78 protein-coding genes (1 of these 78 cut by a window edge) are annotated in these 109,015 nt (G+C 70.9%); 48 read left to right on the top strand and 30 right to left on the bottom strand.

Going from position 1 to position 109,015, the window contains the following annotated elements; translation table 11 throughout:
• On the top strand, positions 1-1,703 hold the 3' portion of the coding sequence (locus IT347_12770; protein ID MCC6350453.1) for a hypothetical protein. 613 nt of this gene lie to the left of the window's left edge; the window shows 1,703 of its 2,316 coding nt (coding positions 614-2,316); its start codon lies beyond the left edge, outside the window; it ends in the stop codon at positions 1,701-1,703.
• A gap of 9 nt (positions 1,704-1,712) precedes the next feature.
• Here the strand turns inward: IT347_12770 and IT347_12775 are convergent, their stop codons facing one another.
• From IT347_12775 to IT347_12810, 8 genes are all read right to left on the bottom strand, one after another.
• Positions 1,713-6,761, bottom strand: a complete 5,049-nt coding sequence (locus IT347_12775; protein MCC6350454.1) for a T9SS type A sorting domain-containing protein — start codon at positions 6,759-6,761, stop codon at positions 1,713-1,715.
• A 319-nt stretch (positions 6,762-7,080) separates the two neighbouring features.
• On the bottom strand, positions 7,081-8,190 hold the full coding sequence (locus IT347_12780) for an ATP-dependent 6-phosphofructokinase (protein ID MCC6350455.1): 1,110 nt from the start codon (positions 8,188-8,190) through the stop codon (positions 7,081-7,083).
• Positions 8,191-8,211: 21 nt separating this feature from the next.
• Complete coding sequence (locus IT347_12785) at positions 8,212-8,532, bottom strand: carboxymuconolactone decarboxylase family protein (protein MCC6350456.1); 321 nt, start codon at positions 8,530-8,532, stop codon at positions 8,212-8,214.
• A gap of 43 nt (positions 8,533-8,575) precedes the next feature.
• Positions 8,576-8,797 carry a FeoB-associated Cys-rich membrane protein gene (locus IT347_12790; protein ID MCC6350457.1) on the bottom strand — a complete coding sequence of 74 codons (222 nt, stop codon included), beginning with the start codon at positions 8,795-8,797 and terminating at the stop codon, positions 8,576-8,578.
• Positions 8,794-11,037, bottom strand: coding sequence for a ferrous iron transport protein B (gene feoB / locus IT347_12795; GenBank protein ID MCC6350458.1), 2,244 nt, complete (start codon positions 11,035-11,037; stop codon positions 8,794-8,796). Before feoB ends, IT347_12790 begins: the two co-directional genes overlap by 4 nt.
• Entirely contained in the window at positions 11,021-11,281 is a 261-nt protein-coding gene (locus tag IT347_12800; protein MCC6350459.1) for a ferrous iron transport protein A, read from the bottom strand. The genes feoB and IT347_12800 overlap by 17 nt, the downstream gene beginning before the upstream one ends.
• A complete protein-coding gene (locus IT347_12805) occupies positions 11,278-11,829 on the bottom strand; it encodes a metal-dependent transcriptional regulator (protein MCC6350460.1) in 552 nt (183 codons plus the stop codon). Before IT347_12805 ends, IT347_12800 begins: the two co-directional genes overlap by 4 nt.
• A gap of 160 nt (positions 11,830-11,989) precedes the next feature.
• Positions 11,990-14,773 (bottom strand): delta-60 repeat domain-containing protein, encoded by a 2,784-nt coding sequence (locus IT347_12810; GenBank protein MCC6350461.1) that lies wholly within the window; start codon positions 14,771-14,773, stop codon positions 11,990-11,992.
• 175 nt (positions 14,774-14,948) lie between these two features.
• Here IT347_12810 and IT347_12815 point away from each other — a divergent pair, with 175 nt between their 5' ends.
• The 4 genes from IT347_12815 to IT347_12830 all read left to right on the top strand — a co-directional run bounded on the left by IT347_12815 (position 14,949) and on the right by IT347_12830 (position 17,352).
• A complete protein-coding gene (locus tag IT347_12815) occupies positions 14,949-15,665 on the top strand; it encodes a CPBP family intramembrane metalloprotease (protein MCC6350462.1) in 717 nt (238 codons plus the stop codon).
• A gap of 126 nt (positions 15,666-15,791) precedes the next feature.
• On the top strand, positions 15,792-16,235 hold the full coding sequence (locus IT347_12820; protein ID MCC6350463.1) for a hypothetical protein: 444 nt from the start codon (positions 15,792-15,794) through the stop codon (positions 16,233-16,235).
• 7 nt (positions 16,236-16,242) lie between these two features.
• Positions 16,243-16,674: a hypothetical protein gene (locus IT347_12825; GenBank protein MCC6350464.1), complete on the top strand. Its 432-nt coding sequence runs from the start codon at positions 16,243-16,245 to the stop codon at positions 16,672-16,674.
• A 198-nt stretch (positions 16,675-16,872) separates the two neighbouring features.
• Positions 16,873-17,352, top strand: coding sequence for a carboxymuconolactone decarboxylase family protein (locus IT347_12830; protein MCC6350465.1), 480 nt, complete (start codon positions 16,873-16,875; stop codon positions 17,350-17,352).
• A 42-nt stretch (positions 17,353-17,394) separates the two neighbouring features.
• On the opposite strand, the gene acs is transcribed toward IT347_12830, so the two are convergent.
• Positions 17,395-19,347: an acetate--CoA ligase gene (acs, locus tag IT347_12835; GenBank protein ID MCC6350466.1), complete on the bottom strand. Its 1,953-nt coding sequence runs from the start codon at positions 19,345-19,347 to the stop codon at positions 17,395-17,397.
• A gap of 259 nt (positions 19,348-19,606) precedes the next feature.
• On the opposite strand from acs, the gene IT347_12840 reads away from it, so the two are divergent.
• Complete coding sequence (locus tag IT347_12840) at positions 19,607-23,461, top strand: DEAD/DEAH box helicase (protein MCC6350467.1); 3,855 nt, start codon at positions 19,607-19,609, stop codon at positions 23,459-23,461.
• A gap of 88 nt (positions 23,462-23,549) precedes the next feature.
• Here IT347_12840 and IT347_12845 read toward each other — a convergent pair whose 3' ends face one another.
• Positions 23,550-26,816, bottom strand: a complete 3,267-nt coding sequence (locus IT347_12845; protein ID MCC6350468.1) for a PD40 domain-containing protein — start codon at positions 26,814-26,816, stop codon at positions 23,550-23,552.
• 297 nt (positions 26,817-27,113) lie between these two features.
• On the opposite strand from IT347_12845, the gene IT347_12850 reads away from it, so the two are divergent.
• Positions 27,114-28,871: a HEAT repeat domain-containing protein gene (locus IT347_12850; protein ID MCC6350469.1), complete on the top strand. Its 1,758-nt coding sequence runs from the start codon at positions 27,114-27,116 to the stop codon at positions 28,869-28,871.
• Positions 28,868-30,322 carry an HD domain-containing protein gene (locus IT347_12855; GenBank protein ID MCC6350470.1) on the top strand — a complete coding sequence of 485 codons (1,455 nt, stop codon included), beginning with the start codon at positions 28,868-28,870 and terminating at the stop codon, positions 30,320-30,322. Before IT347_12850 ends, IT347_12855 begins: the two co-directional genes overlap by 4 nt.
• 181 nt (positions 30,323-30,503) lie before the next feature.
• Here the strand turns inward: IT347_12855 and IT347_12860 are convergent, their stop codons facing one another.
• The 4 genes from IT347_12860 to IT347_12875 form a co-directional block, all read right to left on the bottom strand.
• Positions 30,504-31,025, bottom strand: a complete 522-nt coding sequence (locus IT347_12860; GenBank protein MCC6350471.1) for a hypothetical protein — start codon at positions 31,023-31,025, stop codon at positions 30,504-30,506.
• Between the two features lie 203 nt (positions 31,026-31,228).
• Positions 31,229-31,624, bottom strand: a complete 396-nt coding sequence (locus tag IT347_12865) for a hypothetical protein (protein MCC6350472.1) — start codon at positions 31,622-31,624, stop codon at positions 31,229-31,231.
• An 89-nt stretch (positions 31,625-31,713) separates the two neighbouring features.
• Positions 31,714-31,908 (bottom strand): hypothetical protein, encoded by a 195-nt coding sequence (locus tag IT347_12870; GenBank protein MCC6350473.1) that lies wholly within the window; start codon positions 31,906-31,908, stop codon positions 31,714-31,716.
• Positions 31,909-31,917: 9 nt separating this feature from the next.
• Positions 31,918-32,787, bottom strand: coding sequence for an SPFH domain-containing protein (locus tag IT347_12875; GenBank protein ID MCC6350474.1), 870 nt, complete (start codon positions 32,785-32,787; stop codon positions 31,918-31,920).
• 135 nt (positions 32,788-32,922) lie between these two features.
• Between IT347_12875 and IT347_12880 the strand changes: the two genes are divergently transcribed.
• The 9 genes from IT347_12880 (at position 32,923) to IT347_12920 (ending at position 41,686) form a co-directional block, all read left to right on the top strand.
• Positions 32,923-34,167 carry a hypothetical protein gene (locus IT347_12880; protein ID MCC6350475.1) on the top strand — a complete coding sequence of 415 codons (1,245 nt, stop codon included), beginning with the start codon at positions 32,923-32,925 and terminating at the stop codon, positions 34,165-34,167.
• Positions 34,164-34,826, top strand: coding sequence for a response regulator transcription factor (locus IT347_12885; GenBank protein ID MCC6350476.1), 663 nt, complete (start codon positions 34,164-34,166; stop codon positions 34,824-34,826). The genes IT347_12880 and IT347_12885 overlap by 4 nt, the downstream gene beginning before the upstream one ends.
• Before the next feature lie 109 nt (positions 34,827-34,935).
• Positions 34,936-37,089 (top strand): TonB-dependent receptor, encoded by a 2,154-nt coding sequence (locus tag IT347_12890; protein ID MCC6350477.1) that lies wholly within the window; start codon positions 34,936-34,938, stop codon positions 37,087-37,089.
• 164 nt (positions 37,090-37,253) lie between these two features.
• A complete protein-coding gene (locus tag IT347_12895; GenBank protein MCC6350478.1) occupies positions 37,254-39,191 on the top strand; it encodes a hypothetical protein in 1,938 nt (645 codons plus the stop codon).
• A gap of 48 nt (positions 39,192-39,239) precedes the next feature.
• A complete protein-coding gene (locus tag IT347_12900; protein ID MCC6350479.1) occupies positions 39,240-39,995 on the top strand; it encodes a hypothetical protein in 756 nt (251 codons plus the stop codon).
• Positions 39,996-40,183: 188 nt separating this feature from the next.
• Positions 40,184-40,351 (top strand): helix-turn-helix domain-containing protein, encoded by a 168-nt coding sequence (locus IT347_12905; protein ID MCC6350480.1) that lies wholly within the window; start codon positions 40,184-40,186, stop codon positions 40,349-40,351.
• A 32-nt stretch (positions 40,352-40,383) separates the two neighbouring features.
• On the top strand, positions 40,384-40,779 hold the full coding sequence (locus IT347_12910; GenBank protein ID MCC6350481.1) for a hypothetical protein: 396 nt from the start codon (positions 40,384-40,386) through the stop codon (positions 40,777-40,779).
• Positions 40,780-40,834: 55 nt separating this feature from the next.
• The gene (locus IT347_12915; GenBank protein ID MCC6350482.1) at positions 40,835-41,221 is read left to right on the top strand and encodes a VOC family protein; all 387 of its coding nucleotides are present in this window, start codon (positions 40,835-40,837) and stop codon (positions 41,219-41,221) included.
• 117 nt (positions 41,222-41,338) lie between these two features.
• Positions 41,339-41,686, top strand: coding sequence for a DUF488 domain-containing protein (locus tag IT347_12920; protein MCC6350483.1), 348 nt, complete (start codon positions 41,339-41,341; stop codon positions 41,684-41,686).
• A gap of 93 nt (positions 41,687-41,779) precedes the next feature.
• Here IT347_12920 and IT347_12925 read toward each other — a convergent pair whose 3' ends face one another.
• Positions 41,780-43,633, bottom strand: coding sequence for a DUF1446 domain-containing protein (locus IT347_12925; GenBank protein MCC6350484.1), 1,854 nt, complete (start codon positions 43,631-43,633; stop codon positions 41,780-41,782).
• A gap of 276 nt (positions 43,634-43,909) precedes the next feature.
• Here IT347_12925 and IT347_12930 point away from each other — a divergent pair, with 276 nt between their 5' ends.
• From IT347_12930 to IT347_12995, 14 genes are all read left to right on the top strand, one after another.
• Entirely contained in the window at positions 43,910-45,628 is a 1,719-nt protein-coding gene (locus IT347_12930; GenBank protein ID MCC6350485.1) for a diguanylate cyclase, read from the top strand.
• A gap of 75 nt (positions 45,629-45,703) precedes the next feature.
• Positions 45,704-46,279: a YbaY family lipoprotein gene (locus IT347_12935; GenBank protein ID MCC6350486.1), complete on the top strand. Its 576-nt coding sequence runs from the start codon at positions 45,704-45,706 to the stop codon at positions 46,277-46,279.
• A complete protein-coding gene (locus IT347_12940) occupies positions 46,276-46,863 on the top strand; it encodes a biotin transporter BioY (protein ID MCC6350487.1) in 588 nt (195 codons plus the stop codon). Before IT347_12935 ends, IT347_12940 begins: the two co-directional genes overlap by 4 nt.
• A complete protein-coding gene (locus IT347_12945; GenBank protein ID MCC6350488.1) occupies positions 46,860-47,720 on the top strand; it encodes a 3-hydroxyacyl-CoA dehydrogenase in 861 nt (286 codons plus the stop codon). The genes IT347_12940 and IT347_12945 overlap by 4 nt, the downstream gene beginning before the upstream one ends.
• 11 nt (positions 47,721-47,731) lie before the next feature.
• The gene (locus tag IT347_12950) at positions 47,732-48,508 is read left to right on the top strand and encodes a hypothetical protein (GenBank protein ID MCC6350489.1); all 777 of its coding nucleotides are present in this window, start codon (positions 47,732-47,734) and stop codon (positions 48,506-48,508) included.
• A gap of 18 nt (positions 48,509-48,526) precedes the next feature.
• Complete coding sequence (locus IT347_12955; protein MCC6350490.1) at positions 48,527-49,990, top strand: aldehyde dehydrogenase family protein; 1,464 nt, start codon at positions 48,527-48,529, stop codon at positions 49,988-49,990.
• Between the two features lie 20 nt (positions 49,991-50,010).
• On the top strand, positions 50,011-51,282 hold the full coding sequence (locus IT347_12960; protein MCC6350491.1) for a VOC family protein: 1,272 nt from the start codon (positions 50,011-50,013) through the stop codon (positions 51,280-51,282).
• A gap of 56 nt (positions 51,283-51,338) precedes the next feature.
• Positions 51,339-52,523, top strand: coding sequence for a thiolase family protein (locus IT347_12965; GenBank protein MCC6350492.1), 1,185 nt, complete (start codon positions 51,339-51,341; stop codon positions 52,521-52,523).
• Between the two features lie 202 nt (positions 52,524-52,725).
• Positions 52,726-67,812 carry a right-handed parallel beta-helix repeat-containing protein gene (locus IT347_12970; protein MCC6350493.1) on the top strand — a complete coding sequence of 5,029 codons (15,087 nt, stop codon included), beginning with the start codon at positions 52,726-52,728 and terminating at the stop codon, positions 67,810-67,812.
• A gap of 220 nt (positions 67,813-68,032) precedes the next feature.
• Positions 68,033-71,386 carry a hypothetical protein gene (locus tag IT347_12975; protein ID MCC6350494.1) on the top strand — a complete coding sequence of 1,118 codons (3,354 nt, stop codon included), beginning with the start codon at positions 68,033-68,035 and terminating at the stop codon, positions 71,384-71,386.
• 98 nt (positions 71,387-71,484) lie between these two features.
• Positions 71,485-73,992 (top strand): hypothetical protein, encoded by a 2,508-nt coding sequence (locus tag IT347_12980; protein MCC6350495.1) that lies wholly within the window; start codon positions 71,485-71,487, stop codon positions 73,990-73,992.
• An 80-nt stretch (positions 73,993-74,072) separates the two neighbouring features.
• The gene (locus tag IT347_12985) at positions 74,073-74,732 is read left to right on the top strand and encodes a hypothetical protein (GenBank protein MCC6350496.1); all 660 of its coding nucleotides are present in this window, start codon (positions 74,073-74,075) and stop codon (positions 74,730-74,732) included.
• Positions 74,733-74,743: 11 nt separating this feature from the next.
• Complete coding sequence (locus IT347_12990; GenBank protein ID MCC6350497.1) at positions 74,744-76,765, top strand: CHASE2 domain-containing protein; 2,022 nt, start codon at positions 74,744-74,746, stop codon at positions 76,763-76,765.
• Between the two features lie 31 nt (positions 76,766-76,796).
• Positions 76,797-77,174, top strand: coding sequence for a glyoxalase (locus tag IT347_12995; protein ID MCC6350498.1), 378 nt, complete (start codon positions 76,797-76,799; stop codon positions 77,172-77,174).
• A 12-nt stretch (positions 77,175-77,186) separates the two neighbouring features.
• Here the strand turns inward: IT347_12995 and IT347_13000 are convergent, their stop codons facing one another.
• The 7 genes from IT347_13000 to IT347_13030 all read right to left on the bottom strand — a co-directional run bounded on the left by IT347_13000 (position 77,187) and on the right by IT347_13030 (position 84,795).
• Positions 77,187-78,203, bottom strand: coding sequence for a PrsW family intramembrane metalloprotease (locus tag IT347_13000; GenBank protein ID MCC6350499.1), 1,017 nt, complete (start codon positions 78,201-78,203; stop codon positions 77,187-77,189).
• Positions 78,204-78,205: 2 nt separating this feature from the next.
• On the bottom strand, positions 78,206-81,184 hold the full coding sequence (locus tag IT347_13005) for a hypothetical protein (GenBank protein MCC6350500.1): 2,979 nt from the start codon (positions 81,182-81,184) through the stop codon (positions 78,206-78,208).
• Between the two features lie 107 nt (positions 81,185-81,291).
• Positions 81,292-82,569 (bottom strand): hypothetical protein, encoded by a 1,278-nt coding sequence (locus IT347_13010; GenBank protein MCC6350501.1) that lies wholly within the window; start codon positions 82,567-82,569, stop codon positions 81,292-81,294.
• Between the two features lie 113 nt (positions 82,570-82,682).
• The gene (locus IT347_13015) at positions 82,683-83,450 is read right to left on the bottom strand and encodes a hypothetical protein (GenBank protein MCC6350502.1); all 768 of its coding nucleotides are present in this window, start codon (positions 83,448-83,450) and stop codon (positions 82,683-82,685) included.
• Positions 83,447-83,980: a sigma-70 family RNA polymerase sigma factor gene (locus IT347_13020; protein ID MCC6350503.1), complete on the bottom strand. Its 534-nt coding sequence runs from the start codon at positions 83,978-83,980 to the stop codon at positions 83,447-83,449. Before IT347_13020 ends, IT347_13015 begins: the two co-directional genes overlap by 4 nt.
• Positions 83,981-84,133: 153 nt before the next feature.
• Positions 84,134-84,418, bottom strand: coding sequence for an STAS domain-containing protein (locus IT347_13025; protein MCC6350504.1), 285 nt, complete (start codon positions 84,416-84,418; stop codon positions 84,134-84,136).
• Complete coding sequence (locus IT347_13030; GenBank protein MCC6350505.1) at positions 84,418-84,795, bottom strand: ATP-binding protein; 378 nt, start codon at positions 84,793-84,795, stop codon at positions 84,418-84,420. The genes IT347_13025 and IT347_13030 overlap by 1 nt, the downstream gene beginning before the upstream one ends.
• 283 nt (positions 84,796-85,078) lie before the next feature.
• On the opposite strand from IT347_13030, the gene IT347_13035 reads away from it, so the two are divergent.
• Positions 85,079-85,924 (top strand): enoyl-CoA hydratase/isomerase family protein, encoded by an 846-nt coding sequence (locus IT347_13035; GenBank protein ID MCC6350506.1) that lies wholly within the window; start codon positions 85,079-85,081, stop codon positions 85,922-85,924.
• Positions 85,925-85,938: 14 nt separating this feature from the next.
• Here IT347_13035 and IT347_13040 read toward each other — a convergent pair whose 3' ends face one another.
• Genes IT347_13040 through IT347_13050 form a run of 3 tightly spaced genes read right to left on the bottom strand, consistent with a single transcriptional unit; the run spans position 85,939 to position 88,156 of the window.
• Entirely contained in the window at positions 85,939-86,853 is a 915-nt protein-coding gene (locus tag IT347_13040) for a hypothetical protein (protein MCC6350507.1), read from the bottom strand.
• 50 nt (positions 86,854-86,903) lie between these two features.
• Entirely contained in the window at positions 86,904-87,833 is a 930-nt protein-coding gene (gene arsM, locus IT347_13045) for an arsenite methyltransferase (protein ID MCC6350508.1), read from the bottom strand.
• Positions 87,834-87,838: 5 nt separating this feature from the next.
• Positions 87,839-88,156, bottom strand: coding sequence for a winged helix-turn-helix transcriptional regulator (locus tag IT347_13050; GenBank protein MCC6350509.1), 318 nt, complete (start codon positions 88,154-88,156; stop codon positions 87,839-87,841).
• Positions 88,157-88,508: 352 nt separating this feature from the next.
• Between IT347_13050 and IT347_13055 the strand changes: the two genes are divergently transcribed.
• Positions 88,509-89,294 (top strand): enoyl-CoA hydratase/isomerase family protein, encoded by a 786-nt coding sequence (locus tag IT347_13055; GenBank protein ID MCC6350510.1) that lies wholly within the window; start codon positions 88,509-88,511, stop codon positions 89,292-89,294.
• Positions 89,295-89,410: 116 nt separating this feature from the next.
• On the opposite strand, the gene IT347_13060 is transcribed toward IT347_13055, so the two are convergent.
• A complete protein-coding gene (locus IT347_13060; GenBank protein ID MCC6350511.1) occupies positions 89,411-90,232 on the bottom strand; it encodes a GNAT family N-acetyltransferase in 822 nt (273 codons plus the stop codon).
• Positions 90,229-91,977, bottom strand: coding sequence for a DUF2156 domain-containing protein (locus tag IT347_13065; GenBank protein ID MCC6350512.1), 1,749 nt, complete (start codon positions 91,975-91,977; stop codon positions 90,229-90,231). Before IT347_13065 ends, IT347_13060 begins: the two co-directional genes overlap by 4 nt.
• A gap of 143 nt (positions 91,978-92,120) precedes the next feature.
• Between IT347_13065 and IT347_13070 the strand changes: the two genes are divergently transcribed.
• From IT347_13070 to IT347_13095, 6 genes are all read left to right on the top strand, one after another.
• The gene (locus IT347_13070) at positions 92,121-93,443 is read left to right on the top strand and encodes a tetratricopeptide repeat protein (protein ID MCC6350513.1); all 1,323 of its coding nucleotides are present in this window, start codon (positions 92,121-92,123) and stop codon (positions 93,441-93,443) included.
• An 82-nt stretch (positions 93,444-93,525) separates the two neighbouring features.
• Positions 93,526-94,545 (top strand): 4-hydroxy-3-methylbut-2-enyl diphosphate reductase, encoded by a 1,020-nt coding sequence (ispH, locus tag IT347_13075; protein MCC6350514.1) that lies wholly within the window; start codon positions 93,526-93,528, stop codon positions 94,543-94,545.
• 64 nt (positions 94,546-94,609) lie between these two features.
• Complete coding sequence (locus IT347_13080) at positions 94,610-95,401, top strand: hypothetical protein (GenBank protein MCC6350515.1); 792 nt, start codon at positions 94,610-94,612, stop codon at positions 95,399-95,401.
• A 71-nt stretch (positions 95,402-95,472) separates the two neighbouring features.
• Positions 95,473-96,708 carry a glycosyltransferase gene (locus tag IT347_13085; protein MCC6350516.1) on the top strand — a complete coding sequence of 412 codons (1,236 nt, stop codon included), beginning with the start codon at positions 95,473-95,475 and terminating at the stop codon, positions 96,706-96,708.
• Positions 96,709-96,710: 2 nt separating this feature from the next.
• Complete coding sequence (locus IT347_13090; protein ID MCC6350517.1) at positions 96,711-97,412, top strand: creatininase family protein; 702 nt, start codon at positions 96,711-96,713, stop codon at positions 97,410-97,412.
• Positions 97,413-97,477: 65 nt separating this feature from the next.
• Positions 97,478-98,119: a DinB family protein gene (locus IT347_13095; GenBank protein ID MCC6350518.1), complete on the top strand. Its 642-nt coding sequence runs from the start codon at positions 97,478-97,480 to the stop codon at positions 98,117-98,119.
• 73 nt (positions 98,120-98,192) lie between these two features.
• On the opposite strand, the gene IT347_13100 is transcribed toward IT347_13095, so the two are convergent.
• A complete protein-coding gene (locus tag IT347_13100) occupies positions 98,193-98,762 on the bottom strand; it encodes a peroxidase-related enzyme (protein ID MCC6350519.1) in 570 nt (189 codons plus the stop codon).
• 253 nt (positions 98,763-99,015) lie between these two features.
• On the opposite strand from IT347_13100, the gene IT347_13105 reads away from it, so the two are divergent.
• The 6 genes from IT347_13105 (at position 99,016) to IT347_13130 (ending at position 103,848) form a co-directional block, all read left to right on the top strand.
• Positions 99,016-99,528 carry a hypothetical protein gene (locus tag IT347_13105; GenBank protein ID MCC6350520.1) on the top strand — a complete coding sequence of 171 codons (513 nt, stop codon included), beginning with the start codon at positions 99,016-99,018 and terminating at the stop codon, positions 99,526-99,528.
• A gap of 109 nt (positions 99,529-99,637) precedes the next feature.
• Positions 99,638-100,252, top strand: a complete 615-nt coding sequence (locus IT347_13110; protein ID MCC6350521.1) for a superoxide dismutase — start codon at positions 99,638-99,640, stop codon at positions 100,250-100,252.
• Positions 100,253-100,328: 76 nt separating this feature from the next.
• Entirely contained in the window at positions 100,329-100,811 is a 483-nt protein-coding gene (bcp, locus tag IT347_13115) for a thioredoxin-dependent thiol peroxidase (GenBank protein MCC6350522.1), read from the top strand.
• Between the two features lie 65 nt (positions 100,812-100,876).
• Positions 100,877-101,533 carry an LON peptidase substrate-binding domain-containing protein gene (locus IT347_13120; GenBank protein ID MCC6350523.1) on the top strand — a complete coding sequence of 219 codons (657 nt, stop codon included), beginning with the start codon at positions 100,877-100,879 and terminating at the stop codon, positions 101,531-101,533.
• A 411-nt stretch (positions 101,534-101,944) separates the two neighbouring features.
• Positions 101,945-102,199 carry a helix-turn-helix transcriptional regulator gene (locus IT347_13125; protein ID MCC6350524.1) on the top strand — a complete coding sequence of 85 codons (255 nt, stop codon included), beginning with the start codon at positions 101,945-101,947 and terminating at the stop codon, positions 102,197-102,199.
• A 17-nt stretch (positions 102,200-102,216) separates the two neighbouring features.
• The gene (locus IT347_13130; GenBank protein ID MCC6350525.1) at positions 102,217-103,848 is read left to right on the top strand and encodes an Alw26I/Eco31I/Esp3I family type II restriction endonuclease; all 1,632 of its coding nucleotides are present in this window, start codon (positions 102,217-102,219) and stop codon (positions 103,846-103,848) included.
• Here the strand turns inward: IT347_13130 and IT347_13135 are convergent.
• Positions 103,793-106,747, bottom strand: a complete 2,955-nt coding sequence (locus tag IT347_13135) for an Alw26I/Eco31I/Esp3I family type II restriction adenine-specific DNA-methyltransferase (GenBank protein ID MCC6350526.1) — start codon at positions 106,745-106,747, stop codon at positions 103,793-103,795. The two genes, IT347_13130 and IT347_13135, sit on opposite strands and share 56 nt — an antisense overlap.
• Positions 106,748-107,023: 276 nt before the next feature.
• Between IT347_13135 and lexA the strand changes: the two genes are divergently transcribed.
• From lexA to IT347_13150, 3 genes are read left to right on the top strand one after another with little or no spacing between them, the layout of a single operon-like run.
• Positions 107,024-107,671, top strand: coding sequence for a repressor LexA (gene lexA / locus IT347_13140; protein ID MCC6350527.1), 648 nt, complete (start codon positions 107,024-107,026; stop codon positions 107,669-107,671).
• Entirely contained in the window at positions 107,664-107,900 is a 237-nt protein-coding gene (locus IT347_13145; protein ID MCC6350528.1) for a DUF2188 domain-containing protein, read from the top strand. The genes lexA and IT347_13145 overlap by 8 nt, the downstream gene beginning before the upstream one ends.
• Positions 107,866-108,840 carry a nucleotidyltransferase gene (locus IT347_13150; protein ID MCC6350529.1) on the top strand — a complete coding sequence of 325 codons (975 nt, stop codon included), beginning with the start codon at positions 107,866-107,868 and terminating at the stop codon, positions 108,838-108,840. Before IT347_13145 ends, IT347_13150 begins: the two co-directional genes overlap by 35 nt.
• On the opposite strand, the gene IT347_13155 is transcribed toward IT347_13150, so the two are convergent.
• Positions 108,810-109,015, bottom strand: a 206-nt coding sequence (locus IT347_13155) for a transposase (GenBank protein ID MCC6350530.1), incomplete at its 5' end; no start/stop codon positions are given. The two genes, IT347_13150 and IT347_13155, sit on opposite strands and share 31 nt — an antisense overlap.

Consider the following 109,015-nt stretch of genomic DNA (forward strand, 5'->3'; position numbering starts at 1 on the left):
TGGTGCTCGAGCGGCGCCCGGTCGGCGACCGCGCGGGTCCGCTGGTGCGCCGCTACAACACCGAGCTCGTCAGCTCGTTCCCCTCGCGGGGCGACCCCGACACGACGCGCCGCGACCGGCGACCGGCGTACGAAGCCGTTCACTACGCGATGGACGTGACGGTCGCCACCGACCTGCGGTGCGACGTGATCGCGGACCTCGACCTGCTCGCGCACGACCGGCCGCGCGCCTGGATCGGGCTCGAGTTGCCCGAGCCGCTGACCGTGGACGAGGTCACGCTCGCCGGCCGGACGCAGCGGTTCTTCGAGGAGGACGGCAACCCGATGGTCTGGGTCCGACTCGACCGCGCGATCGCGGCCGATTCCATCGCGACTCTGCGGGTGCGCTACCACGGACGGCTGTTCGAGCGCGAGTCGGACTGGGCGATTCCGCGCTTCTCGAGCTCCTGGTACCCGCGCCCCTGGTACGGGGCGGACGCGACCTGGGACCTGACGTACCACTCGCCGCGCGAGATCCAGCTGATCTCGGCGGGCGAGCGCACGTCGCTGCGGGACGACGGCACGACGCTGCACACCACCTGGCGCCTGCGCCTGCCGGTTCCGTGGGCTTCCTTCGACGTGAACTTCCTGCGCGGCACGAAGGTGGTGGACGATTCGTTGCCGCCCCTCACGGTGTGGCTGCGCCACGTCGAGGGAGCCGGCCAGGTGCGGACCGAGACGCTGCCGGCGCTGGCGGAGGCGAAGGATTACGACGGGCAGGTCGCCTTCGACGTCGCGCTCGCGTTCAGGTTCTTCCAGCGCCAGTTCGGTCCGCCGCTCGCGCCGGAGTTCAACGCCGTGGAGACGCCGCTGGATCGTTACGAGAGCTACCCGGGACTCGTGCACATGATGCGCCGTGGCGCGCCCCGTCCGCCCGGGGCGGAGTTCTCGCCCGAGGTCGTGCGTGCTCACGAGGTGTCGCACCAGTGGTTCGGTCTGGCGCTCGCGCCGGCGACCTACCACGACGCCTGGCTGCGCGAGGGCTTCGCCAACTTCTGCAGCCTCTGGTACCTGCAGGAAGTCCGGCACGACGCGAAGGACTACGACGCGATTCTCGCGACCTGGCGGGACCAGTTGCTGTCGAACCGCCGCTACGTGCTCGGCAGGGGCGTCGAGGCGGGCCCCGTCTGGCTGGGCACGCGCACGTACACCAGCGCGACCCCCGAGGACTACCGCCTCGTCGTCTACCAGAAGGGCGCGTGGGTCCTGCACATGCTGCGGAACTATCTGTACGACGCGACCGACCTCGACGACCGGCGCTTCGCCGGCATGCTGAAGGATTTCTACACGCGCTTCGCGGGGCGCAGGGCCACGACCCGGGACTTCCGCGACGCCGTCGAACGTGCGGTCGGAGAGGACATGGGCTGGTTCTTCGACCAGTGGGTTTACGGGACCGACGTGCCCGTCTGCCGGTTCACCTGGAAGGCGGAACCCGCGGGCGGGGCGTGGAGGGTCGCCGGCCGCATCGAGCGGCGTGGCGTGCCCGCGTCGTTCCGCTTCCCGGTGTTCGTGCGCGCCGACTACCGCGACGGCAGGTTCGTGCGCCAGCGGGTCTGGGTCCGCGGGCCCGTGACCGAGTTCGAGATGCCGCCCGTACCGGCGAAGCCCGTGCGGGTCGTCTTCAACGACCGCCAGTCCGTGCTCTGCGAAACGGTACGGCGCTGACGCGCCGCGCTAACGGGCGAGCACGAAGCGCCGGGTGAACGTGCGCCCGCCGGCGCTCATGCGCACGAAGTAGAGCCCCGCGCCGAGCGTCGCGCGTCCGCCGTTGCGCCAGGCGAGCGAGTGCCAGCCGGAGGCGCGGTCCTCGTCGGCCAGCACCAGCACCTCGCGACCCTGCACGTCGAGGACGCTCAGGCGCACGTGCGCCGGCTCGGGCAGGGCGAACGCGAACGTTCCGCCCGCGCGCATCGGGTTCGGATACGCCGGCGCGAGGGCGAACGCCGTCGCGGGGCCGCGATCCACTCCGGTCGTCGCGAGGATCGCGAACACCGCGTCGCTCGTGTCGGCGGCCGAGTTGCCGGCCGCATCGTGGGCGACGACGCGCAGCAGCGCCGTCGAGGTGTACGGCGTCGTCGCCGACCAGGCGTACGAGCCCGTGTTGGGGATTCCGCTCGCGATCGGGTCGAACGGACCGTCCGCTCCCGCGCGCGACAGCAGCAGGTCCACGGCCGTGACGCCGACGTTGTCGGACGCGTTCCATGCGAGGTTCGTGTTCGCGCCCGCGATCAGCACCTCGCCGCCGTTCGGGGACGTCACCGAGACGACGGGGGCGACGACGTCGGTCGAGGCGATCCCGCCGACCGCGAACTCGCCGAACGAGCCGAGCCCGGTGGCCTGCGTGCTCGTCGCGGTGCGCGTTCCGGTCGCGGGGGCGTCCCACGCGAGCCCGCTCCAACGACGGACCTCGAACTGGGCCGGCACGGCGCCCGCGTCGAGGTCGGAAGCGGCGAAGGAGAACGTCGCGTCGCCCGCAGCGAACGACGGTGAGCCGTCGGGCACCAGGGACCACCAGCGGTTCGCGTCCGCGGCGGGATCGAGGCCCGAACCGCCGATCTCCGGGTGCTCGCCGCCCACGCTGCGGGCGACGAGACCGAATGGACCCGCGGCGCCGGTCACCGAGACGCTGACGGGCGCGTAGGTGGTGGCGTCGCCGACGTCGTACACGCGCGTCGCGCTGCCCGCCGGGAACTGGCGGCGCAACCGGCCCGCGACCCAGCCGGTACCCGCGCCGGCGCCCGTCACGCTGCCGGTGTTCGAGATCGCCATCGTCGTCGCACCGGCGTCGAGCACGCCGGCGGCGAACGCCAGCGGCCCCGCGACCGTCCAGTCGGTGAGCAGGTTCACGCCGCTGGAATTGTTGACCGCGAGGGTCGCGTTGGGCGTGTTGCCGAACGAGCCGAGGACGTTGACCGTCTGCGGCGCCGCGCCCGCGAGCACGACCGTCGGCGTGCCCGAGGCGGGACTGACGTTGAGCGCCGCCCCGGCGTTGACGCGGATTCCGCCCCGGATCGAACCGCCGCCGGCGAGGTTCAGGTTCAGCGTGCCCTTCGAGACGATCAGGCTGTCCAGGTTGAACGCCAGCGTTCCGGTGACGTTCGTGGCGCCGCTGTAGTTGTATTCGAAGTCCGCGTAGGTGCGGCCGGTCATCGCCAGCGTGAGCGGGCCGTCCACGCGGTAGCGGCTGCCGCCCTGGAAGATCACGACCGAGTTCGGCGGACTCACGCCGAACGGATTGGCGCCCGAGGCCTGCGCGAACAGCGAGCCGTTCTGGAACAGCACCGAGTTGACGCTGCTGCCCGAGGCGCCGGTGCCGAACAGGCTGCCGGTGAACGCCGTGCCGATGGTCACGCTCGCGCCGCCGGTGAACACCAGCGCGCCCGGCGACGCCGCGAGAATGCGGTGCGAGGCGTTCCAGACGCGGATGCTGCCGCCGACGATGCCGGTCGCGGCCGCGCCCAGCATCAGGCTCAGCTCGCTGCTGCCGTCGAGCACCAGGCGCGAGCCCGCCGGGATGTCGAGGTCGGGGCCGGCGCGGCCGGAGATCGTGAGCGCCGTGACCGTGCCGCAGCGCAGCGCGACGGTGGAGTTGTTCGTGATCTGCAGCCGGCCGATGGTCTGGGTCGGCACGCTGGTGACCAGGACGGAATCGCCGCCGGAGAACACGAGCATGTCGTTGGCCGACGGATCGGTGCGCGGTGGAGTCCAGTTCGTCGCGACCGTCCAGTCGCCGGCGCCCGTCTGGTTCCAGGTGTAGACGCGCTCCGAAAACACCGCGGTGATGTCGGTGGGGCCGTCCACCTCGACACCGACCGGGTTCTGCGTCGAGACGAAGTCGCCGGTCCAGCCGTCGAACGACCAGCCCACCGCGGGCGTCGCGGTGAGCGTCACCGAACTCCCGGCCGGGTAGGCGGCCAGGTCGGGCGCGCGCGCCACCGTGCCGGATCCCGAGTAGGTGATGTTCAGCGGGTAGGTCGCGGGCGCGAACGTCGCGGCGATCGTCTGGTTCGCGTGCACGGGCGGGAACGCGAAGTTCGTCACCGCGCCGACCGAGCCGCCGTTGACGAGCACGTCGGCGACCATGGAGCCGGCGTCGGGCACGATCGCGTAGGACGGCGTCGCGCCGTCGCCCACCCCGATCGTTCCCGCGGGACTGATCGCACCGTTGACGCCGGCACTCGCCGTCACGGTCCAGCCCGCGATCGTGAAGTTCGCCTGGCTCGAGTCGGCGCCGAGATTGCCGCCGCCGTCGTGCGCCACGACGCGGACACGCGCGCTGGCGCTCGGAAGGCCGGAAACGGTCCACGCGTACGAGCCCGTGTTGGGCACGCCGGTGGCGATCGAATCGGGGAACGTCGCGCCGCCGTTGACCGACCAGGCGATGTCCACCGCCGTGACGCCGATGTCGTCGCCCGCGCTCCAGGTGACGTTGTGCGACGAACCGATGGCCCAGCTCTCGCCGCCCACGGGTGAGGTGAGCGTGACGGTCGGCGCCTGCGTGTCGGCGGCGCCGCTGGTGGTGAAGACCTGCGGGTTCGAGGTTCCGCCCGCCGGCGATCCGGTGAAGACCGTGACCGCGTGGGTGCCCGCGGCCGCGACGTCCGATCCCGGGATCGAGGCGGTGAGCTGCGAGGCCGAGACCCAGGTGGTCGGACGGTCGGCGCCGTCCCAGCGCACGAGCGAGCACTTCGTGAAGCCGGCGCCGTTCACCGTGAGCGTGAACGCGCCCGAGCCGGCGAGGCGGCCGTTGGGCGTGAGCGCGGTCGTGATGGGAGCGTCGTGCGGCGCGCTGACGAGGAAGACGTTGCCCGCCGACGTCTGCGTGTTCGCCAGGTCCACGCGCAGGTCGTCGTCGGCGATCCGCTGCTGCGAGTTTCCGCCGCTGCCCGCGATCGCGCTCACCGCCGCGCCGCCCGCGGGCGGAGTCACGAACACGTCGTAGGTGCCCGACTCGAGCCAGCCGAAGTTGTAGGCGCCGCCGGCGCCGGTCGTGGTCGTCGCGACCGTGGCCGATCCCTGCTTGAGCGTCAGCACCGCGCCCGCGAGGGGCGTGCGGTCGCCGGAAGTGAGCGTGTCGCCGTCGCAGTCGTCGTGCACGAAGCCCGCCACCTGCCCGTAGTGGAAGGTCAGCCGGTTGATCCAGGTTCCGAACAGGTTCGTGCCGCGCGTGTACTGGCCGGCGTACCAGGCGACCGCGGCCCCGGGTCCGGTGAGCGTCGCGTCCAGGTCCATGCCCGTGTAGTCGCCCCAGCGCGTGGTCAGGTTCGGGGCGAGGCCAGAACGCAGCAGCACGCTCGGCTGCAGGGTCGCGTCGGTGCGGCGCCGTCCGGTCGCGTACGAGGAAGGGTATTCGTTCCCGCTCGAGCGGTCGTAGCCGAGGAAGACCGTTCCCACGGAGTCCACCGTCACGGCCGGGAAGTAAAGGTGCATGCCGCTCGCCGCGTAGGTCTCGTCGGTGAGCACCGCGCGGTCGCCGGTGCGGAGCTGGAAGAGCCGCAGCGCGCCCACGAACCCGCCGAGCGTGATGCCGGTGCTCCACGCGCAGGTCAGGACGCCGTTGCGAACGTAGAAGTCACCCGGACGGCAGTCGTTGGTCGGCACGAGCGCGGTGGTGCCCTTCTGCTCCGCCGGCGGCGCCGGCGAGTACGGGCTGACGGGCACGCGCTCGCCCGCCGAGAGCGTCGGCGCCGCGGGCGAGCCGGTGATCGTGCGGTAGGTGACGTTGCTGCCGCCCAGCACGCGGATGCACAGCAGGTGGAGCGTGTTGTCGCCGGGGGTGAGGTTGCGCGCCGCCTTGGTGACGAACAGGTCGTTCTCGTCACCGCCCGGAGGCGGAGCGAAGTTCGCGAAGTCCACGTACGACAGTGTCTGGCCCGCGTAGGCGGCGGCGCGGTCGAGGACGCGGATCTTCTGGTACTGGTAGGCGCCGCCGACGAACGCGAACATCTGCGCGGTCATCGCGATCTTGTCGCCGCTCACGCCGAGCGAATGGTAGTCGGCCCAGTTGCCGGTCTGCGTCGTGCCGTCCTTCGTCATGTCGAACTTGTAGAGCCACCACTGTCCGCGCGCGTCGTTCGTCTTGCTGATCGCGAGATAGAAGTTGGACCAGTTCGAGCCGAGCGTGAACGCCAGAGCCACGAACCGCCCGTTCACCGCGTCGTAGTAGCACTGTCCGTCCGAGATCGATCCCTCGCCGGGGGTGACGCCGAAGAAGGTCGTGCCCAGCGTCTCGACGCGGTTCGAGCCGTCCTTGTTGGTGACCGTCACGCTGACGTTGCCGAGCGTGAAGACGTTGAGTGGCCCCGCTCCGACGGTGGGCTCGCCGGGGATGTAGCCCGCCTGCGAGATTCCCTCGAAGCCGTTGCCCGCGACCGGCGCGAGCGGCTCGGCGCCCGGGCGGGCGCGCAGGCCCGCGACGCCGGCGTTGCGGTCGAGCGTGAACGTCCGCAGGTCTTCCGGGAGGATGAGCGGGGGGGCGCTCTTGAGCCGTTCCAGCTCGCGGTCGTGCCCGGGGTCGAGGCCGCGCGGTCGCGGGACGTTGCGCACGAAGCCCTCGCCGGGAAGCCGCTGCGGCAGGGAGCTGAAGGTGAAGGTGCGGGGAACGACCGGCTCGCCGCTCGAGCGAACGCCGCCCGCGCGCCACGTGCGTGCGGAAGCGGGGGAGGCGAGGAGCGGGACGCCGATCAGCAGTCCGAGAGCGACGAGAGCGAGTGGTCGGATCATGGTGGCGGACTCAGGACGTTCGGGTCGTGAAGATCGGGTCGCGGTGCCGGTCGGACGAAGCGGACTCCCGTACCTGCCGCGGGTGCCGGAGCCTCGGCACCGGTAACGGAGCGCAAGGTTCGTTCCGCCCCGCGGTCGCCCGCAAGAGGCGCCGGAAGCGTATCGCGCCGGGCGGCCTCAGGTCACGGGCAACCTTGCGCCCATGCAAATCGCAACGTCGCGCGGGGGCGGGACCGGCGGCCGCGCCGGCGCGGGCGTGCTTTCGTGCCGGGCGGGCGTCGGCGACCGACCGGCCCGGCAGCCGGCATTCGCGGCGGCGTCAGTCGCCGAAGCGTATGCCCAGGTCGCGCGCGGCCTGCATCGTGTCGCAATCGAGCGGGACGACCTTCATGCGGCGGATCACCGCCTCGAGCGGTTCGTAGCGCACCGTCGGCGGCGCGAGCGAAACCATCACCGACGACAGGCCGGCTTCGAGCGCGCGCACCGCCGCCGTGCCGAAGCGCAGCGCCACCAGCCGGTCGAACGAAGTCGGCGATCCGCCGCGCAGCAGGTGCCCGAGCACGACGGTGCGCGATTCGCGCCCGGTCAGCTCCTGCAGCCGGGCCGCGACCTTCTCGCCGACGCCGCCCAGGCGTTCGGCCTGGCCGACGGCCTTGTCGCGCACCGACACCGCGCCCCCGACCGGTTTCGCTCCCTCGGCGACCACGACGAGCGCGTACTCGTTGCCGTTCTGTTCGCGATCGCGCACGGCCTGCGCGACCTTCTCGATGTCGTACGCGATCTCGGGAATGAGGATGGCGTGCGCGTTGCCGGCGATGCCGGCGTGCAGCGCGATCCAGCCGGCGTAGCGGCCCATGACCTCGACGACCATGATCCGGCGATGCGAGGTCGCCGTGGCGTGCAGCCGATCGAGGCACTCGGTCGCGAACGAAACCGCCGAGTCGAAGCCGAAGGTCATGAACGTGCGGTCGAGATCGTTGTCAATCGTCTTGGGAACACCGACGACCCGCAGCCCGAGGCCGGCGAGGCGGTGGCCGATCGCCAGCGAGCCGTCGCCGCCGACCGTGACGAGCGCGTCGAACCCGGCGGCCCGGAACTTGCCGATCAGTTCCGCGCAGCGGTCCACCTCGCTCCACGAGCCGTCGGGGTTACGCACCGGGAAGGACAGCGGGTTGCCGCGGTTGGTCGTGCCGAGCGTCGTGCCGCCCTGGTGCATGATGCCCGAGACGCGCTGGCGCGTGAGCCGCACGAGGCCGCCGTCGGGGAACGCCTCCGGATCGAGCAGGCCGTTGTAGCCGTCGCGGATGCCCCAGACCTCCCAGCCGCGCTTGAGCGCCGATACGGTGACGGCGCGAATCACCGCGTTCAGCCCCGGCGCGTCGCCGCCGCCGGTGCTGATGGCGATCTTGCGAATCGGCTGTGCGGACATGCGGCCGGCGGCCTCCGGGCCTCAGGCCCTGGGCTTCGTCACGTCGCGCACCCAGGCGAGGCCGGTCATGGCGCGCGGAAAGCCGAGCGTCGTGATCGCGAGCAGCGCGACGTGCTCGAGTTGCTGGTCGGTCGCGCCCGCCGCCCGCGCGCGGCGGGCGTGGGAATGCGCGGCGCCCTCGGCTCCCGCACCCATCGCGATGCCGAGCTTGACCAGCTCCGCCGTCCGCTCGTCGAGCGGGCCGGCCTTCTTCGCGGCCTCGCTCAGGGCGTTGTACTTCGCCGCGACGTCGGGGTACGCGGCGCGGAAGTCCTCGAAGAACTTCGGAATCTTCTGGCTCATCGCTTCCTCACTCGGGAGCGCCCGCCGCCGCGGGTCCCATGGCTCAGCCCCGGCGTGTCGCCGCGCCGGGTTTCGGCCGCGGCGCGCGGAGGCCTCCGATCAGGCCCCAGTCGGACTTCTGTTTCTCCGCCGTCGCGCACGCCGGGCAGTCGCCGCACAGCGGGCTCGGACGCGCCTTGCGGTGAACGCGCTTCCAGACGAGGAAGACCGCGGCTCCGAGAACGAGGACCGCGACGGCGATGTTCTGCAGCGTTTCGTTGCTCATGATCCCAACCCCAATGCTCGGCCACCCTGGTAGACGACGAACGACGCGATCCAGGCGAGCGCGTTCATCATGAACAGCATGAACAGCGGCCAGCGCCACGAGTTCGTCTCGCGCCGGACCACCGCGACCGTGGACATGCACTGGCACGCGAGGACGAAGAACACCATCAGGCTGACCGCCACGAGCGGAGTGTACGCCCGGCGGCCCGTGTGCGGATCGGTCGCCTCGCGCAGGCTGTCGCGCAGCGGGACCACCTGGTCGCCGCCGTTGCCGAGGTTGAAGACGGTCGCCAGCGTCGAAACCATGACCTCGCGCGCGGCGAACGACGTCACCAGCCCGACGCCGATCCGCCAGTCGAAGCCGAGCGGCGCGATCGCCGGCTCGAGGAAACGGCCGACGCGGCCGGCGAACGAGTGCTCGAGCGACACCCCGGCGATGTGCGCGTCGAGCTGCCGGGCCGCCGCGGCGTCTCCGCTGGCGGTGACGGCCGCGCGCTGCGCTTCGAGCGCCTTCACCTCGGGGCCGCCGCGGGGGTAGGAGGCGAGAAACCACAGCACGATGGTGATCGCGAGGATCACGGTGCCGGCGTTCTTGACGAACAGCCACGAGCGCTCACGAACGGAGATCAGGATCGATCTCCAGGAGGGCATCCGGTAGGGCGGCAGCTCCATCACGTACAGCGGCCGACCACCGCGCAGCACGGTGCGCTTGAGCAGGGCCGCGACCACGATCGCCGCGACGATGCCGAGCATGTACATCGAGAACAGCACAAGCCCGGGCAGGGTCAAGGGCCCGATCCAGAGGTTCGGAATGAACGCGCCGATGAGCAGCGCGTAGACCGGCAGCCGGGCGCTGCACGACATGAACGGCGCGATGATGATGGTGGTGATGCGGTCGCGACGGTTGCCGATGGTGCGGGTCGCCATGATGCCGGGAATCGCGCAGGCGAACGACGACAGCAGCGGAATGAAGGCGCGGCCCGACAGGCCGACGCGGCTCATGACGCGATCCATGATGAACGCCGCCCGCGCCATGTAGCCGGTGTCCTCGAGCACGCCGAGGAAGAAGAACAGGATGGCGATCTGCGGCACGAAGGTGAGCGTCGTGCCGACGCCCGCCACGATGCCGTCCACGATCAGCGAGCGAAGCGGCCCCGGCGGCATCAGCGTCTCGAGCGAGTTGCCGAGCCCGCGGACCGCCGCGTCAATCAGGTCCATCGCCGGAATCGCCCAGGCGAACACCGACTGGAACACGGCGCCCATGAGCACCACGAACAGCACCGGACCCAGGACGCGGTGCGTGAGCACGCGGTCGATCGAGTCGCGGCGCCGGTCGCGACGCTCGCCGCGTGTGGTGACCGCGGCGGCCAGGGCCTCGCGGATCGCCACGAAGCGGCCCTGGACGTCGTCCGAGCGCCAGCCCGGCGAGAGCTGGTCGAGCCGGCGCGCGAGCGTGTGCGCGTCCTCGAGCACGTCCGGCTCGGTCACGCGCGCGAGCGCGTCGTCCTCGCCGTCGTCGAGCAGCAGGGCGAGCGCGAAATCGTGGCGGGCCCGATCGGGCAGCCGCGGGTGCCGCGGCAGCCGCGCCTCGAGCCGGTCGAGCACGCGCTGCAGGTAGGCCGGCCGCTCGCGAAAGCGCCGCGTGCTCGGCTCGATCTCGCGCTCCATGAGCCGGCGCAGGTAGCCGAGCCCCTCGCCCTTGACGGCCGAGATGCCGACCACCGGCGTGCCGAACTGGCGCTCGAGCGCGGCGAGGTCGATCTCCAGGCCCTGTCCGCGCGCCGAGTCCATCATGTTCAGCGCCAGCACGACCGGCCGGCCCAGCTCGATGACCTGCAGTGCCAGATTGAGGTGGCGGTCGAGATTGGTCGCGTCCACCACGAACACGATCAGGTCGGGCGGCGGCGTGTCGCTCTGCAGGCCGAGCAGGACGTCGCGAACGATGCGCTCGTCGGGCGAGGCCGGATGCAGGCTGTAGCTGCCCGGCAGGTCGATCAGCTCCGCGCGCGCTCCGGAGGGCAGCTCGCAGGTGCCGGTCTTCTTCTCGACCGTCACGCCCGGATAGTTGCCCACCTTCTGGCGCAGGCCGGTGAGCGCGTTGAAGAGCGTGGACTTGCCGGCGTTGGGATTGCCGAGGATCGCGATGCGGCGGGGCCCGGTCGCCGTGTCGTGCGCGCGCGTCGCGCGCGCGGGCGCGATCGTCAGCGGCGCGCCGGGCGCGAGGTCAGCGGAGCGCGACATGGATGCACTCCGCTTCGGAACGCCGCAGCGACAGGCGCAGTCCGCGCACGGCCACCTCGATCGGATCGCCGAGCGGTGCGGTGCGCACCATGCGGACTTCGGAGCCGGGCACGAGGCCCAGCTCCATCAGCCGGCGGGTGATCGCCGGCTCGGCGTCAATGCGCTCGATGCGGCCATCCTCGCCGGGGGCGAGCCGGGCGAGCGGACGTTCGTCCCGCCCGGGGCCGTTCGCGTTGGCGCTCATGCCGTCTTCCCGCCTTCGCCGATCTCGCTGACCAGCGACTCGCGCAGGCAGGTCGAGCCGCACAGGTCGCACGCGCCCGGATCGTGTTCGGCGCACGAACGCGGGCTGGCCTTGTAGGCCTCGCGGAAATCCTTCGCGGCCGCGTGTTGCGAGCGCATGAACGAGGTCAGGCGCAGCAACTCGACCGAGACCTCCGGGCTCACGAGGTGCTCGATCATGCACGCGTCCTCGCTCGCGACCTCCTCGGGGACGCCGAGGATTTCGGTCAGGAACATCGTCAGCACGCGACGGCTCGATTCCGTGCGCACCGCCAGGCGCCTGCCCGCGGGCGTCAGTTCGACGGCGCCGTAGCGCTCGTGCGTCACGAGGCCGCGGGACTGGAGCGAGCGCAGCATCGAAGTGACGCCGCTCTTGGAGACGCCGAGCTGGTCGGCGATGTCCACGACGCGCGCGTGACCCTTGTCGGCCTTGAGCGATGCGACCGCCTGAAGGTAGTGCGCCATCGAGTGACTGACTTCCTTCTCGCCGAATCGCTTCCAGATGTCCACGTGGGTTTCCTCAATGTGCGTTCAGCCGCGGCCGCGGAGACCGTCCGATCGTGACGCGCGGCGACCGCTCGCGAATCCCGCTCCGGATCTTGGCCTCAACAAAGTTGAGATAGCCTAACTTCGCGGCGGGGCGCGGGCAAACAGGCCTTCGAATCGCTGCTCAGTCGAGGATCGCGAACTTCCTCGACAGCACCCGCTCGCCGACTCTGGCGCGCGCCACATAGACCCCTGGCGCGAGCCAGGCCGGCACGGCAAGCGACTGCCAGCCAGCGTCATAGCTTCCGTCCGCCAGGCGGGCGGACTCCCGGCCGGCGAGGTCGAAAAGGCTCACGCGCACCCGGGACGGCTCGGACAGGTGAAAGAGCACGTGACCGCCGCCGCGCAGCGGACTCGAAGGGACCGAGAGCAGCAGCTGCGGGCGATCCACCGGTACGTCTCCGGTGCCCAGCGCGAAGAACGGGCCGTCGCTCTCGTCGCTTCCGACGTTGCCGGCGAGGTCGCGCGCGACGATCCGCAGCCAGGTCTGGTTGATGGTCGCGCCGCGCGCGGCACCGGCCGGGGCGACGAGGATGTAAGGCGGGAGCCAGTCGAAGACGCCCGTGTTCGGCAGGGCCGTCGCAACCGGCCACCAGGGCCCGCTCGGACTGCCCACGGAGGATTGGAGGTCCACCCATGGCGCGCGCTGGTCGTCGGCGACCGTCCACGTGACGTGCCACGGCTCGCCGTTCTCCCAGAGGTACTCGCCGCCGTTCGGCGAAATCACCTGCACGGCGGGCGCGGTGACGTCGGCGGGGAAGAGTTTCACGAGCCCGCGCAGCGGCAGCGCACCCGCACCGAAGAGGTTGCCGCCGGCGTAGACCACGCCGTCCGCGACCTGCAGCGTGGACGGCGGGGACTGGAGTCGCGGGTCCCATGGAACGCTCGCGCCGCTCGCGGCGTCGAGCACGGCCACGCGCGTCGCGGTACCGCCGCCGATCGTGGTGAAGAAGCCGCCGGCGTAGACGGAGGATCCGACGGGCACGATCGCCTCGACGGGCGCGTCCGCTCCGGGGTTCCAGCCATCCGGCGTTCCGGTCGCCGCCGCGACGCGCGCGATCCCGCCGCGCGGTAGGCCGCCCAGCTGCGTGAACCAGCCGCCGACATAGACACGGTCCTGGTCGTCGGGCACGAGGACGTCCACGACATTGCTCGCGCCGGCCGCCCACGGCAGCGGCAGGGCGCTCGCGGAGTCCACCGAGCCCACGTACGCACGCGGGGAGCCGGCAAGGGACTGGAAGAGCCCGCCCGCAAACACGCGTCCTTCTCTCGCCGCGACGACGTTGACCCAGTTGTCCGCCGCGGGATTCCAGCCGGAGAGCGCGCCGGCGAAGGCATCGAACGCCGCCAGGTGCATGCGCGTCGAGGGTCCGATCGCGGTGAAACCGCCGCCCGCGTAGACCGTGTTGCCGTGGGCGAGGACGCACTGGACCTGACCGTTCGGCGCCGCCGGGTTCCAGCCGGTCGGAATCCCGCTCGCGACATCCACGGCCGCGAGGCCCGTCCTCGGCTGGCCGCCCACCTGAGTGAAGGCGCCGCTCAGGTAGAGCGTCGAGCCCGCGAGCGACATCGAGCGCACGAAGCCGTCCGCGTTCGGGTCCCAGCCGGTCGGTTGCCCGCTCGCCAGATCGATCGCGGCGAGGTTGGAACGCGCGACCATGCCCATGCTCAAGCGCGCGCCGCCCACGACGACGCGACTCGTATCGGTCCCGAGCCCGGGAGCGCCGATCGCCAGGACCGTGCCGTAGGCGCCCGGATTCCACGCGGTCGCCGCGCCGGTGGCGAGGTCGATCGCGGCGAGATTCGCGCGTGGCTGCCCGCCCACGTGTTTGAAATCGCCGCCGACGAGCAGGCGGCCGTTCCCCGCGAGCATCGCGCGGACGCCGCCGTCCGGGTCCGGGTTCCAGGCCGTCGCGAGCGCCGTCGAGGCCGAGACTTCCGCGAGGTTCGCACGCGGCTGGCCGCCCGCGGTCGCGAAACCGCCGCCCAGCAGCACGGTCGCGCCGCGCGGAACGATCGTGTTCACGGTCCCGTAGGCCCCCGCGAGCGGGTCCCACGAGTTCGCGAGGCCGCTCGCGGCATCGAGCGCGGCGAGGTTCTGAATCGTCCGGCCGCCGATGCTCGTGAACCGCCCGCCGACGTAGACGGTCGGGCCGTCCACCGCGATCGCGCTCACGCTCGGCCACCCGCCCCCCGGCGAGGAGATCGTCGTGCTCCACGCGAGCGGCGCGCCGGTTCCGGAGTGGACCGCCGCCATCTTGATCCGCTGCTGTCCGCCGACCTGCTCGAAGCGCCCGCCCATCCACAAGGTGCCGGAGTCGAGCGCCAGCGTCAGGACGACGCTGTCCGCGTCGGCGTCCCACGCGAGCGCCTCGCCGGAGGTGCGGTTCAGCTGCGCCACGTGCCGGCGGGACTGGCCGCCGGCGTTGAGGAACGCACCACCGACGAAGACATAGCCGGAAGCAGGCGCGATGGAGAAGACCGTGCCGTCCGCACCGGGGTTCCAGAAGGGATCCAGCGAGCCGTCGCCGCGGATGCGGGCGAGGTTCGCCCGCGGCACCCCCGAGACGCTCGCGAACGCGCCGCCGACGAACCAGCCGCCCTGCGCGTCCGCCGCGATCGCGTACACGGTGCCGTCGATGCGCGCGAACGGAATCGCCACGCCGGTGACGGCGTCGGTGCACGCGAACGAGCCGGTGTTGGGCCCGACGTGCTGGAACGCGCCCCCGAGGAAGAGCGTGTCGCCCGAGAGCGCGCTCGTGTAGACCCCGCCGTCCACTACGGGGAACGCGGGGTCGGCGTACTGTGCGCGCGCCGCGCCGGCGGCGAGCACGGCCGCAAGCAGCGTGGCGAAGAGCGCGGGTCCCGCGGCCGCGCTTCGGGCCCGGTGGGAGCGGACGGGAGTCATGCCACGAATCTCCGAGGTTCCGGGTGCTGCGCCGCGTTCCTGCGGTAAGTTTACACCGGGGCGATGAGCGGCGAATGTCCAAACCCGCGATGAGGCAGGTCGGTCGGGCGCTCGCGGGGTCCGGGTCGCGCGTCGCGCCGCCCCGAAAATCCGACCCCGGCGACAAGGACCGACCATGATTCCCATTCTTCACGCGGCATTCGTGCTCTTCCTTCTCGTCGGCTTTCCGCTGTGGGACCGGCGTGAGACGGCGCGGCTCAAGGCGCTTCCGTCCGCGGCCACCCGCATTGGGAGTTACCGGAAGACGATCGCCTGGCTCTGGCTGGCGACCGTGTTCGTCGTCGTGACGACGCCGTGGGCCGCGCTCCTCACGCCGCCACCCGCGACCTGGATTCCCGCGTCGCTGCGCGGAGGTCTCGGCTGGGGTCTGCTGGCCAGTCTTTCGGCCGGCATTCTCGGGCCTTCCCTGCTCGCCGCGCGCTCGCCGAAGTTCCTGGACGCCCACCTGCGCCAGCTGGGCCCGCTTGCCTTCTTCCTTCCGCAGTCGGCACCGGAGCGCGCGTGGTTCGCGGCCGTCAGTGTCAGTGCCGGCATCTGCGAGGAACTGGTCTTCCGCGGGTTCCTCATCCAGTACTTCGCGCATCCACCGTTGCATTTTCCCGCCTGGCTGGCCGTCGTGGCAGCGGCCGTCGTCTTCGGCGTGGATCACGGCTACCAGGGCGTGGGCGGAATCCTGACCACCACGGTCCTTGGGCTGATCTTCGCGCTGCTGTTCATCCTGACCGGGCATCTCTGGGTGGTGATGGTCCTGCACGCGACCATTGATCTTCGAATCGTCTGGCTGCTGTGGCTCGGCCGCGCCCAATGGCCTCCGGGTCGGGGCACTTCATGAAAACGGATTCGCTCGAAGGGACTCCGCGCGCGCTGAATCGTGCTTGCCGCCGCCAGACCCGCCGCCCATGATGCGCGTCTGCGCACCGGCGGGTTGCGTCCCGGTGACTTTCCATCTGGAGGCCGCATGAACGTCCCGACTTCCGCGCCCCGAACCCCCTGGCACCTCTGGGTGGTCGGCGCGCTGGCGCTGCTGTGGAACGGCGGTGGCGCGTTCGACTACCTGATGACGCAGACGCGGAACGCGGGCTACCTGGCGTCGTTCACGCCGGAGCAGCGGGCCTACTTCGAGGCGTTCCCCGCCTGGTCCGTCGCCTCGTGGGCGACGAGCGTGTGGGGCGGCGTCGCAGGCTCGCTGCTGGTGCTGCTGCGCCGGCGGCTGGCGGTGCTGATCCTCGCGATCTCGCTGGTGGCCATGGCGCCGACCTTCCTGCACAACTTCGTCTTCACGAACGGCCTCGCGATCATGGGCGGCGCCGGAGCGCTGGCGTTCACCGCCGCGATCGTCGCGATCGGCGTCGCCCTCCTCTTCTACGCGCGATTCCTCGCCGGAAAGGGAGTGCTTCGTTAGCCTGCGCGTGCGCACGGTGCGCCGGTGGGCCGGCCTGCTGCCGCTGGCGCTGCTGGCGACCCTTCCGGGCTGCGGACGCGACAACGGTCTGCCCACGGACCTCGCCCGGCACCTCGCCCGCGCCGGCATACGGATCGAGCCGCTGCGGACGCACGCTCCGTGGTCGTCCCGCGGCGGCTACCTCGTGGTGAAGCGCACGGACGGGCTGGCCGCGAGGATCGTCTCGGAGTTCGGACTCGAGCCGGTGACGCCGGGCGGGCGCGAGTGGAAGGACGTTGCCGTGCGGGTCGGGGTTCCGACCGGCATCCGGCGGATGTGGGGACTCTCCGGACGACCCGCGCGATTCCGGCTGGGCGACGGGGGGCAGTTCGAGAACTTCTACGTCGTGCTCACCGAAGCGGGGGAGCTGTACCTGGCGGCCGAATACGCCTACGGGTGACCGGGCTTTCACGAGCGGCCGGCGGACGGTGGTGACGGCGCGTGGCGACGGGACGAAACCCTGACGCTTCGCCGCTCCCGGTCGCGTCCGGCGCCCGAACGCGCGATAGTCCGCACGTGCGCCGGCGCCGAAGTCGGGCGTGAGGCAGCGTTGCCGCGAGTGGCCGCGCAGCACGGGAAAGCGAAAGGAGCGGAACCAATGTCGTCGAGACCGAATTACCGGTCCGCCGCACCGGGTGCCATGCAGGCGATGCTCGGCCTGGAGAAGTACGTTCATGATTGCGGGCTGGAGTCCTCGCTGCTCGAACTCGTCAAGATGCGCGCCTCGCAGATCAACGGCTGCGCCTACTGCCTCGACATGCATTCGAAGGACGCGCGCGCGGCGGGCGAGACGGAACAGCGGCTCTACGTGCTCAACGCCTGGCGCGAGGCGCCCTTCTACACGCCGCGGGAACGGGCCGCCCTGGCGTGGACCGAGGCGATGACGCTCATCTCACGGGCCGGCGTCCCCGACGCGGTGTACGAGGAAGCCCGCCGTCACTTCAGCGAGCAGGAACTCGTGAACCTGAGCCTGGCCATCGTCGCCATCAACGGCTGGAACCGGCTGGCGATCGGCTTCCATTCGGACGTCGGCTCCTACCAGCCCGCGAAGCGCGCCGAGGTGGCGAAGCACGCCTGACCCGCGGCGGGGCCGCCGGGCACGGCCCGTTCCGGCGCGCCGTCAGGCGCCCCGCGAGCGGTGCTCGGCGACCAGCCGGTCCACCACCTCGGGCTCGGCGAGCGTCGAGACGTCGCCGAGCCCGGCGTACTCGCTGCCGGCGATCTTGCGCAGGATGCGGCGCATGATCTTTCCGCTTCGCGTCTTGGGCAGTCCGGGTGCGATGTGGATGATGTCGGGCACCGCGAAGCCGCCGATGGCCTGGCGAACCTGCTCCTTGAGCGCGCCCTCGAGCTCGGCCTTCGGCGTCATCGCGAAGTTCGCGGCGAGGATCACGTAGGCGTAGATGCCCTGCCCCTTGAGGGTGTGCGGGTAGCCGACGACCGCGGCCTCGGCGACGGCCTCGTGCGCGACGAGCGCGCTCTCGACCTCGGCGGTGCCCAGCCGGTGGCCCGAGACGTTGAGCACGTCGTCAATGCGTCCGGTGATCCAGTAGTAGCCGTCCGCGTCGCGCGTGCAGCCGTCGCCGGTGAAGTAGGTGCCGCGGTACTGGCTGAAGTAGGTCTCCTTGAAGCGCTGGTGGTCGCCCCACACCGTGCGCGCCTGGCCGGGCCAGGGAGCGGCCAGGCAGAGCGCGCCGGAGACGCCGTTGCCCTCGAGCACCTGGCCGTTCTCGGGGTTGAGGACCACCGGCTTGACTCCGAAGAACGGCAGCGTCGCGCTGCCGGGCTTGGTGTCGGTGACGCCGGGCAGCGGCGTGATGAGGATGCCGCCGGTCTCGGTCTGCCACCAGGTGTCCACCACGGCGCAGCGGCCTTCGCCGACGACGTCGTGATACCAGCGCCAGGTCTCTGGATTGATGGGCTCGCCGACCGAGCCGAGGATGCGCAGCGACTTTCGCGAGTGGCGCTTCACCGGCTCGTCGCCCGCCTGCGCGATGGCGCGCAGCGCGGTGGGCGCGGTGTAGAAGATGTTGATGCCGAGGTCGTCCACCATCCGCCAGTAGCGGCCGGCGTCGGGATACAGCGGCGTGGATTCGAACATCACGGTCGTCGCGCCATTGGCGAGGGGCCCGTAGACGATGTAGGTGTGACCGGTCACCCAGCCGACGTCGGCGGCGCAGCAGTAAACGTCGCCGTCGTGATAGTCGAAGACGAGCTTGTGCGTGAGCGCGGCGTACACGAGGTAGCCGCCGGTCGTGTGCAGGAGGCCCTTGGGTTTCCCGGTGCTGCCGGAGGTGTAGAGGATGTAGAGCGGATCCTCGGCGCCCATCCACTCGACCGTGCAGGTCGAGCGTTGCCGGCTCATCTCCTCGTCGAGCCAGTGGTCGCGGCCCTGCGCCATCGGCACCTCGCGCTCCGTGCGGCGCGCGACGAGCACCGTCTCGACCAGGTCCATGCCTTCGATGGCGCGATCGGCGATCTGCTTGAGCGGGATCGTCCGTCCGCCGCGCAGGCCTTCGTTGGCGGTGACCAGCACCTTGCAGCGCGCGTCCACGATGCGGTCCCGCAGGGCGTCGGACGAGAACCCGCCGAAGACCACCGAGTGCACCGCGCCGATGCGCGCGCAGGCGAGCATCGCGTACGCGGTCTCGGGAATCATGGGCATGTAGATGCACACGCGGTCGCCCTTGCGAACGCCGTGCGCGAGCAGCACGTTCGCGAGCCGGCAGACGTTGTGCTTGAGCTCGCGATACGAGATGTGCCTGTAGACGCCCGGCTCGTCGGCCGCCCAGAGGATCGCGGTCTGTTCGCCGCGCTTTTCGAGATGGCGGTCCACGCAGTTGAAGCAGGCGTTGAGCCGGCCGCCCGAGAACCAGGCGAAGTCGATCTCGTCGTGGTCGGCGTCGAGCACCGTGTTCCACGGGTGGAACCAGTCCAGGAGCCGCGCCTGCTCGGCCCAGAAGCCGGCCGGGTCCTCGATCGAGCGCCGGTAGAGCTGCCGGTACTGCTCCATGGAGCGGATGTGCGCGTTCTTCTGAATCTGGGGCTTGACGGGATAGAGATCGCTCGACACGAGTAGAGCCTCCGCGCGGGGCCACGGTGCTGCCGGGGGAACCCGTGAAGGCTACCGTCCGTCCGCGCCGCCGAAAAGTCCCGAGTTGGGAGGTCGGACGCGCTTGCGGGGGCGCGGGAGGACACGCGAATTCCTCCCGCATCCCGGGAACGGCGGACGGTCCGCGAGCTTCACGGGTTCCGCACTTGCCCGGCCGGCGCGCGCGCCCGTAAGCTGCGCGATTCGCCCACCGCCGACACCGCCGCCCCGGAACCCGACCTTGACCGAACTTCCGCTTCAGGTTTCCAACGACCTCGAGGACGACGAGCTGGCCCGCCTGGCCAATGTGCTGGGCTCGTTCCCGCCCTACATCCGCGCGCGCGGCGAGGAATACCTGATGGCGGAGCGCGTGCGTCAGTGCCAGCTGGACGGGCGCGCGGCCGTGCGATCGGTTCTGGCGAAGGTTCGCGGAACGCGCACGTACGCGGTGCGCTGGGCGTTCCGGGCCGGCGCGGCCGAGCCGCTGTGCTCGTGCCCGGTCGGCCCGATCTGCAAGCATGCCTACGCGGTCGGGCTCGCGCTGATCGCCGCGGCGCGGGCCGCGGGGCGGCCGGTCCCACGCGACCTGGAGCTGCTGCCGCGGGCGCTGACCCGCCGCCTTTCGGGCGAAGCCCCCGCGCCGCCGCGCTCGCTCGAGCGCCCGCCGGCCGCGGAACCGCCGCAGCTCGCGGCGCTGCGCCGGGCGGAAGGTTCGTGGCTGCGCCTCGAAGCGGCGCAGTCGTTCCTGCGCCGGCACGGCTTCGAGTACTGGGAACTCGGCGCGCTCGACCTCGGGGGCATCGTGCACGAGGACGACCCCGACGTGCGGTGCTGGCGGCTCGCGCACGCCATTCAACGCCAGTGGCCGGATCGCGTGCCGAAGGCGCTCAGGCCCTACCTCGAGCGGCGCGAGCTGAGCGAGCGTGGCGTCGAGAGCGAGCGGCGCGACGTGGTCGAGCGCATCAGCAGCTGGGCCGGCGCACGCGAGCGCGCGCCGCGTCATCTGCGTGTCGTGCTGGGGTTGATCGAGGACGACGGCGGGCCGCGCGTCACGATCCAGGCCCGGCTGACCGGCCCGCAGACGCAGGACGCGCCCCGCGGCCGGCAGCAGCTCAACCAGCTGCACTCCGAGCTGCGGCGCGACCCGCACCTGCTCTCGCCACCGCAGGCGCGGCTGCTGCGCGTCCTGACCGAAGCGGAGATGCTCGGGCTGTTCGACGACGCGCGCCATCCAGGGGTGATGTCGAACGGACAGCTCAACCTGCTTCTCGATCGTGCGGCCGGTTCGCCGTTCGTCGCGTGGGACACGGCGCTGTCCGCGCCGCTCGCGGCCCGCTGCGGCGTCCGGCCGGGAGCGAAGGCGGACCTCGAAGGCGACGACCTGCGCATGACGCTCGAGGCGAACATCGAGGGCGGCGAGCTGCGCCTGGCGCTCGCGATTGCGCACGCCGACGGCAGGTCGCGCCCGGCCGGCGCCGCGCTCGTGTGGCCCGCGGAGCGCCATGCGTTCGCCGCTCACCCCTCGATCGCGTTGATGGACGGCGCGTTCCACCGCGTCGTCGAGGAGCCGCCGGCGGACATCGTGCGGACGCTGGCCGAGATGCGCGGCCTGCCGCTGCGGCGCGAGGACGGCCCGCTGCTCGACCGGCTGACCGCGCGCTTTCCCGCCATCGCCAGCGCGCTCGAATCGCTGACCCGCACCTTCGACGCGCGGCCGGTGTTCGCCCTCGACCTGCGTGGCAGCGACTGGCTGCAGGTGCGGCTCTTCGCCGCGTCGGGTGGGACGCCGTGGACGCCCGGCGAGCCGGCGTCGGGCCGCGACCTGTTCGAGTACGGGCCGGCCGACGGCTGGGTGCGCCTCGCGCCCGCCCCCGCGGCCGACGAGGCGCTGGCCGCGCGTGTCACGACGATGGCGGGCGGCGGCACGCCCGCGGCCGACGAAGCGGCGGGTGTGCACGATGCCGGCACCGGCGCTCCGCAAGCGCCCGGCGCGGCGGCGGCCGGCGCGGCGGCGGCGCTCGCGACGCTGGCGTCGCCGGCGGGCGAGGGCCCCGCGCCCTGGCGGGAAGTGCCGGCCGCCGCGCGCGTCGCCGGCGCGCTCGAGTGGCTCGAGCGCGCGCTCGAGAAGCGGGGCGCGGCGCGCGGCCGCGCGCGCGCGAACCCGGAGCCCGACGCGGGCACCGGATGGTGGCTGCGGCTCGACGAGTCGAACGTCGAGTCGCTGATCGCCGCCTGGCGCGAGCGACCGCACGAGGCGGGCTGGTTCGGCAACGACGAGGTTCGGCGCCTGTTCGAGGGCGAGCGTCAGGTCCATGCCCGGCTCAGCGTCGTCGCCTCGGGTCTCGACTGGTTGACGATCCGGGCCGACTGGGAGAGCGAGGGGCTGGCGCTCACCGAAGCCGACCTCGCCACGCTTCGCGAGTCGAAGCGGCCGTTCGTGCGTCTCGCGGGCGGCTGGGCGCGGCGCGAGGACGCCGAGGCGCAGGACGCGATCGCCGCCGCCCTCGCCGATCTGGGCCTCGAACCGAACCAGCCCGAGCAGCGGGTCACCGCATGGCAGCTCGCGCAGGCGCGCTCCGAGAGCCTCGACACGCTGGCCGCGACCGGGGCCGGCGCGGGGACGCTGGAAACCGTCGCCCGGTTGCGCGGGACGCTCGAACGCTTCAAGGGCCTGCCGCGGGTGCCGATTCCCGCGGGGTTTCGCGGCGAGCTGCGGCCCTACCAGCGCGAAGGGCTCGACTTCCTCGCCTGGACCGGCAGCCTGAAGCTCGGCTCGGTGCTCGCCGACGACATGGGCCTGGGCAAGACGGTGCAGGCGCTGGTCTGGCTGGCGCGCCTGCGCGAGGCGGAACCGGGCGCGGGCCCGGCGCTGGTCGTGTGCCCGGCGTCGGTGATGCACAACTGGGAGCGCGAGGCGGCGCGCTTCACGCCGCGGTTGCGCGTGCTCGTGCTGGGCAGCGGCCGCGACCGCCGCGCGCGCATGGGCGAAGCGGGCGGCCACGACCTCGTCATCACCAACTACGCGCTGCTCCGGCGCGACGCCGAGCGCTGGAAGGAGCACGCGCTGAGCGCGGTGATCTTCGACGAAGCCCAGAACGTGAAGAACCCGGACGCCGCCGTCTCGCGCGTCGCGCGCGAGCTGCGGGCGACGCACCGGCTGGCGCTCACCGGCACGCCGCTCGAGAACCGCGCGCTCGACCTGTGGAGCATCCTGGCGATCGTCAACCCGGGCTGGCTGCCGCCGCGCGCGAAGTTCGTGGCGCGCTACGACCGGCCCGACGCTCCGCCGCACCTGCGGCGCCTGCTGTCGGCACGCCTGCGTCCGGTGCTGCTGCGCCGGCTCAAGGAGCAGGTCGCGAAGGAGCTGCCGCCCCGCATCGAGGAGCGCCTCGACTGCGAGCTCACGCCCGGGCAGCGCAAGCTGTACGCGGCCGAGCTGGTGCGCAGCCGCGAGCTGCTCGGCAGGCTCGCGCCCGGCGAGCAGGCGCTGGCGAAACAGAAGCTCATCGTGCTCGCGGTGCTCACGCGCCTGCGGCAGATCTGCTGCCACCCGGCGCTCGCGGGAGGCAGGCGCGAGCTCGGTTCGGGCAAGTTCACGGCCCTGTTCGACCTGCTGGAACCGCTGCTCGCGGAGGGCCGGAAGGTCCTCGTCTTCTCGCAGTTCGTCGAGTGCCTCAAGCTCATCGCGGCCGACATGAAGGACCGCCGCATCCCCTTCCACATGCTCACCGGCAGCACGAACACGCGCGAGCGCGGCGCGGTCGTGGACGCGTTCTCGAACGACCCGCGTGCCTGCTGCTTCCTCGTCTCGCTCAAGGCGGGCGGCACCGGCCTCAACCTGACCGCGGCGCGCGACGTCGTGCTCTTCGATCCGTGGTGGAACCCGGCCGTGGAGGCGCAGGCCATCGACCGCACGCATCGCATCGGCCAGGACCGCACGGTGATCGCCTACCGGCTGATCGCCGACGGCACGATCGAGGGCCGCATCGCCGAGCTGCAGGCGCGCAAGGCGAAGCTCGTGAAGGACGTGCTCGGGGACGAGGGTTTCGCGCGCACGCTGTCGCGCTCCGACCTCGAGTACCTGCTGGCGGACTGACCGGCCGGCGGCCGGCCGGGCGGAAGGCGAAAGGCCCCGACTCCTCGCGGAGCCGGGGCCCTCGTTCGCGCCTCGGGGGTGGGCGCGATCAGAACTGCTGCTTCTTGTACGCGGGCCGTTCGGGACGGACGACCGGGTGCGCCTTGAGCTGCTCGAGCGACCATTCGATCGCCTTCTCGAGCTGCGGATCGTGGCCGCTGACCATCGCCTCGGGCGTGTTGTCCACCTCGAAGTCGGGGTCCACGCCGTGGTTCTCGATCATCCACCTGCCCTCGGTGCTGTAGACGCCGAAGTCGGGCATGGTCACCACCCCGCCGTCCACCAGCGGCAGGCTGTGGCTGATGCCCACGAGCCCGCCCCACGTGCGCTTGCCGATGATGGGTCCGACACCCTTGAGCTTGAAGTAGTAGGGGAACGCGTCGCCGCCGGAGCCCGCATACTCGTTCGCGAGGATGCACTTGGGTCCGTCCACCGAAGTCTGCGGCGTGCGGAACGGCGCCATGTCGCGGTTCGACCAGTAGGTCCAGGTGGACTGCATGAGCTTCTCGACGAAGAAGTCGGGAATGAACCCGCCGCCGTTGAAGCGTTCGTCCACGATCATGCCGTCCTTGTGCACCTGCGGGTAATAGCCCTTGGTGAACTCCTGCATGCCCTCGATGGCGGTGTTCGGGACGTGGATGTAGCCGATCCTGCCGCCGGTCGCGGCCTGCACCTTGTCGTAGTTGGCGCGCACCCAGTCCACGTAGCGCAGCGACGCCTCGTTGCCGATCGGCTCCACGGTGTACGTGCGGGCCTTCGGGTCGTTCGCCGACGCGCCCACCTTGATCGTCGTCTGTTTGCCGACGGTGCCGATGAAGGCGGAGTAGACGTTCTCCGGCGCGCGCAGCGGGCGGCCGTTCACCTCGAGCAGCAGGTCACCGTCCTTCACGCCGATGCCCGGCTCGCCGAGCGGCGCGTCCACGCGCGAGTTCCAGTCGCGGCCGCGGTAGACCTTCGCGAACCGGTAAAGGCCCGTTCCGGCGTCGAACGAAAAGTCGGCCCCGAGCAGGCCGACGCCGACGCGCGGCACGCGCGGCATGTCGCCGCCGCCGACGTACGTGTGCGAGGTGGACAGCTCGCCGATCAGCTCGCCGAGGATGTAGTTGAGGTCCGAACGGTGCGCGACGTACGGAACGAGCTGGCGATAGCGGTCTCCGATCGCCTTCCAGTCGAGCCCGCCCATGCCCGGGTCGTAGTAGAAGTCGCGTTCGAGCCGCCAGGCCTCGTTGAACATCTGCATCCACTCCTGACGCGGGTCCACCAGCGCCATGAGCTGGTCCGTGGCGAGCTTGCCGTCGCCGGCCTTCTTGTCGGGGGCGACGTCCACGATGCCGACCTGGTCGTCCTTGCGGTACAGCACCTTTTCGCCGTCCTTCGACAGCGAGTAGCCGGCGTCCACGCCCGAGAGGACCGTCTTGTCCTCGCGCTTGTCGAGGTCGAAGTAGTGGAGGCTGCACGGCGCCTGACCGTCCTCGTCGGGCGTCTCGTCGAACGACAGGTAGACCACCTTGCCCTTCGTGGCGGTCAGCGCGGTGTAGCGCCCGGCCGGCACCGGCAGCTCGGCGACGCGCGATCCGAGCCCGGCGAGGTCGATCCGCATGCCGGGATCGGCCGCCTTCTCCTCCTTCGCCTTCGCGCCCTTGTCGTCCTTGCCCTTCGCCTTGTCGTCGGACTTCGCGGCCTCGCCGGGCTCCTCGTCGCTTTCGGGCGCGACCGGCGAGAGCAGCGAGTCCTGCAGCGACATCGCGTACAGCTTGTCGGTCGCCGTGAAGTGCATGTCGAGCTCGAACGTTCCGAACTGCGGCGTCAGCGTCCGACGCGAGATGAAGTAGAGGTACCTGCCCTCGGGATCGAACGACGGCGAGAAGTCGTCCGTCAGCCCGTCGGTCACCGGCGTCACCCTGCCGCTCTCGAGCGAGTAGAGCTGGAGGGTGCCGAAGCCGGCCGGGCTCGGCTTCATGTAGCAGACCCACTTCGAATCCTTCGACCAGCCGTACTGGAACAGCTCGCCGTATTCGCTCTTGTCCATCTGCGTGAGCTTGCCGCTCGCCACGTCGGTCAGCCACAGGCGGCCGGTCTTGTCCGAGAACGCCAGCTTCTTCGAGTCGGGCGACCACTGCGGCCCGTAGCGGAACGTCGCGCCCTCCTTCGTGACCTGTCGCGGCGGCGTCTTGCCGTCGGCGCCGAGCACGTACCACTGGTACTCGCCCGTGGCGTCGGACAGGTAGGCGATCCAGCGGCCGTCGGGGGACCAGGCCGGATTGCGTTCGCGGGCGCCGGGGGTGTTGGTCAGGTTGCGCACGTCGCCCTTCTCGGCCGGCACGCTGAACAGTTCGCCGCGCGCTTCGAGCACCGCGCGCTTCGCCGAAGGAGAGAGGTCCATGCCGGTCAGCCAGTCGCCGACCCGGCGGTACTCGGCGCGCGTGGCCGGCTTGTCGTCGGGGACCTTCACCGAGAGCTTCGTGAGCTTCTCCGAGGGCAGGTCCATCACGTACAGCCAGCCGCCGTTCTCGAACACGATGGCGTCGCTGCCGATGCTCGGCCACTTCACGTCGTACTCGGTGAAGCGTGTGACCTGGCGCTGCGTCTTCTTGTCGAGGTCGTAGGCCCATACGTTGGCGGTGCGGCCGCCGCGGTCCGAGCAGTAGTAGAGCGTGCGGCCGTGGAACATCGGCCACTCGTCGGGCCCGTCCCAGTCCTTCGTGACGTTCTCCGAGGTGTTCCGCGCGAAGTCGTAGACCAGGATGTTCGGCGCGTTGCCGCCGCGGTAGCGCTTCCAGGTGCGGTTGTCGTAGCTCGGGCTGACGTAGGCGATGAGCTTCGCGTCGGCCGACAGGCTGGCGTAGCCGGCGGTCGGCAGCGCGAGCATCTCCTCGAAGCCGCCGGTGGCGGGCACCTTGAAGAAGCGCGTGAAGCGCTGGATCGAGGAGGCGCGCATCGAGCGGATCAGGATGGACTTTCCGTCGGGATACCACTCCGCGACCATGTCGGCGCCGGGGTGATAGCTCAGGCGAAGCGGCTCGCCGCCCACCGTCGGGACCGTGAAGACGTCCGTGTTGCCGTCGTACTCGCCGGTGAACGCGACCGTCTGCCCGTCGGGCGAGAACTTGGGGAAGGCCTCGACCCCTTCGTGGGTCGTGAGGCGCTGCGCCGTGCCTCCGGCGCGGGCCACGGTCCACAGATCGCCGGCGTAGACGAACACGATGCGGTCGCCCTGGATGTCGGGCATTCGCATGAGCCGGCATTCCTCGAGCGCGAGGGCGGGCGCGGCGCTCGCCACGAGGGCGAACAACACGAACAGCGAACGGCGGAGCATGTCGGGGATCCTCCCGGGGTCGCGAGGGAAGCTGGAGTGATGCGGCGTCAGCGCACGCACTCAGCGCCCGCCGCCTCCCCGCGGTCAAGCCGCCGCTCGCCAGCGCGGCGTCCGGCCCGCCGGGCGCGGCGCTGGTCCGCCGCGCCGGGTCCTCGCGGGTGGCGTGCGGGACGGGGGATTCCGGGGTGAAGCCGGCCGCGGTGAGGAGGGCACCGCCCCCTCAAGCGCCGCCCCGGGCGGACCGATAACGCCGCGGACGGCTCACCTCCTCCTTCCGACAGGCACTGGGGACCCGGTATGAAGGTCGGCACGCGCCCGGATCGGCACGGGCACGAGCGCGAACGCACCGTTTCGGACGCGACCCTCAAGGCGGCCGCCTGGTGGGTGGCGCAGTTCGCGCGCACCCTGAAGACCTGCCGGCTCTATGAAGCCGGCAACCCGACCGTGCTCAAGTTCCGCAACGAGCTGTCCACCGCGGCCTCGCGCCTGGTGCTGGATCACGGGGCGCTGACCCTGCGCTTCGAGTCGGCCGACGTGACGCTCGACGGCGAGTCGCTGCACCCGGCCCGCTCGCGCGACGACAACCTCGCGTACCCGTTCCATCGCGACGGCGTGCGCGGGCTGACGTTCAACCCCGGCGTGGACGCGGACGACGTCAACGCGCTCGTGGACGCGGTGCTCGCCGCGACCGGTCCGAACCTCGACGATGGCGACCTCGTGACGCTGCTGTGGGAGTCGAACCTCCGGCACATCGAGGTGGACTACATCCCGGCCGAGGGCGACGTCGGCGAGAGCGATGGCGAAGGGGGCGGCGCGGGCTCGTCGTCGGGCGCTGGCCCCGGATCCGGGCCCCTGCTGCCCTGGCCGACCGTCTCCTCCTCGGAGCCCGCGCCGTCGGCCGACGAAGCGCAGGCCGCGAAGGTGGAGGGCCGCGCCGAGGACTGGCAGCTCGGCGACACGACGGTCGAAGTCGAGGCCAGCTACGTCGAGCTCGACGCGATGGCCGCGGTCGAGGTCGAGCGTTTCCGCGCCGAGTACGAGCGCGAGCACCAGGTGCCCGAGGTGACCGCGGCGGTCGCCATCGCGGCGGCCTGCCGGCGCGCGAACGCGAACGAGCACGACCGCACCGAGATCGGACAATTCATTCCCCGCGTCCTGCGGGCGGCACTCGGAGCGGGCGCGTGGGCCGACGCGCGCGGTTCGCTGCGCGAGTTGCGCGACGAGACGCTCGCGAACTGGTCCGAGGAAACACTGCTCCAGGAGCTCATGCAGCCCGTCTCGATCCAGCGCACGGTCGAGAAGCTCGACGCGCAGGGCGATGCGGCGCTGGCCGAGTTCGTCGCCCTCGCGCAGGAACTGGGGGACGCCGGCGTGGACTGGCTGACGCTCGTGCTGTCGGAGAGCCAGGAGCGGGCGACGCGCCTCGCGCTCGCGCAATCGCTGGCCTCACGCTGCCGCGAGAACCCCGAGCGCCTCGCCCCGTGGCTGACCGACGGACGCTGGTACGTGGTCCGCAACATCGTCCACATCCTCGGCTGGATCGGCGGCCGGGACGTGGTGAACCTGCTGGGCACGGCGCTGCGCCACCCGGACGCGCGCGTGCGCGAGCAGGCGATAGGCGCGCTCACGAACCTCGAACTCGCGCTGGCGCGCCCGCTGCTCGTCAAGGCGCTCGAGCGCGCCCCGACGACCCTGTTCTGCCAGATCCTCCACCAGCTCTCGGGCGAACGGGACCCGGCCACCGCGCGCTTCGTGTTCGCGTTCCTGCAGCAGGAGAAGTTCGCGACCCGGCCCGCCGAGGAACGCCGCGCGATCTACGCCGCGCTCGCCTCGGTGGGCGGCGACGAGGTGGCGAGCGACCTCGAAGCCGAACTGCAGCGCGCCAATTGGTTCGACAAGCAGATCGAGATCCACCGCCACAACGTGGCGCGCTGCCTGGCGCGCATCGGCACGCCGCGGGCGCTCGCGGCGCTCGAACGCGGCGCGCAGTCGAAGCAGGCGACCGTGCGCCAGGCCGCGCAGTCCGCGCTGGCGTGGCTGAGGGGTGCGGCATGAGCGAGCCCGAAGGCGTCCCGGCCCCGGTTGACGAAACGGCGCAGCTCGCCGAGCAGGGCGCGGCCCTGCTCGTGCGGCTTTCGGCGCTGATGCGCACGGCACGGACCTACGACGTGTCGAACCAGGCGTTCCAGCGCCAGATGCGCGAGTTCATGGGCGTCATCCGCGGCCTGCTCGAGGACGCCGAGGAGGCGACGCTCGTGGTCGTCGCGGACTACTTCTACCTGAACGGCGTGCGCGTCAAGGCGCGCGCCGAGATCCTCGGCGCCTACCACGGCCTGCTCGCCGACTTCGAGCGGCGGCAGGTGGGCGGGCTGCGGTTCCTGAACGCGCTCGAGGAAGCCGAAGTCGAGCGCTTCTTCCAGATCTTCCTCGCCGCCGAGGACCCGGCGCTCGCCGAGCGCCTGCCCGAGACCGTGCAGGAGGCCGCGGTCACGAACATCGCGATCGTGCCGGCCTCGGACCTCGAAGCCGAGGACCTCGGCCGCGAGCTGGCGAGCGAACCGAAGCACACGACCGAACGCCGCCGCGCGAAGAAGGTCTTCTGGCGCGCGATGATGGGCGCGAAGCGGATCGTCCTGAGGGCGCAGCAGACCGGCCGGCCCGACCTTCGCCACGCCAAGCGTGTCGTGCAGCCGATCGTGGACAGCATCATGAAACAGGACTACTCGCTCGTCGGCCTTAGCGCGCTCAAGGACCACGACGAATACACGTACGCGCACTGCGTCAACGTCTCGGTGATGTCCATCGGCATGGGCCAGACGCTGCGGCTGCCGCGGCAGGCGCTCGCCGATCTCGGCGTCGCCGGGCTGCTGCACGACCTGGGCAAGATGACCATTCCCGGAGAGGTGCTGCGAAAGCCCGGAAAGCTCGACGCCGAGGAGTGGACGCTCATGCGACGCCATCCGATCGAAGGCGCGATCATGGTGTCGCGCATGCCCGGGCTGTCGGGGGTGATGCTCGACACGATGCGCGCCTGCCTCGAGCACCACATGAACTACAACCGCACCGGTTACCCCGAGATCGACCTCGACTGGGGGCAGGCGACGGTCTCGCGCATCGTCGCCATGGCGGACTGCTTCGACGCCATCACCGCGCACCGCGCCTACGACACCCGCCCGCGCACCCCGTTCGAGGGACTGCAGCTGTTGCTCGGCCCGATTCGCGTGAACTTCGACCCGGCGGTGCTGTGGTCGCTGGTGCGCACGGTCGGCCTCTACCCGGCGGGAACGGTGCTGCAGACGGCGAACAACCACGTGGTGATGGTGATGAGCCCGAACCCGAAGGACGTCACGCGCCCCAACTGCCGGGTGCTCGCGCGCCCCGACGGCACGGCGCCGCCCGACGACGCCCCGGAACTGTGGGAACCCATGCCGGAGTCCGAGCACGCGAACCGCGTCCTCAAGCCCGAGGAGCACCGGCACGACACGAAGGAACTGCTCGCGGCCTGAACGGCGCCGCGACCGCGGACGAGAACCCGGACCGTCGGCGCTCGCGGGCCGCATGCGAAAGGGCGGTGCCGGATCGGCACCGCCCTTCGCGTTTCAGTGAGACCACCGTGCGAGCCTGGACGCTCCCCGTTGTTCCAGCTCCACCGCCGTGGCCCCACCGGTGTGGGGACGACGCCTCGCGTCAGTCCCTGTCGCAGTCGTCGCGGTCGTGGTCGCGCCAGTCGCGGTCGCGCCAGTCGCGATCGCCGACGTCGTACCAGGAGCCGTCCGACCAGCTCATCGTGCGCAGGCACGGCCCGCCGCCGGCGTCGAACACCCGCGCGACCGCGGGGTGGCCGTCGCGCCAGCTGTGCTCGCGGCACGCGCTCAGCGACACGAACCACTGCCCGCAGTAGGGATCGAAGTACCGGTAACGCGGCGCGGGCGAGGCGTGAACGTAGTCGCGCGTGACGACCGGTGCGGAGTGCGCGTTCGAGACCGCGGCGCCGAGCAGGAAGCCGCCGATCAGGCCCGCGACCAGCGGGGCGGCGCCCGACTCGCGGACGACGACGCGTTGTCCGTGACCGTTCCAGCGCGAGGTCGCGATCCGCTTGTAGCGGCCGTGGCCGTGGCCGGCGAACGCGGCGGGAGCGATCGTCAGCAGGGAAGTCGAGGCGAGCAGCGCGACCGCGAGGGTCCGGTGGAGCGGGCTGGGAAGCTTCATGGCAATCCTCCGTTCGTCGGGTGGTGCGTCTTCGAAGCGGGAGGATTGCAGGCGGTGTGCCAGCGTCGGGCCATCGCGCCGGGACGTGATTTCACCGGGGTTTGCGCGCTTGGGGCGCGACTCATGGGGCCGGGCAGGCCCGGGCAACGACGAACGGCTGTGGCGCCTGCGCCACAGCCGTCACACCCCGCCGCCGCGACTCGTCAGGGCCGCGTCACGGTGTGGTTCGTCATCGAGCTGGCGTTCACCCAGCGCACCACGCCGCCGGGTTTGATCGTCACCGAAGCGGGCGAGAACGTGAGCGTGTTCGACGGCCCGACGGTCACCAGGGCCGAGTCGTTCGCCGAGTTCGCGTCCACGACCACGGTGCCCGTCATCCCCGAGCTGCCGTGCGGTATGCAGTGGTAGGCCCACGAGCCGGCGGGGGTGAACACGAACGTCTGCGAGGTCCCGGTGGAAGTGAATCGCAGATCGAACGCCGGTCCGCCGCCGCCTCCTCCCGGATTCGTGGATTTCGACCCGCCGCCTCCGCAGCCGAGGACGACGACCAGAGCGAGCGATGCGAGTGCGGCGAGGGCGAGTGCGACGCGTCGTTTCATGCCTGCCTCCGGAGGTGTGCCTGCGTGCGGGGGACGCGGGAACGGTCCGCAGGTGAGTACCGCCGGGAGTACGCGCGTTACGTGAATCTTCAGCTTCCGCGGCCCTTCTTGGCGGCCCGGCGGGCGACGTCGCCCGCCGGCAGCCGCCCTTCCTGCTGGAGCGCGCGGCGCAGCACGAACTCGAGCTGACCGTTCAGGCTCCGCAGGTCGTCCGCCGCCCACTTCTGCAGGGCGTTCAGGACCGCCGGATCAATCCGCAGCAGGAAGGGCTTGCGATCCGCCACGACTCCCTCTCACTGGTAGAGCGTGCCGGTGTTCACGATCGGTTGCGTCTCGTGCTCGCTGCACAGCACCACCAGCAGGTTGCTGACCATGGCGGCCTTGCGTTCCTCGTCGAGCTGCACGACGCCGCGCTTGGACAGCTCGTCGAGCGCCATCTGCACCATGCTGACCGCGCCCTCGACGATCTTCGAGCGGGCGGCGATGACCGCGCTCGCCTGCTGGCGCCGGAGCATCGCGTTGGCGATCTCGGCCGCGTAGGCGAGGTGGCTGATCCGCGCCTCGATCACCTCGACGCCCGCCTTCTCGAGCCGGGCCTGGATTTCCTTCTTGAGCTCCTCGGCGACTTCGGCCGTGTTGCCGCGCAGCGACATCGCGCCCTCGACGTGCGAGTCGTAGGCGTGCGTCGTGGCCAGGTTGCGCAGCGCCGCTTCGCTCTGCACGTGCACGAAGTCGTCGTAGTTGTCCACCTGGAACACCGCCTCGGCGGTGTCCACGACCCGCCACACCACGACCGCGGCGATCTCGATGGGATTGCCCTCGTGGTCGTTCACCTTGAGCTTCGAGCTCTCGAAGTTGCGCACGCGCAGCGACACCTTGCGCTTGGCGGTGAACGGGTTGGCCCACCACAGGCCCGGGCGGCGTTCGGTGCCGACGTACTGGCCGAAGAGCGTGACGACGATGCCCAGGTTGGGGTCCACGACGAAGAACCCTGCGAACAGGATCATGTCCACGATGAGCGCGAGCATGAACGCGATCGCCAGCGGCGGCGAGTCCATGCGGGCGGCCCAGACGATGCCGCCGGCGCAGCCGATGAGCACCAGCGGCAGAAACACCAGCATCGCCATTCCGGAACTGAACTGCGTGAGCTTCTCGCGAATCATGGTCGGCCTCCTCCTGGGTGGTCAGCTAGCAGGATGATATCATTTCGCTAGCGCCTGTCCATACGCGCGAACCCCGCCCGCGGGTTGCACGCCGGCGGCGGACCCGCCAGTGTGCGCCGCCGAAAGGACTTGCCCGTGAACGACCTGCCGCTCCAGCTCGTGGCGCTCGGCTTCCAGGCGCTCTGCACCCTGGCCCTGGCCGGGGTGCACTTCGGCCTGTGGCGCGCGCAGGCGCGGCCCTACCACCTGAGCTGGTCGCTGGCCTGGACGTTCTACGCGCTGCGCCTCGGGGCCATCTCGATGTTCCTGGTGTCGCGGCACCAGGCGTGGCTGTTCGCGCACCAGACCGTGACGGGATGGGCGGCGCTGCTGCTGCTGCTCGCGGCGCTGCAGTTCAACGGACGCATGCCGTGGCGGCGGGAATACGCGCTGGTCGGCCTCGCCGCTCCCGCGTGGGCGGCGCTGGCGATCTGGGGCATCCGCAACTACGCCATCGCCGGCACCACGTCCACGCTGCTGCTCTTCACCGTGACGCTGTGGACGGCCGCGGTCTTCTGGGTGCGCGAGCGGCGCGAGCCTTCGACCGGCTCGCGGATCCTCGCCTGGGCCTTCACGCTCTGGGCGCTTCACCACCTCGACTATCCGCTGCTGCGCTCGCAGGGTGCCGGGCTGCTGTACGGGGTGTTCGCCGACGTCGCGATCATCGTGCTGGTGGCGGTCGGCACGCTGGTGCTGGTGCTGGGCGAGGGCCGGCGCGCGCTCGCGCTTCGCACCGCCGAGCTCGAGCAGCTCACGCGGCTGTTGCTGCGGGCGCAGGAGGAGGAGCGCCGCCGAATCGCGCGCGAACTGCACGACGAGGCGGGACAGGCGCTGACCGCGCTCAAGATCGAGCTGGACCTGGAGGGCCGCACCACGGCGAGCGAACTGGCGGCGCGGGCGCTCGCGCAGGTCCGCGACGTGAGCAACCTGCTCCGGCCGCAGGCCATTGACGACCTGGGACTGGTGCCCGCGCTGCGCGGCATGGCCGAGGACTTCGCCGCGCGCACGCAGCTCGACGTCTCGCTGGCGCTGCCCGAGTCGGCCAGCTGCCCGCCCGAGACGGCGCTGACGCTGTACCGCGTCGGCCAGGAGGCGCTCACCAACGTCGCTCGCCACGCGGGCGCGAAACGCGCGTGGGTGTCGCTCGAGTTCGACGGCCGCGAGGCGCGCCTGGTGGTCGAGGACGACGGTCACGGACCCGACGCGGCGATGAAGCCGCATCTGGGACTGCTCGGCATGCAGGAGCGCGTTGTGGACGTCGGCGGCAGGCTGTCGCTCGGCCGCGGCGGCCGCGGCGGCATGCGGCTCGAAGCCACGCTGCCGATGACGGGAGCCGCATGAGCTCGCGCGCGCCGATCCGGGTGCTGCTGGCGGACGATCACCCGCTGGTGCGCGCCGGCGTGCGCAAGGTGCTCGAGCAGCAGCCCGCGGTGAGCATCGTCGGCGAGGCCGGGGACGGCGACGAGGCGCTCCGGCTGCTCGCCGAGCTCGAGCCCGACCTGCTCGTGCTCGACCTGAACATGCCCAACCGCGACGGTTTCGCGGTGCTGCGCGAGGCCCGCGACGCCGCACCGGGGGTGCGCATCCTGGTGCTGACGATGCACTCGTCGGTCGAGTACGTTTCGCGCGCGGTGCGTGAGGGCGCCGACGGCTACCTGCTCAAGGACACCGCGGTGCGCGACCTCGCGGCGGCGATCGAGTCGGTGACCGCGGGCCGGCCCTACTACAGCGAGCCTGCGCAGCGCGCGCTCGCCGACTCGGTGCGGCGCCCGGCGGACGCGGCGCCGCCGCTCGAGCGGCTGACCGCACGCGAACGAGAGGTGCTCGCCGGCGTCGCGCGCGGCCGGACGACCAAGGAAATCGCGGCGGAGTTCAACATCAGTACGCGCACCGTCGAGACGCACCGCGCCGCGATCATGCGCAAGCTCGAGATCCGCTCGGTCGCCCTGCTCACGCAGTTCGCGATCCGAGCGGGCCTGATCGAGCCGCCGCCCTCCTGAGCGGCGACTCGCACGTCGGGCCGCACCGCGCTCCGTAATTCCACGGAGCGCGAATTCCGTGGTTCTTCGAATGGCCCGGGGCCGGTTCGGGGCCGATATTCGCCGCTGAATGAGTCACTCCCCGATTCAGCTGCGCACCGCCACGTTCGTGGTCCTGCTGGCCGCGGTCCTCGGTCCCGCGCGGCCCGCGCCCGCGGCCGAAGAGCCTGTGCCCGTGCCGGTTCCGCCGAGCGCTGCGCCCGACAGCCTGCCGAAGCCGCGCGGCATGCAGGACACGGTCACGGTCCTCAAGCCCGTCCTCGTCAGCGGAACGCGCTCCTCGATTCCCGAGCGCAGCAGCGCGACCACCGTCCGCCTCGATCGCGGCCGCGTGAACCGCTACCTGCCCGCGACCACCGCCGACGTGCTGGTCGCCGCGCCGGGAGTGGACGTCGTCAGCACGGGCCCGTGGGCATCGCACGTCTCGATGCGCGGACTCTCGGGCGAGCGCGTGCTCGTCATGGTGGACGGCGTGCGGCTGCAGTCGGGGCGCGGCCACGGCGCGCAGACGTCGCTCGTGCCCGTGGACAAGCTCGAGGGCGTCGAGATCCAGCCGGGCGCGAGCAGCGCGCAGTACGGCTCCGACGCGCTCGGCGGCATGGTCGAGCTGAACACGCACCGGCCGCTGCTCGGAGCGGAGCGGCGGACGAGCCTGTCGCTCAACGCCCGCGGCGCCGTGCCCGGGGACGGCTTCGACGAAAGCGCGCGCGTCCGATGCGTCGGGCCCATCCTCGGGGGCGAGGTGTTCGCGGGGCTCGGCCGCCTGCGCGCCCTGTCCACGCCGAGGGGCGAGGTGCCCAACAGCGGCTACCACGACCAGGACGTCTCGGTGCGCACCCAGGCGCAGCTCGGGCAGGGCGTGTTCGACTACGAGCATTCGACGCACATGAGCCGCGACATCGGCCTGCCGGCGTTCACGTCGTCGGCGGGCGCGAGCGCCGAGTTCCCGCTGCAGTCGCGCGACGCCGACCGGTTCGAGTTCTCGCTGCACGAGTCCGGGCTGCGTCCGGAGCTGCGCCTGCTGGCCGTGCAGCAGCGCTTTCGCACGCACTACGACGAGACGGCTGTGGACAGCCAGTTCGTGCGCGGCCGCTTCGTGGCGCAGCGGACCAACGTGGCGCGCGACAAGCTCACGACCTGGTCGCGAAGCCTGCAGCCGGCCGTGCGCTACGGCGCGCTGCGACTCTTCGGCGAATGGCGCAGGGAGAACACCAGCGGCCCGCGCTCGACGAACCTGGTGGTGCGCAACGCCGCGGGCACCGTCACCTCCGACACCGAGACTCCCTCCGAGAGCGTTCCGCCGGCCCGCCGCGAGGCGCTCGCCGGGGGTGCGGCGGCCGCGGCGACCTGGCGCGGGTTGCGGCTCGAGGGCAGCGTCCGCCACGACTGGCTGCGCTCGCGGGCCGACTCGACGATCTACAGCTTCACGCCGGTCCTCGACGTGACCGACCGGCGGACGAGCGGCGATGTCGGGCTGTCGCGCGCGTTCGGCGCCTGGACGCCGTACGCGCGGCTCGCGACCGGATTCCGCGCCCCGAACCTCGAGGAGCGCTACTTCAACAGCAGCGTGCACGGCGGCCTGCGCGTGTTCGGCAACCCCGACCTGCGCGCCGAGAACTCGGGCACCGCCGAGATCGGCCTGCGCTCCGGCGAAACGCTGGCGGGGCATCTGCGCGCGTTCCGAGTCTCGGTCTACCGCTCGGACGTGGACGACATGATCACGCTCAAGTACATCGGGCAGCTCTACCTCGTGCCGCGCTTCCAGTTCACGAACATCCATCGGGCGCGCCTCGAGGGAATCGAGACCGAGGCCGACCTGCGCCTGGGACGTGTTCAGGCGCAACTGGGCGCCGGCTTCCCGCGCGGACGCGATCGGGAAACGGGCGAGCCGCTCAACGACGTCGGCGCCGCGCGCGCGACGCTCGACCTGCGCACCGCGGCGCCGCGCTTCATCCCGATGGGGCTGCTGTCGCTGCGGGTGCGCTGGACGAACGCCACGCGCGGCACCGAGGACGTGCTGGCGCGGCCGGCCTTCTGGACGGCCTCCGCCGAAGCGAGCGGGGGCTGGTCGAACCTGCGCCTGACGCTCGCCGTCCGAAATCTCACCAACACGCGCTACCAGGAGCCCCTGAGCTTCCTCGACGAGCCCGGCCGCACGTTCACGCTGGCCGCTCGCTGGGACGGCGAGATCAGCGGACTTTCGACGCACCGGAGATCCCGATGATCCTTATTGACTCGACCTGTCGTCCGAAGCCGCGCGAGCTCGACGCTGCCGCGCACTCCGCGCCCGCCGGCTCCGCTCACGCCGTGCGCCGGCCTTCGGAGCGTTGTCCCGGGGCCGCGACGCGGTTGCGGACCATTCGCGGTTCACGGAATACCCATTGGAACGTGCGTGCCAGGTCCCTGCTTCTCGCTCTCGCACTGGCGACCGGCGTTTCGGCGCCGGCCGCCGCACGCACTTCCGCCAACCCGCCGGGCCGCCTCGTGCGGGCGCCCGGGGCAGACCTGTCCCAGCCGCTGCGCGCGAGCGCGGTGACGGCGCAGGCCGTCGGCCTCGCGGCCGGGGCCGTGCAGCTCGACTCGGTCTGGTACGACCTGCAGGACATGGGCTCGATGGGCGAACACGTCGTCGTCGGCCCCGACGGCCGCGTGCACGTCTCGTGGCAGGACGAGTTCTGCGAGCTCGGCGGCCAGTGCCCTCCGAACCTGTCGCTGCCGAATCCGTATCCCGAGCGCGGGCAGGCCTACGCCTGGCGCGACGCCTCGGGCACCTGGCACAACCTGGGCAAGGTGAGCGACCCGGACATCGCGGCGCTGCATTGCTGCGCCAATCCCGATCCGATCGGCGGCTTCGGCAGCCTCACGCTGGCGCCGGGCGGCAAGGTCGCGATCGCCCAGCACATCAACGAGGAAAGCTGCGACCTGCGCGCGCAGTTCTATCTTCAGGAAGCCGTCGGCGGCACGGCCTGGTCGGCGCAGCTTCCGTCGTTCGTCACCCCGAGCGGCAACAGCTTCCTGTTCCCGCAGGTCGCGGCGACGCCCGGCGGCGGATTCACGCTGATGGGCGAGGTGCCGGAAGCCGGCAGCTACGCCGAGGTGAACCAGATCGGCGTGAGCTGGTTTCCGTCGGGCAACACGACGTTCAGCTGCTTCAATTTCCAGGGCGGCGCGTGGACCCTGCCCGCGCCGACGTCGCTGTTCCGCGACGGTTTTCCGGCGTTCCCGGCGATCGCCGCTTCGAGCGACGGGCGGGTCGGCATCGCCGTCGGCGACTTCGGCGGCAACGTCTACCTGATCGAATCCTCGAACGGCTCGTTCGCCGCCGGCACGATCACGATTCGCAACCTGACGAACTACACCGACGCGCAGGTGACGGCGGCGGACTCGACCTCGACGCAGTATCGCGCCTACATCAATTGCGCGATCGCCTACAACGACACGACGCCCAATGTCGTCTGGAGCGAGCTGCAGGCGCGCCGCGTCGGCGGCGTCGTCCAGTTCTACGACTGGCACAGCCGGATCCGTCACTGGAACAGCGTCCGCGGGGCCTCGGTCGTGTACCAGGTGCCCGCGGGCGTCGCCGATTCCTACGCGAACATCGACGAAGGCCTGAACGGCCCGCTGTGCGGCTTCAACTCCATCACCGTGGACTGGCCCCAGGTCGGCTTCTCGGAGGACGGCTCCGAGACCTACATCGCCTGGCTGCGGTTCGTGGACGGCGAGGTGGACCCGACCGCTGACATGCAGCTCACGGGCATCTGCACCGGCGTCGGCTTCGGCGACATCGCCGCCAGCGTGGCGCAGGGGCCGGCCGGCGCGTGGAGCGCGCCCGAGAACCTGACCAACACGCCGAAGTGCGACGAGCGGTTCTTCTCGCTCGCGGCGCGCAATCCCGGCGGCCGGCTGCACCTGATCTACCAGGCCAGCGCGACGGACCAGGCCGGCAGCGCGCTCATCGGCGACCGCGGCGCGGCGCCCGGCAACATTCTCCGCCGCATCGCCTACCTCGAGAAGCGCCCCGCCGCGAGCGTGCTCGCCGTGACGCCCGGAGCCTCGGGGGCCGGCCCGGCGCTGCGCGTGTGGCCCAATCCCGTCTTCGGCTCCTCCCGCGTCCGCTTCGAAGCGGCGCCGGGCACGCCGGCCGGCCGGCTCGCCGAGATCTACGGCGTGGACGGACGGCGCATCGCCTCCCTGCCGCTTTCGTCGGGCAGCGTCCTGTGGGACGTGCGCTCCGCCGGCGGCGGCCGGGTTTCGCCGGGCGTCTACTTCGCCCGGATGTCCGACGACCCCGCTTCGAGCGCGGTCCGGTTCGTCATCGCTCGATGAGCCCCGTGCTCGTTTCGCGATTCATCGTTACTTCCTAAGGAGGCAGCCATGCACCCTGCTCGTACTCTCCTCGCGCTTGCCGTGACCCTGACCCTTGCCTGCGGCGCCGCGAGCGCCGCGGTCGTGACCGAGGAGCATGTTCCCGGCGGCGTCACGCAGCTCAACTGGCTGACCGGCTTCGACACCAACCGCCGGCTCGAGGGACTCACTCTGGGCTCGCTCGACCCCGCCTACGCCAACCCCTCGGGCGACCACACCGTCGGCTCGCTCACGACCGCGATCCCGGACAGCGGTGGCATCGCGCTGTCGTGCGTGGACCCGCTCGGCCAGGCCGACTACGTGTGGGAAGGCGACGTGTTCACCGGCAACGGCGACAGCCGCCGCGGCCTCGTCGTGCGCGCCGACTACGCGTCGAACTTCTCCAACTGCTACGTGTTCGTGCTCTACGCCGGCATGGCCCAGATCCAGTTTCGCAAACTCGCCGGCCAGACGCCGACCTCGCTCGGCACGTGGATCACCGGCACGCTGCCCGGCGGTATTCCGGCGCTGAACAGCTGGCACCACATGAAGGTTCAGGCCACCGCGAACCAGTTCCGGCTGTGGTGGGACAACACCGAGCTGACCGCGGGCAACCCGATCACCGACACGAACAGCCCCTACCTGACGGGCTTCGTCGGCGTGTACAACTTCAACTTCAGCGTCGGCGGCCTGACCGCCCTGTTCGACGACCTCGTGCTCTCGACCGAGCAGGTCGTGCCGGCCGCGAACACGAGCTGGGGGCGGGTGAAGGCGCTGTACCGCTGAACCCCGCGTGACATGCAGCCATCCGGCGACCACCCCCGCGAGCGGGGGTGGTCGCTCTGCGATGGGGTCCGGGCGCCACGAAAGGCGTTGGCGACCATCTTTGACATCGTGTAGTGCGTTCTTTACATCGCACGCCGGGCTTTCCCGGTCGTTCGCGGGATACGGAGTGGACCTCGAACCAGACTGGCATGATCCTCGTCGGCATCTACGAGCCGTTCCGCTCGACGGGCTGGACCGTCGCCGCCATTGAGGCCGGGAAGTATTCTCCGTCCCTCGAGTCCGCCTTCCGCATCGCCGACGCGTTCGGGGTCAGGCTCGACGACGTCTTTCAATGGGTCCGGGACAGGAAGGCCTGAGAAGTTCACGCGTCACGAAAGGAACCGATTCGATGGCGGTCACGTTCTGGAACACGATGGCGGTCGGGAACCTCGAGGTTTCCAGCCGCTTCTACGAAGCCATCGGCTTCAAGATCCGCCCGATGCCCGGCGGCGCGGGCGTCGTGGTCTGCCCCGACGCCAGCTCGATGGTCTGCCTGTTCCCGCAAGCGACATTCCGCTCGATGATCCCGGGCGAGATCTGTGACTCGAAACATGCACAGGAAATCATCCAGAGCGTCACGGCCACCCGGCGGGAGGACGTGGACGCCCTGATCGCCCGCGCGGCGGCCGCGGGCGGTGGTTCGCTCGGCAACGCGAGGGAGGAGCCGTTCGGATACGTGGGTGGCTTCGCCGATCCCGACGGGCATGTCTGGTCGGTGTTGTGGTTCTCGCAGCCCGCGGGCTGAGGTCCCGGGCCCGCGCGCGAACGCATGCGGACGTCGGGCCACGATCGGAGGAGAGATGAAGCGGGTCACCGGGGTGGGCGGCATCTTCTTCAAGGCCGCGAACGCTCCCGCGTTGCGCGAATGGTACAGGCGCCACCTGGGAATCGACGTGCAGGACTGGGGCGGAGCGGCCTTCGACTGGACCGACGACGCCGGTCGGCCGGTGGCGGGAACGACGGCCTGGCACATCCATCCGCGGGAGAGCGACGCCTTCGCTCCGAGCGAGTCGCCCTTCATGGTCAACTATCGGGTTCGCGACCTCGTCGCATTGCTCGCGGCCCTCAAGCAGGAAGGCTGCAACGTGCTCGAGCGGGTGGACGAATCCGAGTACGGCAAGTTCGCCTGGGTCATTGACCCGGAGGGGAACAGGGTCGAGCTCTGGGAGCCGCCCGCGGGGCAGTAGGGAGTAAGCTCCGGTCTCGAAGGCAGTGGCCCCGCCGGGGTTGAGTCGCGGGGGCCGGCCGGCGGAACGCGTCCGTTCCGCCCGGCTGATTCGAGACGGGCCGCGGGGAGGTGGGCGATGAAGGTCCTGCTGAAGCGTGCGTACGAACCGCCGGCGGCATCGGACGGCAAGCGAATCCTGGTGGACCGGCTCTGGCCGCGCGGGATCGCGAAGGCGAAGGCGAAGATCGATCTCTGGCTCAAGGACGTCGCCCCGTCCACCGGGCTACGCAAGTGGTTCGGGCACGATCCCGAGAGATGGGCCGAGTTCAGGAAGCGCTACCGCGCCGAGCTCCGGAACAGCCCGGCGCTCGCGGAGCTCAAGTCGCTCGCCCGAAGGAGCCGGATCACGCTGATCTACGCGGCCCGGGACGAAGTCCACAACGAAGCGCTGCTCCTCAAGCAGATCCTGGACCGCAGCGCCTGACGCGTTCGCGCCCGACGCGCAGCGCGCGGGGTGCGATCGGGGAACCCGTCGTCGGCGCGCTCGCCGGCGCCCGGCGAGCGCGTGGCCGCGGTCTCAGCGCCGGCGCTTCGACTTCGCGCGCCGCGCGGGCGCTCCCGCCCGCCGGGCCGGCGCGCCGTCGGCGGCGTCGCCGCGCCGGGCGGCCGCGAGCAGCGCCCTCGGCGCGCGCACTTCCATCGCCAGCAGCGCGTGCGAGAGCGTCTTGCCCTGTGCGTCGAGCCGCAGGCTGACCGTGCCGCCGCCGCCCAGCGATTCGTGCAGCAGGAAGTTGAGCGCCCACAGGTTCGGCACCTCGTGGCGCTCGACCTTGCCGAGGCAGATTCCCTTGAAGCGCCGCTTGACGACCGCCGCCGTGAGCGTGCGCGCGAGCCACGGGTAGATCTCGGGACTGCGCGCGACAACGCCGACGTTCGCGGTGTCGCCCTTGTCGCCGCTCCTGCCGTGCGCGAGCGCCGACAGCGGAACGCGCACGCTGCCCGCGGCTCCCTTCGCCCTCGGCCAGGCCTCCTTCGCCAGCGGCGCGGGCTTCGGCGCCGGAACCAGCGGCGTCGGCCAGTCGAGCGCGCGCTCGCCCGCGGCGGTCACGAGGCGCGGCCGCACGAGATCGCGGGGCACGAGCGCCGGCCAGTAGGCGACGACCTCCTGCGCCTGCGGGCGGCCGCCGGTCACCGCGACGCCCGGCGGGCCGGAAAGGATCACGGCCGGCACCATCTTCGAGAACGCCTCGATCTTCGCGCGATCGTCGTCGCGCACCGACAGGCGCAGCAGGACCTCGGGCGCCTCGACGGGCGGCGCGAGCGGGCCCCAGCACGCGGAATGACCGATCAGCTCGGTGTGCGTGGCGGCGAACGTCAAGCCGAGGCGCTTCCAGAAGAGCGCCGCGAACGCGCGCGCCTTCGCGGCGGCGTCGGGCGCCGAGATGATGAGCGAGCCGCTCGCCTTCCAGCCGTCGGCGTACGCGGCGCTCACCTTGAGCGAAGCGGGAGCGGGCCGGCCCTTCACGCCCCAGACGCGCACGCGGTCGCGCCCGGCCTGCTCGAGCCGGATGCTCGCGAAGTCGGCGACCACGTCGGGCGTGATGTAGCCGCGCGGATCGCCCATCTCGTAGACGAGCTGCTCCTTGACGGTGCGCACGGTGACCGCGCCGCCGGTGCCGGCGTGCTTGGTCACCACGAAAGAGCCGTCGGCGCTCACCTCGATCAGCGGATAGCCGATCGCCTCGAAGCGCGGAACACGCCGCCAGTCGGTGAAGTTGCCGCCGGTGGACTGCGCGCCGCACTCGACGATGTGCCCGGCGACGATGCCGGCGGCGAGCCGGTCCCAGTCGTCGGCCGCCCAGCCGAAGGCGTGGATCATCGGCGCCAGCGTGATGCCGGTGTCCGTGCAGCGACCGGTCACGACGATGCGCGCCCCGCTCGCCAGCGCCTCGACCACCGGCCACGCGCCGTAGTAGGCGTTGGCGCTGCTGACGCGTTCCCGTACGCCCGCGAACGGCGCGCCGTCGTCCATGTTGTCGAGCGAGGCGCCGGCGGCGTTCAGCTCGGCGATGCGGTCCATGAGGTCGTCGCCGACGACGGCCGCGACCTCGAGCGGCAGGTCGCGCTTCGCGGCGGTCTCGAGCAGGGCGTCGCGGCAGGCGATCGGATTCACGCCGCCCGCGTTGGTGATGACGCGGACGTCGCGTGCGATCAGCAGCGCGAGCGTGTCCTCGACCTGCTTCACGAAATCGCGGGCGAAGCCGGCGCGCGGGTCGCGCGCGCGCTGCTTCTGCATGATGGACATCGTGATCTCGGCGAGGAAATCGAGCGTCACGTAGTCCACCGGCCCGAGCTCGACCTGGCGGCGGAACTGCCCGAGGTCGTCTCCCCAGTAACCGCCGGCGTTGGCGATGCGGATCGTCTCGGGCATGTCGGGGCGGACCTCGGGGTGGGAGTCGGCGGCCGGAGGCGCGTCGGCGCGATCGGGATGCGCGAGACGCCGGAAACGTCACGCCGACGCTAACGGCGGTTTCGGAGACGGTCAACGTTGCGGACGCACCCGGGCGGAACCCCGCTTCGGAGTCGAGCCCCGGGGGCCGTCCGCCGATGCACCGGATGTCGCCGGCAGCCGCTTCCGCGCGACGCGGCGTGACCCGCCAACGGCCGCACGGCAGGGGCAGGGCCGAAGGTTCGAGCGAGGTTCGCGATGATTTCCCGCACGAGGTTCACCCGCTGGCTTCCCGCCGGGTTGCGTCCCCGGCTCATGCTGCTCATCGCATTCACCGTGGGCAGCTCGATGGCGCTGATGGTCGTCCAGGCCGCGCGGCAGCGCGATGCCGCGATCGGCGCGGCGGCCGCGGAAGCCGCGCTCATGAGCCGCCTCGCCGCGGTCGCGGCCGACAACCTGCTGGCGCGCTCGCCGCGCCTGGCGGGAACGCTCGCAGACTTCGACTCCGCGAGCGTGCGTTCTCCCGCGGCGACGCGCCGCAGGCTCGAGCATCTGCTCGCGTACGTCGGCTCGGACGTCGAAGCCGGCCTGCGGAGCGGCGGCCGCGCCCACTCGCGCCTGCCCGGGCGCACGGCGTTCCTCGTCGTGGACCGCCGCGGCCGGGTCGTGGCGCAGAGGCCGCCGCTGGCGGCACGACGGGGCGATTCGGTGCTGACCGCGCCCCCGCTGGCTCCGGGCCGCTGGATCGAGCGCGTCCGCGGCGGCGAGGGGCACCCGCACATCGTGGCGTTCGCGCCGCTGCCGGGAGCGGAGCCCCCTTCGCTCTACGTGGGCGTCAGCCTCGACCGCGCGGAGATCGTGGCCGGTGCACGACGTGAGTTCGCCAACAACCTCGCCGTGCTGCTGCTGGTCGGCGCGATCGTCGCCGTCGTCGCCTGGTTCGGCGCCCAGGCGGTCGTCGTGCGCCGGGTCGAGGCGCTGGTCGGGGCGACCGAGCGATTGCGGGAAGGCGACCTGTCGGCGCGCACCGGCCTGCCCTACGGTCGTGGCGAGCTGTCGGTGCTGTCGCGCGCGTTCGACGTCATGGCGGCGGCGCTGGAGCGCGGGCTCGAAGCGCGCGAGCGCGACGAGGCCCGCCTGCGCGCGAGCGAGGCGCACAAGTCGGCGGTGCTCGAAGCGGCGCTCGACGGGCTCATGGTGCTCGACGGCGACGGGGTGCTGCTCGAATGGAACCCGGCCGCCCGGCGGCTGTTCGGCGCCCGCGAGCCCGGCGACTCGCGGCCGCGCGCCGGCCACCTCCTCCCGGGACTGGAGCTGCCGGGCGCGAACGAGGCCGGGGACGGGCGGCGGTTCGAGACGGTCGGGTTGCGTGCGGACGGCACCGAGTTCCCCGTCGAGGTCGGCCTGACGCGCATCGCCGGCCGCGCGCAGTTCGTGGCCACGGTGCGCGATCTGACCGAGCGCAAGCGCTGGGAGCGGTCCGTCGAAGCGCTGACCTTCGTGGACGACCTGACCGGGCTCTTCAACCGCCGCGGGTTCTCGATGTTCGCCGCGCAGCAGCTTCGCCTCGCGGCGCGTTCGGGCCAGCGGGTCGTGATCGTGTCGGCGGACGTGGACGGCCTCAAGGCCATCAACGACACGTACGGCCACGCCGAGGGGGACCGGGCCATCATCGAGATGGCGGTCCTGCTGCGGCGCAGCTTCCGCGAGACGGACGTGGTCGCGCGCTTCGGCGGCGACGAGTTCGTGGTGCTCGCGACCGAAACCGAGTCGAACGGCGCGGACTCGGCGCTGGAGCGGCTTGTGAACCTGCTCGAGCTGCGGAACTCGGGCGGCGGAACGAGCTGGCCGCTGCGGGCGAGCTTCGGCTGGATCCGCACGGACTCCCGGTCGGCGCCGCCGCTCGGCGAGCTGATCGCACGCGCCGACGCGCGCATGTACGAGCATCGCCGGGCCGCCCGCGCCGCAGTTCGGTGAGCCTCGGGGCGCGTCCCGCGTGGTAGTCTGGCGCGCGAGTTCCCACCCGCGAACGCCCCGAGAGCCCTTCGAGTCATGCGACCCCGTTTCCCGCTGATCCTGCTTGGCGGCTGTCTCGCCGTCGCGCTCGGCTCCTGCCGGGCGAGCCGCCCCGAGATCCTGGGGCTGGTGCACCCGCGCTCGACGGTGACCGTTCCCGCCGGCGCCGAGCTCGAGGTCCAGGTGGCCGACGTCACGCGCGAGAACGAGGCCCCGGTGGTGATCGCCCGGCGCCTCTACGGACCGCTCGGCGCGCCGCCGTGGCCGTTCCAGCTGCGCGCCGACAGCCTTTCGGTTCTCGACCCGCGGCACGCCTACGCCGTGCAGGCCCGCGTGCTGCTTCACGGCAGGCCGCTGTTCGTCAGCAAGCGGCGGACGACCGTGAATCCGGCGCGGCTCGCCGACACGCTGGAAGTGGTCGTCGAGCCGGTGCCGCGCACCGTGGGCGTGCTGCCCGGCGCGCCCGCGGGTGAAGCGCCCGGGGCGTGGAATCCCCGCGAACGCCCTGCTACATTGCCGTCTCCCGTTTCCACACGATCCACTGGCCTCGCCGGCGGGCTGGACCCGACCGCCGCGCGCGGGCCGCTCGCCCGGAACACGAGGCCCCGATGACCTCCCTGACTCGCTCGCAGACGCTCGCGGACGCGGCGATGCCGCGCGCCGGAACGCTGCACAACGCCGCGCTCGTCGTGATCGCCTCGCTGCTCACCGCGGCGGCGGCGCAGCTCGAGATCCGCCTGCCGTGGACGCCGGTGCCGGTCAGCGGCCAGACGTTCGCGGTGCTGCTCGCGGGCGTCGTGCTCGGCGCGCGGCGCGCGTTCCTCGCCCAGATGCTCTACCTGCTCGAAGGCGCGTGCGGGCTGCCGGTCTTCTCGGGCGGCGCCGCCGGCGCGCTCGTGATGGCCGGTCCGACCGGCGGCTACCTGGTTTCGTTCCCGTTCGCGGCGTTCGTCACCGGCGCGCTCGCCGAACGCGCGTGGGACCGGCGCCCGGCGACGATGTTCCTCGCCATGCTACTCGGCAGCACCGTGATCTTCGCGCTCGGCCTCGCGCAGCTCTCGCGCTTCGTGCCCGCCGATCGGCTGCTGGCGAGCGGCCTGCTGCCGTTCGTGCCGGGCGACCTCGCCAAGTCCGCGCTCGCGGCGCTGGCGTTTCCGGTCGCGTGGCGGTTCGTCCGGGGGCTGGAGGCGAAGTGAGCGTCCACACCGTCGCGATTCTCGGCGCGGGACTGATGGGACGGGGCATCGCCTACGTCTCGGCGCTCGGAGGATTCACGACCCGGCTGCACGACGCTTCGCGGCCGCAGCTCGAAAAGGGCCTCGCCGAGATCGACGCCATCCTCGAGAAGGGCTTCGCCACCGGCAAGGTCGGACACGCGGACGCCATCGCTTCGCGCAAGCGCCTGTCGGGCGCGGACTCGCTCGAGGCGGCGGTCGCGGAAGCCGACCTTGTGATCGAGGCGGTGCCCGAGCGGATCGAGCTCAAGATCGAGGTCTTCGCCGAGCTGGACCGGCTCGCGCCGCCGCACGCGATTCTCGCCTCGAACACCTCCTCGCTGTCGGTCACCGAGATGGCCGCGGCCACCCGCCGCGCCCCGCAGGTCGTGGGAATGCACTTCTTCAATCCGGTGCACCGCATGAAACTGCTCGAGATCGTGCGCGCGCTCGAGACGAGCGAGGCGACGATCGCGGCCTGCGAAGCGGCCGGCGCGCGCATGGGCAAGGAAAGCGTGGTGGTGCGCGAGTCGCCCGGGTTCGTGACCTCGCGCATCAACGCCATGATCGGCAACGAGGCCTTCTACATGCTGCAGGAGGGCGTCGCGAGCGCCGCCGACATCGACAAGGCGCTCAAGCTGGGCCTGAACCATCCGATGGGCCCGTTCGAGCTGGTGGACCTGGTCGGACTCGACACGCGGCTGTCCATCCTGAAGTTCCTGCACCGCTCGCTGGGCGAGAAGTTCCGGCCGTGCCCGTTGCTCGAGCAGTACGTCGCCGCCGGACGGCTCGGCCGCAAGTCCGGTCGCGGCGTTTACGAATACGCGCACAAGGGCTGAAGGGACGCTCCATGGCCACGCGCAAGGCGGCGAAGAAGAAAGCGGCGGGCAGGCGCGCGTCGAAGAAGCGCGCCGCGAAGCCAGCCCGCCGCGCGGCGAAGAAGCGCGTGACGAAGAAGCGTCCGGCACGTCGCGCCGCCAAACCCGCCCGCAAGACGGCGCCGAAACGCGCCGCGAAGAAGCGTCCGGCCCGCCGGGCGGCGAAGCGCCTCGTCACGGCCGTCCGCAAGTCCGCGAAGCCGCGCCCGGCGAGGGTCGCCCGGCGCGCCGGAAGGCCGGGACCCGCCGCGTCGCCGGCGTTCGCCCCCCAGAAGGCCGGCGCCACGGCGAAGGACCTGTTCCTGTTCGAGCTCGAACGCGCGCGCGTGGCGGTGCTCGCGGCCATCCAGGGGATCGGGGCTGGCACGGCGACGCGCCCCATGGGCGAGGGCCGCTGGTCCATCCACGAGCTGGTGCTGCACCTGGCGGTGCGCGACCGCGTGCGGGTCGAGGAGTTCGACTCGCTGCTCGCGGGCCACGCGGCTTCGTGGACGAACGTCTCGCCGGGCGCCGAACAGGCGGCCGAGAACGAAGCCCATCTCGTGCCGCTGCGCGGGATGTCGTGGGACGAAGCGGTGCGAATGTTGATGACCACGCGGGCGGCGCTGCTCGAGCGCCTGCAGGCGGTCCCGTCGGAACCCGCCGGGGTGTGGAGCGCATCCCATCCGTTCGGCGCGACCATGCGCCGGCTGCCCGATCACGACCGCGGGCACGCGGAAGCGATCAAGAAGGCCCGCATCGCGGGCTGAGCCATAGGGGGAAGGTTCATGTCGGAAACGCTGGCTCCGGTTCGGCCGGGCAAGCTCATCATCGGCGGCGAGGCCGTGGACGCGGCTTCGGGCGCCACGTTCGAGACGCACAATCCGGCGACCGAGGAGCGCATCACCACGGTCGCCGAGGCGGGCGCCGAGGACGTGGACCGCGCCGTGAAGGCGGCGCGCGCCGCGTTCGAGAGCGGACCGTGGCCGAAGATGAAGCCCGCCGAGCGCGCCCGCGTGCTGCACCGCCTCGGCGACCTGATCCTCGCGAACGCCGACGAGCTCGCGCGCCTCGAAACCCTGGACAACGGCAAGCCCATCTTCGAATCGCGCCAGATCGACATCCCGATGGTGGCCGGCTGCTTCCATTACTTCTCGGGCTGGGCCAGCAAGCTGACCGGAGAGACGACGAACGTCTCGCCCGCGTTCTTCACGTACACGCTGCGCGAGCCGGTCGGCGTCGTGGGCGCGATCATCCCGTGGAACTTCCCGATGATCATGGTTGGCTGGAAGGCCGCCCCCGCCCTGGCGGCGGGCAACACCGTGATCGTCAAGCCGGCCGCCGAGACGCCGCTGTCGGCGATCCGCATCGGCGAGCTGGCGCTCGAGGCCGGCCTGCCGCCGGGCGTGCTCAACATCGTGCCCGGCCGCGGTTCGGTCGCGGGCGAAGCGCTGGTGCAGCACGCGCACGTGGACAAGATCAGCTTCACCGGCTCGACCGAGGTGGGACAGCACATCATGCGGGCGGCCGCCGGCTCGGTGAAGAAGCTGACGCTCGAGCTGGGCGGCAAGTCGCCGAACATCGTGTTCGCCGACGCCGATCTCGACGCGGCCGTGCGCGGCGCCATGAACGGCATCTTCTACGGCAAGGGCGAGGTCTGCGCCGCGGGTTCCCGGCTGCTCGTCGAAAAGGCGGTGTACGACGACTTCGTGTCGAAGCTCGCCGAGCGCGCGAAGAAGCTCGTGCCGGCGGACCCGATGGACCCCAGGACCCGCCTCGGCGCGCTCGTCAACGTGAAGCAGATGAACAGCGTGCTCGGCTACGTCGAGACGGGCGTCCGGGAAGGCGCCAGGCTGGTCGCCGGAGGCGCCCGTCAGCCGGTCAACGGCAAGGGCACGTTCGTCCAGGCGACGGTGCTCGCCGACGTGAACAACGGCATGCGGGTCGCGCAGGAGGAGATCTTCGGACCGGTGCTGGCGGTGATCCCGTTCGACGGCGCGGACGACGCGGTCGCGAAGGCCAACGACGTGTTCTACGGTCTCGCCTCCGGCGTCTGGACGCGCGACGTGAAGAAGGCGCACTCCGTGGCGCGCCGGCTCAAGGCCGGCACGGTCTGGATCAACACCTACAATTACTTCGATCCCGGCATGCCGTTCGGGGGCTACAAGGGGAGCGGCTTCGGACGCGACCTCGGCGCCGCGTGCCTGAACGAGTACACTCAATTGAAGAGCGTCTGGCTGAACCTCGAATAGGGAAGGATGGCGCGAGCCCCATGGGCCGCCTGCACTGCATCATCCTGCTGACCCCCGAACTCGAACGCCAGAAGGCGTTCTACGAGCACAAGCTCGGACTCGGCGTCGCCCGGACTTCCCCCGACTGGGTTTCGTTCACGCTGCGCGGCGCGTCGCTGGTGCTGCGCGCGGCTCCGGCCGGCGCCGCCGCCGAACTCCAGATCGCGATCCTCGCGCAACCCCTCGCCGCGCGCGTCGAGGCGCTGGCCGCCCGGGGCGTGGCGTTCGAGGGTGGCATCGAGGACGAGCCCGCGTGCCGGCTCGCGCTGCTGAAGGATCCCGACGGGAACCACGTGCGGCTCGTGGAGCCGAAGGACGCGGAGCCGCAGGCGAACTGGCCGCGGCTTTCGTACGCGATCGTGAACTCGTCCCGCTTCGCGAGCACCCTGCACTTCTACCGCGAGGTCCTCGGTCTGCGCGTGGTCGAGGAGCACGAAGGCTGGGTCGAGTTCGACACCGGCCCGACCCGGCTGGTGATCCACGACCGCGACGAGGGCGACTCGCTGACGCTGCACGCCGGGCAGCGCGTGACGTTCGCGATCGAGGACGAGGACCTGGATGCGTGGGCCGACGAACTGCGCGAGCGCGGCGTCACGTTCGCGGCCGCGCCCATGGAGGCCGACCTCGGCGTGCAGGCCGAGGTCGAGGACGCCGACGGCTGGTTCGTCGTGCTGCACGGCCCGCCGCCCGAGGAGCCGCGCGAGGAGGAACTCGCCGAGGACTTCCTCGACGACGACGACGCGCCGGCGCGCACGCAGATGATCCGCAAGCCCGGCGAGAGTTCGGGCGAGAGCACCAAGAAGCGCCTGACCGCGGGCAAGCTCGCGCGCAAGACCAGCGAGCGGGCGGCGACCAAGAACTTCGAGGGCCTCTCGCGCCCGCGCGAAGGCGAACGTGGCGGTGCGCCCGGGCGCGGTGAGGGCTCGGCGCCGGGACCGCGTCCGGCCGGACCCGGCGGCCCGCCGCGTCCGGGCGGCTTTGGTTCAGGTCCTCGCCCCGCCGGACCCGGCGGCCCGCCGCGTCCGGGCGGATTTGGTTCAGGTCCCAGACCTGCCGGACCGGGCGGTCCGCCACGACCAGGTGGTTCTGGTTCAGGCCCCAGGCCCGGTGGCCCGGGGGGTCCGTCTCGCTCGGGCGGCCCTCCCCGTCCCGGCGGCCCGAGGCCGGGCGGACCCGGCGGCCCGCCTCGTCCGGGTGGCCCGCGGCCCGGCGGTCCGTCGCGCCCCGGCGGCTCCAGTGGCGAGCGCGGCTGACGCGCCGACCGCCGCACCTCGCTTCCGACCCCACGTACCGAAAGGACCTTCCCCCGATGAGCCAGCCTCGCGTCCTGCTTGCCGGCGCCGTCCGAACGCCTATCGGCAGCTTCGGCGGATCGCTGCTGCCGACGAACGCCGCGCACCTCGGCGGGATCGTCGCCGCCACGGCGCTCGAGCGCGCGGGCGTGCCGGCGGAGTCGGTGGACGAACTGCTCTTCGGCCACGCGCGCCAGGCGGGCAACGGACCCAACATCGCGCGGCAGATCGTGCGGCGCGCGGCGCTGTCCGACGCCGTGCCCGCCTTCACGATCCACAAGGCGTGCGCGAGCGGCATGCAGGCGATCGTCTCGGCCGCGCAGTCGGTGCGGCTCGGCGACTCCGACGTGGTCGTGGCCGGCGGCGTCGAGCACATGTCGAGCGTGCCGTTCCTGGTCATGAACGCGCGCTGGGGAAAGAAGCTCGGCGACGAGCCTCTGGTGGACTCGATGTATCGCGACGGCTACCTGTGCCCGCTCTGCGATCAGGTGATGGGCGAGACCGCCGAGACGCTCGCCGACGATTACGCGATCCCGCGCGCCGAACAGGACGCGTACGCGCTGCGCAGCCACCAGCGCGCCGCGCGCGCGTGGGAGGCCGGCGTCTTCGATACCGAGATCGTGCCCGTGCCGGTGGGGGAGGGCCGGCGCGCGACCGTCTTCGCGCGCGACGAACACTTCCGTGCCGATGCGAGCCTCGAGTCCATGGCGAAGCTCCGGCCCGTGTTCCGCAAGGACGGCACCGTCACCGCCGGCAACGCCTCGGCGATCACCGACGGCGCCGCGGCGCTGGCCGTGCTCTCGGAGGCCGCGGCCGCGAAGCACGGCGTGAGCCCGCTCGGCGCGCTGCTCGGCGCGACGAGCGTCGGCGTGGACCCGGCGCGCATGGGGATCAGCCCGGTGCCGGCCGTCCGCGAGCTGCTCGACAAGCACCGCCTCGCGCTCGCCGACATTGACGTCGTCGAGCTGAACGAGGCGTTCGCCGCCCAGGTGCTCGCCTGCGATCGGGAGCTGAAGTTCGACCACGAGCGGCTCAACCCCAACGGCGGCGGAATCGCCCTCGGCCACCCGACCGGCTGCAGCGGCGCCCGGATCGTGGTCGCCCTGCTCCACGAGCTGCGGCGGCGCAAAGGCCGCTACGGCGTTGCGACGCTTTGCGTCAGCGGCGGCCAGGGTATGGCGGTGCTGGTCGAGCGGGTGTAGCGGAGGGCGCCGGCGGCCCCCCCGGGGCGCGGCCGCGCCGCGGAATTCCCTCGCCAACTTTCGGGACGCGCTCCTAATCTTTATGTGACGAAGTCGTCAGGCAAGCAGTTCCTCCTGATGAACCGACACGTTCGCGCCCGCTCCGCGGCCTCCCCCCGAGCTGTCGTCCGTGCGCCCTTCGACCCATCCCGGAGGTGCCGGCATGCTCGCTCACGCCCTCGTTCGCACCCGCCCCGGCAGCGTCCGCGCGGTTCCCGCCATGCTTTCCGCGCTGCTCCTTGCAGCCGCCGGCCCCGCGTACGCGCAGCTCTCCGGCACCTACACGATCGGTGCGGGTGGCGACTACGCGACCTTCGCGGCCGCGACCACCGCACTGCAGGCGCAGGGCGTCTCGGGCCCGGTGACGTTTTCCGTGCTCCCCGGCTTCTACAATGAACAGGTGGTGATTCCCGGCATTTCGGGGTCGAGCGTGACCAACCGGGTGACGTTTCAGTCCGCGCTGGACGCTCCGCCGACCGTCATTCTCCAGTGGAGTCCGCCAACGGGCAGCGAGCCGACCGTGGAGTTGAACGGCGCGAGCTGGGTCACCCTTCGAAGACTGACCATCGTCGGGACAACGGATGTGGGCCCGACTTCCGCCGTGCGGATCAGCGGCACCGCGGAGGGAACCGTCCTGTCGGGTTGCGTGCTCCGGTCCAGCACCCTCACGGGCGGGGCGGCCGTGACCATTGAATCGGGAACGAGCCTGACCGACGTCGAAGTCTCGGACTGCATGCTCGGTCCCGCTGGATCTGGACTGCTCTCCACCGAAACGCAGTTCCTCGATTGCCGCATTCTGCGCAACCGTTTCCTGTCCACGATGGGCCTGATCCTCGACGACTGGCAGGGTGGGGCCGGCGCGCTGCTGATCGCGAACAACTTCTTTCCGAACTCGCAGGTCGCGATCTATCCGGGACCGTCGTCGGGCGGCCTTCAGTTCGTGTTCAACAGCATCTTCCGCGACGTGACGGGTGACGGACTGGTCATCAGCGGCTCCGGCCCGAACGGGCTGGCGGTCGTGAAGAACAACATCATCCGCGCCGAGGGCGCCGGGTACGCCTACCTCGTCTCCGACACGGCCATGATCGCCGAGTCCGACTACAACGACCTCAGCGCCGGCGGCGTCGCGGTGCTCGCGAACTGGGCCGGAACCAACTGCACGACCCTCTCGGCGCTCCAGGCGGCGGGCGGAAAGGAAGCGCACTCGATCAGCGTTCCGCCGTCGTTTGCGGGGGCCACCGATCTGCATACGGCGACGGCCGCCCTGGATGGGGCGGGCAGCCCGATCGCCGGGGTCGCCGAAGACATTGACGGCGAGCTCCGAGACCCGGTCACTCCGGACATCGGCGCCGACGAGTTCACCGCGGTGACAGGCCTCGCCGGAACCTACACCGTGGGCGCGGGCGGCGATTACGCGACCATCGCCGCGGCGACGGCGGATCTCTCGAGCAAGGGCGTCTCGGGCCCGACGACGTTCGACGTGCTCAGCGGAACGTACGCGGGCCAGGTGAACCTTGCCCCCGTCCCGGGCGCCTCGCCCGCGAACCGGGTCACGTTCCGCTCGCAGAGCGGCAACGCCGCGGACGTCACGTTGCAGTTCGACCCCGTCAGTACGGCACAGGGCGTGATCCAGATCGCGGACGCGGACTACCTCACGATCTCGACCCTGACCCTCCAGGTCACCCAGGGGTCGGGCTATGGCTCCGGCCTGACGCTTCAGGGCGTCACCCAGGGCGTACGCATCGAGAGCTGCGTCATCAACGGCCTCGCTTCGAACGGCACCGGGGTTCGTGTCTCCTCCGGCGTGCACGACAGCCTCGTGATCCGTCAGAACACGATTCCCATGGGCGGCAATGGCATCGCTCTCTTCGCCGCCACCTACACCGGCGTTCGCGTCGAACGGAATCTGATCGGAACCATGGGCCAGTGGGCGATCGAGCTCGCAGGCTGGACGGGCCCGCCCACCGGAGCGGTCCGCATCGCCAACAACGTGGTCCAGAACGGCGGCATCCTGATCCAGCAGAACGCGGGGACCAGCAGGGGAGTCGAGATCCTTCACAATTCGGTCTCGCGGGCGACAGCAGCCCCGGTGCTCAGCGTTTCGACCTCGGGCGGCACGTCCTCGAACGCCATTAGCATCCTGAACAACGTTTTCTCCAACATTGGCGATGGCGTCGTGTTGAACGTGGGAGACCCGACGGCGATCGCCGCTTCGGACCACAACTCGCTTCACACGACCGGCGCGGTTCTCGCGTCCTGGGGTGGCTCCAACCACGGTTCGCTTGCCGAACTCCGCGCGACGAGCGGCAAAGACCTCGCCTCCATCGAAGGCTTCCCCGGGTTCATTGACGCGGCGCTGCACACGCGCTCGTCCTTCCTGAACGCCGCGGCCCAGCCGCTCGCCGGCGTCACCGAGGACTTCGACGGCGATCCGCGCGATCCCGCGACGCCCGACATAGGCGCCGACGAGTTCGCGACGCCGTACACTCCGCTCGCCGGCACGTACACGGTGGGTTCAGGGGCGCAGTACAACAACCTCACCAGCGCGGCCGCTGACCTGCTGCTGCGCGGTGTCTCGGGCCCGGTGACGTTCGACCTCTTCAGCCAGACGTTTCCCGAGCAGCTCAAGTTCTATTCCCCGATCGGAGTCTCGGCCACGAACCGCGTGACGTTCCGCTCCCAGACGGGGGACGCGGCGAGCGTGACGGTGAACTTCAACCCGAACAGCACCGCCGGGGGCGTCGTGCACCTGAGCGGAGCCGATTACGTCACGCTGTCCGACCTCACGCTGCAGGCGGGAGGAGCGGGGGTCGGCTCGGGGGTCGCGATCGCCGGCGGGACCGTCGGGGTGCGGGTCCAGCGCTGCGTGATCACCGGCATGCAGACCAGCGGGTACGGTGTGCTGTTCGCGTCCAATTCGAAGGCCGACAGCGCGGAGGTTTCGGGAAACACGATCGCAGCCTCGAATCGCGGCGTGTTCGCCAACGGCCCGACCTTGACGGGGGTGCGTATCACAGGCAACTCGATCCGCGACGCGTCGAACGCGGGCATCACAATTTCGTCGTGGACAGGCCCCGCGAGCGGCTCCGTTCGGATCGCGAACAACATGTTGTCGAACGCGGACATCGAACTCGCCTTGGTGTCCACCTCGCTGGGCGCGGAGTGTGCGCACAATACGCTTTACATCCGCTCGCTGAGCGATGCCTTGACGCTGATTGCCTCGAATACCCTCCCGGGCACGATGCGGATCCAGAACAACATCTTCGCGTGCGAGGGCGGTGGTCGCCCGCTGGTGTCGAACCAGGCGATCCCTTCAGGGGTCTGTGACTACAACGCTCTGTACACGACCGGTGCGGTGCTGACCTCGATCGTTGCCAACCTCTCGCAGACTCTGGCCGAACACCAGGCCGCGAACGCGATTGATCTGAACTCCGTCAGCTTCCACCCCGGACTCGCATCCGCCACGGACCTGCACACGACGCTCTCCGCGCTCGACGGCCGCGGCACGCCGGTGGCATCGGTCGCCACGGACTTCGACGGCCAGCCGCGGGACCCTTCGACGCCGGACATCGGCGCCGACGAGTTCGCTCCCGGCTCGCCGCTCTTCACCGGCACCTACACGATCGGCGCGGGGGGCGACTACGCGACCTTTGCTGCGGCGACGTCGGACCTGCTGCTGCGCGGCGTGACGGGCCCGGTCACTTTCGCGGTGCTCCCGGGTACCTACACCGAGCGCGTGATCGTCCGCGCGGCGGGCGGCATGTCGCCCGCGAACCGCCTGACTTTCGAATCGCAAAACGGCTCACGCTCGGACGTCACCGTGCAGTACAACACTGCTTCCACCATTCAGGGCGTCTTCGAGCTTCAGGGCGCGAGCTGGACCTCGGTGCGCAACCTGACGCTGCGGGTCACCCAGGCCTCGGGCAGCGGCTCGGGCGTCCGGCTCACCGGGTTCGTCGAGTCCGCGGCGATTCAAGGTTGCGCCATGACCGGTTTGCAGGCGAGCGGCTACGGCGTGAACCTGAGCCTCGGCAGAGCGGACTCTCTGCGCGTCACCGACAACCTCGTGGACTCCGGCGTGCGCGGGATCAACCTGGAGACGGTCACGCTCCGGGGCGTTCAGGTGCTGCGCAACTCGTTCATGAACGGCGGCGCCAGCTCGGTCTACGTGCGCGGGTGGGATGGTCCGGCGGGCGGCGCGCTACTCATCGCGAACAACTGGATGTCGTCGCCCCTGGTATTGTACACCAGCGGACCCGGGTCCGTCGGCGTGGAGGCCTATCACAACAGCATCAGCATCACCTCGGCTACGTACGATGCCTTCGCGCTCAGCACCCTCTCGGGCTCGCCGCCCGTCGGCGCCGTGAAGCTGAAGAACAACGTCGTCGCGTCGTTCGCCGGCGGCCGCGCCCTGTCCGTGACCTCGCCCGCCTTGCTCGCGGAATGCGACTACAACGACTACTTCACCGCGCACACGACTCTCGCCACGGCGAGCTCCGTGAACTACGCCGACCTCGCGGCCTGGCGCGCGTTCAGCGGTTTCGACGCCCACTCGCTCGAAGTGCACCCGGGCTTCGTGGATGTCGTGGACGACCTGCACACGGCGAGCAGTTTCCTCGACGGCCTCGGCGCGCCGGTGACCGGCGTGACCGAGGACTTCGACGGTCAGACGCGCAGCGCATCGGCCCCCGACATCGGCGCCGACGAGTTCACGGCCGTCGCGCCGATCGCGACGGGCGCGTACACGGTCGGGGCCGGGGGCGACTACCCGACGCCGACCGCGATGCTGGACGATCTCTACCAGCGGGGCGTCGCGGGCCCGGTCACGTTCCAGCTCCTGACGGGCACCTACACCGGGCAGTGGAAACTCCAGACGCCGGCGGGCGCCTCGGCCGCCAACCCGGTCACGTTCCGCTCGCAGACCGGCAATGCGTCCGACGTGATCCTCGAGTACGCCTCGCTCTCGACCGCGACGGGCATCGTCGAGTTTCGTGGCGCAGATCATGTCTCGATCGCCGACCTCACGCTGCGCAAGACCGGGGGTCTCACGCCGTCCTGCGGCGTCTACATCTCCGGCCGGAGCACCACGAGCACGATCGAGGGTTGTACGCTCGCTGCGCTCGGACTTAGCGGAATCGGGATCAACATCGCCAGCGGCGGCGCCGCCGAGAGCCTGCTGGTGAGCCGCAACACGGTGACGGGGGTTGGCAACGGGCTCTACGGCAACACCGGGGTCACGGTGACCGGCGTGCGCGTGCTGCGCAACTGGTTCGACGTCGCGTCCTCGACCGGTCTGCCGATCCACTTCCAGAACTGGATCGGGCCGGCGACCGGGTCGCTCTACATTGCGAACAACTTCTTCACCGGAAACGGCAGGGTGCTGCTGTCCCAGGGCCCGGCGTCGGCGGGAGTCGAGTTCAACTTCAACAGCGTGAACGTTTCCAACATCAACGGGGCGCTTTCGCTCCTCGTGGCCTCCGGCGCTCCGCCCGCGGGCTCGGTGCGGCTCCGGAACAACATCTTCCAGAACCGCAATGTCACCGGTCCGGCGCTGACGGTCGCAAACGGAGCCGCCGTCGCCGTCTCCGACCACAATAATTTCTACAAGCCATCCGGCGGAACTCTGGCGAGCTGGTCGCTCTCGACCGTCTCGACGCTGGCCGCGCTGCAGTCCGTGAGCCTGCAGGACGCCCAGTCGGTCAGCGGCGACCCGCTTTTCACGTCGCTCACCGACCTGCACACGAGCGCGAGCCTGCTGGCGGGAGCGGGAACGCCCGTGGCGGGAATCACCGACGACTTCGACGGCCAGCCGCGCGACCCCGCGACTCCGGACATCGGCGCCGACGAAAACACGCCGGCCGGCCCGCCGCTCGCCGGCACGTACACGATCGGCGCTGGCGGAAGCTACCTGTCGTTCGCCGCCGCCGTGAGCGATCTCGAAACGCGCGGCGTCTTTGCTCCGGTGACGTTCAACGTCCTGCCCGGCGCCTACCCCGAACAGGTGACACTCAACTCGATCCCCGGCGCGTCTCCGGCCAGCCGCGTCACGTTCCGCTCGCTGACCGGGAACGCGGCCGATGCGACGCTGCAGTTCGCCAACAACCTGAGCTCGAGCGGCGTCCTGCAGCTCTCAGGCGTGTCGCACGTGTCGTTCCGCGACCTGACCATTGCCATGTCCGGACCGCCGAACGCCGCCGGCGCCGCCGTTTACCTTACGAACTCCGCGGTCGCGGTGTGGATCACGAACTGCGTGCTCGCCGGCTCGTCCTCGTCGGGGCGCGGTCTGCTCGCGGCCGGCGCGACGCTCGACAGCGTTCTCATCGAAGGCAACCGGTTCCCGCTGACAGGCGAGTCCATGAACCTGTCGGGGAACCTCAGCGGCGTGCGGGTCATGGGCAACGTTCTCGAGGGCGTTTCGAACCCCGCGAGCGGAGGCCTGGTCGTGAGCGGGTGGACCGGTCCGGCCACCGGTGCGCTGCTCATCGCGAACAACTTCTGCATCGGGAACGCGTGGATCAACGTTATCCAGACCGCGGGTTCGAACGGGCTCGAGGTCTACCACAACAGCGTGCGGACCACGGGAAGCCTCGACGCATTCACGCTGACCATCAGCGGCTCGGCCCCGGCGAACTCGGTCCGGGTCATGGACAACGTGTTCGCGTGCACCGGAACCGGGCGGCCACTCGTGGTCGCGTTGCCCTCGGTGATCGCCGTCTCGGACTACAACGATCTCCACACCGTTGGGGGGCCCGTGCTCACCCGCTGGGGCGGATCGAACTACGCGACCCTCGCGGCGCACCGGGCGGGCAGTGGACAGGACGCCCACTCCGTGAGCGGGGACCCGCAGTTCACGTCCGCCAGCGATCTGCACGCGTCCGCCGCGCTGCTCAGCGGTGCGGGCACGCCGCTCGCGGCCGTCCCCACGGACATTGATGGTGAAACCCGCAGCCTCAACGCGCCCGACATCGGCGCCGACGAGTTCGCCCTCGCCGCGCCGCTCGCGGGCGACTACACGGTCGGCACGGCCGGCGACTACGCGACTCCGGCGGCCGCGGCGGCGGACCTGACGCTGCGCGGCGTCTCCGGGCCGGTGAACTTCCTGATTCAGTCGGGCACGTACGACGGCACCGTGACGCTGACCACGATCGCGGGGGCGGGTCCCGGCGCGCGCGTCCGCTTCGCCTCGCAGTCGGGCGCCGCCGGCGATGTCGTGCTGCGCGCGTCCGCGGCGAACTCGGACGGCAGCGACGCCGTGCTCCGCCTGGCCGGCGCCCGTTACGTGGACGTGGAGGCCGTCACGCTCCGCTCGACCGTGCCGGGAGCGAGCGGCACGCTCGCCTGGCTCGCGTCCGCGACCGACAATGACCGGTTCCTCGGCTGCACCCTCGATCTCGCGCTCGGCGGCCTGTACGGCATCTACGGATTCTCCGCCGTGATGGACAGCCTCGTGGTCCGCAACTGCACGTTCTCGATGCCCAGCGGCAGCAGCTACGGCTACGGCGTCTCCGCCGCGGGATTCTCGACCGCACATGGCGCGGTCATCGAAGGCAATGACTTCACCGGGGGCCTCACCGGCATCTACTGGGTGCCGAGCCTGGCGTCGAACGGCATGATCGTGCGCGACAACACGTGCACGATGGGCAGCAGTGGCACCGGCTTCCTGCTGTCCTTTCTGAACGGCGGCGAAGTGACGGGGAACCGGATCGCCAGCGACGGCTACGGGATGAACCTGCAGTACATGGACGGTTCCACGCTGGTGGCGAACAATTTCGTGCAGGCCAGCGGCTACGGGTTCTTCCTGCAGAGCCCGGCCTCGATCCGTCTCTACCACAACAGCGTGAACCACACCGGGGCGACCGGGAGCGCCGTTCACGTTTCCCCGAGCGCCCTCGGCGCGGTGACGCTGGTGGACAACGTCCTCGCCGCCACGGGCGGCGGGTACGCCCTCTCGGTCAACGGGCCGCCTTCGCACATCGCGCTCTCGAACTACAACGACCTCTACGTGACCGGACCGACGCTGGCCCGGTTCAACTTCACCGACTACCCGACGCTCGCCGACCTGCGCGCCGGAACCGGTTTCGAGGCGCAGTCGGCCTCGGCGAATCCGTCGTTCGTCTCCGCCACCGACCTGCACGCGCAGGCGGCGGCGCTCGACGGGGCCGGCACGCCGCTGGCCGAAGTGACGACCGACATTGACGGCGAGCCGCGCAGCCTCACGGCGCCCGACATCGGCGCCGACGAGTTCGCGATCCTGGACGGCGTTCCTCCGGTCGTGACCTTCGAGGCGGGGCCGGCCGACAACGCGGTGCTTTTCGGCGACACGGCGTCGTACGCATGGTCGGCCACCGACAACCTGACGCCGGGCGACTCCATCACCTACCGCTCGGCGCTCGACGCGCCGTTTTCCGGCGCCTACGGTTACGAAACCTCGCGTTCGCTCGCCGGCCTGACCGACGGCCCGCACTCGTTCCGCGTCGAGGCGAGGGATCTCGCCGGCGGCATCAGCGCGCCGATCGCGCGCACGCTGCGCGTGCACCGCACGGCCCCCGACGTGGCCTTCGACAGCCCCGCCGCCGGAGCGTTCACGGGCGCCGCCGTCGGCGTGACCTGGCACATGATCGCCCGCAGCCTGGTTTCGAACCCCGACAGCATCTTCTTCTCGTCCCGGCTGGACTCGGGCGCTTTCAGCCCGCCCTTGCGCGATTCGTCCGCCGCGCTGAGCGGGCTGGCCGAGGGTCCGCATTCGGTCGAGGTGCGGGTCACCGACGAGGCGGGCCTGGCGAACACGCGTTCGCGAGCGTTCACCGTGGACCTCACGGCTCCCACCGTTTCGATCACGAGCGGTCCGCCCGAGGGCGGGTACTCGCCCGCAGGCGTCGCCTTCACCTTCTCCTCGACCGACAATCTGACTCCCGCGGTCCAGATGCGGTACTCGTACCGCCTCGACGGTGGCGCGTTCACGCCGCCCTCCACGACGGCGGGCGCGAACTACGCCGACCTCGGGCCCGGACCGCACACGCTCGGCGTCCGCGCCCACGACGCTGCGGACAACGTGAGCGCCGAGGTGGCCCGCCAGTGGACCGTGGACCTTTCGCCGCCCGAGACCCAGATCGCCGGCGGACCGGCGGACGGCGACACCCTGGGCTCGAACAGCGTGACGTTCGACTTCACGGGCACCGACAACCTGACGCCCCTCGCCTCGTTGCGCTTCCAGGCCCGGCTCGACGGAGCCGGGTTCGACGCGGCCTCGGCCGCCACGAGCCGGAACTACTCCGGCGTGCCGGACGGGCCGCACTCGTTCCAGGTGCGGGCGGTGGACCTCGCCGGCCTCCCCGACGGCACGCCCGCGGCGCGCACGTTCACGGTGGACGCGCAGGGACCGGCGGTCCTCATCGCCAGTGGGCCGGCGAACAACGCCTGCGTGGACACGGCCGATGTGGCGTACGCGTGGTCGGCGACCGACGCGGTGACGCCGCCGGCGCAGATCGAGTTCTCGTACCAGCTGGACGCCACGCCCTTCACGGCCTACGGGCCGGACACGAGCGCCTCGTTCACGTCGCTCGCCGAAGGCCTGCACACGTTCACGCTGCAGGCCCGCGACGGCAGCGGCCACGTGACGAGCGTCACGCGCTCGATCCGGGTGGACGTGTCGGCTCCGGTCGCGGCCGCGCCGACGACGCGCGTGCTGGACAGCTCGAGGATCCGCATCCAGTGCACCGCGAGCGACAACTCGGGCGTGACCGGCTTCCGCGTGCAGGTCTCGACCGATCCGGCGTTCGGCTCGCTCGCGGCCGACGTGCAGATCGGCGCGAGCGGCACCCATGACTTCATCGGCGTGCCCGGCAGCTCGTACTACGCCCGCTCGCAGGCGTCCGACTGCGCCGGAAACCTGACGGCGTTCACGGGCCCTTCGAACGTCGCGATCCTCGCGAGCCTGCCGAACCTGGTGGTCACGAACGTGACCGCGCCGCCGACGGCGACCTCCGGCCAGCCGATCGTGGTGGACTACACGGTGGCGAACAACGGCGCCGGTCCGACGAGCACGCCGTCGTGGTGGGAATCCGTCTGGCTGTCGCCGACTCCGACCTACGACGCGCAGACGGCCGTGCTGCTCGGACAGCGGCAGAACGTCACCTTCCTCGGAGTGGGCGAGTCCTACACCGGCTCGGTGACGGGCACCGTGCCCCTCGGCACCAGCGGCACGCGTTACGTGCTGGCGACCGCCGATGGCGGCGACGCCGTCCCCGAAACCGACGGCACGGACAACACGTCCGCTTCGGGCGCGGTGGCGGTCGTGCTCGGCGCCGTCGCCGACCTGGTCGTGACGCAGGTGGTCGCCCCCCCGACGGCGCTCTCGGGCGAAACCGTTACCGTCTCGTGGACGGTGCGCAACGGCGGCGCCGGCCGCACCGACGCCTCGCAATGGTACGACGCGGTCTTCCTCTCGACGGATGCGACTTTCGACTTCGACGTGCTCGGCGGCCAGAGCATTCGTGCTACCGACGACTGGCTCGCACGCACGCAGCACACCGGCGTGCTCGAGGCGGATTCCTCGTACACCGCCAGCCTGCAGGTGACGTTGCCGCCCTACTTCGGCGGCACGCGCTATCTGATCGTGGCGAGCGACATGAACGCATCCACCGACAACCAGTCCGTGGGTGAGCGCGGGCTCGTGTTCGAGGACCAGCAGGAAATCAACGCGACGGCCGGCGCGGCGACCGAGGTGACCCAGCAGCTCCCGCCGGACCTGCGCGTGGACGCGCTCACGACGAACGGGCAGCCGGTCTCGGGCGGCGGGCTCCAGGCTTCGTTCACGGTCGGCAACCACGGCTTCAACGCGACCGGCGCCGGTGCGTGGACGGACCAGCTCTGGCTGTCCGCCGATTCCCTGCTCGACGTGGCCGACGTCCTGCTGGGCTCCTACCCGCAGAGCGGCAACCTGGACCTGGACGCGAGCTACTCGCGGAACGTCGTCGTGAACCTTCCCAAGGGCATCAGCGGGCCGCGGTGGCTGATCGCGAAGCTGGACGTCTACGGCCAGCTCGTGGAGTACCTCGAAAGCAACAACGTCACGCCCCTCGCGCAGCCCGTCAACGTGGCGCTCTCGCCGTGGCCGAACCTCGCGCCGGTGGCGGTCTCGGTGAGCGACACGGTTCTTGCCGGCGGCTCGGGCACCGCGCAATGGCAGGTTTCGAACGCCGGCACCGGGAGCGTCGCCGCTGCCTTCACGGACAACGTCGAACTGGGCACGGGCGCCATCTGGACTTCCAGCGCGCGCGTCTCGGGTTCGCAGCGCGCGAACCACGTGCTTCAGCCGGCCGAGTCGTATTCGGCGAGCGCGACGTTCAACGTGCCGGCGTCGTACGCGGGCACGTACTGGGTGTTCGCGCGCACCGACGCGCAGAACGAGGTGTTCGAGCACACCGACGAGGGCGACAACATCGTGGCCATCGGCACGGTGTATGTGAAGCCCTACCCGGCCATTGATCTCGGGGTCACGAACGTCTCCGGGCCGGCCGCCGCCTCGGGCGGCGGGCCGCTGCCGGTGAGCTACTCGGTGGCCAACGGCGGGCAGGGAGCGACGCTCGCCGGCTGGTGGCCCGAGGAAGTCTGGCTGTCGTCGGACACGTCTTTCAATCCCGCGCAGGACCACCAGGTCGCGACTCCCGGCCACGCCGGCGCACTTGCGGCGGGTGCGGGCTACGCGCGTGACGTCAGCGGTACGGTGCCGCAGGGATTGAACGGCGCCTACCACGTGATCGTGCGCTCGGACCCGGGCGGCGCCTCCGGCGACGGCGCGCTGGCGAACAACACCGCCGTATCGGCGGGCACGGTGCTCGTGACCTCGCCGGCTCCGCCGCAGCTCACCGTGAGCGGCGTGACGGTGGCGGCGAACCTCGACGCGGGCCAGCCGGCGCTGGTGGGCTGGCAGGTGAACAACGGCGGCGCCGGGGCCGTGCCGAACAGCGAGTGGTACGTCGGCGCCTACCTGTCGCAGGACCCGTGGCTGGACGGCAGCGACGTCTCGCTCGGCAGCGTGGCCGGGCCGGCCGCGCTCGGCGGCGGCTCGAGCGCTCCGCAGCAGCTCACGGCGACGATGCCGGGCTGGGCTTCGGGCGCCTACTACGTGATCGTGCGCGCCGACAACCGCGGCGAAGTGTGGGAAGCCGGCGCCGAGAACGACAACGCCGCGACCGCGCCGACGACCCTCACGCTGCCGCCGCCCTCGGATCTCGTCGTGACCGACGTCCTGGTGCCGCCCGCGGCGGTGCCGGGCGAACCGATCACGGTGACCTACACGCTGGCGAACCAGGGTGCGAACCCGGCGGTGGGCCAGCTGCAGAACGCGGTCTTCATGTCGTCGGACTCGGCGTTCATCTCGAGCGTGGATCCGCTGGTCGGCGTCGAGATCGTCAACATCAACCTGCCGCCCGGCGGATCACAGCGCTTCACGGCGCGGGCGTCCGCGCGGCCGCTGCAGGTGGACCTCGACGGCAACGTCACCGGGACGCTGCCACCACTCTCGCCCGGCTCCTACCACGCGATCGTCCGGGCCAACATCCGCGACAACATCCGCGAGTCCGACGGAGCGAACAACCAGACGATCTCGGCGGCGCAGGTGCTGACCGACCTGCCGGCGCTCTCGCTCGGGATCCCGGCCGCCTTCGACCTCGCGGACGGTCAGGCGCGGTTCTGGAAGGTGAGCGTGCCCGCCGACTTCGATCTCGAGCTGACGCTCTCCAGCGACGTGGCGGACGCGACGAACGAGATGTTCACGGCGTTCGCGCGCACACCCGACGAGAACGAGTGGGACTTCAGCGGCCCGGCCGGCTTCACCGCGAACCCGGTGGTGCTGGTTCCGCAGACGCAGGCGGGCACCTACTACCTGATGGTCGTCGCCCGCGATCTCGGCCAGGTGGCTAGCCTCGAACACCTGACGCTGCTCGCCGAGACGCTGCCGTTCTCGATCACCTCGCACGCGCCGACGGCCGGCGGCGCGGGCGGACGGGTGACGATGCGCGTGCGCGGCGCCGGCCTGCGCGACACGACGGAGTTCCGGCTCGAGCAATCGGGCGTCGTCAAGGCCCGCGCGCGGCTCGCGAAGTTCACGAACTCGACCGACGTGCTCGCCCGCTTCGACCTGACGGGCGTCGCCGAGGGTCTGTACGACCTCGTCGCGGCCAACGGCCTGACGACCGTCGTGATTCCCGGCGGCTTCTCGGTGGAGCCCGCGCGTCCCGTCGAGGTCGCGATCGAGACGGACAACGCCGACGTGTTGCGGCGCAGCGCGACCGCGCCGTTCACCGTTCGGCTGCGCAACCCCTCGAACCAGGACGCGCCGGTGGTGCGGGCGCGCGTGCTGTTCCCGGCGACCTCGGCGCTGCGTTCGCTCGAGGCGGATCCGGGACTGTTCCCGGCCAGCGCGCTGGTGCCGTCGCTCACTCCCGTCGCCGGTGACGCGGCGGTGCTTCACCGTGCCGGCGGTGGCGATTCGCTTCTCGCGGTGGAGGTCGTCGGTGCGAACCTCGCCCCGGGCGAGTCCCGGGCCCTGACGCTGGGCGTCTCGGGATTCGACAGCAGCCCGTATTCGATCCGCGTGCTGGCGGACGCGACGACCGTGATCGCCTTCCTCGACCGGCAGCAGGCGGCGCACGAGGCGGCGAGGCGGGCGCTGCTCTCCGATCCGGCCGGGCTGCCGGCGGATCTGGTGGCGCTCGCCGGTGACGCCTTCGCGTTTCGCGACACGTCGCTGATCAACACTTACGTCCGCCCGGGCATGCTGGCGGCGAGCGACGTCGAGGACTATCTGTTCATCATTGATCACCTCGTCCTGCCGTCGCCGGACTTCGCCCTTCCCGCGGGCCCGCAGACGCTGCTCGACGAACTGGCGGCCGGCGGACCGTGCGGCGGTGCGGGCGTCGTGCCGGAGTGCGCGCCGGACGTGGCCGTGCCGGGCACGGCGTTGCCCGCGTGCGTCAGCGTCTTCGACGCGGCTGATCTGCCCGTGCCGGTGGCGGTCGCCGATGGCCGCGTCGCACGCGTCACGGGCGGCACCGCGGCCGGCTTCTCGGTCACGGCCAGCGCGAATGCGCGCGTCGTCGTCCCGTGCGACCCGAACCTGATGACCGGTCCGGCCGGGTTCGGCACCGAGAAGTGGGTGCGGGGCGCGGCGCCGATGCCGTACCGCGTGGACTTCGAAAACCTGCCGGGCGTCGCGTCGGCGCCGGCCCAGGTCGTGCGCATCACGGTTCCGATCGATCCGAACCTCGACCTGACGACGTTCCGGGTGGGCAGCATGGGGTTCGGCGGCACGCACCAGATCAACGTGCCGGGAGGGCGCACGAGCTACAGTGCGCAAAACGGCTACGCGGACCTCGGTCTCGCGGTGCGGGTCACGGCGGGCATCAATCTGCAGACGCGGGAAGCGAGCTGGGTGTTCACGACCATAGACCCGGCGACGGGCCAGCAGCCCACCAATCCGTACATCGGCTTCCTGCCCGTGAACAACCAGTTCGGCGACGGCACCGGATTCGTGACCTACAGCATTCAGCCCTACGCGAACGCCGTCTCGGGCGGCACGGTGCAGGCGCAGGCCTCCATCCAGTTCGACGTCAACACGCCCATGCCGACGAACATGGCCATGAACCGGGTGGACACCCGGCTGCCTTCGAGCGCCGCGCTCACGGGCATCGAGCAGCTCGATGCCTCGCGCGTGCGGGTTCACTGGACCGGCTCGGACGACTCGACCGGGGCGGGCCTGGCAAACGTGACGCTCTACGTGCGCCAGGACGTGGGCGCGTTCACACCGGTCGCCCCCCCCACCAGCGGCACGTCGCTGGAGGTGCCGGTCGCGGATGGCCACACGTTCGGGTTCTACACGCTCGCGGCGGACAACGTCGGCAACGCCGAGGTCACGAAGTCGGACCCCGAGGCGGCGGTCACCGTCGGCAGCCCGCAGCTCGGCACGGACAACGGGCCGCCGCGCGTCACGCTGCTCCACCAGAACTTCCCCAATCCGTTCCGCGCCGGCACCCGGGTGCGGTTCGATCTGGCGCGCGACGAAACCGTCACGCTCGACATCTTCGACGTCCAGGGCCGGCTCGTGAGCCAGCCCCTGGACGCGAAGCGGCTCGAGGCCGGCAGCCACGTCGTGGACATCACCCGGCTGCCGCGGGGCGCGAGCGTTTACTTCTATCGGCTGCGGGCCGGGGACTACGAAAAGACCCGCCGCATGGTCCTCATCCCGTAGTAGCTTCCATGGGCCGGCGCCATCCACCGGTGGCGCCGGCTCGGGTCGTGCGCAGCATGCGCTTCCGAGAGGGACCTGAACCTCGACCGGACGACGTTCCACGCGAGGAGCTCGGGGTTTGACGGCACACGCCGGATCCACGCGTTCGCGGCACGCTCCAGCGACCGTTCGACCGCGAAGCTTCGGGCCGGGGCCATTCGCCAGGAGGCCGGGAGGGCAGTTGGCCCGCAGGAATCCGCAGCATTGCGAGCAGCCGCCCGGGATCGGGTCGCGGGCCAGGGACGTCGCGGCCGCCCTGCTGGCGCTTTGCCTGATGCCCGCGCCGGCCGCGGCGGAATGGCAGAACTTCAAGTCAGCCGCGGGCGGTCTGGCGAGCAACGCCGTCCGCTGCCTCCTCGAGGACCGGGACGGTTCGGTCTGGGTGGGCACCGACGCGGGAGCCTGTCGTTTCGACGGCACGCGCTGGGCGACCCAGCTGGACTCGCTGCCCGATCGGAGGGTGTCCTCGCTGCTTCGCGACCGGCAGGGCCGATTGTGGTTCGGAACGGTCGCGGGGGTCGCGGTGCTCGATGGCGGCGCCTGGCGACGCTACGACGCTTCGAGTCCCGAGCTGCCGGATCCGACGATCAACGCCCTGTGCGAGGACCACCGCGGGGACGTCTGGCTCGGCACCGGGGGAGGACTCGTGCGCCATCAGCCCGGCACCGGCACATGGACGACTCTCACCCCGTCCACCAGCGGGCTGGTGGACCCGCGTGCCAACCACCTGCTCGAGGATCGGCAGCACCGCCTGTGGATCGGCACGCCGCTGGGGCTCAGCATGCTCGATTCGACGCGGACCCAGTGGACGACCTTTCGTTCGGACCCCGGCGCGCTCGGCCGGGACAGCGTCCTTTCGCTGGGTGAAGATCCCGGTGGCAACGTCTGGGTGGGCACGGACCAGGGCGTCTGGCGATACGGCGCCGCCGGCTGGGATCACTGGACGGGCGCCGATGGCCTGCCCGGCAACGTGATCCTGAGCATCGCCGCCGACCGATCCGGACGCATCTGGCTGGGAGGTCTCAACGGCGTGTCGCATGGCGACGGCGTCACTTTTCGCTACGACAACCGCACTTCCGATGGCCAGCTCGTCGGGCCGGTCGCCTCCCTGCTCGTGGACGGTTCGGGCAACGTCTGGATGGGCGGGCTCACCTACGAGTATCTCGGCGTCACGTCGCAGGGCGTGTTCCGCTTCGACGGCGTGGCGTGGCGCAACTACTTCTTCACCGACCCCTCGGCCGGCTGCTTCGCCCAGCCATCGCCGAACATTCCCACGTCGTACCCGCTGCCCGGGAACTGCATGACCGCGGGACTGCAGGACCGCGCGGGCGAGTTGTGGTTCGGGACGCTCGACACGGGTCTCGCGCGGCTCGGACGCGCCGGGAACTGGTCCACGCTGCGTCGCGGCTTCGCGCGGCCTCTGCCGGACTCGATCTCGGCGATGGTCGAGGACCGGCAGGGCACGCTGTGGTTCGCCTCGCCGGGCTCCGGCCTCGTGGCGCTCGACTCGACACGCACCGCGTGGACGCCGCACTCGCAGGCGAGCGGCCTTCCGTCGGACGACGTGCGGACGTTGTTCGTGGACGGCGCGGGCGAGCTGTGGGCGGGCACCGCGTCGGGTGCGGCCCGTCGCGCCGTCGGCGGATGGACCCGCTACGCCCTCGGCGGCCCGCCCGCCGAAGTGCAGCGCTTCGCCGAGGACGCGACGGGCCGGCTCTGGGTGCTCACGCTTCAGGGTCTGTGGTCCGTGGACCCCGCGCGCACGCAGGTGAAACAGTGGACGACGGCCGACGGTCTGCCCGACGACTATCCGACCGCGCTGCTCGCCGCGAGGAACGGCGCGATGTGGTTCGGGACGACCGCGGGCGTCTCACGCTTCGATCAGGGCACATGGACGAGCTGGCCCGGCACCTCCGTCAGCGCGCTTCGTGAGGCCCCGAACGGCGACGTCTGGGCCGGCACCTCGCTCGACGCGCGCAGGTGGAACGGTTCGTCGTGGGAAGTCCATTCCTGGCCGCAGGCGGTGCCGGGTACGCCGGTGAAGGACATCGCATTCGAACCCAACGGCACGGTGTGGGCCGCGACTCCCGCCGGCGTCGGGCGCTACGACGGCCGCTCGTGGAAGAAACTCGACAGTCGCGGCAACGGGCTCACCGTGGACGAGATCGTCGGCGTGGTGACCGACACCCAGCAGCGCATGTGGGTGCTCGGGCTGTCGGGCCTCGCCGAGTACGAGCCGGACCTGGCGGCGCCGCAGACCGTGTTCGTCAACACGAACGAGAGGGTCTCGCCCTCGCGCAACGTTTCGCTCGTCTTCGGCGCGGCCTACGGCGAGCTGGCCGACCTCGAGTACATGAGCCAGTGGGACGGCCAGCCGTGGTCGGACTGGACCGCCGACAACACCTGGTACCGCCAGGGCGTCGCCGACGGCCCTCACACGTTCTCGGTGCGCTCGCGCGACTGGGCGGGCAACGTGGATCCCACACCCGCGACCTACGCCTTCGAGATTGACGCCACCCCGCCCGCCGCCGAGATCCTCGCGCCCGCCGCCGGCCTGCCGGTGAGGGGCACGTGCGCGATCGTCGGCAGCACGGCCGACGCGCGCTTTCTTCACGCGGCGGTCGAGGCCCGCCCGCTGGGCGCCGCGACGTGGACCTACACGCTCGCCAGCGGCGACGTGCCGGTCACGGGAGACACGCTGGCGATATGGGACACCTCGGCGCTGCCGGATGGCGACTGGGAGATTCGCGTCGCGGTGGACGACACGCTCGGCCTGACCGGCGTCGCGCGCATCCGGGTGATCGTGGACAACGTCGCGCCGTTCGCGAACGTCACCTCGCCGGTGCGGCTCGTGGCGGGCGAGGGCGGCGACGTCTTCACCACGAACGCCGAAGCGCATCTGTACTTCCCGCCGAACGCCTTCGACGCCGATCCGGTCGTGAACGTGGATTCGGTCACGGCAGGCGGCGCTCCCGACACGCTTCCGGGCGGCGCACTTCGCCGCGGGCCGGCATGGTCCATCGGCTGGACGGGCGGTGCGCTGCGCAAGGACGGCGTGCTCGAACTGCGGCCGTGGGCCGGTGGCGGCGATCTCGCGGTCTGGCGCCGGCAGGGAGCGGGCGCGTGGGAGCGGCTCGGCGGCTCGCCGCAGGACGGCGGCGCGCTCGCGCTGACGCTCTCGGGCCCGGGCCAGTACGCGCTGTTCGCGCAGCCGCCCGCGGCGGCGCCGGGCGGCGGACTCACGGCGCTCACGCTCACGCCGCGCGCGTTCTCGCCGCGCGGCGGCTTCGCGACGAGCGAGGTGGCGATCGGCTTCTCGCTCGCGCGCCCGGGCGCCGCGACGGTCAAGCTCTACAACCGCGCCGGCCGGCTCGTGCGCGTGATCGCGAGCGGCATGGGCGCGGTGGCGGGCGGGAACCTGGTGCGCTGGAACGGCCGCGATGACGACGGGCGCCTGGTGGACGCCGGGCTCTACCTGGTGACGGTCGAAGCCCTCGGCGGGACGCTCACGAAGCCGCTGGCGGTGGTGCAGTGAAGGGAAGCCCCGGGTCGGACGCGCCCCGGCTCTCCGCGGTGGGCACGACCGCGAGGGCGCCGCTTGCGCGCGCACGCCGCCGCGCGACGTGGAGCCTGATGGCCGCGCTGGGCCTGCTGGCGGCCCCGCCCGCCGGCGCCTCGCCCAGCTACCAGGTGCCGATCGGTGCGCGCGCGATCGGCATGGGCGGCGCCTTCACGTCCATCGCCGACGACGCGACGGCGCTCTTCTGGAACCCGGCGGGCCTCGCGCGGATCGGGCATCAGGAGATCGCCGCCTCGCACGCGAACCTGTTCCAGAGCGGCGTGCGCGACAACCTCGGTTCGTTCGTCGTGCCGCTTTCGCCCGATCAGGCGCTGGCGCTCGACTGGTACCACTCGGGCTACGACGACGGCGAGCTCGGCTTCGGCGAGAACCGCGTGACGCTCGGCTGGTCGCTCAAGGTCGCGCCCGGCGTGTGGGCGGGGCTCGGCGGCAAGCTGCTCACGCGCACGACCGACCTCGACGGCGCGTCGCTCGGTTCGGCACGCGGACTCGGCGCCGACGCGGGCGTCCTGGTCGTGCCCGCCGAGCGCTGGCGGGTCGGGCTGGTCGCGCAGGATCTGCTGAACACGCGCGTGCGCGAGAGCGAGGGCGGCGAGGAGACCGCCTACCCGCGCAACGTACGCGCCGGCGTGTCGTACGCGTGGGGCCGCTGGGGCACGGTAGCGCTCGACGTGGACGACCGCTGGCACCTGGGACTCGAGGCGACGCCGCACGAACTGCTCGCGGTGCGGCTCGGGCTCGAGGACGACCGCAAGGGGCCCGAGCCGCCGACGCCGGCGTTCGGGCTCGGCCTGCACGCGGGACTGCTGCGCGTGGACTGGGCGCGCACGCTGCCGCCGACGCTGGAAGCGACCGACCATTTCGCGGTGGCCTTCGAGTTCAACTTCAATCCGGCGCAGGTGCGGCTCGAGAAGGTGCAGGTGAACGACCTCTACACGTCGCTCTACAAGAGCTACGCGCGCGAGCCGATCGGCAGCGTGCAGGTGCGCAACCTCCAGGACCGTCCGCTCACCACGCGCCTGAGCGTGTTCGTACCGGAGCTGATGTCGGCGCCGAGCGAACAGGAGATCGTGCTGCGCCCGCGCGTTTCGCAGGAGGTGCCGCTCACCGCGGTGTTCGACGAGCGCGTGCTCGCGCAGCGGGGCGATCAGCCCGTGCAGGTGCAGGTCAGCGCCAGCTACCAGAGCCGCCGGCTGGTGCGGCGCGAGAAGGCCGCGGCGCGCACGGTCGCCTACGCCCCCGGCGCCATCGACTGGAGCGCGGGCATGGCGCAGGCGGCGGCGTTCGTCACCCCGCGCGACCCGGCCGTGGACGAGCTGGCCCGGCAGGCGAGCCGCATCGCCGCGCTGCGCGAGGATCGCGCCTTCGGCAGCCGCAACGTCGCCTTCGCCGCGGCGATGACCGACGCGCTCGCCGAGATGGGCATGGCGTACGTGCCCGATCCGGCGAACCCGTTCGCGACGACGTCCGAGACCCCGCACGCGGTGGACACGATCCACTACCCGTTCCAGACGCTCGAACGTCTGAGCGGCGACTGCGACGACACCACCGTGCTGCTCGCCTCGCTGCTCGGCAACGTCGGCGTGAACACGCGGTTCGTGGACGCGCCGGGGCACATCTTCCTGCTCGTGGACACGGGACTCCATCCCCGCAACCGCGCGGCGCTCGGCGTGGACAGCTCGATGACGGTCGTGGCCGACGAGCAGCTCTGGCTGCCGCTCGAGACGACGGCGGTGGGCAGGGGTTTCGCCGAAGCCTGGCGCATGGGCGCCGAGGAGGTCGCGAGCTGGTCGGCGCGCGGGCAGATCGGCTACGTGGACGTGACCGAATCGCAGGAACGCTACGAACCGGTGCTGCCGCCGGGTGAGCGACAGGTGCGGACGCTCGACGAGGCGCGATTCGGCGAGCGGCTGGCGGCCGAGGCCGCGACCCTCTCGAAGCTGCGCGACGAGTACTTCGCCGCCCACTTCGGCGGCGCCGCGCGCGATCTGGAGGCCTCGGCGGAGGCGCTCAACGAGCTGGCGCGCGTCTTCCTGGACGGCGGCGACCTCGAGGGCGCTCGCGGACAGCTCGAGCAGGCGTTGCGCAAGGCTCCGCAGTCGGTGATGGCGCACAACAACCTCGGCGTGGTGTTGGCCGCGCTCGACAGCCTGCCGCAGGCCGAGGAGCACTGGCGCACGGCGCTGGCGCTGGGCGGTTCGGACGCTGGCGTCCGGATCAACCTCGGACTTTCGCGCCTGGTCCGCGGGGACTCCTCGGCGGCCGCCGGGCTGCTGGCGCGGGGCCTGGCGGACGCGGGCGGCTACGACGCGGCCTGCCGCCTGACGGGACTGGCGCCCAGCGACTCGCTGGACCGGGCGAGCGGCCCGGGGAGCGGCGACGAGGCCCTGCGGGCGCGACTGCGGGCGGCGCTGCGGCGCGCCGGGGCCCGGGCGGCGGCGAGCCCCGGAACGCGGGCCGCAGCCGGCGCCCGCCCGGGACGGGAGCCGGCCGCGCCGCAGGACCAACCTGGAGCGGGGATCCCGGGTATTTACCGTTACATGTTCTGGGTCGAGCGTTAGCGTGTGCCGGAGGACGGCCCGCTCCGCCCGGCCGTAGGAACCGACCCTCGAAGCGAACCTTTCACGCGAAGGAGACTCCGATGGCACTCGAGAAGCTCCGCCACGGGCCGTGGCTTCCGGCCCTCGCCCTGCTGTGGGCGTGCGGCTGCCCGGGCACCGCCTTCGCGGGCCCTTCCGCGGCCGAACGCGCGGACATGGGCGTCTCGCTCGCGATGAGCGGCGAGCTCTCACGCGCCGAGTCGCTGTTCGTGTCCATGCTCTCGGACACGCGCGGCGATGCGCGCGCGCTCAACAACCTCGGGAACCTGAAGCTGCTGTCGGGCGACCTCGGCGTCGCGCTCGCGTTCTACGATCGTGCCGCGCGGGGCGACTCCGCCGACGCCGGCATCCAGCTCAATCGCGCGACCGCGCTGCTGCTGATGGGCGACGACGCGCGCGCGAACGAGGCGGCGGCGGCCGGCGTGCGCCTCGCGGGCGGGCTCGAGCAGGCGCAGACGCTGCTCGGCCTGAAGAGCGACGCGCCGGCCGGGCGCGCCGACAAGAAGGCGTTCGTCAACCGTGGCGAGATCCGGGCAATGCTGAAGAACGCCGCCGCGGGAGTGCCGAACGCGGCGCCGAAGCCCGCCGCGGGCACCGGGGCCGCGACCGCGAAGCCGAAGAGCGGAACCGCGTGGCGCTCCGCCGGACCCCGGGCCGCGGACCAGAGCGACGCGGCCAACGTGCTGTACTGGAAGCACTGACCGCCCAGCCCGTGGCCGATCGGATCACGCACCACGAACGACTGCCCGTTCGCCTCGGCGCCGCGCTCGGCCTGGGCTGCGCGGCGCTGCTCGGTGTGCTGTGGCTGCTCGGCGCGTTCCACCCCTTCGACCTGCGCTTTCAGGACGCGCGCTACCGGCTGCGCGGCAACCGCCCGGCCTCGGACCGCATCGCGCTCGTCGAGATTGACGACGCGACGCTCGAGGCGTACCGGGGCGAATGGCCGCTGCCGCGCTCGACCTACGCCGTCCTGATTGATGCGCTCGAGGGCGCCGGCGCGCAGGCCGTGGGCTTCGACCTGCTGTTTCTCGGCGAGAATGGCGCCGACCCGCTCAGCGATCGGTTGCTCGCGGCGGTCACCGGATCGCACGAAAACGTCGTGCACGCGATCTCGTTCCTGCGCGACGACGCCTCGCTGGGAGGGCAGGAGGCCGGCAGCGCCGCGGCGCGCGCGGCGCTCATCCGTCATGGCCGACCCGTGACCCGCCAGCGTCTGCCCCTCGCGCGGCAGGTCTCGCTGCCCTACGAGGCGCTGCTCGAGGCCTCGCCGGGGCTCGGGCACACGGCGGTCGCGGTGGATGGCGACGGCGTCGCGCGGCGCGTGCCGCTGTTCGCGCGCTTCGGCGAGTGGGCGTATCCGTCGCTCGCGATCCGCCTCGTCGAGGCGGCGGCGCGCGCGGACACGACGCTGCCCCAGTTCGAGCTGGCCGAGGACGGAATCCGTCTGCACCGCGGGCACGCGCAGGTGCGCGTGCCGGTGGACGGCGAGGGCTCGGCGTCCATCGTCTTCGCCGGCGATCGCGGTTCGTTCGCCCACCGCTACCCGCTGCTCCAGGCGCTGCAGTGGTACCGCGACGGGGATTCGACATCGCTGCGGCGCGCCTTCGCGGGCAAGCTGGTGCTGGTCGGAGTGACGGCGGTCGAGCAGGTCGCGACCGATCTCGGAGCGACGCCGTTCTCGGCCGCCACACCGCTCGTCTACATTCACGCCAACGCCGTCAACGCCGCGATCGAAGGCCGATTTCTTGACCGGCTCTCCGGCTGGACGCTGCTGCCGCCGCTGCTGCTCGCCGGCCTGCTGCTCGGCGCCGCGCTCTCGGGGCTGCCGCTCGCGCGCTCGGCGCTGCTGGCCGGCGGCGCGGTCGTCGCGATCGCCGGGCTCGACATGGGCCTGTTCCTGTTCGCCGACCTCGACGTGCCGCCCACGGCGGCGCTGCTGCTGCCGCCGCTCGCGTGGATCGTGATCGAGGGCTGGCGGCGCACCCGCGCCGAACAGCACGTGCGCGAACGCGCGAAGGAACTCCAGGTCGCGCGTGACATCCAGCAGCACCTGCTGCCCGCCGGCCCCCCCGACGTTCCCGGCCTCGACTGCTGGGGAATCAACGTGCCCGCGGAGGCGATCGGCGGCGATTACTACGATTGGGTTCCGATCGGCGGGGACCGCCTGGCGGTGGTGGTCGGCGACGTTTCGGGCCACGGCGTGCCCGCGGCGCTGCTGATGAGCCACCTGCGAGCGTCGTTCCACGCCGAGGCGCGGTCCGGCGTCGCGCCGCGCGACGTGCTGGGAGCCGTGCACGCATCGCTGTGCCGCGCGGCGACGCGCGGCAGGTTCGCGACGTTCTTCATGGCGCTGCTCCCGCGCGAAGGCCACGAGCTGATCTGGTGCAGCGCCGGCCACAACCCGATGCTGCTCGTGCGCGAGGGCGCGATGGAGGAACTTGGCGCGACCGGCCTGCCGCTCGCGATGGTCGAGGGCATGGGCTACACCGAAGAGCGGCGCGGATTCCGTCCGGGCGACGTGCTCGTGCTCTACTCCGACGGCATCCCGGAGGCTCCGAAGGGCAGGGAGTTCTACGGCGAGGAACGGCTCAAGGCCGTGGTCGCCGCGCGCGTCGCCGCGGGGGACGGCGCGGAGGCGATCGGCCGTGCGCTGCTGGCGGACGTCACCTCCTACGCGGGCGCGGGCCTCACGGCGGACGACGTGACGATCGTGGTGGTGAGGAGGACGGCGTGAGGCCGCGGGAACGCCTGGACGGATGGCCGCGATGAGAGCCCACTTCATTCTCTACGTGACGGACCCGAAGCGGGCACGCGACTTCTACGCCGCCGTCCTCGATTCGCCGCCGCGGCTCGACGTTCCCGGCATGACGGAGTTCGACCTCGGCGGCGACGCGGTGCTGGGCCTGATGCCCGAGTCCGGCATCCGCCGGCTGCTCGGGCCCGCCCTTCCCGATCCCGCCGGCGCACGCGGAGTTCCCCGCGCGGAGCTCTATCTCGTGGTGCCGTCGCCCGCGGCCGCCCATTCCCGCGCGCTCGCGGCCGGTGCGCGCGAACTGAGCCCGCCGCTGCCGCGCGACTGGGGCGCGATGGTCTCGTACTGTCTCGACCCGGACGGCCACGTGGTGGCGTTCGCGGGGAAGTGACGGGGCCTCCCGCTATCCCGCGCTCGCCCGCCGGAGCAGCAGGATCTGCCACAGGTCGCGGCGGCTTCGCTGGCGAAGCGGAAGCATCGCGAGGCAGCCGGTCGGGCCGACCGACTTCTCGAGGTAGGCCATCTCCAGCAGGTTCTCGCGCACGCTGTCGTCCACCGGCACTTCCACGCCGGCGGAGCGGGCGATGAGCATGCCCTTGGCGCGCAGCGAGAGCTCCAGATGGATGGTCAGCAGGCAGAACAGGTCCGCCACCACCAGCGGCTCGAAGCGCGTGCGGAGCGTCTCGAGGTAGCGGCCGACGGGGGTCTCGCCCACGGCGCCGTCGAGAATGGATTCGAGCATCTCGACCTCGCCGTCGAAGCCGCCGGCGAGCCAGTCGCGGGTGGCGCGGTCGCTGTACTCGAAGGCGGCCAGCAGCAGCACGGGGCTGGTCGCGAGCAGGATGGCGGTCGTGACCAGCGGCGTGGCGCTGAGCTGGTTGAACGTGGCGTGCACGACGATCGCCAGCACGATGCCGGGCAGGAACGCGAGCATCCCCGCACCCGTCCAGCGGTCCGAAAGCCCCTTGCCGAAGATCGCGAACAGGGCCGTCGCGGTGCCGTGCATGATGGCGGTGCCGAGGCCACGGACGAGCCACAGCGCGATCGAAGGGTCGTGCAGTGCGTTCGCGTAGTAGAGGTTTTCGGCGAGCGCGAACCCGGTGCCGACCGCGAAGCCGACCACGGCCGCGTCCACGACGAACCCGACGCGGTCGGTGCTGACGAGCCAGACGACGAGCAACGCCTTGAGCACCTCCTCGACGACGGGCGCGGCCCAGGCGCGCAGGATGCCCGAGGGCACGTGCAAGGTGTCGAGCAGCATGCTGTTCGCGCCGAAGGCCGCCAGCGCGGCCACGACCCCGCCGGCGATGGCCAGCACCAGCAGGGTGCGATGGACGAGCTTGTAGCTGTCCATCAGCCGCAGCCCGAGCAAGAAGACGACGACCGGCACGAACCCCGCGAGAAGGCTCCAGAAGTTCATCGTCAGAGAATCTTCAGCGAAACCATGCCCTCGCGGGAAGGTCTTTCTCCCTTCTCGTACGCCTGCGCCCAGCCGAACGACAGCGTCAGCGGCGTCTGGGTCAGGAGCTGGAACCGCACGTCCACCTGCGCGCCCGCGTTGGCGAGCCGGCGGCGCGAGGGCGCGTCGTCGAGGTTGGTGGCGAGCACGCCGCCGAAGAACGACAGGCGAGCCCAGCTCGCGTACAACGCGAGCGTCCCGGCGCGGCGGAAGCGCAGCGCCGGCAGGTTCCAGTCGAGCATCGTGCGCGCGAAGTTGGTTCCGGCGACGGCGTCGAGGTCGGTGCCGGGGAAGCTGTAGGCGTCGCGGTAGCGCTTGGGCTCTCCGTGGTCGAGCCAGTTGTTGCCGAAGCCGCCGAAGTAGAAGTTGGCGAACGGCTCCTCGCGCTCGCCGGTGGCGTAGCCGGCCGCGGAGCGCAGCCACAGCGACGAGTTGCGCAGCCCCGGCACGGGATGGCCGACCGACAGGCCGCCGTCGGCGAACCAGTAGCCGCGCCACAGCACGGCGCCCTGACGCACGAAGCGCACGCCGTTCTCGCGCACGCCGCCCCACGCGTCCACGCCCTTCACGAAGTCGGGAGCGCCCATGGAGGTGCGCAGGTTCGTCCAGTGCAGCTCGCTGCCGCCGGACAGCAGCTGGTCGAAGCCGGCGGACGTCGCGACGTTCTGGTGATCGGGCAGCCGCTCGAGTCCGCCCCAGTGGCTGACGTCCATGGACCATTCCAGGGATCGCGGCTTGTCGTGGACGAGCGCGCGGTGCCAGGAGAGCGACGTGCCGAAGCCCTTGCGGCTCGTCTTGGTCGGGCCGACGAGGTCGTAGAACGACGCGGGGTTCCAGCGCAGCGTGAGCGCGAGGTCGTACCGCTTGTAGCGCGCGGTCAGGTGCAGTCGCTGGTCGTCGGGCACGTCGCGCTGCGGCGTCCACGACGCGTCGAGGCCGAACTCGTGGAAGAACAGCGGGTCGGTGAAGTCGGCGTGCCAGCCGACGGCGACCCGGTCCTTGTAGGCGCCGACGATCGGATACGCGGTCGTCATCGCGACGTGCGCGATGCCGCTGTACGTCTTCGGAGCCGAGCGCACGGGATCGAGCTGGATCCGGGAGGGGGGCGGCACGGCCCAAGACTTCAGGACCGGGCGCTTCTCCACGAGCTGCTCGCCGAGAAAGCGGATCGAGCTGACGTCGGTGAGCGGCCGCGGCACGAAGCGCGCGGGCCGGAAGCCCCGGCCGCTGTAGTGGAAGACCAGCAGCGACTCCTCGCCGGTCGGGACCGGGCGGAAGAAGCCGGTTTCCGAGTTCGAAACCACGTCCATCGAGTCGCGATCGAGGTCGTAGCGGAAGATGTTCGAGACGCCCGTGTAGTACGAGCTGCCCCACAGCGCGCGACCCGAGGGGTCGAACGTGAAGCCCGCGGGGGGCGCGGTGCCGAAGTCCCACAGGGTGCGCGAGGCCGTGTCGCCGGCCGCCAGCGAGGCGACGTCGAGCAGGCGCAGCGTCTGGCGGCCGCTGATCTCGGCGAACGACGCGGCGAGCGTGCGGCCGTCGGGCGAGACGTCGAGGTCGAGGGCGTCGAGCCCGTAGGGCAGCGCCCAGACGAGCTGCCAGTTGCGGTACGGCGCTTCGAGCCGCACGAACGCCGAGATGCCGTTCAGGTGCCGCACGCCCCACAGCACCCGGTTCGCGCGGTCGAACGCGAGGTCGCCGATGCGCGCGTCGCGGATCAGCAGCCGGTCGCGGCCGTCCGCCAGGTCGTATTCGCGCAGGTCGCGCCAGTCGTTGTTGTCGGTCGTGTAGTAAAGCCGGCGCGCGGCGGGGTCGAACGCCAGCGAGGTGACGAAGTAGAGCGCCGGTCCTTTGACCTCCTGCAGCACGCGCTCGGGCCCGCCGTCGAGCGGGATCGCCGCCAGGTGCGCGAGCGCGCCCGGATGGAAGACGGCGGCGAGAATGGACCGGCTCACGGTGTCCACGTAGGCGCGCGAGACCGAGCCCAGCGCCAGCGGGGAGAGGTCGCGGTACGCCGTGGTGGGGTGCTGTCTCACCTGCGCGAGGTTGGCCGTCTGGAACTCGTGTTCGAAGCGGATCCAGTCGCTCCAGGCGTCGTTGAGCGACCTGCCGAACACGTGCCGGAACTGGCTGGCGAAGTAGCGGCGGCTTCCCGGTCCTCGCCCGACCCACTCCAGCACCTTCTCCGGCGAATATTCCCAGGCCAGCCAGGTCATGAAGCGCGTGCCGTAAAGATACGAGTTCGCGCCCACCTGGAAGTCCACCCGGGTGCCTTCGGACTCGAGGCCGAGCGGATCGTAGAAATGCGCGCTGTCGCGGACCATCGCGCGGAACACCATCTCGTCGTAGGGACCCTGCGCGCGGCCGATTCCGCCGGCCATCCACGTTTCCATGAACGTGGCGATGCCTTCGTGGTACCAGCGCGGCGCTGCGCGGCGCGGAACGGTGAGGTTGCCGTACAGGATCGTCTCGGGGTGCTCGTCGGTCTCGCGCACCTTGCCGTGGAAGAATCCGCGGTAGAGCGGGTCCGCGCCGCCCGCTCCATCGAGCGCGAGCACGTGGACGACCTCGTGGTTCATGGTGAAGTGGATGCGCTCGTTGGAGGGACCCGTCTCGTAGACGAAGCTCGACGGGGCGATGTGCAGCACCATGCTGTTGCGCGGGTTCACCCACACGCCCGCGTTCCCGTAGTCGGTGAAGTCGTCGAGCATCACATTGACCGGGTCCGAGGGCGTGTAGCCCCAGAGCTTCTTGTGGAAGCGCATGCTGTTCTCGAAGCAGCGCGCGGTGTAGGGCGCGATGAACGACAGCAGCGGGGCCGGGTAGGTCAGGCGCAGGTCGTCGGCCTCGATCAGCTCCACCTGCGCGCGCGCCGCCGACGCGAGCGCCAGCAGCGGGAGCAGGCAGCAGAGCGCGAACGCGCGGCGCACCGGGCGGGGCATGGGGATGGGCCTCCGGGAGGAACGACGAAGCGCGGACCCTCGGCGAACAGCCTCGGGTCCGCGCTCGGCGGGAGCGGCCGGGGAGAGCAGGCCGCCCCCCGCCGGGTTCAGTTGGCCGTCGAGAACTTGCCGGCGTCGATCATCCTCGCCAGGTCGTTGAAGCGCACCGCCGCGTCGGCCATGCGGCTCGCGTCCGTCAGCCGGGCGAACGACGTCGCGCTCCGCGCCAGGTCGCGTACGCGGGCCTCGACGCTGACGAGCTTCGCGGCGTCCGCGGCCTTCGCCAGGTCGAGCGACGCACGGGCCAGGTCGCGCATGCCGGCGTCCACCGTCGCGGCCTTGTCGGCGCTGCGGCGGCGGGCCAACTCCTCCGCGCGGGCGGCCACGTCACGGGCCTGCTTCGCCACGTCCGCCTGCTTCGCCGCGTCGGCCGCCTTCTCGAGGTCCCGGGCCTGGGCCGCGACCTCGCTCATGCGTTCGAGCGCGATGTTGGCGCGGGCGGCATCGGAGCAGCGGGCGAAGGCGTCCGCACGGCTCGCGAACGCGATCATCCGGTCGGCGGAGACGAGCTTCGCGAGATCCTCGGACCGCGAGAGCGCCGAGGCGGCCTTCGCCACGTCGGCGATCATCTTCTCGGTGTCCACGGACTTGCCGGCGGTCTTCATGCGGGCGAGCTCCTCGGAGCGGGCGGCCAGGTCACGGGCGCGCTTCGCCGCGTCCACCTGCTTCGCCGCGTCCGCGGACTTCTCGAGGTCGCGGGCCGAAGCGGCCAGCTCCTCGGCGCGAGCCGCGGTCACGATCATGCGCGAGGCGTCGGAGTAGCGTGCGAACGCTTCCGTGCAACGCGCCAGGTCGGCGAGCTTCTCGGCATCCACGGCCTTGGCGACGTCCGTCATGCGCGCGAGGTCGAGCGAGGCCTTCGAGAGGTCCGCCACCATCTTGTCCGCGTCCACCATGCGGGCGAAGTCCTTCGCCTTCGCGAGGGCTTCGGCGCGGCTGGCGACGTCGAGCGCGCGGGCCGACACGTCCGTCAGCTTCGCGGCGTCGGCCGCCTTGCCGACGTCGCGCGCGGCGCGGGCGAGGTCGGTGGCGCGGGCCTGGGCCGAGACGAAGCGGTCGAGTCCGCCGTCCACGACGGCCTTGCGGAACTCGGCGTCCGTCTGCATGCGGTGGAACAGGTCGCTCTGGATGAACGCCTGCGTCTGCGGGTCGTTCAGCTCCACGTCGTTCGGGGTGATCTGCTGCGCCTGGTAGCGCTTCGCGGCGCCGATCGTGCCTTCGGTACCCTTCGGGGGGTAGCCCAGGACGCCCTTCCATGCGAGGAACCCGACGGCGGCTGCCAGGACGATGACCCCGGCGACGATCGAATTGCGATTGCTGGCCATGGATGGACCCTCCTCTCCCTGCGGTTCGTGATCGAACGTTTCTCTGAACGGTGGCCGAAGGAATGACCCGACGCTGCGGCCGAAGTTGGGCGGCGGGCCCGAAAATGTTCAGGTCAGCGGGAGGGGCTCAGCCCGCGCAGCCTGACTTCCCCGGCCGCCAACCGGCCGTCGGGGAGGGTGACGCTCACGCGAACGGTGGCCTGGGTATCCGGGGCCGTGCCCTCGGCGACGACGAGGGCATTCGCGGGCAGGTTCGCTTCGACTCTGGGGGAAGGCGTGGGGGCGTCCGGGGCGAGGCTCAAGAGGGCGCCGGACGACAGGGTTTCGAGGACGATCCGGACCGGCGAGTTCCCCGCCTTGATCCGGAGCTGGAAGCCGGTGGCCGAGGGACTCCAGCGCACGAGCACGGCGCTGTCGCCCGGCCCGATCCGCACCAGGTCCGAAGCGCCCGACATCGCGCCGCTCGCCAGCCCGCCTCCCGCCGGCTGGCCGGCGCCACGCCAGCTCGCGTAGGCGAAGAACACCGCGACCAGCGCGGCCGCCGCCGGAAGCGCGACCCGCAGCCAGGCGAACGTGGACCGGCGCGGGAGCGTCAGGGGCTTCGAGGGCCGCGGCGAAGCCGACTGGCCGGTACGCGCCGCGGCGGGCGCCCACGCGGGGGCAGCCCCGCGAACGGCGCGCAGTACCTCGTCCCGCAGGCCGGCCGGTGGCTCCGCCGCCCGGACGCCCGCGAGCGCCTGGAACACCCTCGAGAGCTCGTCGTACCGCCCGCGGGCGGCCGGGTCCGCGGCCATGCGCGACTCGAGCCGTTCGCGCTCGGCCGCGCTCGCGTCGCCTTCCAGCGTCCGCTGGATCAGATCGTCGAGGAGTTCGTCGCTCACGACTCGACTCCCATGGCGGCGAGAATCTCGCCGAGCCGGGTGCGGGCCGAGAACAGGCGCGACTTGACGGTCTTCGCCGGAACGTGCAGCGCGTCGGCGATCTCGTCGTACGACAGGTCGAGCCAGTGCCTCAGCACGATGACCTCCCGATAGGTGTCCGACAGCTGGTCCACCGCGCGCTCGAGGAGCGCGGACTGCTCACTTCGTTCGGCCTGCTCGGCCGGGCTGTGCCCCCGGTCCACGAGGTTCTCGTCGAGCGGCTCGGCCTTCCTGCGCCGGGTCGCCCGGTTCAGCGCTTCGTTGACCGCGATCCGGTACAGCCACGAGAAGAACCGCCGGTTGCGGTCGAACTGGTCCAGGTGCTGCCAGGCTTTCACGAAGACGTTCTGAGTGGCGTCCCGGGCTTCCTCGCGGTCCCGCAGCATGCGCAGGGCGACGTTGAAGAGCGGCCGCTCGTAGCGGCCCACCAGTTCGCCGAAGGCCTCGGTGTCGCCCGAAAGGCACCTCTGGACCAGTGCTTCGTCGTCCATCAATACACGCCTGTCCGCCCGGAAGTTGGGCGCTGGGGGGAGTTCGGTCCGCAGGGACCGGGCAGTCCGGGCACGACGGGGCGGGGGCCGGGGCGGGCCCGGGCGGCATATCGCCACACGGGAAAACGCTTTCGGGCGCCTCGGGGGGCGGCGCTACTGAATGTCGAGGACCTTGTCGAGGCCCGCGTAGGCGAACACGTTTCGCACCCGCGGGGTCATTCCGGTCATGCGCAGCGAGGAACCCTGGCCGTTCAGGCGTTTCCAGGTCTGCATGACCACGCTGATTCCGGCGCTCGAGATGTATTCGAGCTGGCTGCAGTCCAGCGTCAGGGGCCCGGCGAGCTTCTCGAGCGTCGCCAGCGCCCGATCGGACTCCGCCGCATCGAGGCGCCCCTGCACCTTCACGAGCCCGCCTTCTTCGATCCGCAACTCGAGCACTAGTCGGTCACTCCCATGACGACGAGCGTCGTTCCCACGCCGTCGCTCCACTCGTAACGAAAGATGTGGCAAAGCTCGCGGACGAAATGTATCCCCAGGCCGCCCGGCCGTCGCTCCTCGATCGGCAGGTGCACGTTCACGCGCGGCGCCGCGGTCGGATCGAAGGGTGAGGGCTCGGCGGCACGCAGACGGATACGGAGCTCCCCCGGCGCGCGGGAAAGCTCCACTTCGACATCGCCAGCGCCACGACCGTGCCGGACGAGGTTCGTGAAAAGCTCCTCGAGCACGAGATCCACGTCGAAGGCGGCATCCTCCGACATCTTCTCGGCCGCGAGGAACTCGCGCACGAACCCGACCAGCTCGGCGAGCGAATCCATTCGACGCGGTACGGCCCGGACCATGAGCAGCGGACGATAGGCCTGTCGCCCGGGCCGCTTCAAGGGTTCGTATGGCCCGGCGAAGCCGGTGGGTCCGGAGGGTAAGCCGCTGTTATGCTGCGGATTGAGTGGTCGGTCGGGGCCACCGGCGGAACTCCGGAGTCCGCCGGGGCCCGGCGCCGGCCTTTCCCGGCCGGAATCTCCCGACCCGGGGCTCACCCGGCCCGTCCGGGCCCGCCTCCCGGAGCCGGCCCGCTCGAACTTTCCCAGGAGCCGCCCACCCATGTCCCCGGAAACCGTTCTGCTCGACGTCGCTCGCGGCGTCGCGGTCGTGACGCTGAACCGTCCTGAAAAACTCAACGCCTTCGCCGGAGACATGCGCGAGCGGCTGATCGCCCGTCTCGACGAGGTCGCCGGGCGCGACGACGTCCGGGTTCTGGTCCTGACCGGCGCGGGCAGGGCATTCTGCGCGGGGGGCGATGTCGAGCACATGGCGGGTCTCGCCGCGCGCGGGGCGCCCTTCGGCGAGCTCGAGCCGCTGCTCGAGGCGGGTGAGCGCGCGGTGCGCCGCCTCTCGGCGCTGCCGTTTCCGGTGATCGCGGCGCTCAACGGCGTGGCCGCGGGCGCCGGCGCGAACCTCGCGCTCGCCTGCGACGTGCGGGTCGCCTCCGCGGCGGCGAAGTTCGGCGAGACGTTCGTGAAGCTGGCGCTGCATCCGGACTGGGGCGGCACCCATCACCTGCCGCGGCTCGTCGGGGTGGCGAAGGCGCTCGAGCTGTGCTGGAGCGGCGACCTCATCGCGGCCGATGAGGCGCTGCGGCTCGGGCTGGTGCAGCGCCTCTGGCCGGCGGAGAGCTTCGAGCGCGAATGGCGCGCGTGGGCGGCGAGCCTCGCGGCCGGTCCGCAACTCGCCGTCCGGGCCGCGAAGGCCTCGCTGCGCGCGGCGCCGCTGCGCTCGCTCGAGGAGTGCCTGGCCGCGGAGCGGATCGCGCAGTCGGCCTGCTGGGGATCGCCCGACGCGGCCGAAGGCGTGCGCGCGTTCGTCGAGAAGCGCCCGGCCGTCTTCGGCGCGGCGCCGGACGGCGACTTCGAACGGACGCCGAGCCGCGCGTCACGCGCGTTCGAGTAGCCCGGCCCGCCTCGTCAGCGGGCGACCGGCTCCGAAACGACGCGCCAGGTCTTGATCGCCTCGCACACGCCGACCGTGTCGGACGCGGCCAGGCGGCCGATGAGGCGTCCGGCGAACGCGGCGCCCGCGCTGTCCGTGGACGCGAGCCGGTACGCGCGCAGCGAACGCAGCGCCTCGGCCGTGCGGCCGCAGCCGGCGAGCGAGCCGGCCCGCCACAGGTAGGGCTCGTCCCACCACGGCGCCCCGCGCAACGCTTCGTCGAAGAGTCCGACCAGTTCGCCGTGCTCCGCGCGCGCGACCGTGCGCAGCTGCCGGTTGCGGGCGCCGCGTGCCCGCGCGGCGATCTCCCCGGGAGTGTGCGGCGGAGGTGACATGCGGTGCGCGATCGCGATCACCTGTTCGCGGATCGCCCACTCGTTGGCGACGACGGGGCTCTCGCCGACGCGGCCGAGCGCGCCGACCCACGCCGCGAGCGCCATCGGCAGGTCGCCCCGCGCCTCGGCCTTGCGTGCGATCGCGAGCACGTCCGGGTGGAGCGGGACCGCGTCGTGGGCGGCGGCCACCGGAACGCGGACCTCGAAGGCCGCGCCGCCCGCCGCGGGCGCGAACACCCACCAGCGCGCCGCGGCTTCGGCCGAAGCGCGCAGGCGCGCATCGCCGGCGCCGGCGCGCGCGCTGTCCACGAGCCCCGCGGCCGTCACGTGCACGCGCACCGCGACGCTCGCCGGGAGCTTCCCGCCGAGCAGCGCGGGCGGCACGTCGGCCGGAACGGTGAGCAGGGCTTCGCGCGCCGGCGCGGGCGAATGACGCGCGCCGGGTGCGGACGCAGGAGACCGCGGGGCCGTGGCGGAGACGGCGACGCCCGCGAGCGCCAGCACGAGGGCGCTCGCGAGCGCGAGCCGGGTGGGAATGGCGGGGGCGGCGGGCATGGTTGCGAAAAGTCTACCGGGGCCCGCCCGCGCGCGGTGTCACGCGGCGGTCAGGGCTTCTTCACCGCGCGAACCTTGATCGAGACGACGGCCCCGAACGCCTCGCGCTCCTCGCTGCCTTCCGGATACGAGTCCGCGCCGATGTCGTAACCGGTCCGCTCGACCACCTGCACGTCGCCGAATCCGGCCTCGCGCACGAACCGCAGGTATTCCGCTTCGGACGAAGCGCCCGCGACGCAGCCCACGTACAGCTCGGCGTTGCGCCGGACGCCGGGGCCCGGCTCCCGCGTCAGCACCAGGTCGCTCACCACGAGCCGGCCGCCCGGGCGGAGCACGCGCAGCGCTTCACGGAACACCCGCGGTTTGTCGGGCGAAAGGTTGACGACGCAGTTCGAGATCACCACGTCCACGCTCGCGTCGGCGAGGGGCAGGTGTTCGATCTCGCCGAGCCGGAACTCGACGTTGCCCGCACCCAGCTTCGTTCCGAGGGCGCGCGAGCGCTCGATCATCGCGGGCGTCATGTCCACGCCGATCGCGCGGCCCGTCGGACCCACCTCGCGCGCGGCGAGGAAGCAGTCGATGCCGGCCCCCGAGCCCAGGTCGAGCACGGTCTCGCCGGGCTGGAGCGCCGCGTGCGCGATCGGATTGCCGCAGCCGAGCCCGAGGTTCGCGCCCTCGGGGATCGCCGCCGCCTGTTCGGCCGTGTAGCCGAGCCTCGCGAGCGCGGCTTCGGCGTCGCCGGGGGCCGCGCAGCCGCCGCCGCCGCAGCCGCAGGCCTCGCCCTTCGCGGCGGCGCCGTAGCGTTCGCGCACGAGGGTGCGAATGTCGGAGTTCTCCGGGGCGTCGGTCGTGGTCGGCGCGGCCGCGGACCCGCCGGCGGCGGGCAGGGGATCGCAGCAGCGATCCGCGGACGTCGTCGGGGCGCAGCAGGGAGAGGCGGGGGCGGTGGCCGGAGGCGGGTTCTTCGTGTCGGTGCTCATCGCGTTCACTCCTCGGAAGTGGGCAGCTCGTTCACGAGCTTGCGGAAGCGCTTCAGCGTTTTCGGATTCAGGCAGTAGCAGACCCGCGGGCCGTCGATCTCGCCCTGCACCAGGCCGGCGTTCTTCAGCACCTTCAGGTGCTGCGAGACGGTGGCCTGGGCCAGCGGAAGGGCGCTCACGATCTGTCCGCAGATGCAGGTTCCTTCCGCGGCGAGCTGCCTCAGGATCGCGACGCGCGCCGGGTGACCGAGCGCCTTCGCGAACACGGCCAGCTCTTCGTCGGCCGCGGCGATCGGCGCCCTCGCGGATCGGGTGGTGGTCATGGCCTTCGGTTCCTCCGGGTTCAGCGAAGTCGGCGTCATGGCGGCCGCACGATCATCGTTCATCGGCAATCTACGATGAAGGGACGAGATTCGTCCAGGGACTTTGCTCGCCGGACGCAAGACCTTGCCCGGGCCTGACAGACGCGGGGCCTGCGCGGCGCGGGCCGCGGGAGGCGCGGGCGGACCGCGCGAATCCCCGGCATTGACCGGGTTTTTCGCGGCCTCCTATACTGCCCGCCGCTCACAGGATCACGCGCGCGCCGGCCCCGCCCGAGGGCGTCCAGGCCCGCGGGCCGCGCCGATTTCCGACCCATCCAGCAGGGGGAAGACCGTCATGCAAGCCACGCAGACGATGGTGAACACGTCCGTCAAGAACGGCGTGATGACCCTCGAACTCACGTTCGATCCGGGCAACTGCTACACGCACGAGATGATGAAGCAGCTCGACGCCGCCATCCTCGAGGCGCGCTTCAACAATGACGTGCAGGCCATCGTGATCCGCGGGGCCGGCGAGAAGTTCTTCTGCGCGGGCGCCGACATCAACATGCTCAAGAAGGCCGATCCGACCTTCAAGTACTACTTCTGCCTGCACGCCAACGAGACGCTGAACCGGCTCGAGCACACGCCCAAGATCGTCATCGCGGCGCTCAACGGCCACACGGTCGGCGGCGGGCTCGAGATCGCGATGGCCGCCGACATCCGCATCGCCCGCAAGGGCGCCGGCAAGGTCGGCCTGCCCGAGATCAATCTCGGCGTGCTTCCCGGCACGGGCGGCACGCAGCGCCTGGCCCGGCTCGTCAACAAGTCGAAGGCGATCGAGTTGATGTGCACGGCGGAGGTGTTCGCCTTCGAGAAGGCGCTCGACCTCGGCATCATCAACGACATCTGGGAGACGGCGACCCACCAGGAGTTCCTCGACAAGGTGCAGACCTACGCCGAGGGCTTCTGCCCGCCGAATCGCGCCTCGAAGGCGGTCGGCCGCATCAAGCGCTCGGTGCAGTCGGGCGCGGACCTGCCGTTCGAGAGCGCGCTGGCCGTCGAGCGCGAGTTGCAGCAGCTGCTGTTCCAGGGCGACGACGCGAAGGAAGGGCTCGCGGCCTACATCGAGAAGCGCAAGCCGAATTTCACCGCGAAGTGAGCCGCGCGGCGCGAGCCGCGGCCGTGGCGGGCGACGGCCCCGGACGCAGGACGTCCGGGGCCGTTCGCATGCCCGGGCCGTGAGCGCGGACGGTCCGCCGCCCGGCCCGCGCGGAGCTATTCCGGCCGCACCCAGCTCGGCCGGTCGTAGGCGACGCGGAAACCGGCGCGCTGGACGTTGCGCCAGCTGACCGGGTTCAGGTCCGGGTCGTTGGGGCCGGTCTCGGTCGTCGCCAGCCGGCAGCCGGCGGCGCGCGCGTCGTCGAGGCGCGCGGCGAGCAGCAGCGACTGCGCGCCGCGCCCGCGCGCCTCGGGCAGCGTCGCGCCCCAGCCGAGCCAGGCGACGTCGTCGTGAGCGCGCATCGCGGCACAGCCGACCGGCGTCTCGCCGTCGAGCGCCAGATAATGACTCCAGCCCGTGCGCCCGACGCTCTCGGCCATCCAGTCGCGGCGCAGCGGCGCGCCCCGCGCGAGAACCCGGACGAGCAGGCCCGCGAAGACCTCGGCGCGCTCGGGCCGCACGCGTTCGACGCGCAGCGTGCTCTCGACCGGCGCCGGGGGCGAGGTGTCGCGCACCCACTTCACGTGATGGAAGAAGGTGGAGTACCCGCGCGCCGCGAGGCGTTCGCCGAGGCCCTCGGGTTCGGCTAGGGGCGAAACGTTGAGCGCGTGGTCCTCGCCGACCTCCGCGAAATGCGCGGCGATGGCGTCGAGCGTCCCGTCGGTGACGGGTTCGAAGAGCCCGAGGCCGATGACGCGGTTGAAGAGCAGCGACGCCAGCCAGCGCGAGGCGAGCGCGAAGGCGTGACCGAAGTCGCGCTCGGCGAGTCCGAGTCCGTCCCGGGTCTCGCGCGAGGCGGCCGCGAAGGCGTCGCGCCACGCCTCGATCTCGGCGCGCTCGATCGCGCGCGCCGTGGCGAGGTCCACGTTCGCGCTCACGCGGCGCGGCCTTTCACGCCGCCGCCCGGCGGCGGCGCGGACGCGCGCTCGGGCCGCAGGTAGGAGAGCAGGCCCGCCGGGCTCTGCGCGCGCGCCAGCGACAGCGCGATGCGCGGCAGCGCGAACGCCCCCGGGTAGACGAGGTAGCGGTCCTCGAACGCGGGATCGAACTTGCGCTTCCACTCGAACAGGCCGCGGAAGTCGTAGAAGCGCTTCAGCCGCTCGATCAGGAACGCGCGCGCCGGATCGTCGCTCGCGATCGTCTCGGCGGCTCCGCCCGCGGTCGGAACGCGGACCAGGGCCGACAGCGAGAGCGACATCATCTCGTCGCCGCGCTCGCGCGCGTGCTCGACGCCACGCACGACCAGCAGCTCCATCACGCCCGAGGGGGCCGAGTGCCGGCGGCGCATCAGGTCGAGCGCCCAGCCGCGCCGCGCCCACACGGGCGTCCACGTGCAGAACGCCTCGGCGCGCCCGGCGGCGACGTTCCATGCGACCGACACCCACCGTTCGCCGAGCGTGGCCGGCTCGAATCGGCCCATGCAGAACCCCTTCTCGCCGCCGGCGCGGCCCTGCATCCATTCGGCCGAGATGGCGCGCATGGGCTCGAGCATCGCGGCCGAGTCGGGATCGGAGCCGAAGGGCCGCTCGCCGGGCACCCAGTGCCGGACTTCGATTCCCTGGCGCGCGAGTTTGTTCACCGCGCGCCGAACCGTACCGCGGGCCCCCCCTTCGAGCGTGAAGCCGGCCGGGTGCAGGATCGGGTCCACGCCGATGTGCGCCGCGCTCCAGCCACGTGCGCGGTAGAGCGGCAGTCGTTCGCGGCGCGCCTGGTAGAACGCGAACTGCCAGTCGCGTTCGCGGCAGAAGCGTTCGAACGCCTCGAGCAGCGGCGGAATCTCCTCCGGCGGTCCCATCGGGTCACCGATCACGAGGAGCGTGTCGGCTTCGAAATGGTAGGCGATCGCCGCGCGTCCGTTGGCGCTGAAGAAGTGGTCCACGTCGTCGCCGAGCGCGAACGCCGCGACCGTGCTGTCGCCGTACGCGGCCGCGATCGTGCGCATGCGCTCGACGTCGGCGCGATGCCGGCGGCGGTGCTGCGCCGGGCTGAGCAGCGCGACGACGAAGCCCACGAGCAGCGTGATGCCGACGACGCTGATCGAGCCGAGGAACCAGCGCACCGGGCCGTGCGTGCGTTCGACGTCGAGCACCGGCGAGCCGACGCCGAAGAGCTGGTAGAGCGCCTCCGCCGAGGCGCGGGCGACCGACGCGTCGTGCGGGCTGAAGAGGGCCTCGACGATCCAGCTGCCCGCCACGGCGTAGGCGACGACCGCCGCCAGCGACATCGCGAGCGGCGCCACCAGGCCGCGGAACGACAGGTCGCGGCTGCGCACCTGGAACGCTTCGGCGTTCATGCCGAGCAGGAACATCAGTCCGGCCGCGACCGTGGCCTCCTCGAGATCGAAGGCCTTGAGCAGGTTGACCGGGACCGACAGCGCGCACAGGAAGAGCGCGGTCACGAACGCGCGACGCTTGCCCCGGCGCATGCCGTCGGCGGTCAGAAGCAGCAGTACGCCCGCGAGCAGCGTGAAGGTGCGGCTCGTGTCCAGCACGGCGGTCGGGACCAGGTGACGCAGCGCGAGGACTCGTTCCGGCGGACGCGAGAGCAGCGCCGAGAGCAGGTCAACGGCGCCCATGACGGCGACGGCGAGCGCGAGCGCGTGGCGGACGAACGTGCGTTTCATCGGTGGGCGGGAACGGTATCACAGCGTGCCGGGCCACTCGCGGGGGCGCGGCGTCCGCCGCGGGCGCCGGGGGGTTCCGATCCGGCGCGGGTTGTCGCCGCCCTGACCCGGCTCCGGCGGGCGCCGTGCTACCCTGCCCGCCCGTGAAAACCCGCCGCCTGACGCTCGCGGCCGCGTTCGCCGCCCCGCTCCTCGCCGCGCTGCTCGCGCCCGCCCGCGTGCCGGTGACGCGCGCCGACGTGCCGCCGATCCTGCTGCCGCCGCATCGCGACACGACCGTCTCCATCGAGTCGGAACCGGCACCGCTGCTGCAACCCGGTCGTCCAGGGCCCGCCGACGCCGAGCGCGTCTCGCGCGAGAAGTTCGCGCGCGAGCAGTACGAGCTGGGGCGCGCGCTCGAGGCGCAGCGCGTTCCGGCCGCGGCCATCGCCGCGTATCGGAACGCCGTGCGCAACGACCCGAAGCTGCTCGACGCGCACTACCGGATGGGCCTGCTGTACACGGCGGTGGGCCAGCACCGCGCGGCGGTGAGCGAGTACGCGGCCGAGGTGACGCTCGATCCCGGCAACCGCGTGGCCGCGCGCGCCCTCGGGCTCGCGCTCGCGAGCGACGGCGACACCGCGAACGCGGTGCGCCAGCTCGAGCTGCTGACGCGCCGCGGCGCGAAGGACGCCGCTTCGTGGAAGGCGCTCGGCTTCGCCTACGGCCTCGCCCGCCGGCCGGCCGACTCCGAGCGCGCGCTGCGCCACGCGCTGTCGCTCGACGCCCGCGACGCCGGCACCTGGCGCGATCTCGGACTGGTGCTGTCGCTGCTCGGCCGCGCGCCCGAAGCGCGCGAGGCGTACCGCCGATCGGCGAGGCTGGCGCCCAGGGACGGAAGCGCGTCGCTCAACGCCGGCAACCTCGAAGCCCGCGAAGGCCGCTGGCCGGCCGCGCTCGCCGACTACCGCGAGGCGGTGTCGCGCGACTCGACGCTCGCTCCCGCGTACGCCGGGCAGATCAAGGCGCTCGTCGCGCTCGGGCGCAGCGGGGAGGTCGGCGCGATCTACCGGCGCTGGCTGGCCGTGCGGCCCGACTCGCCGGAGGCGCGCATCGAGGCGATCCGCTACTTCTCGGCGCGCGATCGCGACGACATCGCGCTCGAGCTTGCGCGCGACGGCGTGCGCGCGAACCCCGCTTCGGGCGAGGCGCACGTCGCGCTCGGAATGGCGCTCGACGCGACCGGCGACGCCGCGGGCATGCTGACCGAGCTGCGCAGGGCCGAGAAGCTTCTGCGGCAGCCCGAGCAGCGCGACCGCCTGCGCGCCACGATCGCTTCGCTGCGCGCGCAGGCGCCGGACTCGCTGCGCGCGGTGTACACCGCCGACAGTCTCGCGCACGAGGTGCCCGGAGCCGCCCGGCGCGACGCGACGCCCGGGACCGCGCCGCCGGGGGGCGCCGCCGCGGACTCGGTCTCGCGCCGCTGACCGCGGCTTTTGCCGTGCCGCGGGCCTTCCGCTAGCCTGACCGGCCGATCCGCTCCGCGGCCGCCCGCACCGAGGTGATCGCATGACTTCGCCGACCCGCACGCTCTACCTCGCGGCGCCCCGCGGCTTCTGCGCCGGCGTGGACCGCGCCATTGACATCGTCGAGATGGCGCTCGAAGTCCACGGCGCGCCGATCTGGGTGCGGCACGAGATCGTGCACAACCGCCACGTCGTGGACGCCCTGCGCGCCAAGGGCGCCGTGTTCACCGACGATCTCGCGGACGTGCCCGCGGGCGCGGTGGTGGTGTTCTCCGCCCATGGCGTTTCGCCGGCGGTGCGCGCCGAGGCCAAGGCGCGCGGCCTGCGCACGCTGGACGCGACCTGCCCGCTCGTCACCAAGGTGCACCTCGAGGCGCTGCGTTACGCGAAACAGGGCTACTCGATCGTGCTCATCGGCCATCGCCAGCACGTCGAGGTCATCGGCACGCTCGGCGAAGCCCCCGAGGCGATCGTCGTGTGCGAGAGCGTCGCCGAGGTCGAGGCGCTCGCGCTGCCCGATCCCGAAAAGGTCGCGTACATCACGCAGACCACGCTCTCGATCGACGACTGCAACGCGATGGTCGAGGCTCTGCGCCGGCGCTACCCGAAGGTGAAGGAGCCGGCGAAGGACGACATCTGCTACGCCACCACCAACCGGCAGCACGCGGTGCGGTACATGGCGCCCCTTTGCCCGACCGTACTCGTCGTCGGCGCGCCGGCCAGCAGCAACGCGAACCGCCTCGTCGAGGTGGCCGCGGGACTCGGCTCGCGGGCCTGGCTGATCGAGTCCGCCGCCGACATCCGCCCCGAGTGGCTGACCGGCAACGTCGGCCTGACCGCCGGCGCCTCGACCCCCGAGCACGTCGTGCAGGCGTGCGTCGCGCGTGTTCGCGAGCTGGGGGACTACCGGGTCGAGGAGTTCCGCCTGGTCGAGGAACGCGTCGTGTTCCCGCTGCCCGGCGAGCTGGCCGCGGCCGCCGAGGAGCGGGGCATCGAGCTGTCGCCGGGCAACGCCCTCGCGGCGCGGCGCGCCCGCGACGAGATGCGCGTTCGTCATCACTGAACCGGCGCGGCGCCCGGCGGCCGCGTTGCCCGATTCCTCCCGCCTCTTCTAAGGTGCATCGGCCATGCTCACGACCGCCGCCCTGCTTGCCCCCAGCGTTCCGACCATGCTCATTGACGAGCAGCGCGGGGACGTGACCGAGATGATCGAAGCCCTCGAGGCCGCCGGGCGGCGGATGCTGGCCGACGAGCCGGCCGCCATCGTCGCGCTCTCGGCCCGCTGGGTGGCGCCGGGCGCGTTTCACGCCGACGACGCCCGGCGCCACCGCTCGGTGATCGACCTTCCGGGCTTCGGCGTCGAACCGCGTCACGACGCGGACGGACAGCCGGCGCTGGCGCGCGCCATCGTCGGGCGCGCGACGAGGAACGGCCTGCGCGCGACGACCGCACGGCGCGGAGCCGACACGGCGATCAGCATTCCGCTCCATTTCCTCGATCGGTCGCGCGCCCTGCCGGTCGTACCGGTCTCGATCGGCGAGGGCACGCGCGAGGAACACCGCGCCTGGGGCGCGGCGATCCGGCAGGCGCTCGACGACTGGCCGGAGCGCGTGGCCTTCGTGGTCGGCGGGGCGCTGTCGTGGAATCTGCACGCCTTCAACCTGAAACGCGACGTGCCCGAGTGCCGGGATCTCGACGAGGGCGTGCTCGAGGCGATGTCGCGACCGGACTGGGACCGCCTCGCGGAGCTCGCGGCGCAGCACGCGGAACGGGCGCGGCCGGAGGCGGACCTGCGGCACCTCGAAGTGCTGCGCGGCTTCCTCGCGCTCGACAGCGCGCGCGGCGCCGTGCTCGAGCACGAGACCTCACCCGGGATCGGCACCGCGCTCGTCGAGTTCCAGCTGGGGCGCGCGGACTGACGACGTCGCGGCCCGCGGGCGCGACCCGCCCGCTGGCCGCTCCGGCGGAACGCGGGTAGCCTGCGCGGGCCATGCGCGTCCTGCTCGTCAATGCGTTCCACTGGCTCAAAGGCGGCGTCGAGCGCACCTACTTCGACGAGTCGCGCTGGCTGGCCGCGGCCGGCCACGAGGTCGCCCATTTCGCCACCCGTCACGACGGCAACGAGCCCAGTCCGACCGCCGAATACTTCGCGCCGCCCGCCGACTTCACCGAAGGCGGCTCGACGCTGGCGCAGCTGAAGCAGCTTCCGCGCGTCCTGTGGTCGGCGCCGGCGGCGGCGGCGATGGCCCGGCTCGTCGCCGCCTGGAAACCCGATGTCGCGCACCTGCACGCGCCGAGCCGGCACCTGACGCCCAGCATCCTGCGGCCGCTCGAGCGCGCGCGCGTGCCGGTGGTCATGACGCTCCACGACTTCAAGCCGTGGTGCACGAACCGCATCCTGTTCGCGCACGGCGAGGTGTGCGAGCGCTGCCGCGGCGGCCGGCACTGGCACGCCGTGACGACCGCCTGCGTGCAGGACTCGCGCGCGAAGAGCGTCGTCGGCTCGGTCGAGGCCTACCTGCACGACGCGCTGAACGCGTACCGTTCGGTGCGGCGCTGGATCGCGCCGTCGCGGTTCGTGTACGACAAGGCGCGCGAGAACGGCGTGGACGACGCGCGCCTGCGCGTGCTCTCGCACGGCGTCGAGCCCGCGCGCGGGACGCTCGCGCCGCCCGACGGCACGCCGGAGCGCTACGCGCTCTTCGCGGGGCGGCTCTCGACCGAAAAAGGCGTGCGGCTGCTGCCCGCGATCGCCGGGGCGATCCGCCCGACGCCGCTGCTCGTCGCCGGCGAAGGCCCGCTCGCCGGCTGGCTGGCCGCGAACGCACCCGCCGACCTGCGGCTCCTCGGACACCTGAGCGACGCCGCGCTCGCCGGACTGCGCGCGCGGGCGGCGGCGGTGATCGTGCCGAGCCTGTTCGTCGAGCACTATGGCTACACCGTCGCCGAAGCGTTGCTCGACGCGCGGCCCGTCATCGCGGCGAAGATCGGCGCGCTGCCCGAGCTGATCGAGCACGAGGGGACGGGGCTGCTCGTCGCGCCCGGCGACGGCCCGGGCTTCGCGGCGGCGGTTCGCCGGGCGCTGGACGATCCGGCGGCGCCGCGCTGGGGCGCCGCCGGACGCGAACGTGTCGAGCGGATGAGCGCGCCCGCGGCCCACCTGGCGGGACTGCTCGGCATCTACCGGGAGGCCCTGGAAGCGCCGGCCACCGGCGAGTGGAGGTGACGATGCGCGTGGACGCGACGAACTGGATGCAGATCGAGAAGTACCTGAAGGCCGACGACCGCGCCGTCCTGCCCGTGGGCAGCGTCGAGCAGCACGCCTACCTGAGCCTCGCGACCGACGCGATCCTCGCCGAGCGGCTCGCCGTCGAAGCCGCGGAGCCGCTCGGCGTGCCGGTCTTTCCAGTCGCCGCCTACGGGATCACACCGAACTTCACCGCCTTCCCGGGCACGCTCTCGCTGCGTGTCGAGACCCTGTGCGCGATCGTGCGCGACCTGCTCGACGGACTCGAGGCGCAGGGGTTCCGGCGCGTGCTGGTGGTGAACGGGCACGGCGGCAACGCGCCGGCGCAGGGTTTCGTCGCCGAATGGCTCGCGGGCCGGCCGCACATGCGCGTACGCTGGCACAACTGGTGGAACGCGCCGCAGGTGTGGGCGAAGGTGGTCGCGACCGACCCGCTGGCTTCGCACGCCTCGTGGATGGAGAACTTTCCGTGGACGCGCATCGAGGGCGTCGCGCTGCCGAAGGAGCCGAAGGCCGAGGTGCCGTTCGCGCAATGGCTGCACCTGGGACCGAAGGAGATCCGTGAGCGGCTCGGCGACGGCTGCTTCGCCGGACGCTACGAACGGGCCGACGACGAGATGTACGCGATCTGGCGCGTCGCGATCGAGGAGACGCGGGCGCTGATCGCGCAGGGCTGGGATTGAGTCGCGCCCGGGACACGAGCGCGACGGTCGCAAGGCTCCCCGAACTTCGACGACGAGGAGGACCCATGAACCGCTGGACCCGTTACCCGCTCGCCGCGCTCTGTGGCCTCGCGCTGCTGTCGGCCGCGCCGGCATTCGCCGACGAACCTTCGGCGCACGCCGCGGCCACGCCCGAGGTCGCGGGCATCCGCGGCGAGATCATCGCCAACCTGAAGGACGCGAGCGGAAAGGTGATCGAGCTGGCCGGCGCCGTTCCGGCCCGCAAGTGGGGCTGGCGGCCCGCAAAGGGGGTGCGCTCCGTGGGTGAGGCCTACCTGCACATCGCGCAGGCCAACTACCTGCTCAGTTCGTTCCTCGGCGCGAAACCGCCGCTGTCCGAGGCCGTGCTCTCGAAGCTCGACACCACGCCGACCACCGTCGAGCGCACGTTGCAATTGCTGAAGGACTCGTTCGCGTTCGCCGAGCGGACCATCGCCGACACGCCCGACTCCGAGCTCGCCGCGACCGCCAGCTTCTTCGGGCAGCCAATGACCAAGGAGGCGATCATGCTGGCCATGGCGACGCACACGCACGAACACCTCGGCCAGTCCATCGCCTACGCGCGCATGAACGGCGTCGTGCCGCCGTGGACCGCGCGCGAGCAGGCCGCCGCCGCGAAGCGCGCGGCCGAGAAGGCGAAGGGAAGCGGCGCGCAGGGCGGACGCTGACGCGAGCGGCGGGCGCCGGTCGAAGCCGGACCCGGAGCGGAGCCACGGCGGGCGGGGCGCCCGCCGCGACCGCTCAGCGCTGCGCGCCGAAGGCCCACGGCTCGCGGCCGGCCTCCAGCTCGACCCCGAGCGCGAGCACCACGCGGTTGATGAACGAGTACCAGGCCGCGATCGCCACCGCGCGCACGATGGCCTCGTCGGTGAAACCGTACTCGCGCACGCGCTCGAGGTCGGCGACGCCGCGTTCGTCCGGCTCGCAGGTGAGCGCGACCGCCATGTCGAGCAGCACCCGGTCGCGCGCCGCGAGGTTGGCCTCGCGGTAGTCGCGCGCCACTCCGCGGGCCAGTTCGTCGCCCGAGAGCTTCGCGAGCTTCGGCCCGTGGTGCGCGACGCAGTAGCCGCAGCCGTTGGTCGCGGAGACGACGACGGCGATCAACTCGACCTGCGCCGCCGTGAGCGGCGATGGCTCCGTGGTGAGCGCGACGTACGAAGCGTGGGCGGACTCGAGCGCCGCCGGGCTCAGTGCCAGCGCCTGCCAGACGTTCGAGACACGCCCCGACGAGCTGCGGGACGCGATGCGCTCGTACACACCTCGCAGCTCGGGCGGGGCCGATTCGGGGGCGATGCTGCGGGTCCAGCTCATGACGACCTCCTCCTTGTGCTTGAGCCGCGCAGGTTAGCCCGGACCCTTCGCGAGCCGCCAGCCGGCGAGCGGGCGCACAAGAAAGAAGGGCCCGTCCGGGCGCGCACCGGCGGCAGGGCGCTTCGCGGGAGCGGCCTCCCGGCCCGGCACCGGCGGCACGGCGAGCGCCGGCCCGCGCCGGCGCGGCGCGGACCGACGCGGGGCTTGACCCGCCCGTGATGCCGGGCGCACGCGCACGCGCTACATTCCGCGCATGGCCGAATCGTCGCCGCCCACGCCGCCCGGCTCGCCGGATCCGCGCGCGTCGCCCCAGTCGTCGGGCTTCCGGCGGCTGGTCGTGATGCTCGCGATCGTCGCCTCGCTCGCCGCCGCCGCGGTCGTGTACCGCGACTCGTACCGGCACGACGATTCGCACGTCCCGCCGCTCGTGTCGCTCGCGCCGGACGACAGCCTCGCGCGCGCGCGCCGCCTGGCCGGCGTGGACAGCACGAAGAAGAACGAATGGGTGGACGAGATCCCGTCGGCCGATCTGACCAGTCTCGATCCCGCCCGGGTGGAGATCTTCCTGCGCTTCGCCAACGCCCGGCACTGCACCTGCGGATGCGGCTTCACGCTGGCCGCCTGCCGGCGCTTCGATCCGACCTGCGAGATCAGCGGACCGCTCGTCGCGGCGCTGCTCGATTCGGTCTCGCGCGGCCTCGTCGCCGACGTGCGAGGCCTGCGAAAACGCCCGGAATCCGCGGCCGCGGCGGCCGCATCCGAGTGACACGGGGATTGTTGACACCCTCGCGAAGCGACCCCTAGTCTCGCGGTCCGATCCCACCGAGACACCGCCGGGGCCGCCCCGTCATTCCCTCTCGCAACGGAGGTTCGACATGGCCTGGAAGGAACTGACGCCCAGGACGTTCGCGTCCATCCGCGAACTGAACGGCATCTCGCAGCGCACGCAGGAAGAGCACTACGAGCTGTACAAGGGCTACATCGCCAAGACCAACGAGATCCAGAAGAAGCTCGACACCGTGGATCGCTCGACCGCGAACCAGACCTACAGCGACCTGCGCTCGCTGCGCGTCGAGCTGTCGTTCGCGATCGGCGGCGTGAAGAACCACGAGATCTACTTCGGCCACCTCGGCGGCAAGGGTGGCCACCCCGGCAAGCAGACGCTCGCGCTCATCAACCGCGACTATCCCTCGTACGACGCCTGGCTCGCCGACTTCAAGGCCTCCGGCCTCGCGGCGCGCGGCTGGGTGTGGCTCGCCTACGACCACGACCTCAACATGCTCACGACCGTCGTCGGCGACGCGCAGAACACCTTCCCGCTCTGGAACGCCACCCCGATCCTGGCGCTGGACGTGTACGAGCACGCCTACTGGTTCGACTACGGTCGGGCGCGCGGCAAGTACATCGAGGCGTTCTTCAACAACCTCGACTGGAACGTGGTCGAGCAGAATCTCGAGCGCGCGCTCGCGATGCAGGCGGTCGCGAAGTAACTCCCCACATCCTGGAGCGGCGCCGCCGCTCCCGTCCGGGCCTCCACAGGAGGCCCGGGCGCGTTTCGGAGGTCGCATGGCCACGACCAGCCTTCTGCCGGTGATCGGCAAGCCGGCACCCGATTTCACGCTGCCCTCGTCGTCGGGCGAGAGCGTGTCGCTCAAGTCGTTCAAGAACCACAAGTCGGTCGTCCTCTACTTCTATCCGAAGGACGACACGCCGGGTTGCACCAAGGAGGCCTGCGGCTTCCGCGACCTGACCGCCGAGTTCGAGAAGGCCGGCGCCGTGATCCTCGGCGTCTCGAACGATCCCGTGGATTCGCACGCGAAGTTCCGCGACAAGTTCAAACTGCCGTTCGAGCTGCTCGCCGACGAGGACGCGTCCGTGTCGAAGGCCTACGGCGTCTACAAGCAGAAGAACCTGTACGGGAAGAAGTACATGGGCATCGAGCGGACCACGTTCATCATTGACCGCACCGGCCGTATCGCCCAGATCTACCCGAAGGTGAAGGTCGAAGGGCACGTCGCCGACGTGCTCGCGTTCCTGGGCGAGGACTGACCGCGTCGCGCCGGCGCACCGCGCGCCGGCGCGCGCCGCCCGGCCGTCGCGCACGCAGGCCCGCCATGTTCGCTCCGCCCCGGCATCCCGTCCCGGTGTTCCCGCTGCCCGACCTCGTGCTGTTTCCCGAAGTCGAGCTGCCGCTGCACGTCTTCGAACTGCGCTACCGCACCATGGTGCGCGAGGCGCTCTCGGGCGAGCGCTGGCTGGCGATCGCGACACTCAAGCCCGGCTGGGAAGCCGACTACCACGGCAGCCCCGAGTTTCATGACCTCGGGTGCCTCGGCCGCTTCGAACAAGTCGAGTGGTTGCCGAACGACTGCTACGATCTGAAGCTGCGCGGCGTGCGACGCGTGCGCCTCGGACGCGTCGCGCGCGAGTTCCCGTACCGCGCCTGCGCCGTGGACGTGCTCGACGAAGCCCCGCTCGACGAGACCGACCCGCCCGTGCAGATCGAGCGGGCGGCGCTGCTCGACGCCGCGAAGAAGCTTCTGCCGCTCGGCGCCGAGGCCTGGGTCGCGCCGCCGCTGCCCCGCGAGGAAGCGCCCTTCGCGGCGATCGTCAACTCGATCGCGCAGCGCCTGCGCATGGATGTGGCCGCCCGGCTCGAGCTGCTGGCCATGGACAACGTCATTGACCGAGCGCGGCGGCTGCAGGAGCACCTCAAGCGGTTCGGCGGGCCGAACCCACCAGGCCCCGCGAGCTCGCTGGGAAGGAACTGAGGCGCGGGCAGTGAAGTTCGCGCCCGTCCTCACGCTTCGCCGTCACGCATCGGTGCATCGTGCTCCCGCGTCGCGGCCCCGTAGCTCAGACGGATAGAGCAGCGGTTTCCTAAGCGATGGACGGCCTTGCGTGGCTGTTCCGACACCGATCGCCCAAGTCATTCGGAGCACTCGCCAAACACAGAGCCCCGCGGAAGATGTCGCCGCGGGGCTCTCGTTCTTACTTGGTCAGGTTAGGACACGAACGGTCACGTTGGGTCGTTCAAGGGGTAGCCAACGGGGTAGCCAAACAGCGCCTCAGTGCCGGTGAGGAAGCAGTCGCCATCGGCCGTGTATCCCTGTTTGGGATATTCGGTTAGGGGATATACGCTGTAAAAGACGACCCTCACTCCTAATCGAGCTCAATCCCCGATGAGTAGCGCGCAAGACCCCCATTACCAGGCATTTCTTCGGCGGCTGAAGGCGGCGCGCCGAAAAGCCGGCATGACCCAGGTAGAAGTCGCGAAACGGCTGGGCAGACCGCAATCCTTCGTCTCGAAGTGCGAGTCCGGCGAGCGTCGGGTCGACGTGCTCGAGTTAGCCGAGTTTGCCGGGCTCTACCGCGTACCCGTGGACTACTTTGTAAAGTCTGCGCCCGCCGGGTTCAAGCGCAGCTCGCCTACCTGATCCCCGAACAGCCCCCAATGGGAAAGAAAGCAACCTACGGCCGCGGCCATCCGAAGTTCCTGGAATACGTCCAGTTCATTGCGTCGCATCCGGCCTACAAGGGAATGCCGGATGCGGTGCTCGACGGCGGCGGAATCCAGTGGGAGGCGCCCTCCAACCGCCAGTCTGGCAAGTTCAAAGATACGCACGGAAAGAGACTCGAGTGGTGGCGGAAGAAGGCCGCGTCGGTTGGAATTGATCCGACGTCGGGTGCGGGCTGGATCAGCGAGACGGCAAAGCGGATCCATCCCACGAAAGAGAAGCCATGCAAGAACTGCGGCCGGATCCTGGACATCCGCTACGTCTATCCCTCCGAGATTCTCCTTCGGCGTGTCAGGGCGCTGCCGTATTTCGATGAGTCGTTTCCGCTGGACCCTCTGGAGCACGTCCGGGACCTGATTGGTCGTCTGGTGGAGAAGTTTGGCGATAGGGTCTTTTCCGACCTGCCGGCACTCTTGAAGTGCAGTGGGCTTGCGATCCCAGCCCTGCCTAGAAGCCTGGACCCCTGGCTCGAATGGGTCGCCCGCGTCTACGTGCCTCACGAGCCGGCGACTCTCAGTCCCGGAGCGATGTCGAATGCACCCGATCGCTTCGACGGTTTCCACTCATTCAATCGGTGCTGCCGATCAAGCGCGGACCGCGGGCGGAGCAAACAGAACCTCCAGTCCTACACGACCGATCGGCGAGTTTTCGAGTACTGGGTCGATGGTGACTGGATGGCCGCGAACGAGCTCATGGGAGTCATTCGGTCCAACACTTCACTTCAACGCGAGCGCTGCCTGAATGGCCATTCGGGACCATGCTCGGCTGATCACATCGGGCCGGTATCGCTTGGTTTTGCGCACCGCCCCGAGTTCGCTCTGCTGTGTAGGTCCTGCAACAGCACCAAGAACAATCGCATGTCGCTCGGTGACGTGAATGCACTTCGCGCGGCCGAATCTCGAGGCGGATCAGTAGCATCGTGGTACGCCGAGGACCTTTGGAATCTACGCAAGGCCGACGTGGACAGCGACGAAAAGGCTCTCCGGCTGAGCAAGATGCTCAGAGACAATCGTCACACCGCGATGCACGTGCTAAACAAGGTCGCCAGTGAAGGACACCTGACGTTTCTGACGGCTTTTCTCGGCCTGCCGTACGCCGAACATGATCCGAAGTTCGATGGGGTTCGAGTTGAAGGTGGGGTGGTGAAGTTCGATGCCCTTGTGGTCCGGGAGAGAGGCACAAAGTACGCCCCTGAGCAGAAGGCAAGACGCCTGAGGGTGGCGTTCGAGGCACTGGGTGACTACGTGTCTAAGGCTGGACGAAACGCACTTCTCGTGATGACCCCGGAGGTCGTGAAGAAACTCAAGCAGGCGCTGGCCGTTCTTGATAAGTGCCCGGCTGACATCAAGGCACTGGACCGGAAGCTGCGGAAGATCTTTGCTGATGACCCGCCCTCCGAAGAGGCTCTTCGGGCGATTGTTGAGCAACTCCCACGACCCGAATCTGAGCCCGCATGTTTCGAACAGGCCAAGGCACTTCTGCGCGAGACGATGCACTTGGTCGGTAAGGAGATCAGCCTCCGCTGGGCCGACGACCGCTACGTGCGAGCTCAGGAAGAAGAGGACTGATTTCCTGAAGCCCGTCGCCTACAACTCGGATTGCTTCGAGGAACTTGGCAGGACCAATGATTCCACGCATCAGTTCCTGGTAGGGGTGCCGCGGCCCGTGCACATAGGCCTTGTGCGATCCGTCCTCGCCTGGCTGCAGACTCGGAAGATCTGAGAGCGCCTGCTCGACAGTTACAGCCGGAGCAAGGACCTCGAACAAGTTGGGCTCGCCTCCCAGCTGGGTGACGCGTGCGGGAGGGGCGTGCGGAATGCGTCCGTCCGAGTCTCCGACCAACACAATCCGAGTCCTGCGTTGGGGAACGCCGTACTGCTCTGCCCGAACCTTCCAAACACTGAGGCGCTTGGTTGTCTGTTCTAGTTCCGCACGAATCATCTCAAACACGCGCCCGCCCTCCATGTTCAACAGGCCCGGAACGTTTTCGAAGATGAATCCGGCAGGCTTCAGGATCTCGAGCAACGCCTTGTACCGGTGAAACAGCCAGTTTCGCTCATCATCCATCGAGCGGCGATTCCCCGCGGTTGAAAACCCTTGGCAGGGGGGACCGCCCAGAACCAAGAGCGGCAGCCCGGGATGCTTCGCGCGGGCCTCACGACAGTAGCGGACAACATCGTCAAATATGGCCTTCTCCCGAATGTCCCCTAGTACGGTGGCGGGGTGAACATTCGCGCGATATGTAGCGAGGAACGGCTCCTCAATGTCGTTGGCGACAACGGGTGTCCAGCCAGCCCACTTGAAGCCAAGCGCAAGGCCGCCCGCACCGCTAAAGAGATCGACGAACAGCCCCTTGAACGGGATCGATCGAGCTATCTGGTAGGCCAGGAGCGGCGGAACGGCATTGCCGATCTGCTGATTCACCGCATTGCGGCTGCCCGAGAACACGAAGCTGTCTGGAAATGACTGAAGACGTGCCGCTTCCCGCTGAGACAGCGTGCGGTGCTGCCCGTCCTCGTAAGCGTAGTGAATGTGGCAGCCATTTCCTGGCCGTGGAAAGTAAGTATTGATTGTGTAGGCAGGAGCGTCTGGTCGAAGGCGGCCGTAGTAGGTCGAGCGACTTCCTTCGCCCGCTGCAAAGCTCACGCGGATTTGTTTGAGTCTCTCGGAAGGCACAGACTCCGGAATGTTCTTCCAGTTCCCGCCCGGCGGAACAGCGTGAACGATCATCCGGTCGAGTTCGCTTAGAGATGCGCTGTAGTGGTTTGGGATGATGGGGTCCGCCACAACTGCAAGAGCCTTCCCGTTCAGACTAGGCCGAGAGAAGTCTTCGACTGACTTCCACGTCGCTGAAGCGAGCAGCGCTTGCCGTTCATCAAGCGTCAGCTTTTCGAATGATCCCAGGACTTCTTTGAACTCTTCTCGCTTGAGCCCGTAGAGTCTTGCCACCGCGAGCTCAACTTCGACCAGCGCGTCTGGCTGGCCTGCCATACATCGGTCCACCAGCAAGGAGAGGCGGCGCACCAGTTTCTTATCATCAAGGCGCGGCATCCGGACTTCGCGAACGGCTCCGAGTGAGACATGCGCCGTCGCCAACTTGGCTCTGGCCTGAGCTTCGAACACGAAGGAGTTCACGACAGCCAGGAGCGCCTTCAATCGAGCCTCATCGTCGTCCTTGAAATACGCGACGCTGAGGGAGTTTCCAGTGACCCATCCAGGCGGAATGATCGTCGCGTGAATGCGACGCTTCTGGTTCGGCCGAGATACATCTCGCCAAGCCAACCTGAAGTGATCGGCCGATGCCGGCACCCTCGGCCCATCGGATCTGACGAAGCTCTTCGGTTCCTCCGCCAGACCGTACCGAACCACCATCTTGCCCTTCAGGAACCGGTGCGTTCCTCGAGTGCCAAGAAAGCGCTGATGACCAGTTTCGTCCAGCTCGCGTCCAGCCCACAGCGCGGAGTCTCCTGAGCCTTCCAGTTCTGCGAATCTTGGCAATGAAGCCCAGTGGTTCTCGAACTTCATCAGCTGGAGCCCGAACTGAATGGGCAACACAAACCCGTTCTTCTCGAGCCGTCGCCAGTCGTCCTGCGTGAGCGCGGTCACGCTCGACCGATGGTCACGATCGAAGACAGTAATCTTTGGCGGCCCTTCACTCGAACTTCCCGAACGCGCGACAAAGGTGATGCTCTGTTGGTCGACGTTCTCGAAGAGCTTGGCCTCCGCGGCGTAGTACGCGAGGTCCAGGACCCGGTGGCCTGTGAAGAGCCACGTTCGGAGGTCAACCGACCGCTGGTCCGCCAGCAGGGACGCTGGTGACACAACCCCACAGACTCCCTTGGACGAAATGAGCCGAAGAGCGACCTCCGCACCACACCTCGCGAGGTTCGTTCCCCACCCTGAGTACTTTTTGTGCCGAACTGAAAGGGGGTAGAGGCGTCCAAGCAGCGCTGATTGTTCTCGAAGCTGCTTGATGTGCTGCTCTGTCTCCGCCGCATCCAGAGCTGCCAGTTCGCGTCGATCTGGTTTGAGCAGTTCCCACGGCGGATTCGTAACGCAGATGTCGAAAGCGCCGAGGTACCCTTGCGCGTGCTGGAAAGAGTCGCCGCGGAACGCACTGATGGCGACTTTCAACCCAAGACGCGCGCCGGTTTCTGCCACCTCTCGCTCGGCCTTGCGGACGGCAACGGGATCATTGTCCCAGAGATCAATGTGCCACTGAGTCTTCTTCGCGTTCGACTTCCTTGCCAGAGCTTCAAGGAGCCAGCGCAAGAGTCGCCCGTCCCCGCAGAACGGATCGACTAGCGAGACAGCCGGCTTGGCGCCGATACGAAACCCCGACGACACAGCTTCCGCGAGGTGCCGGCCGATTAGCTCATGGGTGTAGAAGCGACCACTTCTTCGCGCGGCCAGGTCTTTGACCTTGGCCGCAACCGCGCCATTCCTTCCGTTGGAGATGGTGGTCACTTTAGGATGTGCTCCCGGAGGCGGGTTGGTGGTGGTCGGGGTCTTGGGTGAGGGCATGTAGCTTGAGATAGAGAGTCAGTTCATTCTATCCCATATTGGGATACTCGGTCAAGGCTGTCGAGGTTGACGAGGTTGACGAACGCGGCGAGTGCGCCGATGTGAGTTGAGGGGCCGCCAACGTTCTCCAGTATACCTCGCATCTGCGGCTTCGGCGAGAACCCAGGTCGCGCGCCTGAGCTTGACGGTCCATTGGACACCATTGTACACTAATGTCCAATGAAGCGTCGACCCCTAACTCCGCGAGAAACAGAAGCTCTTCGCTACTTGCGTAGCCGAATCGTCCATGGAGGGGGCACGCCCTCTGTCCGGGACCTTCGCGACGCCCTGGGTTTCAGCTCGCCAAATGCGGCTGCCCACGTCATCCAGAGACTGATCGAGGCAGAGTATCTTCGCCGTCGCGATGACGGGAGACTCCAGCTCCTGCGCGATGCGTCTGGAGATCCCGCAAGCGCACGAACAGTCGAAGTGCCCCTGGTCGGATCTGTGCCGTGCGGGGCCCCGCTCTTGGCGGAAGAAAACATCGAGGCAATGATTCCCGTCTCAACCCGCCTCGCCAAACCGTCCCATCGGTACTTTCTTCTGCGGGCACAGGGCGATTCGATGAATCGTGCGGGGATCGAGGAGGGTGATCTCGTCCTCGTGCGTCAGCAGCCCACCGCGGAGAACGGCGATCGCGTGGTTGCGCTCATCGACGATGAGGCAACGCTAAAGGAGTTCCGCCGCACTCGAGATGTTGTAACGCTGGTGCCGCGGTCGACAAATAAGAGGCACAGACCAATCCTCCTATCAGTTGATTTCCAAGTCCAAGGAGTCGTGCAAGCGACAATCCAAGACTGGCCAGGGAAAGGAAAGTCACATGGCTAAGAAACCGGTAATCGTGGGCCCGAGCGGCGACGGCCGCTGGACGATCAAGGGTGGTGGGGCATCCACGCCGATCTCGACGCACCACAAACAATCGACTGCCATCGACAAGGCGGAGAAGCTCGCGGAACAGCGGAAGACAGAGCTCATCATCCGTGGTCGGGACGGAACCATTCGGAGCAAGGACAGCTATGGCCATGATCCGAACCCCCCGAAGGACACTGAGCACTAACGACGGCATGCCTCACCTCATTCCCAACTCCGAAGTTGCTCGGTACTCTGCGGGACCGTCGGTCACGACAACATCCTCTATCGCTGCCTTCCAGACCGCGATCCGTGCTGCCTTGGGCGATGACTACGAGACATTTCTCGAGGGCTCCTACAAGAACGACACGGCGATTCGTGACATCAACGACGTTGACATCGTTGCCATTCGCAGGACCACCGTGAGCACCGTGTTTAGCGAGGAACGCTTTCCCACGTCGGTTACGTGGGATGCCATCTTCTCGGAGGCTCAAGCTCGCCTGGGGAGTGCTCCGCGATTCCGTGGCAAGGTTACGCGTGGCGATAAGTGCCTCAATGTTGACGAGGCTTGGCATGCGGACGTCATTCCAGCTGTTCGCATCCTCCGCTACGACCAAGACCCGATCGCCGTGTATTCTTTTCGCGAGGCCTCGGAGCGTAAGAACTGGCCCCGCGTCCACTACGACAATGGCGTGGCCAAACACCGCACGACGAATCAGTCGTTCAAGCCGATCGTAAGGATGTTTAAGGCCTGGGTTGCAAACCAGTGGCCGCAACAGAGCCCGGCGCCGTCGTTCTACGTGGAGTGCTTGATCTCAAATGTCCCGGACGATCGGTTCGGCCAAGACCTCGCGTCTGCGTTCTTTTCCGTCGGCTATTGGATTGAACAGAACATCCGTGCAGACGTGCCCCCGGTAGTATGGTCAGTGGCCCGAGACAAAGACATTCTTGTCGCCAATGAATGGCATCCGGACAAGTACGCCGTGTTCCTTCAACAGGTGACGATCTCGACCAGTTATGCGGCTGGTGCTCTTCAAGCGACCACTGTCGCCGAAGCGACGAGGCTTTGGAGGCGCGCTTTCAATGAATGGGGCTTCCGAGAATGGTGTGGCTGGAATCATGCGCCTGACCACGCGCAGGCGGGGTAGAGGTCGAGCCCGCCGCAGTGGAAGTAGATCGCGATGCGGAAGCGCGCTCGGCTGCGGAACCCGCAGGCCCGCCGCTTCGCCGCCTGGATCTTGGCGTTGAGCGCCTCCGCGCCGGCGTTGGTGATGCGGTGCGTGAAGTAGGTGCGGATGTTCGCCCAGTGGCGCTGGATCATCG

This window comes from Candidatus Eisenbacteria bacterium (assembly GCA_020847735.1).
GTDB lineage: Bacteria > Eisenbacteria > RBG-16-71-46 > RBG-16-71-46 > RBG-16-71-46 > CAIXRL01.

Bases quoted from the DNA above. Each gene is read 5' to 3' on its own strand.
- IT347_12915 (MCC6350482.1), top strand. From the start codon at position 40,835: ATGAAGCGGGTCACCGGGGTGGGCGGCATCTTCTTCAAGGCCGCGAAC.
- IT347_13040 (MCC6350507.1), bottom strand. From the start codon at position 86,853: ATGCCCGCCGCCCCCGCCATTCCCACCCGGCTCGCGCTCGCGAGCGCC.
- IT347_12830 (MCC6350465.1), top strand. From the start codon at position 16,873: ATGTCGTCGAGACCGAATTACCGGTCCGCCGCACCGGGTGCCATGCAG.
- IT347_12890 (MCC6350477.1), top strand. From the start codon at position 34,936: ATGAGTCACTCCCCGATTCAGCTGCGCACCGCCACGTTCGTGGTCCTG.
- IT347_13090 (MCC6350517.1), top strand. From the start codon at position 96,711: ATGCGCGTGGACGCGACGAACTGGATGCAGATCGAGAAGTACCTGAAG.
- IT347_13035 (MCC6350506.1), top strand. From the start codon at position 85,079: ATGTCCCCGGAAACCGTTCTGCTCGACGTCGCTCGCGGCGTCGCGGTC.
- IT347_12860 (MCC6350471.1), bottom strand. From the start codon at position 31,025: ATGAAGCTTCCCAGCCCGCTCCACCGGACCCTCGCGGTCGCGCTGCTC.
- IT347_13125 (MCC6350524.1), top strand. From the start codon at position 101,945: ATGAGTAGCGCGCAAGACCCCCATTACCAGGCATTTCTTCGGCGGCTG.
- IT347_13000 (MCC6350499.1), bottom strand. From the start codon at position 78,203: ATGAACTTCTGGAGCCTTCTCGCGGGGTTCGTGCCGGTCGTCGTCTTC.
- IT347_12790 (MCC6350457.1), bottom strand. From the start codon at position 8,797: ATGAGCAACGAAACGCTGCAGAACATCGCCGTCGCGGTCCTCGTTCTC.
- IT347_12920 (MCC6350483.1), top strand. From the start codon at position 41,339: ATGAAGGTCCTGCTGAAGCGTGCGTACGAACCGCCGGCGGCATCGGAC.
- IT347_12965 (MCC6350492.1), top strand. From the start codon at position 51,339: ATGAGCCAGCCTCGCGTCCTGCTTGCCGGCGCCGTCCGAACGCCTATC.
- IT347_12980 (MCC6350495.1), top strand. From the start codon at position 71,485: ATGGCCGCGCTGGGCCTGCTGGCGGCCCCGCCCGCCGGCGCCTCGCCC.
- IT347_13145 (MCC6350528.1), top strand. From the start codon at position 107,664: ATGGCTAAGAAACCGGTAATCGTGGGCCCGAGCGGCGACGGCCGCTGG.
- IT347_12885 (MCC6350476.1), top strand. From the start codon at position 34,164: ATGAGCTCGCGCGCGCCGATCCGGGTGCTGCTGGCGGACGATCACCCG.
- ispH (MCC6350514.1), top strand. From the start codon at position 93,526: ATGACTTCGCCGACCCGCACGCTCTACCTCGCGGCGCCCCGCGGCTTC.
- IT347_12845 (MCC6350468.1), bottom strand. From the start codon at position 26,816: ATGCTCCGCCGTTCGCTGTTCGTGTTGTTCGCCCTCGTGGCGAGCGCC.
- IT347_12910 (MCC6350481.1), top strand. From the start codon at position 40,384: ATGGCGGTCACGTTCTGGAACACGATGGCGGTCGGGAACCTCGAGGTT.
- IT347_13030 (MCC6350505.1), bottom strand. From the start codon at position 84,795: ATGGATTCGCTCGCCGAGCTGGTCGGGTTCGTGCGCGAGTTCCTCGCG.
- IT347_12935 (MCC6350486.1), top strand. From the start codon at position 45,704: ATGCGACCCCGTTTCCCGCTGATCCTGCTTGGCGGCTGTCTCGCCGTC.
- IT347_13055 (MCC6350510.1), top strand. From the start codon at position 88,509: ATGGTGAACACGTCCGTCAAGAACGGCGTGATGACCCTCGAACTCACG.
- IT347_12985 (MCC6350496.1), top strand. From the start codon at position 74,073: ATGGCACTCGAGAAGCTCCGCCACGGGCCGTGGCTTCCGGCCCTCGCC.
- IT347_12775 (MCC6350454.1), bottom strand. From the start codon at position 6,761: ATGATCCGACCACTCGCTCTCGTCGCTCTCGGACTGCTGATCGGCGTC.
- IT347_12850 (MCC6350469.1), top strand. From the start codon at position 27,114: ATGAAGGTCGGCACGCGCCCGGATCGGCACGGGCACGAGCGCGAACGC.
- IT347_13050 (MCC6350509.1), bottom strand. From the start codon at position 88,156: ATGACCACCACCCGATCCGCGAGGGCGCCGATCGCCGCGGCCGACGAA.
- feoB (MCC6350458.1), bottom strand. From the start codon at position 11,037: ATGTCGCGCTCCGCTGACCTCGCGCCCGGCGCGCCGCTGACGATCGCG.
- IT347_12800 (MCC6350459.1), bottom strand. From the start codon at position 11,281: ATGAGCGCCAACGCGAACGGCCCCGGGCGGGACGAACGTCCGCTCGCC.
- IT347_12995 (MCC6350498.1), top strand. From the start codon at position 76,797: ATGAGAGCCCACTTCATTCTCTACGTGACGGACCCGAAGCGGGCACGC.
- IT347_12905 (MCC6350480.1), top strand. From the start codon at position 40,184: ATGATCCTCGTCGGCATCTACGAGCCGTTCCGCTCGACGGGCTGGACC.
- arsM (MCC6350508.1), bottom strand. From the start codon at position 87,833: ATGAGCACCGACACGAAGAACCCGCCTCCGGCCACCGCCCCCGCCTCT.
- IT347_13105 (MCC6350520.1), top strand. From the start codon at position 99,016: ATGGCCGAATCGTCGCCGCCCACGCCGCCCGGCTCGCCGGATCCGCGC.
- IT347_12820 (MCC6350463.1), top strand. From the start codon at position 15,792: ATGAACGTCCCGACTTCCGCGCCCCGAACCCCCTGGCACCTCTGGGTG.
- IT347_13150 (MCC6350529.1), top strand. From the start codon at position 107,866: ATGATCCGAACCCCCCGAAGGACACTGAGCACTAACGACGGCATGCCT.
- IT347_13080 (MCC6350515.1), top strand. From the start codon at position 94,610: ATGCTCACGACCGCCGCCCTGCTTGCCCCCAGCGTTCCGACCATGCTC.
- IT347_13020 (MCC6350503.1), bottom strand. From the start codon at position 83,980: ATGGACGACGAAGCACTGGTCCAGAGGTGCCTTTCGGGCGACACCGAG.
- IT347_12815 (MCC6350462.1), top strand. From the start codon at position 14,949: ATGATTCCCATTCTTCACGCGGCATTCGTGCTCTTCCTTCTCGTCGGC.
- bcp (MCC6350522.1), top strand. From the start codon at position 100,329: ATGGCCACGACCAGCCTTCTGCCGGTGATCGGCAAGCCGGCACCCGAT.
- lexA (MCC6350527.1), top strand. From the start codon at position 107,024: ATGAAGCGTCGACCCCTAACTCCGCGAGAAACAGAAGCTCTTCGCTAC.
- IT347_12940 (MCC6350487.1), top strand. From the start codon at position 46,276: ATGACCTCCCTGACTCGCTCGCAGACGCTCGCGGACGCGGCGATGCCG.
- IT347_13100 (MCC6350519.1), bottom strand. From the start codon at position 98,762: ATGAGCTGGACCCGCAGCATCGCCCCCGAATCGGCCCCGCCCGAGCTG.
- IT347_13110 (MCC6350521.1), top strand. From the start codon at position 99,638: ATGGCCTGGAAGGAACTGACGCCCAGGACGTTCGCGTCCATCCGCGAA.
- IT347_12875 (MCC6350474.1), bottom strand. From the start codon at position 32,787: ATGATTCGCGAGAAGCTCACGCAGTTCAGTTCCGGAATGGCGATGCTG.
- IT347_13085 (MCC6350516.1), top strand. From the start codon at position 95,473: ATGCGCGTCCTGCTCGTCAATGCGTTCCACTGGCTCAAAGGCGGCGTC.
- IT347_13010 (MCC6350501.1), bottom strand. From the start codon at position 82,569: ATGGCCAGCAATCGCAATTCGATCGTCGCCGGGGTCATCGTCCTGGCA.
- IT347_13065 (MCC6350512.1), bottom strand. From the start codon at position 91,977: ATGAAACGCACGTTCGTCCGCCACGCGCTCGCGCTCGCCGTCGCCGTC.
- IT347_12950 (MCC6350489.1), top strand. From the start codon at position 47,732: ATGGCCACGCGCAAGGCGGCGAAGAAGAAAGCGGCGGGCAGGCGCGCG.
- IT347_12930 (MCC6350485.1), top strand. From the start codon at position 43,910: ATGATTTCCCGCACGAGGTTCACCCGCTGGCTTCCCGCCGGGTTGCGT.
- IT347_12960 (MCC6350491.1), top strand. From the start codon at position 50,011: ATGGGCCGCCTGCACTGCATCATCCTGCTGACCCCCGAACTCGAACGC.
- IT347_13005 (MCC6350500.1), bottom strand. From the start codon at position 81,184: ATGCCCCGCCCGGTGCGCCGCGCGTTCGCGCTCTGCTGCCTGCTCCCG.
- IT347_12785 (MCC6350456.1), bottom strand. From the start codon at position 8,532: ATGAGCCAGAAGATTCCGAAGTTCTTCGAGGACTTCCGCGCCGCGTAC.
- IT347_12780 (MCC6350455.1), bottom strand. From the start codon at position 8,190: ATGTCCGCACAGCCGATTCGCAAGATCGCCATCAGCACCGGCGGCGGC.
- IT347_12810 (MCC6350461.1), bottom strand. From the start codon at position 14,773: ATGACTCCCGTCCGCTCCCACCGGGCCCGAAGCGCGGCCGCGGGACCC.
- IT347_13120 (MCC6350523.1), top strand. From the start codon at position 100,877: ATGTTCGCTCCGCCCCGGCATCCCGTCCCGGTGTTCCCGCTGCCCGAC.
- IT347_13095 (MCC6350518.1), top strand. From the start codon at position 97,478: ATGAACCGCTGGACCCGTTACCCGCTCGCCGCGCTCTGTGGCCTCGCG.
- IT347_12925 (MCC6350484.1), bottom strand. From the start codon at position 43,633: ATGCCCGAGACGATCCGCATCGCCAACGCCGGCGGTTACTGGGGAGAC.
- IT347_12955 (MCC6350490.1), top strand. From the start codon at position 48,527: ATGTCGGAAACGCTGGCTCCGGTTCGGCCGGGCAAGCTCATCATCGGC.
- IT347_12900 (MCC6350479.1), top strand. From the start codon at position 39,240: ATGCACCCTGCTCGTACTCTCCTCGCGCTTGCCGTGACCCTGACCCTT.
- IT347_12865 (MCC6350472.1), bottom strand. From the start codon at position 31,624: ATGAAACGACGCGTCGCACTCGCCCTCGCCGCACTCGCATCGCTCGCT.
- IT347_12855 (MCC6350470.1), top strand. From the start codon at position 28,868: ATGAGCGAGCCCGAAGGCGTCCCGGCCCCGGTTGACGAAACGGCGCAG.
- IT347_13130 (MCC6350525.1), top strand. From the start codon at position 102,217: ATGGGAAAGAAAGCAACCTACGGCCGCGGCCATCCGAAGTTCCTGGAA.
- IT347_12970 (MCC6350493.1), top strand. From the start codon at position 52,726: ATGCTCGCTCACGCCCTCGTTCGCACCCGCCCCGGCAGCGTCCGCGCG.